Source organism: Microbacterium sp. Root166, assembly GCF_001427145.1.
GTDB lineage: Bacteria > Actinomycetota > Actinomycetes > Actinomycetales > Microbacteriaceae > Microbacterium.
Genome location: NZ_LMGL01000002.1, coordinates 626056 through 737640 on the forward strand (window position 1 = coordinate 626056; position 111585 = coordinate 737640).

The 111585-nt window shown below is 69.6% G+C and carries 114 protein-coding genes and 3 tRNA genes (2 of these 117 cut by a window edge); 37 read left to right on the top strand and 80 right to left on the bottom strand.

All coding sequences use genetic code 11. The features are described from left to right. Both cobA and ASD56_RS10780 read left to right on the top strand, forming a co-directional pair. Positions 1 to 899, top strand: the 3' portion of a protein-coding gene (gene cobA, locus ASD56_RS10775) for a uroporphyrinogen-III C-methyltransferase (protein ID WP_055965438.1). Its footprint begins 334 nt before the window's first position; 899 of the gene's 1233 nt are visible here — the last part of the coding sequence; its start codon lies off the left edge, out of view; the stop codon is at positions 897 to 899. Further along, positions 896 to 2044: a uroporphyrinogen-III synthase gene (locus tag ASD56_RS10780; RefSeq protein ID WP_055965441.1), complete on the top strand. Its 1149-nt coding sequence runs from the start codon at positions 896 to 898 to the stop codon at positions 2042 to 2044. Before cobA ends, ASD56_RS10780 begins: the two co-directional genes overlap by 4 nt. 1 nt (position 2045) lies before the next feature. On the opposite strand, the gene trmD is transcribed toward ASD56_RS10780, so the two are convergent. Then, complete coding sequence (gene trmD / locus ASD56_RS10785; protein ID WP_055965443.1) at positions 2046 to 2723, bottom strand: tRNA (guanosine(37)-N1)-methyltransferase TrmD; 678 nt, start codon at positions 2721 to 2723, stop codon at positions 2046 to 2048. 167 nt (positions 2724 to 2890) lie between these two features. On the opposite strand from trmD, the gene ASD56_RS10790 reads away from it, so the two are divergent. Further along, complete coding sequence (locus tag ASD56_RS10790) at positions 2891 to 4312, top strand: MFS transporter (protein ID WP_055965446.1); 1422 nt, start codon at positions 2891 to 2893, stop codon at positions 4310 to 4312. A 214-nt stretch (positions 4313 to 4526) separates the two neighbouring features. Here ASD56_RS10790 and ASD56_RS10795 read toward each other — a convergent pair whose 3' ends face one another. The 4 genes from ASD56_RS10795 to rpsP all read right to left on the bottom strand — a co-directional run bounded on the left by ASD56_RS10795 (position 4527) and on the right by rpsP (position 10084). Next, positions 4527 to 8648 carry a bifunctional nitrate reductase/sulfite reductase flavoprotein subunit alpha gene (locus ASD56_RS10795; protein WP_055965448.1) on the bottom strand — a complete coding sequence of 1374 codons (4122 nt, stop codon included), beginning with the start codon at positions 8646 to 8648 and terminating at the stop codon, positions 4527 to 4529. A 117-nt stretch (positions 8649 to 8765) separates the two neighbouring features. Further along, positions 8766 to 9332 (bottom strand): ribosome maturation factor RimM, encoded by a 567-nt coding sequence (rimM, locus tag ASD56_RS10800; protein ID WP_055965914.1) that lies wholly within the window; start codon positions 9330 to 9332, stop codon positions 8766 to 8768. Positions 9333 to 9417: 85 nt separating this feature from the next. Beyond that, positions 9418 to 9648, bottom strand: coding sequence for an RNA-binding protein (locus ASD56_RS10805; protein WP_055965452.1), 231 nt, complete (start codon positions 9646 to 9648; stop codon positions 9418 to 9420). A 4-nt stretch (positions 9649 to 9652) separates the two neighbouring features. Next, on the bottom strand, positions 9653 to 10084 hold the full coding sequence (gene rpsP, locus ASD56_RS10810; protein WP_055965455.1) for a 30S ribosomal protein S16: 432 nt from the start codon (positions 10082 to 10084) through the stop codon (positions 9653 to 9655). 194 nt (positions 10085 to 10278) lie between these two features. On the opposite strand from rpsP, the gene ASD56_RS10815 reads away from it, so the two are divergent. After that, positions 10279 to 11442 carry a glutamate--cysteine ligase gene (locus ASD56_RS10815; RefSeq protein WP_055965458.1) on the top strand — a complete coding sequence of 388 codons (1164 nt, stop codon included), beginning with the start codon at positions 10279 to 10281 and terminating at the stop codon, positions 11440 to 11442. 24 nt (positions 11443 to 11466) lie between these two features. Here the strand turns inward: ASD56_RS10815 and ASD56_RS10820 are convergent, their stop codons facing one another. The 4 genes from ASD56_RS10820 to ASD56_RS10835 all read right to left on the bottom strand — a co-directional run bounded on the left by ASD56_RS10820 (position 11467) and on the right by ASD56_RS10835 (position 17014). Next, positions 11467 to 13161, bottom strand: coding sequence for a glycosyltransferase (locus tag ASD56_RS10820; protein WP_055965460.1), 1695 nt, complete (start codon positions 13159 to 13161; stop codon positions 11467 to 11469). Beyond that, the gene (locus ASD56_RS10825; RefSeq protein WP_055965463.1) at positions 13158 to 14318 is read right to left on the bottom strand and encodes a hypothetical protein; all 1161 of its coding nucleotides are present in this window, start codon (positions 14316 to 14318) and stop codon (positions 13158 to 13160) included. The genes ASD56_RS10820 and ASD56_RS10825 overlap by 4 nt, the downstream gene beginning before the upstream one ends. Before the next feature lie 105 nt (positions 14319 to 14423). Further along, the gene (gene ffh, locus ASD56_RS10830; RefSeq protein WP_055965466.1) at positions 14424 to 15980 is read right to left on the bottom strand and encodes a signal recognition particle protein; all 1557 of its coding nucleotides are present in this window, start codon (positions 15978 to 15980) and stop codon (positions 14424 to 14426) included. Positions 15981 to 16027: 47 nt separating this feature from the next. After that, the gene (locus tag ASD56_RS10835) at positions 16028 to 17014 is read right to left on the bottom strand and encodes a TetR family transcriptional regulator (protein ID WP_055965470.1); all 987 of its coding nucleotides are present in this window, start codon (positions 17012 to 17014) and stop codon (positions 16028 to 16030) included. A gap of 100 nt (positions 17015 to 17114) precedes the next feature. Between ASD56_RS10835 and lipB the strand changes: the two genes are divergently transcribed. Together lipB and lipA are read left to right on the top strand one after the other, a co-directional pair. Beyond that, complete coding sequence (gene lipB, locus ASD56_RS10840; protein ID WP_055965473.1) at positions 17115 to 17753, top strand: lipoyl(octanoyl) transferase LipB; 639 nt, start codon at positions 17115 to 17117, stop codon at positions 17751 to 17753. Beyond that, on the top strand, positions 17750 to 18775 hold the full coding sequence (gene lipA / locus ASD56_RS10845) for a lipoyl synthase (protein ID WP_055965475.1): 1026 nt from the start codon (positions 17750 to 17752) through the stop codon (positions 18773 to 18775). The genes lipB and lipA overlap by 4 nt, the downstream gene beginning before the upstream one ends. Before the next feature lie 7 nt (positions 18776 to 18782). Here the strand turns inward: lipA and ASD56_RS10850 are convergent, their stop codons facing one another. The 5 genes from ASD56_RS10850 to smc form a co-directional block, all read right to left on the bottom strand. After that, positions 18783 to 19214: an MSMEG_6728 family protein gene (locus tag ASD56_RS10850; RefSeq protein ID WP_055965477.1), complete on the bottom strand. Its 432-nt coding sequence runs from the start codon at positions 19212 to 19214 to the stop codon at positions 18783 to 18785. Positions 19215 to 19219: 5 nt separating this feature from the next. Beyond that, positions 19220 to 19720 (bottom strand): DUF2004 domain-containing protein, encoded by a 501-nt coding sequence (locus tag ASD56_RS10855; RefSeq protein WP_055965480.1) that lies wholly within the window; start codon positions 19718 to 19720, stop codon positions 19220 to 19222. Positions 19721 to 19830: 110 nt separating this feature from the next. Next, complete coding sequence (ftsY, locus tag ASD56_RS10860) at positions 19831 to 20703, bottom strand: signal recognition particle-docking protein FtsY (protein WP_055965483.1); 873 nt, start codon at positions 20701 to 20703, stop codon at positions 19831 to 19833. A gap of 41 nt (positions 20704 to 20744) precedes the next feature. Next, positions 20745 to 21446, bottom strand: coding sequence for a hypothetical protein (locus tag ASD56_RS10865; protein WP_055965485.1), 702 nt, complete (start codon positions 21444 to 21446; stop codon positions 20745 to 20747). A gap of 49 nt (positions 21447 to 21495) precedes the next feature. Then, entirely contained in the window at positions 21496 to 25026 is a 3531-nt protein-coding gene (gene smc, locus ASD56_RS10870; RefSeq protein ID WP_055965488.1) for a chromosome segregation protein SMC, read from the bottom strand. Positions 25027 to 25516: 490 nt separating this feature from the next. On the opposite strand from smc, the gene ASD56_RS10875 reads away from it, so the two are divergent. From ASD56_RS10875 to ASD56_RS10885, 3 genes are all read left to right on the top strand, one after another. After that, a complete protein-coding gene (locus tag ASD56_RS10875; RefSeq protein WP_055965491.1) occupies positions 25517 to 25771 on the top strand; it encodes a hypothetical protein in 255 nt (84 codons plus the stop codon). Positions 25772 to 25851: 80 nt separating this feature from the next. Next, positions 25852 to 26931: a GNAT family N-acetyltransferase gene (locus ASD56_RS10880; protein WP_200947505.1), complete on the top strand. Its 1080-nt coding sequence runs from the start codon at positions 25852 to 25854 to the stop codon at positions 26929 to 26931. Continuing rightward, entirely contained in the window at positions 26928 to 28025 is a 1098-nt protein-coding gene (locus tag ASD56_RS10885; RefSeq protein WP_055965494.1) for a GNAT family N-acetyltransferase, read from the top strand. Before ASD56_RS10880 ends, ASD56_RS10885 begins: the two co-directional genes overlap by 4 nt. On the opposite strand, the gene mutM is transcribed toward ASD56_RS10885, so the two are convergent. From mutM to ASD56_RS10915, 6 genes are all read right to left on the bottom strand, one after another. Then, positions 28012 to 28965, bottom strand: a complete 954-nt coding sequence (mutM, locus tag ASD56_RS10890; protein WP_055965497.1) for a bifunctional DNA-formamidopyrimidine glycosylase/DNA-(apurinic or apyrimidinic site) lyase — start codon at positions 28963 to 28965, stop codon at positions 28012 to 28014. The genes ASD56_RS10885 and mutM overlap by 14 nt on opposite strands. Beyond that, entirely contained in the window at positions 28958 to 29647 is a 690-nt protein-coding gene (gene rnc / locus ASD56_RS10895; protein WP_055965919.1) for a ribonuclease III, read from the bottom strand. The genes mutM and rnc overlap by 8 nt, the downstream gene beginning before the upstream one ends. A 28-nt stretch (positions 29648 to 29675) precedes the next feature. Beyond that, the gene (gene rpmF, locus ASD56_RS10900; RefSeq protein ID WP_055965500.1) at positions 29676 to 29885 is read right to left on the bottom strand and encodes a 50S ribosomal protein L32; all 210 of its coding nucleotides are present in this window, start codon (positions 29883 to 29885) and stop codon (positions 29676 to 29678) included. A 2-nt stretch (positions 29886 to 29887) separates the two neighbouring features. Continuing rightward, entirely contained in the window at positions 29888 to 30442 is a 555-nt protein-coding gene (locus ASD56_RS10905) for a YceD family protein (RefSeq protein ID WP_055965921.1), read from the bottom strand. A 61-nt stretch (positions 30443 to 30503) separates the two neighbouring features. After that, positions 30504 to 31001: a pantetheine-phosphate adenylyltransferase gene (gene coaD / locus ASD56_RS10910; protein WP_055965503.1), complete on the bottom strand. Its 498-nt coding sequence runs from the start codon at positions 30999 to 31001 to the stop codon at positions 30504 to 30506. A gap of 39 nt (positions 31002 to 31040) precedes the next feature. Next, positions 31041 to 33203: an ATP-dependent DNA helicase RecG gene (locus ASD56_RS10915; protein WP_055965506.1), complete on the bottom strand. Its 2163-nt coding sequence runs from the start codon at positions 33201 to 33203 to the stop codon at positions 31041 to 31043. A gap of 73 nt (positions 33204 to 33276) precedes the next feature. Here ASD56_RS10915 and ASD56_RS16390 point away from each other — a divergent pair, with 73 nt between their 5' ends. Beyond that, a complete protein-coding gene (locus tag ASD56_RS16390) occupies positions 33277 to 33864 on the top strand; it encodes a 1-acyl-sn-glycerol-3-phosphate acyltransferase (protein WP_055965923.1) in 588 nt (195 codons plus the stop codon). A gap of 20 nt (positions 33865 to 33884) precedes the next feature. Beyond that, the gene (gene rsmD / locus ASD56_RS16395) at positions 33885 to 34445 is read left to right on the top strand and encodes a 16S rRNA (guanine(966)-N(2))-methyltransferase RsmD (protein ID WP_055965509.1); all 561 of its coding nucleotides are present in this window, start codon (positions 33885 to 33887) and stop codon (positions 34443 to 34445) included. A 5-nt stretch (positions 34446 to 34450) separates the two neighbouring features. On the opposite strand, the gene thiL is transcribed toward rsmD, so the two are convergent. Further along, positions 34451 to 35440, bottom strand: coding sequence for a thiamine-phosphate kinase (gene thiL / locus ASD56_RS10930; RefSeq protein ID WP_055965512.1), 990 nt, complete (start codon positions 35438 to 35440; stop codon positions 34451 to 34453). Between the two features lie 22 nt (positions 35441 to 35462). Here thiL and ASD56_RS10935 point away from each other — a divergent pair, with 22 nt between their 5' ends. Next, positions 35463 to 35939: a DUF3515 family protein gene (locus ASD56_RS10935; RefSeq protein ID WP_157535962.1), complete on the top strand. Its 477-nt coding sequence runs from the start codon at positions 35463 to 35465 to the stop codon at positions 35937 to 35939. On the opposite strand, the gene ASD56_RS10940 is transcribed toward ASD56_RS10935, so the two are convergent. From ASD56_RS10940 to leuC, 6 genes are all read right to left on the bottom strand, one after another. Next, on the bottom strand, positions 35936 to 37024 hold the full coding sequence (locus ASD56_RS10940) for a D-alanine--D-alanine ligase family protein (RefSeq protein WP_055965514.1): 1089 nt from the start codon (positions 37022 to 37024) through the stop codon (positions 35936 to 35938). The two genes, ASD56_RS10935 and ASD56_RS10940, sit on opposite strands and share 4 nt — an antisense overlap. Beyond that, entirely contained in the window at positions 36924 to 38060 is a 1137-nt protein-coding gene (locus ASD56_RS10945) for an NAD(P)H-dependent glycerol-3-phosphate dehydrogenase (RefSeq protein ID WP_055965517.1), read from the bottom strand. Before ASD56_RS10945 ends, ASD56_RS10940 begins: the two co-directional genes overlap by 101 nt. Beyond that, complete coding sequence (locus ASD56_RS10950) at positions 38050 to 38799, bottom strand: lysophospholipid acyltransferase family protein (RefSeq protein ID WP_055965927.1); 750 nt, start codon at positions 38797 to 38799, stop codon at positions 38050 to 38052. Before ASD56_RS10950 ends, ASD56_RS10945 begins: the two co-directional genes overlap by 11 nt. A 22-nt stretch (positions 38800 to 38821) precedes the next feature. Further along, positions 38822 to 40189 (bottom strand): UDP-N-acetylglucosamine 1-carboxyvinyltransferase, encoded by a 1368-nt coding sequence (gene murA / locus ASD56_RS10955; RefSeq protein ID WP_055965519.1) that lies wholly within the window; start codon positions 40187 to 40189, stop codon positions 38822 to 38824. Between the two features lie 75 nt (positions 40190 to 40264). Beyond that, complete coding sequence (gene leuD, locus ASD56_RS10960) at positions 40265 to 40861, bottom strand: 3-isopropylmalate dehydratase small subunit (RefSeq protein WP_055965522.1); 597 nt, start codon at positions 40859 to 40861, stop codon at positions 40265 to 40267. 1 nt (position 40862) lies between these two features. Next, positions 40863 to 42338, bottom strand: coding sequence for a 3-isopropylmalate dehydratase large subunit (gene leuC / locus ASD56_RS10965; protein ID WP_055965524.1), 1476 nt, complete (start codon positions 42336 to 42338; stop codon positions 40863 to 40865). A gap of 1016 nt (positions 42339 to 43354) precedes the next feature. Between leuC and ASD56_RS16205 the strand changes: the two genes are divergently transcribed. Beyond that, positions 43355 to 43624: a hypothetical protein gene (locus ASD56_RS16205; protein WP_157535964.1), complete on the top strand. Its 270-nt coding sequence runs from the start codon at positions 43355 to 43357 to the stop codon at positions 43622 to 43624. Between the two features lie 72 nt (positions 43625 to 43696). Here ASD56_RS16205 and ASD56_RS10975 read toward each other — a convergent pair whose 3' ends face one another. Beyond that, positions 43697 to 44818 (bottom strand): TerC family protein, encoded by a 1122-nt coding sequence (locus tag ASD56_RS10975; protein ID WP_055965527.1) that lies wholly within the window; start codon positions 44816 to 44818, stop codon positions 43697 to 43699. 285 nt (positions 44819 to 45103) lie between these two features. On the opposite strand from ASD56_RS10975, the gene ASD56_RS10980 reads away from it, so the two are divergent. Together ASD56_RS10980 and ASD56_RS10985 are read left to right on the top strand one after the other, a co-directional pair. Next, a complete protein-coding gene (locus ASD56_RS10980) occupies positions 45104 to 45661 on the top strand; it encodes an RNA polymerase sigma factor (RefSeq protein WP_055965529.1) in 558 nt (185 codons plus the stop codon). Beyond that, positions 45658 to 46851, top strand: a complete 1194-nt coding sequence (locus tag ASD56_RS10985) for a DUF4349 domain-containing protein (protein ID WP_055965531.1) — start codon at positions 45658 to 45660, stop codon at positions 46849 to 46851. Before ASD56_RS10980 ends, ASD56_RS10985 begins: the two co-directional genes overlap by 4 nt. A gap of 157 nt (positions 46852 to 47008) precedes the next feature. Here ASD56_RS10985 and ASD56_RS10990 read toward each other — a convergent pair. Next, positions 47009 to 47084: transfer RNA gene (locus ASD56_RS10990), tRNA-Glu, on the bottom strand. 107 nt (positions 47085 to 47191) lie between these two features. On the opposite strand from ASD56_RS10990, the gene ASD56_RS10995 reads away from it, so the two are divergent. Next, on the top strand, positions 47192 to 47827 hold the full coding sequence (locus ASD56_RS10995) for an MBL fold metallo-hydrolase (protein WP_055965533.1): 636 nt from the start codon (positions 47192 to 47194) through the stop codon (positions 47825 to 47827). Positions 47828 to 47924: 97 nt separating this feature from the next. On the opposite strand, the gene ASD56_RS11000 is transcribed toward ASD56_RS10995, so the two are convergent. The 4 genes from ASD56_RS11000 to ASD56_RS11015 form a co-directional block, all read right to left on the bottom strand. Beyond that, the gene (locus ASD56_RS11000; protein ID WP_055965536.1) at positions 47925 to 48194 is read right to left on the bottom strand and encodes an HPr family phosphocarrier protein; all 270 of its coding nucleotides are present in this window, start codon (positions 48192 to 48194) and stop codon (positions 47925 to 47927) included. A 69-nt stretch (positions 48195 to 48263) separates the two neighbouring features. Further along, positions 48264 to 50330 carry a PTS fructose transporter subunit IIABC gene (locus ASD56_RS11005; protein ID WP_157535967.1) on the bottom strand — a complete coding sequence of 689 codons (2067 nt, stop codon included), beginning with the start codon at positions 50328 to 50330 and terminating at the stop codon, positions 48264 to 48266. Positions 50331 to 50361: 31 nt separating this feature from the next. Continuing rightward, the gene (locus ASD56_RS11010) at positions 50362 to 51315 is read right to left on the bottom strand and encodes a 1-phosphofructokinase family hexose kinase (RefSeq protein WP_055965931.1); all 954 of its coding nucleotides are present in this window, start codon (positions 51313 to 51315) and stop codon (positions 50362 to 50364) included. Then, the gene (locus tag ASD56_RS11015) at positions 51312 to 52091 is read right to left on the bottom strand and encodes a DeoR/GlpR family DNA-binding transcription regulator (RefSeq protein ID WP_055965538.1); all 780 of its coding nucleotides are present in this window, start codon (positions 52089 to 52091) and stop codon (positions 51312 to 51314) included. The genes ASD56_RS11010 and ASD56_RS11015 overlap by 4 nt, the downstream gene beginning before the upstream one ends. 86 nt (positions 52092 to 52177) lie before the next feature. On the opposite strand from ASD56_RS11015, the gene ASD56_RS11020 reads away from it, so the two are divergent. Beyond that, positions 52178 to 53098, top strand: coding sequence for an aminoglycoside phosphotransferase family protein (locus tag ASD56_RS11020; RefSeq protein ID WP_055965540.1), 921 nt, complete (start codon positions 52178 to 52180; stop codon positions 53096 to 53098). A 50-nt stretch (positions 53099 to 53148) separates the two neighbouring features. On the opposite strand, the gene ASD56_RS11025 is transcribed toward ASD56_RS11020, so the two are convergent. The 3 genes from ASD56_RS11025 to ASD56_RS11035 all read right to left on the bottom strand — a co-directional run bounded on the left by ASD56_RS11025 (position 53149) and on the right by ASD56_RS11035 (position 55789). After that, positions 53149 to 53223, bottom strand: a tRNA-Gln gene (locus ASD56_RS11025). Between the two features lie 75 nt (positions 53224 to 53298). Next, positions 53299 to 54813, bottom strand: a complete 1515-nt coding sequence (gltX, locus tag ASD56_RS11030) for a glutamate--tRNA ligase (protein ID WP_055965541.1) — start codon at positions 54811 to 54813, stop codon at positions 53299 to 53301. Between the two features lie 34 nt (positions 54814 to 54847). Continuing rightward, positions 54848 to 55789: a LysR family transcriptional regulator gene (locus ASD56_RS11035; RefSeq protein WP_055965543.1), complete on the bottom strand. Its 942-nt coding sequence runs from the start codon at positions 55787 to 55789 to the stop codon at positions 54848 to 54850. A 124-nt stretch (positions 55790 to 55913) separates the two neighbouring features. On the opposite strand from ASD56_RS11035, the gene ASD56_RS11040 reads away from it, so the two are divergent. Further along, entirely contained in the window at positions 55914 to 56510 is a 597-nt protein-coding gene (locus tag ASD56_RS11040) for a hypothetical protein (RefSeq protein ID WP_055965545.1), read from the top strand. Positions 56511 to 56591: 81 nt separating this feature from the next. Then, a complete protein-coding gene (locus tag ASD56_RS11045) occupies positions 56592 to 57659 on the top strand; it encodes an aminotransferase class V-fold PLP-dependent enzyme (protein ID WP_082541416.1) in 1068 nt (355 codons plus the stop codon). Here ASD56_RS11045 and ASD56_RS11050 read toward each other — a convergent pair. The 6 genes from ASD56_RS11050 to ASD56_RS11075 all read right to left on the bottom strand — a co-directional run bounded on the left by ASD56_RS11050 (position 57656) and on the right by ASD56_RS11075 (position 64415). After that, positions 57656 to 58450: a class I SAM-dependent methyltransferase gene (locus ASD56_RS11050; protein ID WP_055965547.1), complete on the bottom strand. Its 795-nt coding sequence runs from the start codon at positions 58448 to 58450 to the stop codon at positions 57656 to 57658. The genes ASD56_RS11045 and ASD56_RS11050 overlap by 4 nt on opposite strands. Beyond that, positions 58443 to 59735 carry an MFS transporter gene (locus ASD56_RS11055; protein WP_055965549.1) on the bottom strand — a complete coding sequence of 431 codons (1293 nt, stop codon included), beginning with the start codon at positions 59733 to 59735 and terminating at the stop codon, positions 58443 to 58445. Before ASD56_RS11055 ends, ASD56_RS11050 begins: the two co-directional genes overlap by 8 nt. A 5-nt stretch (positions 59736 to 59740) precedes the next feature. Further along, positions 59741 to 60508, bottom strand: a complete 768-nt coding sequence (locus ASD56_RS11060; protein WP_055965551.1) for a fumarylacetoacetate hydrolase family protein — start codon at positions 60506 to 60508, stop codon at positions 59741 to 59743. A 79-nt stretch (positions 60509 to 60587) separates the two neighbouring features. After that, positions 60588 to 61688: a branched-chain amino acid aminotransferase gene (locus ASD56_RS11065; RefSeq protein ID WP_055965553.1), complete on the bottom strand. Its 1101-nt coding sequence runs from the start codon at positions 61686 to 61688 to the stop codon at positions 60588 to 60590. A gap of 85 nt (positions 61689 to 61773) precedes the next feature. After that, complete coding sequence (locus ASD56_RS11070) at positions 61774 to 62826, bottom strand: 3-isopropylmalate dehydrogenase (RefSeq protein ID WP_055965555.1); 1053 nt, start codon at positions 62824 to 62826, stop codon at positions 61774 to 61776. Positions 62827 to 62840: 14 nt separating this feature from the next. Then, complete coding sequence (locus ASD56_RS11075) at positions 62841 to 64415, bottom strand: MFS transporter (RefSeq protein WP_055965557.1); 1575 nt, start codon at positions 64413 to 64415, stop codon at positions 62841 to 62843. 76 nt (positions 64416 to 64491) lie between these two features. Here ASD56_RS11075 and ASD56_RS11080 point away from each other — a divergent pair, with 76 nt between their 5' ends. Beyond that, entirely contained in the window at positions 64492 to 65037 is a 546-nt protein-coding gene (locus tag ASD56_RS11080; RefSeq protein WP_055965559.1) for a TetR/AcrR family transcriptional regulator, read from the top strand. Between the two features lie 3 nt (positions 65038 to 65040). On the opposite strand, the gene ASD56_RS11085 is transcribed toward ASD56_RS11080, so the two are convergent. The 11 genes from ASD56_RS11085 to ASD56_RS11135 form a co-directional block, all read right to left on the bottom strand. After that, positions 65041 to 65502 carry a DUF2867 domain-containing protein gene (locus tag ASD56_RS11085; protein WP_055965560.1) on the bottom strand — a complete coding sequence of 154 codons (462 nt, stop codon included), beginning with the start codon at positions 65500 to 65502 and terminating at the stop codon, positions 65041 to 65043. A gap of 10 nt (positions 65503 to 65512) precedes the next feature. Then, entirely contained in the window at positions 65513 to 67117 is a 1605-nt protein-coding gene (gene serA, locus ASD56_RS11090) for a phosphoglycerate dehydrogenase (protein WP_055965562.1), read from the bottom strand. 137 nt (positions 67118 to 67254) lie between these two features. Further along, positions 67255 to 67620 (bottom strand): hypothetical protein, encoded by a 366-nt coding sequence (locus tag ASD56_RS11095; RefSeq protein WP_055965564.1) that lies wholly within the window; start codon positions 67618 to 67620, stop codon positions 67255 to 67257. Further along, positions 67617 to 68162, bottom strand: coding sequence for a hypothetical protein (locus ASD56_RS11100; RefSeq protein WP_055965566.1), 546 nt, complete (start codon positions 68160 to 68162; stop codon positions 67617 to 67619). The genes ASD56_RS11095 and ASD56_RS11100 overlap by 4 nt, the downstream gene beginning before the upstream one ends. Positions 68163 to 68314: 152 nt before the next feature. Next, the gene (locus ASD56_RS11105; protein WP_055965568.1) at positions 68315 to 68713 is read right to left on the bottom strand and encodes a hypothetical protein; all 399 of its coding nucleotides are present in this window, start codon (positions 68711 to 68713) and stop codon (positions 68315 to 68317) included. A gap of 195 nt (positions 68714 to 68908) precedes the next feature. Then, on the bottom strand, positions 68909 to 69934 hold the full coding sequence (gene ilvC / locus ASD56_RS11110) for a ketol-acid reductoisomerase (RefSeq protein ID WP_055965571.1): 1026 nt from the start codon (positions 69932 to 69934) through the stop codon (positions 68909 to 68911). A gap of 75 nt (positions 69935 to 70009) precedes the next feature. Further along, positions 70010 to 70519 (bottom strand): acetolactate synthase small subunit, encoded by a 510-nt coding sequence (ilvN, locus tag ASD56_RS11115; RefSeq protein ID WP_055965573.1) that lies wholly within the window; start codon positions 70517 to 70519, stop codon positions 70010 to 70012. A gap of 3 nt (positions 70520 to 70522) precedes the next feature. Then, positions 70523 to 72325, bottom strand: a complete 1803-nt coding sequence (locus tag ASD56_RS11120) for an acetolactate synthase large subunit (protein ID WP_055965574.1) — start codon at positions 72323 to 72325, stop codon at positions 70523 to 70525. A 44-nt stretch (positions 72326 to 72369) separates the two neighbouring features. Beyond that, positions 72370 to 74091: a dihydroxy-acid dehydratase gene (gene ilvD / locus ASD56_RS11125; RefSeq protein WP_055965576.1), complete on the bottom strand. Its 1722-nt coding sequence runs from the start codon at positions 74089 to 74091 to the stop codon at positions 72370 to 72372. 9 nt (positions 74092 to 74100) lie between these two features. Then, positions 74101 to 74892, bottom strand: coding sequence for a trehalose-phosphatase (gene otsB, locus ASD56_RS11130; protein ID WP_055965578.1), 792 nt, complete (start codon positions 74890 to 74892; stop codon positions 74101 to 74103). Continuing rightward, on the bottom strand, positions 74889 to 76322 hold the full coding sequence (locus ASD56_RS11135) for an alpha,alpha-trehalose-phosphate synthase (UDP-forming) (protein WP_055965580.1): 1434 nt from the start codon (positions 76320 to 76322) through the stop codon (positions 74889 to 74891). The genes otsB and ASD56_RS11135 overlap by 4 nt, the downstream gene beginning before the upstream one ends. A 136-nt stretch (positions 76323 to 76458) precedes the next feature. On the opposite strand from ASD56_RS11135, the gene ASD56_RS11140 reads away from it, so the two are divergent. Further along, positions 76459 to 76725, top strand: coding sequence for a hypothetical protein (locus ASD56_RS11140; RefSeq protein ID WP_055965582.1), 267 nt, complete (start codon positions 76459 to 76461; stop codon positions 76723 to 76725). Between the two features lie 5 nt (positions 76726 to 76730). Here the strand turns inward: ASD56_RS11140 and ASD56_RS11145 are convergent, their stop codons facing one another. Genes ASD56_RS11145 through ASD56_RS11160 form a run of 4 tightly spaced genes read right to left on the bottom strand, consistent with a single transcriptional unit; the run spans position 76731 to position 79819 of the window. After that, on the bottom strand, positions 76731 to 77171 hold the full coding sequence (locus tag ASD56_RS11145) for a GNAT family N-acetyltransferase (protein ID WP_055965584.1): 441 nt from the start codon (positions 77169 to 77171) through the stop codon (positions 76731 to 76733). A gap of 38 nt (positions 77172 to 77209) precedes the next feature. Then, the gene (locus ASD56_RS11150) at positions 77210 to 78394 is read right to left on the bottom strand and encodes an acetyl-CoA C-acetyltransferase (RefSeq protein WP_055965586.1); all 1185 of its coding nucleotides are present in this window, start codon (positions 78392 to 78394) and stop codon (positions 77210 to 77212) included. Beyond that, on the bottom strand, positions 78391 to 79044 hold the full coding sequence (locus tag ASD56_RS11155; RefSeq protein WP_200947506.1) for a CoA transferase subunit B: 654 nt from the start codon (positions 79042 to 79044) through the stop codon (positions 78391 to 78393). Before ASD56_RS11155 ends, ASD56_RS11150 begins: the two co-directional genes overlap by 4 nt. Position 79045: 1 nt before the next feature. Next, positions 79046 to 79819: a CoA transferase subunit A gene (locus ASD56_RS11160; protein WP_055965588.1), complete on the bottom strand. Its 774-nt coding sequence runs from the start codon at positions 79817 to 79819 to the stop codon at positions 79046 to 79048. A gap of 103 nt (positions 79820 to 79922) precedes the next feature. Between ASD56_RS11160 and ASD56_RS11165 the strand changes: the two genes are divergently transcribed. Next, positions 79923 to 80717 (top strand): IclR family transcriptional regulator, encoded by a 795-nt coding sequence (locus tag ASD56_RS11165; protein WP_055965589.1) that lies wholly within the window; start codon positions 79923 to 79925, stop codon positions 80715 to 80717. A gap of 12 nt (positions 80718 to 80729) precedes the next feature. Here the strand turns inward: ASD56_RS11165 and ASD56_RS11170 are convergent, their stop codons facing one another. From ASD56_RS11170 to ASD56_RS11220, 11 genes are all read right to left on the bottom strand, one after another. Beyond that, positions 80730 to 81653 carry an alpha/beta hydrolase gene (locus ASD56_RS11170; RefSeq protein WP_055965936.1) on the bottom strand — a complete coding sequence of 308 codons (924 nt, stop codon included), beginning with the start codon at positions 81651 to 81653 and terminating at the stop codon, positions 80730 to 80732. Beyond that, entirely contained in the window at positions 81650 to 82402 is a 753-nt protein-coding gene (locus ASD56_RS11175; protein ID WP_055965591.1) for a 3-hydroxybutyrate dehydrogenase, read from the bottom strand. The genes ASD56_RS11170 and ASD56_RS11175 overlap by 4 nt, the downstream gene beginning before the upstream one ends. Then, positions 82402 to 83091 (bottom strand): TetR/AcrR family transcriptional regulator, encoded by a 690-nt coding sequence (locus ASD56_RS11180; RefSeq protein WP_055965593.1) that lies wholly within the window; start codon positions 83089 to 83091, stop codon positions 82402 to 82404. Before ASD56_RS11180 ends, ASD56_RS11175 begins: the two co-directional genes overlap by 1 nt. Beyond that, a complete protein-coding gene (locus ASD56_RS11185; protein ID WP_055965595.1) occupies positions 83088 to 84677 on the bottom strand; it encodes a class I adenylate-forming enzyme family protein in 1590 nt (529 codons plus the stop codon). Before ASD56_RS11185 ends, ASD56_RS11180 begins: the two co-directional genes overlap by 4 nt. Further along, positions 84674 to 85804, bottom strand: a complete 1131-nt coding sequence (locus ASD56_RS11190) for a branched-chain amino acid ABC transporter permease (protein ID WP_055965596.1) — start codon at positions 85802 to 85804, stop codon at positions 84674 to 84676. The genes ASD56_RS11185 and ASD56_RS11190 overlap by 4 nt, the downstream gene beginning before the upstream one ends. Continuing rightward, on the bottom strand, positions 85801 to 86676 hold the full coding sequence (locus tag ASD56_RS11195) for a branched-chain amino acid ABC transporter permease (RefSeq protein WP_055965598.1): 876 nt from the start codon (positions 86674 to 86676) through the stop codon (positions 85801 to 85803). Before ASD56_RS11195 ends, ASD56_RS11190 begins: the two co-directional genes overlap by 4 nt. Continuing rightward, positions 86673 to 87389 carry an ABC transporter ATP-binding protein gene (locus ASD56_RS11200; protein WP_055965600.1) on the bottom strand — a complete coding sequence of 239 codons (717 nt, stop codon included), beginning with the start codon at positions 87387 to 87389 and terminating at the stop codon, positions 86673 to 86675. Before ASD56_RS11200 ends, ASD56_RS11195 begins: the two co-directional genes overlap by 4 nt. After that, positions 87386 to 88189, bottom strand: coding sequence for an ABC transporter ATP-binding protein (locus tag ASD56_RS11205; protein ID WP_055965602.1), 804 nt, complete (start codon positions 88187 to 88189; stop codon positions 87386 to 87388). The genes ASD56_RS11200 and ASD56_RS11205 overlap by 4 nt, the downstream gene beginning before the upstream one ends. Before the next feature lie 18 nt (positions 88190 to 88207). Then, the gene (locus ASD56_RS11210; RefSeq protein WP_055965938.1) at positions 88208 to 89404 is read right to left on the bottom strand and encodes a substrate-binding domain-containing protein; all 1197 of its coding nucleotides are present in this window, start codon (positions 89402 to 89404) and stop codon (positions 88208 to 88210) included. Positions 89405 to 89607: 203 nt separating this feature from the next. Beyond that, positions 89608 to 91221 (bottom strand): sigma-70 family RNA polymerase sigma factor, encoded by a 1614-nt coding sequence (locus ASD56_RS11215; RefSeq protein WP_055965603.1) that lies wholly within the window; start codon positions 91219 to 91221, stop codon positions 89608 to 89610. A gap of 226 nt (positions 91222 to 91447) precedes the next feature. After that, a tRNA-Lys gene (locus tag ASD56_RS11220) sits at positions 91448 to 91523 on the bottom strand. A 93-nt stretch (positions 91524 to 91616) separates the two neighbouring features. Here ASD56_RS11220 and ASD56_RS11225 point away from each other — a divergent pair. The 4 genes from ASD56_RS11225 (at position 91617) to ASD56_RS11240 (ending at position 94810) form a co-directional block, all read left to right on the top strand. After that, a complete protein-coding gene (locus ASD56_RS11225; RefSeq protein ID WP_442922400.1) occupies positions 91617 to 92438 on the top strand; it encodes an inositol monophosphatase family protein in 822 nt (273 codons plus the stop codon). Between the two features lie 44 nt (positions 92439 to 92482). After that, a complete protein-coding gene (locus ASD56_RS11230) occupies positions 92483 to 93058 on the top strand; it encodes a hypothetical protein (protein WP_055965605.1) in 576 nt (191 codons plus the stop codon). Positions 93059 to 93207: 149 nt separating this feature from the next. Beyond that, positions 93208 to 94299 (top strand): YihY/virulence factor BrkB family protein, encoded by a 1092-nt coding sequence (locus ASD56_RS11235; protein WP_055965607.1) that lies wholly within the window; start codon positions 93208 to 93210, stop codon positions 94297 to 94299. A 4-nt stretch (positions 94300 to 94303) separates the two neighbouring features. Further along, entirely contained in the window at positions 94304 to 94810 is a 507-nt protein-coding gene (locus ASD56_RS11240; RefSeq protein WP_055965609.1) for a DUF2231 domain-containing protein, read from the top strand. Here ASD56_RS11240 and ASD56_RS11245 read toward each other — a convergent pair. From ASD56_RS11245 to ASD56_RS11265, 5 genes are all read right to left on the bottom strand, one after another. Continuing rightward, positions 94804 to 95766, bottom strand: coding sequence for an SDR family NAD(P)-dependent oxidoreductase (locus tag ASD56_RS11245; RefSeq protein WP_055965611.1), 963 nt, complete (start codon positions 95764 to 95766; stop codon positions 94804 to 94806). The genes ASD56_RS11240 and ASD56_RS11245 overlap by 7 nt on opposite strands. Further along, complete coding sequence (locus ASD56_RS11250; protein WP_157535973.1) at positions 95763 to 95987, bottom strand: hypothetical protein; 225 nt, start codon at positions 95985 to 95987, stop codon at positions 95763 to 95765. Before ASD56_RS11250 ends, ASD56_RS11245 begins: the two co-directional genes overlap by 4 nt. 74 nt (positions 95988 to 96061) lie before the next feature. Continuing rightward, positions 96062 to 97540, bottom strand: a complete 1479-nt coding sequence (locus ASD56_RS11255) for a phytoene desaturase family protein (RefSeq protein ID WP_055965614.1) — start codon at positions 97538 to 97540, stop codon at positions 96062 to 96064. After that, positions 97537 to 98043 carry an SRPBCC family protein gene (locus ASD56_RS11260; protein ID WP_055965616.1) on the bottom strand — a complete coding sequence of 169 codons (507 nt, stop codon included), beginning with the start codon at positions 98041 to 98043 and terminating at the stop codon, positions 97537 to 97539. The genes ASD56_RS11255 and ASD56_RS11260 overlap by 4 nt, the downstream gene beginning before the upstream one ends. A 4-nt stretch (positions 98044 to 98047) precedes the next feature. Next, positions 98048 to 98257 (bottom strand): hypothetical protein, encoded by a 210-nt coding sequence (locus ASD56_RS11265; protein ID WP_055965618.1) that lies wholly within the window; start codon positions 98255 to 98257, stop codon positions 98048 to 98050. Between the two features lie 189 nt (positions 98258 to 98446). Here ASD56_RS11265 and ASD56_RS11270 point away from each other — a divergent pair, with 189 nt between their 5' ends. Further along, the gene (locus ASD56_RS11270; RefSeq protein ID WP_055965620.1) at positions 98447 to 98806 is read left to right on the top strand and encodes a hypothetical protein; all 360 of its coding nucleotides are present in this window, start codon (positions 98447 to 98449) and stop codon (positions 98804 to 98806) included. A 362-nt stretch (positions 98807 to 99168) separates the two neighbouring features. Here ASD56_RS11270 and ASD56_RS11275 read toward each other — a convergent pair whose 3' ends face one another. After that, complete coding sequence (locus ASD56_RS11275) at positions 99169 to 99783, bottom strand: hypothetical protein (protein WP_055965622.1); 615 nt, start codon at positions 99781 to 99783, stop codon at positions 99169 to 99171. Positions 99784 to 99916: 133 nt separating this feature from the next. On the opposite strand from ASD56_RS11275, the gene ASD56_RS11280 reads away from it, so the two are divergent. Then, entirely contained in the window at positions 99917 to 100096 is a 180-nt protein-coding gene (locus tag ASD56_RS11280) for a helix-turn-helix domain-containing protein (protein WP_055965624.1), read from the top strand. Positions 100097 to 100348: 252 nt separating this feature from the next. Here ASD56_RS11280 and ASD56_RS11285 read toward each other — a convergent pair whose 3' ends face one another. Both ASD56_RS11285 and ASD56_RS11290 read right to left on the bottom strand, forming a co-directional pair. After that, positions 100349 to 100531 (bottom strand): hypothetical protein, encoded by a 183-nt coding sequence (locus ASD56_RS11285; protein ID WP_157535977.1) that lies wholly within the window; start codon positions 100529 to 100531, stop codon positions 100349 to 100351. Between the two features lie 141 nt (positions 100532 to 100672). After that, on the bottom strand, positions 100673 to 101191 hold the full coding sequence (locus ASD56_RS11290) for a hypothetical protein (protein WP_157535980.1): 519 nt from the start codon (positions 101189 to 101191) through the stop codon (positions 100673 to 100675). 305 nt (positions 101192 to 101496) lie between these two features. On the opposite strand from ASD56_RS11290, the gene ASD56_RS11295 reads away from it, so the two are divergent. The 5 genes from ASD56_RS11295 to ASD56_RS16215 all read left to right on the top strand — a co-directional run bounded on the left by ASD56_RS11295 (position 101497) and on the right by ASD56_RS16215 (position 104651). Beyond that, a complete protein-coding gene (locus ASD56_RS11295; RefSeq protein WP_235565653.1) occupies positions 101497 to 102120 on the top strand; it encodes a hypothetical protein in 624 nt (207 codons plus the stop codon). Beyond that, positions 102120 to 102728 (top strand): sigma-70 family RNA polymerase sigma factor, encoded by a 609-nt coding sequence (locus ASD56_RS16630; protein WP_082541420.1) that lies wholly within the window; start codon positions 102120 to 102122, stop codon positions 102726 to 102728. The genes ASD56_RS11295 and ASD56_RS16630 overlap by 1 nt, the downstream gene beginning before the upstream one ends. Before the next feature lie 291 nt (positions 102729 to 103019). After that, positions 103020 to 103583, top strand: coding sequence for a hypothetical protein (locus ASD56_RS16210; protein ID WP_157535982.1), 564 nt, complete (start codon positions 103020 to 103022; stop codon positions 103581 to 103583). Between the two features lie 51 nt (positions 103584 to 103634). After that, entirely contained in the window at positions 103635 to 103922 is a 288-nt protein-coding gene (locus ASD56_RS11300) for a hypothetical protein (protein ID WP_157535985.1), read from the top strand. A 75-nt stretch (positions 103923 to 103997) separates the two neighbouring features. Further along, on the top strand, positions 103998 to 104651 hold the full coding sequence (locus tag ASD56_RS16215) for a hypothetical protein (RefSeq protein ID WP_157535988.1): 654 nt from the start codon (positions 103998 to 104000) through the stop codon (positions 104649 to 104651). Positions 104652 to 104704: 53 nt separating this feature from the next. On the opposite strand, the gene ASD56_RS16220 is transcribed toward ASD56_RS16215, so the two are convergent. Continuing rightward, positions 104705 to 105088, bottom strand: a complete 384-nt coding sequence (locus tag ASD56_RS16220; protein WP_157535991.1) for a hypothetical protein — start codon at positions 105086 to 105088, stop codon at positions 104705 to 104707. A gap of 132 nt (positions 105089 to 105220) precedes the next feature. Here ASD56_RS16220 and ASD56_RS11305 point away from each other — a divergent pair, with 132 nt between their 5' ends. Then, positions 105221 to 105529, top strand: coding sequence for a hypothetical protein (locus ASD56_RS11305; protein WP_055965634.1), 309 nt, complete (start codon positions 105221 to 105223; stop codon positions 105527 to 105529). Between the two features lie 124 nt (positions 105530 to 105653). After that, complete coding sequence (locus ASD56_RS11310) at positions 105654 to 105908, top strand: hypothetical protein (RefSeq protein ID WP_157535994.1); 255 nt, start codon at positions 105654 to 105656, stop codon at positions 105906 to 105908. 1747 nt (positions 105909 to 107655) lie between these two features. Here ASD56_RS11310 and ASD56_RS11315 read toward each other — a convergent pair. Both ASD56_RS11315 and ASD56_RS11320 read right to left on the bottom strand, forming a co-directional pair. Further along, positions 107656 to 107988 carry a hypothetical protein gene (locus tag ASD56_RS11315; RefSeq protein ID WP_157535997.1) on the bottom strand — a complete coding sequence of 111 codons (333 nt, stop codon included), beginning with the start codon at positions 107986 to 107988 and terminating at the stop codon, positions 107656 to 107658. A 149-nt stretch (positions 107989 to 108137) separates the two neighbouring features. Continuing rightward, positions 108138 to 108611 carry a hypothetical protein gene (locus ASD56_RS11320; protein WP_157535999.1) on the bottom strand — a complete coding sequence of 158 codons (474 nt, stop codon included), beginning with the start codon at positions 108609 to 108611 and terminating at the stop codon, positions 108138 to 108140. Between the two features lie 375 nt (positions 108612 to 108986). Between ASD56_RS11320 and ASD56_RS16565 the strand changes: the two genes are divergently transcribed. Both ASD56_RS16565 and ASD56_RS11325 read left to right on the top strand, forming a co-directional pair. Continuing rightward, positions 108987 to 109109, top strand: coding sequence for a hypothetical protein (locus ASD56_RS16565; protein WP_268777914.1), 123 nt, complete (start codon positions 108987 to 108989; stop codon positions 109107 to 109109). Between the two features lie 159 nt (positions 109110 to 109268). Next, positions 109269 to 109586, top strand: coding sequence for a hypothetical protein (locus ASD56_RS11325; RefSeq protein WP_157536003.1), 318 nt, complete (start codon positions 109269 to 109271; stop codon positions 109584 to 109586). 340 nt (positions 109587 to 109926) lie between these two features. Here ASD56_RS11325 and ASD56_RS11330 read toward each other — a convergent pair whose 3' ends face one another. Then, positions 109927 to 111585, bottom strand: partial view of an AAA family ATPase gene (locus ASD56_RS11330; RefSeq protein WP_235565655.1) — the 3' portion only. Its footprint extends 972 nt past the window's final position; only the last 1659 of its 2631 coding nucleotides appear in the window; its start codon lies beyond the right edge, outside the window — the gene reads right to left on this strand; the stop codon is at positions 109927 to 109929.

Here is a 111585-nt window from a genome sequence, read left to right on the forward strand (position 1 = left end):
TGGCGGCCGAGACACGATCCGGCGACGTGGTCGTCGGCGTCGTCTCGGACGCGAGCGTCGATCCGGGACGAGCGGCACGACTGAGGGATGCCGTGGCCTCGCTCCTGCGGTCGGGATCACTGCCGCTGCGGCGGCGACGCGCCACCAGCCAGGGCCGGGTCGACCTCGTCGGCGGGGGCCCCGGGCCTGCCGACCTCATGACCGTCCGCGGCCGGCGACTGCTCGCCGAGGCCGACGTCGTCGTCGCCGACCGGCTCGGCCCGACCGACGTGCTGCGCGAACTCGATCCCGATGTCGAGATCATCGACGTCGGGAAGCAGCCCGGCCATCACCCCGTGCCGCAGGAGGAGATCAACCGGCTCCTCGTCGAGCACGCCCGCGCCGGCCGCCGCGTCGTACGGCTGAAGGGCGGCGACCCGTTCGTCTACGGCCGCGGCGGCGAAGAGGTCGCCGCCTGCCTCACCGCCGGCGTCGCGGTGGAGGTCGTGCCGGGCCTCACGAGTGTCGTGTCCGTTCCGCAGGCGGCCGGGATCCCGGTCACCCACCGTGGCACGGCGGCATCACTGCACGTCGTCAACGGCCAGGCGGAGACGTCGCCGGCCACCCGTGCCGCGCTCGCGGACGACTCGGTGACCACGGTCGTGCTCATGGGAGTGGCGGCACTTCCCCGCCTGGTCGCCGCAGCTCTCGAGGCCGGCGCACCAGCCGACCGGCCGATGGCGATCATCGAGCGGGGCCACACCCCCGAGCAGCGCACCACCCGCACGACGCTCGAGCGGGCCGTCGCCGACGCTGCGACGGCCGACGTGCGGAACCCCGCCGTGATCGTCGTCGGTGACGTCGCCCGCGCCGGCCTGCTGCTCCCCGATCACGCCCTGGCGGGTGACGTCGCCCGGTGACCGCTCCACCCCGCCCCACCCTCTCCGCCGCGCTCGACGGATGCGTCATCGTCATCGCGGTGGATCGCCGCTCGCTCGAGCTCGCCGCCGCACTCGAGCGGCACGGCGCGACGGTGCGCCACGCGCCGGCGCTCACGATCGTCCCGCACATCGATGACGATGCCCTGATCGACAGCACGCGTCAGCTGATCGCGCACGCACCCGAGATCGTCGTCGTCACGACGGGCGTCGGCTTCCGCGGCTGGATGGAGGCGGCCGACGAAGCGGGCCTGCAGGACGAGCTCCACGCCGCGCTCGCGGCCGCTCAGATCGTCGCCCGCGGCCCCAAGGCGCGGGGCGCGATCCAGCAGGCGGGCCTCACCGCCGACTGGGTGGCGGAATCCGAGACGTCTGCCGAGCTCGGCGAGTTCCTGCTGGCCGAGGGCGTCAAAGGACGCCGGATCGCCGTCCAGCACCACGGATCGGGCGCCGACGGACTCGACGAGCTGTTCGAGTCCGCGGGCGCGGACGTCGTCAGCCTCACGGTGTACCGCTGGGGCCCGCCTCCGGACCCGGCGGCCGTGACCCGCTCGGTGACGGCGACGGCGCAGGGTGAGGTCGATGCGGTGCTGTTCACCTCGGCGCCCGGAGCGGCGGAGTGGCTGGCCGCCGCCGACCGCGAAGGCGTCCTCGACGACATCGTGGGACGCGCGCGCTCCGGACGGGTGCTGATGGCATCGGTCGGCCCGATCACGGCGGGGCCGCTGGTCGCCGTCGGCATCGAGCCGCTGATCGCCGAGCGGGGCCGACTGGGCTCGCTGGTGCGCTCCGTGGTGACCCACTTCGGCGGAGGCCACGCCGCGTCGCTCCAGACCACGGCAGGACGCCTCGAGCTGCGCAGCACCGGCGCCGTGCTCGACGGCGCGCACGTCCCGCTCTCCCGCACGGGCACCGACATCCTGGCCGCGCTCTTCGAAGCGGGCGGCGGAGTGGTCTCCCGGCAGCGGCTGCAGGGCGCGCTCCCCCGCTCCGGCGAGAACACCCATGCGGTGGAGATGGCCGTGGCCCGGGTGCGCGAGGCGATCGGCGTGCCCGACCTCGTCAAGACCGTGGTCAAGCGCGGCTACCGGCTCAACGTGCTCGATCCGGCCGAAGCGGCCGTCTGAGTCAGGCCAGCAGATCCGGCCGGTGTGCGCGCGTGCGCTCCAGGCTCTGCTCGCGACGCCAGGCCGCGATGGCGCCGTGATTCCCGCTGAGCAGGACGGGCGGCACCTCGTGGCCGCGCCAGGTGGCGGGCTTGGTGTAGCTGGGGTACTCCAGCAGGCCGTCCTCGTGCGACTCCTCGACCAGGCTCTCCGGATTGCCGACGACCCCCGGCACGAGCCGCGAGACCGCCTCGACCACGGCCATCGCGGCGACCTCGCCGCCGTTGAGGACGTAGTCGCCGAGGCTCACGAGCCGCACACGTCCGCGTGCGCCGTAGTGATCGACCACTCTCTGGTCGATGCCCTCGTACCGGCCGCACGCGAAGATCAGGTGCTTCTCCTCGGCGAGCTCGCGGGCCATCCGCTGCGAGAACACCTCGCCGGCGGGCGACGGGACGAGCAGCACGGGGTCGTCGCTGATCAGCTCGTCCAGCGCCTCGCCCCAGGGTTCCGGCTTCATGACCATTCCGGCGCCGCCGCCGTACGGGGTGTCGTCCACCGTGCGGTGACGGTCGTGCGTCCAGGCACGCAGATCGTGGACGTGCATGTCGAGCAGGCCGCGGTCCCGGGCCTTGCCGATGAGCGAGACGTCGAGCACGTCGAAGAACGCCGGGAAGATCGTGACGATGTCGACGCGCATGAGTTCGAGTCTAGGCATCCGATCCCGTGTTTCCGGCGTGTGACCACAGACCCACCGGCCGCCCGGCGGTGCAGTGACGCAGATGTGACGGAGAAGTAACTCCGCTGGACCCGGCGCGGAAACACCCGCTTCATACGGTGAAGGCACACTCGAACCAAGGAGGCGTCATGACCACGACCGCAGGTCCGTCCACGACCGATGTCGCAGCTCCGCCCCCGGCGCTCGCGCCGGTCGTCCTGTCCCACCGACCCGGCCGTTGGATCGACGGCTGGAACCCCGAGGACGGCGCCTTCTGGCAGTCCTCGGGGCGCTCCATCGCCCGCCGCAACCTGGGCTGGTCGATCTTCGCCGAGTTCCTCGGCTTCATCATCTGGCAGCTGTGGAGCATCATCGTCGTGATGCTGCCGGGGGCCGGCTTCACCCTGACCAGCTCCGAGCTGTTCTGGCTCATCTCACTCCCGAGCCTCGTGGGTGCCACGCTCCGCTTCCCGTACACCTTCATGGTGGCGATCGTCGGCGGCCGCAACTGGACCATCATCTCCGCCGCGCTGCTGCTCATCCCCGCCGTGCTGATCGGCGTCGTCGTCTCCAATCCCGAGACGCCGTTCGGCGTGCTCCTGCTCGTCGCGGCCCTCGGCGGCGTCGGCGGCGGCAACTTCGCCAGCTCGATGGCGAACATCACCTACTTCTTCCCGCAGAAGGAGAAGGGCTGGGCCCTCGGGCTCAACGCCGCGGGCGGCAACCTCGGCACCTCCGTGGCCCAGTTCGCGGTGCCGATCGTCGTGACCATTGGTGCCGGCGCGACCCTGAACATCGCCCTGGCCGGATGGATGTGGATCCCGTTCATCCTGCTCGCGATGTGGGGCGCGTGGCGCTACATGGACAACCTGTCCTCGGCGAAGGCCGACTTCTCGGGCTCCGCGGCGGCGCTGCGCGAACCGCACCTGTGGATCATGGCGCTCCTGTACATCGGGACGTTCGGCTCGTTCATCGGGTTCGCGAGCGTGTTCCCCAAGCTCATCGCCGACCAGTTCCCGATGTTCTCCACGTTCCAGGTGGGCCAGGCCGCTGTCTCGCTGGCGTTCCTGGGAGCCCTCGTCGGCTCGCTCGCACGTCCGTACGGCGGCCGGCTCGCTGACCGCTTCGGCGGAGCGCGCGTCACCGTCGGCGCCTTCTCGGTCATGGCGCTGGGCGCGCTGTCGCTCATCTGGACGCTGCCGATGCAGAACTTCTGGGTGTTCCTCGGATGCTTCCTGGTCCTCTTCGCAGCGACCGGCATGGGCAACGGCTCGACCTACCGCATGATCCCCAGCATCTTCGCGGGGCGCGCGGTCGCGACCGGAGCACTTCCCGGCACTCCCGCCGGGATCAAGATGCAGCGCAAGTCCGCGGCGGCGCTCGGCCTGATCTCCGCCATCGGCGCCTACGGCGGCTTCATGGTCCCTCAGGTGCTCAACGTGTCGCAGCAGGCGACCGGGGGCTACGTCGCCGCGTTCTACGGCTTCGTCGCGGCCTACCTCGGGCTGATGGTGCTGACCGTTCTCGTCTACGTCATCCCGCGGAAGTCGCTGGCCGGCTACCGCATCTGAGCGATCCCCCCGAACGGGCCGCATCCGAGAGGATGCGGCCCGTTTCTCGTGCGGATGCCGCGATCCCGGGGTCCTCCGCGGCGCCGGCGCGCGGCATCCGCAACCCGTCGAAAGTGCGCGAACGACCGGACTGCGTGCGACGTGAGCGTCATTCGCGCACTCACGGCCACATCGCGAGGACCCTGAGGTCCGCTGCTGCGTCGACGTGTGCGCGTCAGTAGACGTCGCGGACGTAGCGTGCCTGCGCGACGAGGCTCTTCCGGTACTCCACGGCCGCCTCTTCCGACAGTCCGCCGTGGCGCTGGGCGATCGTCACCAGCGTGTCGTCGACGTCCTTGGCCATGCGGCTGGCATCACCGCACACGTACAGATGCGCGCCGTCCTGCAGCCAGCGCCACAGCTCGAGGCCGTGCTCGACCATGCGGTCCTGCACGTAGACCTTCTGACGCTGGTCGCGCGAGAACGCGAGGTCGAGTCGCGTGAGGAACCGATCGTCCCGCATCTGCTCGAGCTCATCGCGATAGTAGAAGTCGGTCGCCTCGTGCTGCTCGCCGAAGAACAGCCAGTTGCGCCCGGTATGCCCGTCGGCGCGGCGATCGTGCAGGAAAGCCCGGAACGGCGCGATCCCGGTGCCCGGACCGATCATGATCATCGGCGCGTCCGGTGCCGCCGGCGCGCGGAAGTGGGCCGAGCGCTGGAGGAAGATGGGCGCCGGCCGGTCCCCGGCGACATCGGCGAGGAAGGTGGACGCCACCCCGCCGCGACGATGGCCGGCCTCGGTCTCGAACCGCACGACCGAGACGGTCAGCTGCACCTCGTCGGGGCTGGTCTTCGGGCTCGACGAGATCGAGTACTGGCGGGGCTGCAGGCGCTTGAGCACCGACACCCACTCCTCGGGGTCGGCCTGCACCGGGAAGGCCCGGAGCAGGTCGACGGCGTGCATGCTCCACAGGTACTGCTCGAGCCTGCCCTTGTTCTCGCGCCGCAGCAGCGTCGCCAGCGCGGGGTCAGGGTTGCGCTCGGCCACGAAGGCCAGCAGATCGGGCGTGATGCGCGTGATGTCGAGCTGGGTGCGGAGCGCGTCCTCGAAGAACCGCTCGTCGCCGTCCCACGCGACGATCGCATGCGCGGGCAGGCCGGTCGTCTGGAGCCACTCCTCGACCATTCCGGGCGCGTTCTCGCACACGACGCCGAGCGAGTCGCCCGCTTCGTAGGTCACGCCGGCGTGGGAGATGTCGAAGCCGAACTGCCGCACCTCCTTGGCAGAGCCGGCGCCGCTCAGCAGCGTGTTGGTCACCAGGGCAGCACGCACCGGATTGCCGCGCGTGAACATGCGTCGGGCAGGAGCGGCGGTCGGGACATCACCGGAGGCGACGGATGCCGCGGCACCCGGCGCGAGCCGGGTGAGGACCTGCTCCAGCCAGGCCGCCGCCGGTTCGGCGTAGTCCGGCTCACAGTCCACGCGCGGCACCAGCGCGGTCGCCCCGAGCGCGGCCAGGCGTTCGTCGATGCTCCGGCCGTGCCCGCAGAAGTCGTCGTAGCTCGAGTCGCCGATCGCGAAGACGGCGTACGTGAGACCGGCGAGCTCGGGGGCGCCGTCGCGGTTGAGGTCGTCCCACAGGTCCGCGGCGTTGTCGGGCGGGCCGCCGTCTCCGAACGTCGAGGTGACCACCAGCAGCGTGGCCACCGAGGGAAGGTCCGACACCGCCATGTCGACCATGCTCACGGTGCGCACCGGGATGCCACGGGCGCTCAGGGTCGCGGCGCAGGCGGCGGCGACCTCCTCGGCGTTTCCGGTCTGCGACCCCCACAGCACCGTCACCTCGCCGTGGGCGGCATCCTCTCCCCCGGTCGTCAACGGCGCGCGGGAGTACAGGCCCGCCAGCACACCGTCGAACCAGGCCCGCGAGAGGGCGCTCAGCGGCGACGCGGACGGCAGCACCGGGACCACGTCGGTCGCGACCGGTGCGGCCTCAAGCGCGGAAAGGAACCCCGAGACGTACGCTCCCTCGGCCTCGGTCAGCGCCGGTGCGGCGGCGGGACCCAGGCCCGCGCCCGCCAGGACGGCGCGCGCCGCGTCGCGGTCGAGCCGGGCGGTCGTCAGCTCGGGAGCAGCGGCGACGGCACGCGGTCCGATCCGCCGCAGCGCGACGGCGGCGAACTTGAACTCGGGCTGCAGCGACGCCGAATCGACCGCGTCGCTGGTGACCGCGTTCACCGCCAGGTGCTCGCCGTGCTCGTCGTTCCAGTGGAACGGCGTGAAGCAGCATCCCGGCTGGACCCGGTCGGTGATCAGCGCAGGAAGAACGGCGCGACCGCGGCGGGACGAGATCTCGACCTCATCGCCCTCGTCGATGCCGAGGCGCTCGGCGTCGGCGGGGTGGATCTCGACGAACGGCTCAGCGTTCAGCCGCATCAGCTTGTCGACCTTGCCCGTCTTGGTCATCGTGTGCCACTGGTGCTGGAGCCGGCCGGTGTTGAGGATCCAGGGGTAGTCGTCGTCGGGAAGCTCCGCCGGACCCAGGTGAGGACGTGCGAAGAACTGCGCGCGACGCGACGCCGTGGCGAACGCCAGGCGCGGAACCGTGCCGTCCGCCTCGCGGTGCAGGCTCTGGCTGACACCGTCGTTCACATACCGGATCGGATGCCGATCCTCGGGGTCGCTCGGCGGCGCCGGCCACTGGACCGGGCCGCTGCGCAGGCGCTCGTAGTCGACACCGCGGATGTCCCAGCCCGTCTGCGGGTTCCAGAACCGGCGGATCTCGTCGAAGACCTCTTCGCTCGAAGTGAACGCGAAACCCTCGTCGAAGCCCATGGCCTGCGCAACGCGGCAGATCATGAGCCAGTCCGGCTGGGCATCGCCGGGGGCCTCGGCCGCCCGCTGCACGAGGGTCATGGTGCGCTCGCTGTTGACCATCACCCCCTCCGCCTCGACCCAGAGGGTGGCCGGCAGCAGGATGTCGGCGTAGGCGTTGGTCGCCGTCTCGGTGAAGACGTCCTGCACGATCACCAGCTCGGCCGCTTCGAGGCCCTCGATGACCGTCTTGCGGTTCGCCACCGAGGCTACCGGGTTGGTGCAGATGATCCAGGCCGCCTTGATGTCGCCGGCCGCCATCGAGCGGTACAGGTCGATCGTGCCCGTGCCCGCCTCGGCGCGGATCGCTCCGGGCTCGATGCCCCACACCTCCTCCACGAACGCGCGGTCGGCCGGACTGAACACGGCGCGCTGACCGGGCAACCCCGGGCCCATGTAGCCCATCTCGCGGCCGCCCATCGCGTTGGGCTGGCCGGTGAGCGAGAACGGGCCGCTGCCGGGACGGCAGATCGCGCCTGTCGCGAGGTGGAGATTGCAGATCGCGTTGGTGTGCCACGTGCCCTGCGTCGACTGGTTCAGGCCCATCGTCCACAGCGTCATCCACTCGCCGGCCTCGCCGATCCAGCGCGCCGCCGTGCGGATGTCATCCTCCGCCAGTCCGGTGACGGCGGCGACACGCGCGGGCGTGTACTCCGCGAGGAACTCGGGCATGCCGTCCCAGCCGTCGGTGTGGGCGGCGATGAACTCGCGATCGATGAGGCCGTCGGCGACGAGCAGGTGCAGCAGACCGTTGAGCAGGGCCAGATCGGTGCCGGGTTTGATGGGCAGGTAGAGGTCCGCGCGGTCGGCGGTCGCCGTGCGGCGCGGGTCGACCACGATGAGCCGCGCCCCCCGCTTGAGCCGGTCGGCCATCCGGAGGAACAGGATCGGATGACAGTCGGCCATGTTGGATCCGATGACGAAGAACAGGTCCGCCTGATCGATGTCCTCGTACGACCCGGGAGGGCCGTCGGCGCCGAGAGACTGCTTGTAGCCCGTGCCGGCCGAGGCCATGCACAGCCGGGAGTTGGACTCGATGTGCAGCCCGCGGAGGTACCCCTTCACGAGCTTGTTCGACAGATACTGCGCCTCGATCGACATCTGTCCCGAGACGTACAGAGCGACGGCGTCGGGACCGTGCTCGTCGACGATGGCCCGCAGCCGCGTGCCCGCCTCGGCGATCGCGGTGTCCATCGGCACGGGCACCGTCTCCTCGCCGCTGGCGGGGCGGAGGTGCGCCGTGGTCATCCGCCCGGGAGCGTGCATGAGGTCGACGTGCGTCGCCCCCTTGGTGCACAGGCGCCCGGCGTTGGCCGGATGCGCCTTGTCGCCGACGGCCTTGCCGAGGACCAGCCGGCCGGCCGCGTCGGTGTCCGTCGACACGGTGATGCCGCAGCCGACCCCGCAGTACGAGCACACCGATCGCACCTCGGTCGCGGGCGCGCGGAGGCCCGCGTGCGACGAGTGCGCGATCGTGGCCATGAGCCGATGATCCCGGAGCGATGTTCCACGCCGTCGTGCGTGGTGTTACCGGCGGATCACATCAGGCTCACGGCGCGTCGTACGGCGCTGTGACCGGATGCCGCGGCCTGCGCCGCGTCAGTCCTCGGCGGGTTCTGCCGGCTCCGGCTCGGAGTCGTCGCCGGCGGGAAGGTCCTCGAACAATCCGGGCGGCGGAGTGACGATGAGGCGCCCCGCGTCGATGTCGACATCGGGGACGATCGCCTTGACGAAGGGGACCAGCACCTCGCGGTCGCCGTCGAGTCGCACGATCAGCAGGTCCTGGGCGGGCATGTGATCCACGCGGATCACACGGCCGACGACGGCGTCCTCGCGCACGACGTCGAGGCCGACGAGCTGGTGGTCGAACCACGCATCGTCCTCGGTCGAGGGCGCGTGCGTGTCCTGGTCGATCCAGAGGATCGCGCGGATGAGCTCTTCTGCGGCTTCGCGATCGTCCACGCCGTCGAAGAAGGCGACGGGGTGGGTGTTCATCCAGCGGAACTCACGCACCGTGAGCTGCTTGCCGTGCCACGGAGAGGACTCCGGAACCTGCAGCGTGAAGACGGAGCCGGGAGCGAAGCGGCCCTCGGGGTCGTCGGTGTACAGCTCGAGCTTGATGGCGCCCTTGAGGCCGTGCGCCTTGACCAGGCGACCGACCCGCAGCTGCGTCTTGCCCGCACCGGAGGGTGCCGGGACTTTGGAGGAGGACTCGGGGCTCGTGCCCGCGTCCTCGTTCTCGCCTGCCACCTCAGTCGTCCGCGACGTCGACGCGGACGCGCCTGCCGTCGGCGAGGGCGCTGATGAGAGTGCGCAGGGCTTTGGCCGTACGGCCGCCGCGCCCGATCACGCGACCCCGGTCATCGGGGTGGACGTGCACCTCGAGCACGTCGCCGCGGGGCGACGTGGACGAGTCGATGCGCACGGCGTCCGGGTGATCGACGATCCCCTTGACGACGTGCTCGAGCGCGGCAGCCAGCAACGGACTACGCTTCGGTCGACTCGGCGGCCTCGTCGGCAGCCTCGTTCGCGTCAGCGGCGGTCTCGGCCGGAGCCTCGACCTTCTTCTCAGCCTTGGGCTTGACGACCGACTTCTTGGAGGAGTCGATCTCGAAAGGAGCCTTGGGCTCGGCGGTGCGGACGGTCGAGACGGCGTTCGCGTCGCCCTTGAACTTGCCCCAGTCACCGGTGAGCTTCAGCAGCGCGGCGACCTGCTCGGTCGGCTGCGCGCCGACACTGAGCCAGTACTGCGCACGCTCGGAGTCGACCTCGATGAACGAGGGCTCCTCGGTGGGGTGGTACTTGCCGATCTCCTCGATGACACGACCATCGCGCTTGGTGCGCGAGTCGGCCACGACGATGCGGTAGTAGGGCGCACGGATCTTGCCGAGGCGCTTGAGACGGATCTTGACAGCCACGATTCTCCTGAATGTGTGGAAAGTGAACGAACCGATCGCCTGGAGAGTGGGGTGCACACCCGGCGGAAGCTCTGAAGAGAGGACCGCCGCTCTGGATAGAGGGTCGAGAGGGTGGTCCGACCCTCTATTCTGCCAGATGACGGCACGTGCCGCGAACCACCCGGCTCAGCCGGAGCCCATGCCAGACTGAGCGAATGACGGTGCCCTTCGCGACATCCGCCCGCTCTTCGGTGGGACTGGAGTGGGAGCTCATGCTCGCCGACGGCCGCAGCGGCGATCTCTCGCCCCGCGCGCCCGAGATCCTCGAGCATCTCGAAGAGCACACCGCGCTCGAGCGCTACACGGTCACCGGCGAGCTGCTCACCAACACCGTCGAGGTCACCAGCGGCGTCGGCGACACCGTGGCAGCCGCCGTCGACGACATCGCCGATGCGATCGCCGCCGTGCGCGCCGAGACCGCCCCGCGGGAGATCGAGCTGCTCTGCGCCGGCAGCCACCCGTTCGCCCAGTGGTTCGACCAGCAGGTGACCGACAAGACCCGCTACAACAAGCTGATCCAGCGCACCCAGTGGTGGGGGCGCAACATGATGATCTGGGGCATCCACGTGCACGTCGGCGTGGAAGACGTGAACAAGGTGTTCCCCATCATCAACGCGCTGGCCGTGTACCTCCCCCATCTGCAGGCGCTGTCGGCCTCGAGCCCGTTCTGGGCGGGCGAGCGCACCGGCTACGCCTCCAACCGATCGCTCGTGTTCCAGCAGCTCCCCACCGCCGGCCTGCCGTGGCCGCTCGAGACCTGGGCGCAGTTCGAGGGGTACATCGACGATCTCGTCGGCACCGGCGTGCTCGAGGATGCGACCGAGGTGCGCTGGGACATCCGGCCCGCTCCGCGCTGGGGCACCATCGAGGTCCGCGCGTGCGACGGCATGTCGACGCTGCCGGAGCTCGCCGCCGTCGCGGCGCTCGTGCAGGTGCTCGTCGAGCACTTCTCCCGCATGATCGACGAGGGCCGGGAGCTCCCAGTGCTCCAGCCATGGTTCGTCCGCGAGAACAAATGGCGTGCGGCGCGCTACGGCATGGACGCGCGCGTGGTCGTCGACGGTTCCGGTACGCAGCGGCTGGTGACGGAGCATCTGCGCGAGACGCTCGCAGAGCTCGAAGACATCGCCGTGGAGCTCAAGTGCACGCGCGAACTCTCCGGCATCCAGACCATCCTCGATCAGGGGGCCAGCTACGAGCGCCAGCTCGCCGTGGCCGACGCCGCCGACGGCGACCTCCGCGAGGTCGTCCATCACCTCATCCGGGAGTTCCGCAACGGCCCGACCCTGCGCGAGCACCTGGCAGAGCTCGGCCGCTGAGGCCTGCGTCGCCACCGGAGTCGCTCAGGCGACGGGTGTGTCCGATCGGCCGAGCGGCGCCGGGTCGGTGGCTCCTTCGACGGTGAAGTGCGACATGCCGTGCTCGGTCTTCTGCCAGTAATGCGGCTTGGTGATCAGCTGCCACAGCGCCTTGTAGGAGGCGATCGAGTGCAGCAGCCAGTACACCGGGTTCAGAATCGCCCATCCCACCAGCCAGAATGCTCCGCGCTTGTAAGGACCCATCATGTTGAGGTAGACCATCAGCGCGTTGCCGACGAGGAAGTTCAGCAGACAGAGCCACAGGACCACCGGCGGGAAGGCGACGGAGACATCTGCCCACGGGATGAAGAACGAAACGAGGGTGAGCGCGGTGAACGGGATCACGCCGAGGAACGTCAGCGGCGTGCCTGCGATGAGCAGAGTGAATGCCGCGAATCTCCGCAGTCCGATCTTTCGGATGAGCGACATCGGCTCACGAGCATGGACGAGCGCCGTCTGCATGTAGCCCTTGATCCATCGGCTGCGCTGGCCGATGAAGATCCCCATGCGTGACGTCGCCTCCTCCATCGTCGTGGAGTCCACGACACCCACGCGATACCCGAGGGCGCTCGCCCGGATGCCGAGGTCGGCGTCCTCGGTGACGTTGTACGGGTCCCATCCGCCGAGCTCGCGCAGCGCTGCCGTACGGAAGTGGTTCGACGTACCGCCCAGCGGGATCGGAAGGTCGCGCACATCCAGGCCGGTGAGCATGTAGTCGAACCAGTAGCTGTACTCGAGCGAGAACATCCGGGTGATGATGTTCTCCCGCGCGTTGAAGTAGTTGAGGGCCGCCTGCATCACGACGACGGACGCGTGGGCCCGTGAGAATGCGATCACCGTCTTCTTGAGCTGGTCGGGCTCCGGAGCGTCCTCGGCGTCATAGATGACGAGGAACTCGCCCCGGGCGACGTCCAGTCCGACGTTGCAGGCCCGCGGCTTGGTCTGAGGCGAACCCTTGGGCACCGTCACGACGATGAAGTGCTCCGGCGGATCCGAGACCGCGATGGCGTCGCGGGTCTCCGTGTCCTCCTCCTCGACGAGGATGATGACCTCGAGCTTCTCGGTCGGGTAATCGAGCCGGCCGAGGTTCTCCACGAGACGGCCGACGATCCGTGCTTCGCGGAACACCGGCACCAGAACGGTGTACATCGGCAGCTCGTGGTCCCGCAGGGCCTCGATCTCCTCCGGCCGAACGCGCGCGACCAGGTCGTATCGAGATCCGCGCAGCGCGACGAAGAACTTGAACAGCGTGCTCGCGAGAAAGACCACGCTCGCTGTGCCGATCAATCCGATCACGGTCGCGAGGGGCCAGAGCACCGCGGACACCAGCACGAGCACGACCAGGCAGATCGCTCCGATCTTCTGCGGGCGCGACAGGACGTGCCTCGCCGAGAGGACGGGGTTGGCCCGATACAGCCCGTCAGCGGCCTGGTCGGCGTACTCCGCGCTCAGCCGCTGGGTCAGGGTTGCGATGATCGTGGCCTGCGAGACGATGCGCTCGCGGACGGGTGCTCCGACGATGGCTTCGATGCGGGCACGAGCGCGGTGAGAGAGTGGAGCGGCGGTGACGATCTCGACGCCTTCCGCCGTGCGCGCGACGGGAATCCAACCCTCTTTCGCATACGTCGTCCGCAGGACGGGGTCGAGGATTCCGGGCGCGACGTCGATGGGCTCGATCATGCGACGCTCCCTACCAGGGTGCTCAGCCATGTGCCGACGGCATCATTGTCGAACGCCTGCGCCCAGCCGATGAGCCACAGCAGCACCGATGTCGTGCAGACGATCAGGACCATGGGCCCGGCAGTCGGACGCGGAACGACCGCGACGGCGAGCAGGAGCATCAGGACATAGTTGATGCCGGCCACACCCGGCGGCGTGAGCCCCACGATGTAGGCGACCAGGATCATGCCGGTCATCACGGGTGCGACAAGCCCGACGCCGGGATACCGCAGCGCGATCGCCGTCAGGATGACGACGATCGTCGGGGCGAGGTAGAGGAGACCGGACGGACTGAGAAGGATGCCGACAACGGCGTCGGCGCGCACAGGATCCCACTGGAGGTCTCCGCGGATCATCGCGAGCGGCCCGACCCGGAAGGCGACGCCGAGCAGCATCAGCGACGCCATGAGGGCCAGAGTCGGGAAGACGACGACGATGACGTTGGCCAGGCGCGATTCCGCCCGCGAGCGGACGATGAACGACGCTGCGACTGCGGCGGCGATGGCGACGAACAGTCCTGTCGAGTCCGACACCGCGGAGCAGGCGAAGAGCAGCCCGGCGCGGAATCCCGCCTGCGTATTGGCATACGTCACGAAACGAACGAGGTCGATCATGCCGAGCCCGAAAAAGGCGAGTCCCAGCACCGACTCGAAGCTCGTCGTGACGATGTACGCGAACATGGGCGTGAGAGCGAGCGTCAGGATGAAGACGACGCGGACCGGCAGCGGGAACTGCTTGCGCTGCATCGACTGGGTCACCAGCTGCAGGAGGATCCCGGCGACCAGCGCACCCGCGATCCCCAGTCCGAGCGGCCCACCGGGAATGAGCACCGCAAGCAGGCTGGTGATGACCGGATACAGCTCCGCTAGGGCGACGACATCCGTCGAGCCCCACGGCAGATCGGCGACCCGCGCAGCAAGCGCTCCGTTGGCGGTACCGGACCAGTCACCGCCGGATGTGACCTCGAACCATACGGCGAGAGCGACGAACGGCGAAGCGGCGAGCAGGCGCACCGCCCATCGCAGCCAGGGATTGCGGGGATAGCGGTCGATGCGCCCGGATTCGCTCTCGAGGAAGAGCGGGGCATCCCTTGCGAAGACCCCTTCAGCCGTTGTCACCCATCTCCACCGATCCCCCCAGATCTGATCCGGACTCGAGTCTTCCGCTGTCCGGGTGAGTTCACGCTACCAACCCGGATCGCGGAGCGAGGGTGGCGCGCGGCGTCAGCCCTTGCCGAGGAGCTTCTGCAGCTCGGCGAGGTCGGCCTCCGTCGGCGCGCCCTTGGCACCGCCCAGCCCGAAGCCGGATCCGGTCGGGGCGGCAGGAGCTGCGGCGATGCCGGCGTTCTCGGCGGCGCGCTTGGCGGGGTTGCCCGACCGCGAGCCCTTCGCCTTCTGCTGCTTGCCGCGCTTGGCCGAGGCGCCGGGGCGAGCGCCGCCCGGGATCGGGCCCATGCCGGGGATGTTGGGCATCCCGCCGCGCGCGACGGTCTTCATCATCTTGGCCGCCTGCTCGAAGCGCTGCACGAGCTGGTTGACGTCGGTCACCGTCATGCCGGAGCCGCGGGCGATGCGCAGACGGCGCGAGCCGTTGAGCAGCTTGGGATTGCGGCGCTCGACCGGCGTCATCGAGCGGATGATGGCCTCGGTGCGATCGATCTCGCGCTCGTCGAAGTTCTCGAGCTGATCCTTCATGGACCCCATGCCCGGGAGCATCCCGAGCATCTTCTTCATGGAGCCCATCTTCTTCATCTGCTGCATCTGCTCGAGGAAGTCCTCGAGCGTGAAGGTCTCCGTCGCGAGCTTCTCGGCCATCTTCATGGCCTCTTCCTCGTCGAAGGCCTGCTGGGCCTGCTCGATGAGGGTCAAGATGTCGCCGAGGTCGAGGATGCGCGACGCCATGCGATCCGGGTGGAAGGCCTCGAGGTCGTCGAGGCCCTCGCCGGTGGAGGCGAAGATGATCGGGCGTCCGGTGACCGAGGCGACCGAGAGGGCCGCGCCGCCGCGGGCGTCGCCGTCGAGCTTCGACAGCACGACGCCGGTGAAGTCGACGCCCTCCTGGAAGGCCTTCGCCGTGTTGACGGCATCCTGACCGATCATCGCGTCGATGACGAAGAGGACCTCGTCGGGATCGGTGGCCCTGCGGATGTCGGCGGCCTGCTTCATGAGCTCGGCGTCCACGCCGAGGCGGCCGGCGGTGTCGATGATGACGACGTCGTGCTGCTGGCGACGCGCGTGCTCGACGCCGGCTCGCGCCACCTGCACCGGGTCGCCGACGCCGTTGCCGGGCTCGGGCGCGAAGATCGTCGCGGCCGCCTGCCCCGCCACGACCTGCAGCTGGTTCACGGCGTTGGGGCGCTGGAGGTCGGCGGCGACCAGCAGCGGTGTGTGGCCGTCCTTCTCGAGCATCTTCGCGAGCTTGCCGGCGAACGTCGTCTTTCCCGAGCCCTGGAGTCCGGCGAGCATGATGACGGTCGGCGCGGTCTTGGCGAACTGCAGGCGTCGCTGCTGACCGCCGAGGATCGTGATGAGCTCCTCGTTGACGATCTGAACGACCTGCTGCGCCGGGTTCAGGGCCTTGTTGACCTCGTCGCCGAGGGCGCGTTCGCGCACCTTGCCGGTGAACTCCTTCACGACGGGCAGTGCCACGTCGGCGTCGAGCAGGGCGCGCCGGATCTCGCGCACCGTGCCGTCGACGTCCGCGGGCGTGAGCTTGCCCTTGGTGCGGAGGTTGCGGAAGGTCTCGGTGAGCCGGTCGGAGAGGGTGCCGAAAGTCGCCATGATCCCCCGATTCTACGCGAGCGGATGCCGCGTCCCGGCCGTGCCCGCTAGTGCGGGTCCAGCTCCTGGAAGAGCGTGAGCTGCAGGTCGGCCGGACCCCGCAGCCGGGCGTTGACGGAGCGCCAGGGTGTGGTGCGGGCGGATGCCTCGACGGCCGCGCCCGCGTCGGCCAGCCGCTCCACCGCCCGGGAGGTGTCGTCGACTTCGAGCGCGATCCGGATCCGGTCGCTCGTACCGCCGTCCGTCTCGACGCGGTCGATGAAGCGGATCTGTTCCGGGTTGGAGAGCTCCAGGGTCGCGCGGCCCGCGTCGAGGATGACCACGCGCGCACCGCCGTCGGCCTCGTACGCCTCGGCCTGCGGCATCCCGACGACATCGCGGTAGAACGAGACGGCCTGATCGAAGTCGGGCGCCTGAACCACGACGCGCAGCTGCCGGACGGCGGCCGAGGGGCCGAGTGCCTCGACGGTCGCCGCCGCGTCGGCGGCCTTGACGAGGAAGCGCTCGAGCGAGGTGACGCCGGCGCCGTCGTGCGCCCACGCGTCGAGGGCGGCCAGCACGGCTCCGCCCCACGCCGCGCCAGCGACCTCCGCATGAAGCCGGTCGGCACCGGCGCGCCCGAACCGGTCGGCGACCTCGCGGGCCACGCGTGCCCGGCGCACCGAGGCCTCGCGCTCGAGCTCGGTCTCCAGCCCCATCGCGGCGGCGTTCACGATGGCGAGGGCGAGGCTGTCGGGGGCGAACCGCGCGCCGACCTCGAGCACCGCGTTCCGGACGTCGGACGCGGCATCCCCCTCTGCCGTCGTGAGACGCTCCGCGAGGACCGTCAGCCGCTCGTCGAGGCCGGCCCAGAGGATGTCGGACTTCGAGGCGAAGTAGTTGAAGAAGCTCGAGCGGCTGACGCCCGCCCGGTTCGTGATGTCGGCGATCGAGGTCGCTTCGAAGCCCTGCTCGAGGAAGAGCTCGCAGGCCGCTTCGGCCAGCGTCTCCTGCGATGAGGCCTTGGGCCTCCCGACACGTCCGGTGCTGCTCATGCTCAAACGCTAGCGTTCGCCGCGCATGCGCCGTCGGTATCGTAAAGTTGGACGCGATCCATCAATCACCTTCACCGTCGCCACAAGCGAAGGAGCCACGATGCTCGACATCCGGACCGTCGGCCTCTCCCCTGAGTACGTCCCGTACCTCGACGGGTGGGCCCTGCAGCGCAGCATTCACGCCGAGGTCGTGGCAGGCACGCGGGCGGACACCCTGCTGCTGCTCGAGCACGAGGCGGTGTATACAGCCGGGGCCCGCACCGCCCGGCACGAGCGGCCGACCGACGGCACTCCGGTGGTGGACGTCGACCGAGGGGGCAAGATCACGTGGCACGGGCCCGGTCAGCTCGTCGGCTACCCGATCGTGCGACTGCCCGAGCCCGTGGACGTCGTCGCCCACGTTCGGCGACTCGAGCAGGTGCTGATCGACGTGCTGTTCGAGTACGACGTCGAGGGATACCGCGTCGAGGGCCGGAGCGGCGTCTGGGTGCGGCGACCGCTCGGCGAGGACAAGGTCGCCGCGATCGGCGTCCGCGTGCAGCGTGGCGTCACGATGCACGGCTTCGCGCTCAACTGCGACAACTCACTCGCCGGGTTCCGCGGCATCATCCCCTGCGGCATCACCGACGCCGGTGTGACGACGCTGAGCGAGGTGGTGGGCTCGGACATCTCCCCCAGCGACGTGCTGGACACGGTGACCCGGGCGTTCGAAGCCGAGTACGCGGGGGTCTCGGCATGAGCGCCTGCGGCACGCCGGCCGCTCCGGCCGCCGGCGGCCCCGAGGGCCGCAAGCTCCTGCGCCTCGAGGTGCGCAACGCCCAGACGCCCATCGAGCGCAAGCCCGAGTGGATCAAGACCAAGGCGAAGATGGGCCCCGAGTACCAGGCGCTGCATTCGCTGGTGAAGACCGAGCAGCTGCACACCGTGTGCCAGGAGGCCGGGTGCCCCAACATCTACGAGTGCTGGGAGGACCGCGAGGCGACCTTCCTCATCGGCGGCTCGCAGTGCACGCGGCGCTGCGACTTCTGCCAGATCGACACCGGCAAGCCCGCCGACTACGACAGGGATGAGCCCCGCCGCGTCGCCGAGAGCGTCGTGCGAATGCAACTGCGCTACGCCACCGTCACCGGCGTCGCCCGCGACGACCTGCCGGATGGCGGCGCCTGGCTGCACGCCGAGACCGTCCGGCAGATCCACGCGCTGAACCCGAACACCGGCGTCGAGATCCTCGCCACCGACTTCAACGGCGACCCCGCTCTGCTGGGCGAAGTGTTCGACAGCCGTCCCGAGGTCTTCGCCCACAACGTCGAGACCGTTCCGCGCATCTTCAAGCGCATCCGTCCCGCATTCCGCTACGAGCGCTCGCTCGACGTGCTGACCCAGGCGCGCAACGCCGGGCTCATCACGAAGTCGAACCTCATCCTCGGCATGGGCGAGGAGCCCGAGGAGGTCGTGCAGGCGCTGCAGGATCTGCATGACGCCGGCACCGACATCATCACGATCACGCAGTACCTTCGGCCGACGCCGCGGCATCTCCCGGTGGACCGCTGGGTCAAGCCGCAGGAGTTCGTCGAGTTCAAGCAGGAGGCCGAGCGCATCGGCTTCCTGGGCGTGCTCGCCGGCCCGCTGGTGCGCTCGTCGTACCGCGCGGGGCGCCTGTGGGCTCAGTCGGCCGTGTCGAAGGGCCGTGAGATCCCGCCGCACATGTCGCACTTCGCGGAGAGCCTCGCCGCCGAGACGTCGTTCGCCCAGGCGGTCTGAGCACGGATCAGGGCATCGGCCAGATGTAGGGCAGGTCATCGGGCACGTCGCCGAAGATCGGGCGATAGTGCTCGGGGTCCTTCCGGACGAGGTTGGACCGGTGCGAGAGGTGGAACGCCGGATCGCCGAGCCACCGCGGCAGCTCGACCTCCTCCTGCGCGACCCCATCTACCTCGGGGGCGAAGGCCAGCAGCTGCGGTCGCACCGAGTCGGCCCGCCCGAGCGCGGTCCAGGCATCCGTCATCGCCAGTCCGTACAGCACGAGGGCGGGCAGCCGGCCGGCCCACATCTTCGCCGCCGGATGATGACGCCAGCCGTAGCCGGGCACCGTATTGGCGCGCAGCAGCTGAAGGGTCTCGACACGCTGCTTGCCCAGCCGGAGCGGGTCGAGCACTGCCGCCGATCGCGCGAACGACGGATAAGGCAGGAACGTCTGCACGCGCTCTATTCGGCGCTGGTCACCGACAGGACGCCCGCCTGGGAGTCGAGGTTGACCAGCAGGACGTCATCGGTGGCGTCGGGATCAAGCGCGTACTCGAGCACCGCGAACGGATCGGATCCGCCGTGCTCGTCGGCGAGGATCGTCATGCTCATCAGCTGCAGCGAGCGGATGACGTCGATGTGCGTATCGCCCGAGATGTCGACCAGCATCTCCTCGAGCGAGTCGCCGAGCGACGCCTGCTGCTGGAGGATGTACTCGGTCACCTCGCTGGTGCGATCGCTGAGCTCGTCCACCATGGCGTTGCGGGCGCTGCGGTCGATGTCCTCGATGTTCGCGATGAGCGATGCCGCGACGTCGAGTGCGGCTTCGGAGACATCCTCCTGATCGGGCGCGGTGAGATCCACCGTCACCGACTGATCCCCCAGTTCGACGTTCTCGGACCAGAAGATCGAACCGTCGGGGCCCGACTCCAGGAGTCCGAAATAGTCGTGTTCGATCGCCATGTCCCCAATGAAACCAGCCCCGGCGCCGCCACGGAACCCCTGACCGCGCGTCGCGTCAATCGTTACGCGCGCGACATCTGCCGGTGCGCCGATCGACTCGTTTCAGCGCGTCAATCGACCAGGGATGCCGCGAACACGTGAGGCGTGAAACCGGTCAGGTCGCCGATCCCCTCGCCCTGGCCGAGCAGCTTCACCGGAATGCCGGTGCGCTCCTGCACCGCCAGCACGAACCCGCCCTTGGCCGAGCCGTCGAGCTTGGTGAGGACGAGCCCGGTGACGCCGGCGTGCTCGAGGAAGGCCTGCGCCTGCATGACGCCGTTCTGCCCTGTCGTCGCGTCGAGCACCAGCAGGACCTCGCTGATCGGCGCCTGCTTCTCGATGACGCGCCGGATCTTGGTGAGCTCGTCCATGAGCCCGCCCTTGGTGTGCAGGCGGCCCGCGGTGTCGACCAGGACGATCTCGGTGCCGGTGCGCTTCGCGTACTCGATGGTCTGGAACGCGACCGAGGCGGGGTCCTGACCCTCCTGCTGGGGACGCACGATCGTGGCTCCCCCACGCTCCGCCCAGGTCGCGAGCTGGTCGACGGCAGCCGCGCGGAACGTGTCGGCCGCGCCCACCACGACCGACCGGCCGTAGCGCTGCAGGAACTTGGCGAACTTGCCGATCGTCGTGGTCTTGCCCACGCCGTTGACGCCGACCACCAGCACGACCGCCGGACGCTCGGTCAGACGCAGCGTCGAGTCGAACTTCGAGAAGTGCTCCTCGAGCGTCTCCTTGAGCATGCGCTGGAGATCGCGGGGATCGGTGGTGCGGTAGCGCTCCACCTTCTCGCGCAGCTCGTCCACGATCCGCTCGGTGATGTCGGGCCCGAAGTCCGCGGTCAACAGCGCCGACTCCAGGTCGTCCCACGTCGTCTCATCGATCGTGGGCTTGACGAACATGCCGCGCAGCGCGCGACCGAGCGACCAGGAGCTCTCTGCCATGCCGTCCAGCCTATGGCCGGGCACCCGGGCCCGCGTGACGCCTAGCCCGTGAGCGGACCCACGACCACGCCCAGATGCGAGTCGGTGAGCTTCGCGAACTCCTCGTCCGCCTCGAAACCGGCGGGACACCGGATCCCGACGTAGAGCGCCGCCTCGTGGAGCCCGAACATCCGACCGGCATGCAGCCATGTCCCTCCGTCGGCGGCGCTGCCCCAGATCGCCCGGAACTCCACGGATTCGACGCCGACCATGCCCTTCAGCTCATGATCGAATGCGTGCTCGTCGACGTCCGCCCGCGTGGAGCCCGTCACGGTGCCGGCCAGGACCGAGGCCAGGAAGTCGTCCGTGAGGGTTCGGTCGTCCTGGCTCATGTCGAGGTCGGCCATCCCGCCCTGGTAGAAGCTGATCTCGCACTGGTTCGCCCCATCGAGGTAGGACCAGTTCCCATTGCCGTCGTCCGGTGACAGCACCGAGAAGCTCTCGTCCGCGAGGAATGCGTCGCCCCACTGCACCGACCACTTCGCCGGGTCGAGCTCCGCTCCGGCCTCGAACGTCAGCTCACTCGGCGGCAGATCCGGATCCGGCTGCTCCGGCGAATCCGAGTCGCCCGACGAGTCGGCCGCGTCGTCCGTCGCGACCGGCGTGATCTCGCCCAGCGACGGGACGAGGGCACAGCCGGGCAGCAGGGCGAGAGAGGCGACAAGAGCTGCCGCGCTCAGTCGGCGGCGCAGTGCGGTGTCCATGGCCGTCACCCTAGCCGCGGCGACTCGAGCCCCCGGGCGGCCTGTGGAATCAGCTCGCCGCGCGCTCGCCCAGACGCTGACCGACGACCGCCGAGACGCCGTCCTGGCGCATCGAGACGCCGTAAAGGGCGTCGGCGATCTCCATCGTGCGCTTCTGGTGCGTGATCACGATGAGCTGGCTCGACTCCCGCAGCTGCTCGAACACACCGAGCAGCCGGCCGAGGTTGGCGTCGTCGAGAGCGGCCTCGACCTCGTCGAGGATGTAGAACGGACTCGGCCGGGCCTTGAAGATGGCGGTCAGCAGCGCCACCGCGGCCAGCGATCGCTCGCCGCCCGACAGCAGCGACAGCCGCTCGATCTTCTTCCCCACGGGGCGCACCGACACCTCGATGCCCGTCGTCAGGGGCTCGTCGGGGTTGGTGAGGGTGATGCTCCCCGATCCGCCCGGGAAGAGGATCGGGAACACCTCGCCGAACGCGGTCTTGGTGTCTTCGAACGCGGCGAGGAAGATCACCTGCATGCGCTCGTCGAGCTCCTCGATGATCGTCATCAGGTCCTTGCGGGTCTGGGTGAGATCGCCGAGCTGCTCCGTCAGGAAGGTGTGGCGCTGTTCGAGGGCCGCGAACTCCTCGAGCGCGAGCGGGTTCACGCGACCGAGCTGAGCGAGCTTGCGCTCGGCCTCCTGCAGGCGCTTGCGCTGCTGCGCGCGGTCGTAGGGAACGGATGCCGCTTCCTCGGCGGCGGCGTCGTCGGCCTCGCCCGGAACAGGCTGATCGGGACCATATTCCGAAATGAGAATGCCTTCGTCGAGGCTGAGTTCGGAGTGGACTCGTTCGAGGATCCCCGTGACGTGGAGTCGCTTCTCGTGGATCTGCAGCTCGAGGCTGTGGACGCTCTCGGTGAGACCGGCCAGACGCTCCCGCGCCGTCGCCTCCTGGCGCCGCAGCTCGGCCAGTTCGCCCGTCAGCGCAGCGCGCTCGGATTCGGCGGCGGCGAGCTCCAGCCGAGCCTGCATCAGCGAGCGCTCGACCGAGTCGAGCACCGCCGGCAGCTGCGCGGCGACGGCCGCCGCGGTCTCGCGCTGAGCCCTGCGGACCACCGCACGCCGGGCGGATTCCGCCGCCGCCTCGCGCTCCCGCTCGCGCTGACGCTCGAGCCCGGCGACGCGAGCCTCTCCGGCGCGGATGCGCTCCTTCAGCGTCTCGACGTCCAGTCGCGCGCGCATCTCGGCGTCGCGCGCGCCCTCGAGCGCTGCGAGCATTCCGTCTCGCGCCGACGCGTCGAGCATCGGCCGCGGCGCCTCGAGCGCGGCGGTGAGCTGGTCGTCGGCCGACCGGGCGGCGTCCTCGGCGTCGGCCACCGCGGCCTCGACCTGGGCGAGCCCGGCCGCGAGCCGGTCGCACTCGGCGACGGCGGCCTCGTGACGCACCGAAGCGCGGTTGACCTGCTCGGTGTGAGCGGCCAGCGCGGCGTCGTGCTCGCGCAGCGTCGCCAGAGCGGTCTTGGTGTGCTGGCGGGCGGTGTCGAGCGTTTGTGCAGCATCGGCCAGAGCCTCGCGCAGCGAGCTCGCCACCACGGCGATCTCGTCGCGGCGCTCGGCCGCGGCATCCCGTTCCGCCGCCAGCTCGAGACGCGACCTGCCCTGTCCGGACCCGGCGCGGACGGTGTACTCGGTGACGACCTCCCCGGCGCGCGTGACGATCGTGACCGGACCGCCGACCGCGGCCGATGCCAGGACCGGCGCGGCTGCGAGAGCGGCGTCCAGGTCGTCCGCGACGACCACGAAGGACAGGATGCCGAGCACCCCGGGAGGCGCCGTCACGACGTCGCGCGCCGGGACGATCCCGCTGATGGAGGGGAAATCCGGCCGGGCGCCGGTGGCATCGGCGATCGCGACGTCGACCGTGCCGAGGTCGCCGTCGCGGGCGAGCTGAGCGGTCGCGACGGCGTTGGCACGCGTGTCGACGAGGACGCCCTCCACGAGCGGACCGAGAGCTCCGGCGATGGCCGCCTCGTACCCCGCGGTGATCTTCACGGCGTCGCCGAGCAGACCGCGCACGCCCGCGCCGCCACGCGCGACGATCTCCGCCGCGGCGTTCTTGCCGTCCAGCGCACGGCTCAGCGCCGAGGTCTGCGCGGTGAGCGCCTCGACCTCCCGCTCGGCGGCGTGAAGGCGCTCGCGCAACGAGCCCACAGCGGCCTCCGCGTCGGTCGCCTCGCGCTGCGCGCGCTCATAGGCGCTCGCGTACTCGGCCGCAGAGCCTTCGGGCACGAGATCCGGGTCGACTCCGGCCAAGGCTTGTTCGGCCTCCGCCCGCCGGGCCAATGCGGCATCCAGCGCCCGCTGCTGACGCTCGACGCCGGCGCGCACCGCGGCCAGAGCGGATGCCGCCGCCTCGGCGGTCCCCCGGAGCGCCGTCAGGCGCATGTCGTGCTTGGACACCAGCGCGCTCTGGGCCGCGATGTCGGTGTCGAGGGCGTCGAGCTCGGCCCGCGCGCGCATGACGTCATGCGATGCCTCGGCAGCGGCATCCTGAGCATCACCCAGGCCGTCGCCGATCTCGTCGATCTCGGTGCGGGCCTCGTCGATCATCGCCTGCGAGACCGTCGTCAGCTCGATGCGGTCGTCGTCCTCGGCTTCGCCGAGCAGCGCGAGCCGCTGGCCCGCCAGCGCGTACAGGCTGCGCAGCCGCTCCTGCACGCGCTCGAGATCGTGGGTCGTGCGCCGGGCGGCGTCGACCGCCTCGGAGCGCTGCTGCGCCTCGAGCAGCTCGATCCGGGCACGCGAGTTGTCGAGCTGATCCTGCAGGACCATCCGCTCGGCGTGACGCTCCTGCTCGCTGTGCGTGTGGGCGGCGAGCTCGGCACGCAGGCCGACGATCTCGTCGGCGAACAGGCGCGCCTTCGCGTCCCGCACCCGCGCGGCGATCGTGGCGGCCTCGCGCGCGATCTCGGCCTGACGACCCAGCGGCTTGAGCTGTCGGCGCAGCTCCCCGGCGAGGTCGCTCAGGCGCATGAGGTTCGCCTCCATCGCCTCGAGCTTGCGGAGGGTCTTCTCCTTGCGACGCCGGTGCTTGAGGATGCCGGCGGCCTCCTCGATGAACCCGCGACGGTCTTCGGGCGATGCCTGCAGCACGCTGTCGAGCCGGCCCTGGCCGACGATCACGTGCATCTCGCGACCGAGTCCCGAGTCGCTGAGGAGCTCCTGGACGTCGAGCAGACGGCAGACCTCGCCGTTGATCGCGTACTCGCTCGCGCCGTTGCGGAACAGCGTCCGGCTGATCGTCACCTCGGAGTACTCGATCGGAAGGGCGCCGTCGCTGTTGTCGATGGTCAGCTGTACCTCGGCGCGGCCCAGAGGGCCGCGCGTGGCCGTGCCGGCGAAGATGACGTCCTCCATCTTGCCGCCGCGGAGGGTCTTCGCGCCCTGCTCGCCCATGACCCAGGCGAGCGCGTCGACCACGTTCGACTTGCCGGATCCGTTGGGGCCGACGATGCAGGTGACACCGGGTTCGAGCGCGAAAGTCGTCGGCTGGGCGAACGACTTGAACCCTTTGAGCGTCACGCTCTTCAGGTGCATGGATACGTCCTCCGGCCCGTCGACTACCGCCCTACGCTACCGGAGGTCTGCGGCGTGACAGGGAAGGCGGGCCGAGGGCGGATCGGATGCCGCGACACGCCCGTCGTCACCTGAATCTGCGAGAAAGCTTGACGCCGCCTGCGAGAGAGCGGTAATGTCACTCCTCGCGTCTGAAGTAGAGAAAGGAGGTCCCCGACATGATGCTGATGAACACAACTGGAGTCACCGCCCCAACCGGCGATGCGACTCGTGTTTTCGCGCCGGGGACCCGCTCCTTCGGCACGTTCCAGAACGCCCGCGTTCACACCGCCGGCTGACCCCGGCAGGGGAGAACTCTGCCCTCTCGAGGGCATGATCCTCCTGCGCCGCCCCGATCCCGGGTGCTGAGCGCATCTTCCTGCCTTCATCCCGTCGTGCTGCGGCATGACATCCCGCCCGACCGCGCGTGGTTCCGGGCATCCATCACCCATCCATCCGGAAGAGAACACTCATGAACACGACCTATGCGCCGCAGCGCCCCTCGGGAATCCCCGATACGCTGCGGCTCCCGAGCCGCGACACCCGCACCTCGATCATCGACCGCATCGCCCTTCACGTGGGCCTGCGACTGCTGCTCTGGGGTTCGAGGGCCCCGCGACTCGCCGACGATCGCGAGCGTCACGCTCGCGCGCACCGCAATCACGCCGCCACCAGGGCGCGTGAGCACGGCTACCTCCGCGAGGCCGCCCTCGCACCACGGTCATGACGACCGCGGGGTCCGTCCGCCCCACAGCGGGCGGACCCCTCCCCACTTCCTTCCCAGACCAGACCGAAAGACGCGACATCATGACCACACTCACCGACATCGAGTTCCGGCCGCTCACGGTTCCGGGTTCCATCGATGCACCGGACGCAGCCGACTTCGTCGAGATGGTGCGCGTGCGCAACGCCATCTATCGCGAGATCTCCGGCCACGGCGATCACGCGATCACCGCGGACGAGCTGCTGCCGCACTACGCCACGACCGACTACGAGCGCCGGCTGTCCTGGGTCGTCGTGGACGACGGCGCCATCATCGGGCGCGTCGGCATCGACATGCCCCTCGAAGGCGACTCCAAGGTCGCGTTCTGGCTCATCGAGCTCCTGCACGACACGTGGGGGCGCGGAATCGGCTCTGCGGCGTACGACCTCGTCGAGACGGTCGCCCGTGAGAACGGTCGCACCGTCCTGCAATCGTTCGCCGAGCATCCTGCCTCCGCCGGTCCCCGGATCGCGCCGCCCACGGGCTTCGGCGACATCCCCGAGGACCACGTCGCACGGTTCTACCGCCGGCACGGCTACACGCTCGAGCAGGTCGAGCGCAACAGCGCGTTCGACCTCATGGGTTCTTTCGACACCGTCCAGCGCCTGCACGACGAGGCGATCGCCGCGTCGGCCGGGTATCGCGTCGTGCAGTGGTTCGCACCGACGCCGGACGAGTACGCCGAGGGCTACGCCTGGATGAAGTCGCGCATGGCGACGGATGCCCCTTCGGCCGACATGGAGTTCGACGAGGAGACCTGGGACGCCGCGCGCATCGCCACGCACGATGCCAAGTACACCGAGTCGGGCCGGACGATCCAGGTGACCGCGGCGCAGCACATCGCCACCGGCGAGCTGTGCGCGTTCAACGAGCTGGTCATCGGCAAGGACCGCACCGAGGCCAGTCATCAGGAGGACACGCTCGTCCTCAAGGGTCACCGCGGCCACAAGCTGGGCACGCTCGTCAAGTGCGCCGGTCTGCTCTCGTGGCGCGAGATCGCGCCGCAGTCCCCCCGTGTGCTCACGTACAACGCAGAGGAGAATCGCCCCATGCTCGACATCAACGAGGCGATCGGATTCGCTCCGATCGCGTACAACGGCGCCTGGAAGAAGGTGCTCTCATGACCGATGTGGCTCAGCAGTCCACGCTGACGATCGGCCGCATCGTCGTGCCGGCCTCGCTCGACGCACCCGACGCCGGGCCGTTCCTCGAGCTCGTGCGCATCGCCAACGAGGTGTGCCGGTACGACGCCGGCCACGACTACCTCGACGAGGTGCCGAGCGAGGTGCTCGGCATGTGGCAGGACCAGTCGGACTGGACCCAGATCGGCTTCGCGGCCGAACGGGGAGGCGAGATCCTCGGCGTGGTCAAGCTCATGATCTCCAACGAGGACGACGTGTCGGCTGTCGAGTTCGACCTCATGATCGATCCCCCGAAGTGGGGTCAGGGTGCGGAGGAGCTGCTCGCCGAGGTCGAGCGCGAGGCGCGCGACCGCGGGATCCCGACGATCCAGACCTGGACGCTGCATCGTCCGGGAACGGCGGGACCGGCGCTCGTGCCGCCCACCGGGGCAGGATCCGTTCCCGCCGAGGATCGCCAGACCGTGTTCCAGGTCGCCAACGGGTTCACCCTCGAGCAGGTCGAGCGCAACAGCGTGTTCGACCTGACCGGCGACTTCGGGGTCGTCGAGCGCATGCTCGCCGAGGCCGAAGCGGCCGCGGGCCCCGACTACCGCCTCGTCACGTGGACGGCTCCCACTCCCCCGGAGTTCCGGGACGGGTTCGCGTACGCGATGTCGCGGATGTCGACGGACGCCCCGGCCGGCGGTCTGGTCATCGACGAACAGCACTGGGACGCCGCGCGCGTGGAGCGCCGCGACGCACGTCAGCGCGCGCAGGGCCTGACGGTCTCGGTCGCCGCGATCCAGCACGTTCCGACCGGGACCATCGCCGCATACAACGAGCTCGTCATCGCCGAGGATCACTCCGCGGCGACGCAGCAGTACGGCACGCTCGTGCTCAAGGAGCACCGCGGGCGGCGCCTGGGCACGATCGTGAAGTGCGCGAACCTGCTGCGCTGGCGCGAGGTCGTCCCCGACTCCCCTCGGGTGTCGACGTTCAACGCCGAGGAGAATCGCCACATGCTCGACATCAACGAGGCGATCGGCTTCGTTCCGGCGTCCTACGCCGGCGCGTGGAAGAAGGTCATCGCGATCTGAGGGCCGCGGCATCCGTTGAGGACGACGGATGCCGCGGCCGCTGGCAGCGCGGGCAGAAGTGGCTCGACCGGTTCGTGAACGACACGCGCACGATCGGCCTGCCGCAGCGCGGGCAGGGCTGACCGGTGCGACCGTACGCGTTCAGCGAGTGGGCGAAGTATCCCGCCTGCCCGTTGACGTTGACGTACTGGGCGTCGAAGCTCGTGCCACCCTCGGCCAGGGCTTTGTCCAGGACATGCCGCACCTCGGCCAGCAGCCGGTTCGCCGCACGAGTCGAGAGCGAACTCGCGGGCGTCTCGGGATGGATGCGCGCCGCCCACAGCGCTTCGTCCGCGTAGATGTTGCCGACGCCGCTGAGCACGGTCTGATCGAGCAGCACCCGCTTGATCGCCGAGTTCTTGCGCGCGAGGGCACGCCGCAGTGCGGCATCCGAGAACGCCGGATCGAGCGGGTCACGGGCGATGTGCGACACCTGCCGTGGAACGGATGCCTCGGCACTGCCGAACCCGCCCGGTGCGCCGTCGGCCGTCGGGACGAGTTCGTCGATGGCCAGTGAGCCGAATGTCCGCTGGTCCGCGAAGACGACGGACACCTCGCCGTGCTCGGGATGGTCCAGATCGATGCGGACCCGCTCGTGACGTTCCGGGGCAGCCCCGGGTGCCCGCAGCAGCAGCTGCCCGCTCATTCCGAGGTGGCCGACGACGGCCTCGGTCGGGTCTCGGTCGCCGGTGCGCTCCTCGAGCGGGAGCCACAGGAACTTGCCCCGTCGCGCTGCGGACCTGATGACGCGGCCCGCGAGCGCGGCCTCGAAATGGGCGCCGGCGCCCGGATGCCGCGTGAGGGCGCGCTCGTCGACGACGGTCACCCCGAGCACGGTGGCACCGGTGACCGCGGGGGCGAGGCCGGCACGGACCACCTCGACCTCGGGCAGTTCAGGCACGCGCGGTGAGTTCCTGCCAGGCGCTGAGCGCCGCGGCCATCTCGGCCTGCTTCTTGCTCGTGCCGAGACCCTCGGCCGCGACGTCGCCCACCACCACGACGGCGGTGAATTTGCGGTCGTGATCGGGTCCGGTCGAGGACACCGAGTACGCGGGCGGCTGGACGCCGGTGCGGGCGGCCAGCTCCTGCAGACTCGTCTTGGGATCCATCGCGGCGCCGTAGCGCTCGGGGTCGGCGAGGAGCGGCTCGACGAGGCTCAGCACCAGGCCGGTCGCCGCTTCGGGCCCGGCGGAGAGGTAGGTGGCGCCGATGACGGCTTCCATGGTGTCCGCGAGGATCGAGTCCTTCTCGCGTCCGCCGGTGAGGTCTTCGCCGCGGCCGAGCTTGAGGTGCGCGCCGAGGCCGATGCCCCGGGCGATCTCCGCGAGCGCCAGGGTCGATACGACACTGGCGCGACGCTTCGCGAGGGCGCCCTCTTCGAGTTCGGGGTGCTTCGTGAACAGAAGCACGGTCACCGCCTGCCCGAGCACCGAGTCGCCGAGGAACTCGAGGCGCTCGTTGTGGGGAACCTGCCCGTGCTCGTAAGCCCAGGAACGGTGCGTGAGTGCGAGCGACAGAAGCTCGGGGTCGATGTCGACCCCGAGCTTCTGTACGAGCTCGGTGAGCGCGAGGCGCTCATCCATGACGTCGGTCACGTCGCCGGTCGGGCGATCAGACGTCGGCGACCTTGCGGCCCTTGTACTCCAGGAACAGCTCGGTGCCCTGCGAGTCGGTGACGACCTTCGCCTGGTGGGGACGGCTGTAGACGGTCTTGCCGTTCTCGACGGTGGTGGTCAGCGTGATGGGCGCCGCCTTCCACTGCGCGCGACGTGAGCGCGTGTTGGAACGGGAGACCTTCCGCTTCGGGGGGTTACCTGCCATGGCTAGCTCTCTTCTGTGTTCTCGGCGCCGGCGCGCGGGGCGTCGTCGTCGTGGTCTGTGGTGTAGTCCTGGAGCGCGGCCCAGCGAACATCGAGGGGCTCACGCTGCTCTGCACCGGTGCTCGTGGTCAGTCGCTCACCCGTGGCCGGATCGAGGCCGGGGCAATCCGGCTGACACACCGGCTGAAACGGAAGCGACAGGACAATCGCATCCCTGACCAGAGTTTCAAGATCCACGTGGTCGTCTTGAACCTCGAAGTCAGTTGCTTCCTCTCCAGGATACGCGAAAAGCTCCTGAAACTCGACTTGGAGGCCCTCGGCGATGTCCGTGAGGCATCGGCTGCAGACACCGGCGTACTCGGTGTCCGCCGTTCCGGAGACCAGGATGCCCTCGTGGACGGACTCGAGACGAACGTCCAGATCGATCGGGACGCCGGCTTCGACCGCCACCAGGCCCTCGCCCCACTTCTCGGGCGCGGGAACCTCGAAGGAGTGCTCCCGCATCTCACCGGGGCTGCGGATGATGTCCTTGACGCGGATCACGAAAGGACCCGTCACATGCTGTCTGACCACGATCACCCATCGTAGTGGGGCGGCCCTGTGCGGGGACCGGGAACCCTCAGCCCTGGTGCGCGCCGGTGTCGAGGAAGCGGGCGACCGCGGCGGGCACGAACGGCGACACGTCGCCGCCGAGGGATGCGACCTGGCGCACGAGGGAACTCGACACCAGGGCGTGCGCGGGGTCGGGCAGCAGGAACACCGTCTCGACGTGCGCGAGATGGCGGTTCACGATCGCCATGGGCGTCTCGTACGCGACGTCGACCTGGGAGCGGATACCCTTCACGAGCACGCCGGCGTCGACATCCGTCGCGTAGTCGACCAGCAGGCCCATGCTCCACGAGGCGACGATGACGTCCCCCTCGATGCCGCTCTCGGCGATGGACTGCTCGAGCAGGGTGAGCCGCTGCGCGATGGGGAGCATCGCCTCTTTGCCGGGGTTGTGGACCACCAGCACGTGCAGCTGGTCGTACAGCGAGGCGGCGCGGCGGATGACGTCGAGATGCCCGAGGGTCGGCGGGTCGAAGGACCCGGGGACCACGGCGATCCGGCTGTTCATGTCGTCAGCCTATCGGCCGTCCGGCAGCGCCCGGTCGCGTCAGTTCTTCGCGAGCGCGGCCCGCTCCTCCATGCCCACGCGCCGATCGAGCGCGGCGACGAGACCGGGGTGGCGCAGCAGCGCCGGATCGTCGTCGAGCACCCGCTCGGCGGCGACGCGCGCTTCGGCGATGATGTCGGCGTCCTTGACGACGCGCAGCAGCCGCAGCGATGACCGGGCACCCGACTGGGCGTCGCCCAGTACGTCGCCCTCGCCGCGCAGGTCGAGGTCGACCTCGGCGAGCTCGAAGCCGTCCAGCGTCGCGGCCACCGCCTCGACCCGCTCCCGAGCGGGCGAGCCGACTCCGGCCTCCGTCACGAGCAGGCACAGGCCCGGCACGCCGCCGCGCCCGACGCGGCCGCGGAGCTGATGCAGCTGCGAGACGCCGAAGCGGTCGGCCTCGAGGATCGCCATCGTCGACGCGTTGGGGACGTCCACGCCGACCTCGACGACGGTCGTCGCGACGAGCACGTCGACGTCGCCCCGGGCGAACGCCTGCATCACGGCATCCTTCTCGTCGGACGGCATCTTGCCGTGCAGGATCTCGACCCGGATGTCGGAGAACGACGGATGCCGCGACAGCAGGTCGGCGACCTGCACGACGCCCCAGCGGGTCTTCGTCTGCTCGATCGCGGCATCGCCCACCGGCTCATCGGCGGTGTCATCCTTCGCGAGGGTCTCGGCGTCGATCGCCGCGCACACCACGAAGGCCTGCCGGCCCTGCGCGACCTCCTCGGCGATCCGGTCCCAGACCCGCGCGAACCAGGCGGGCTTCTCGGCCAGCGGAGCGACGTAGGTCTGGATGCCGGCGCGACCGGCCGGCATGGTGCGAATGGTCGACACGTCGAGGTCGCCGAACACCGTCATCGCGACCGTCCGCGGGATCGGCGTGGCGGTGAGCACGAGCGCGTGCGGCGACGAGCCCTTGGCGCGCAGCGACTCGCGCTGCTCGACCCCGAAGCGGTGCTGCTCGTCGACGACCACCAGCCCCAGATCGGCGAAGGTCGTGCTCTCGCTGAGCAGGGCGTGCGTCCCCACCACGATGCGGGCTTGACCCGACGCGACGCGCAGCGCGGCCTTGCGGCGCTCCGCGGCGGGCATCTGACCGGTGAGCAGCGTCGGCATGAGCTCGGGAGCGAGCTGGGGTCCGAGCATCCGGGCGATCGAGCGCAGGTGCTGTCCGGCCAGCACCTCCGTCGGCGCGATGAGGGCCGACTGCCCGCCGCTCTGGGCGACCTGCAGCATGGCACGCAGCGCCACCAGGGTCTTGCCCGAGCCGACCTCGCCCTGCACCAGCCGGTTCATCGGCCAGTCGCCCTGCAGGTCGCGCTCGACCTGCTCGCCCACGCTGACCTGGTCGGGCGTGAGCGGGAAGGGCAGCGCGTCGTCGAACCGCTCCAGGAGCGGGCCGGGCGTCCGCCGGGTGGCCGAGAGCGCACGGACGAAGGCGCGCTGCTGCAGCAGGGCGGCCTGGAGCACGAACGCCTCGTGCATGCGCAGCGTCGCGCGCGCCGGCTCGATCTCGTCCTCGAACGCGGGCCGGTGGATCCGTTCGATCGCGGCGCGCGCCTCGAGCAGGCCATGGCGCTCGCGCAGCCAGTCGGGAAGGGGATCGGGCACCTCCCCCAGCCCGTCGAGCACGAGCTCGACGATCTTCGCGAACTGCCAGCTCGCGACGGTGCTGGTGGCGGGGTAGATCGGGATGGGCAGGTTCGCGTTGGCCTCGGCCGTCATCCGCGCGGTGGCCTCGTCGTCGAACAGCTCGTAATCCGGGTGCGCGAGCTGTTTGGCGCCGCGATACTCCCCCACCTTCCCGGCGAAGATTCCGCGCCGGCCCGGCACGAGATCCTTCATGCGCCAGGACTGGTTGAAGAACGTCAGCGAGAGGTCGCCCTGGCCGTCGCTGATGACGACTTCGAGCAGCGACCCCTTGCGGTTCTGCATGCGTCGCTCGTTCGCCCGGCGCACCTCGGCTACGATCGTGACGGCCTCGCCGACGGGCAGGGACGAGATCTGCGTCAGCTCGCCGCGCCGGGCATAGCGTCGGGGATAGTGCGACAGCAGGTCGCCCACGGTCCGCATGCCGAACGCGCGCTCGAGAGCCGAAGACGTCTTTCCGCCCACGGCGCCGTCCAGGCGCGACTCGAGGGTGAACGACGGCATGGGTCGAGTCTAGATTCGACCGGCGACGCGCGACTGTCGGCGTTACCCCAGCGCCGTGGCGTACGGTGACCTGATGCTCCGACGTCTCGTGTCCCGCCTCTACTGGGCGTGCAGCCGCTGGACGCTGTCCACCGAGCCCGCGCCCGCCCGACCCACCGTCCTCCTCGGCGTGCCGCACACGTCGAACTGGGACTTCGCGCTCATGCTCGCGATCGCGTGGCGCCTGGGGATCCACGTCCGATGGCTCGGCAAGGCCAGCCTGTTCGACGGCTGGCGTGGGCCGCTCATGCGCAAGCTCGGCGGGATCCCGGTGGACCGGTCCGATCCCTCGCGCGTCGTGAGCGACGTCGTCGCCCGCATCCGCGGCGGCGAGAAGTTCGGACTCGTCGTCACGCCCGAGGGCACCCGCGGCGCCGGCGCGTACTGGAAGTCGGGCTTCTACCGGATCGCGCGCGAGACCGGGCTGCCCGTCACGCTCGGCTACGTCGACCGGACCACGATGACGACCGGCCTCGGTCCCACGATCGAGCTGACCGGAGACGTCCGCGCCGACATGGACGTCATCCGCGCCTTCTACGCCGACAAGTCGGGCATGCGCCCGGAGTACCGCACCGAGCCCCGCCTGCGCGAAGAGGACGCTCCGGCGGCACCGTCTGCCTGAGCGCCGGATATCGTGACGGTGTGACGCGCATCATCTCCGGCCGCGCCGGTTCCCTCACCCTCGAGGTCCCCGACGCGGGGACCCGTCCCACCAGCGACCGCGTCCGCGAGTCGCTGTTCGGCGCCCTCGAGTCCGCCGACCTGGTCCGCGGTGCCGCCGTGCTGGACCTGTACGCCGGCTCGGGCGCGCTCGCACTCGAGGCGATCAGCCGGGGCGCGGCATCCGCCGACCTCGTCGAGAAAGCGCCGCGCGCCGCGACGACCGCGCAACGCAACGCCGACCGGGTGGTGAAGTCAGTGGGGCGGGATGCCGCGATCGCCGTCCATCGCAGCTCGGCGGTGGCCTACCTGCAGGTCCCCCGCGGGCCCTTCGACCTGGTCTTCATCGACCCGCCGTACGACCTGCCCGAGTCCGAGCTCACGCACGTCCTCGAGCTGCTGGCAGGATCGCTCACCCCGCATGCAACGGTCATCGTCGAGCGCGCGAAGCGATCCCCTGAGCCGACGCTCCCTGCGCAGCTCACGCATCAGCGCGACAAGCGCTACGGCGACACGACCCTGTGGTGGGTCACCACGATCTGACCGGCTCAGCCGCGTCCGGCATCCCAGTCCCGATAGGGGTCCCAGCCGCCGCGCCCGTCGAAGGCACGGCCGTCGACCAGGACGAGGTCGTCCTGCCGCGCGATCACCCGACCGACCACCCGGAACCCAGGCGGAAGGTCCGCCGCGGAGGGAAAGGTCGCGAGGAGGGCATGGTCCTCTCCGCCGGACAGCGCGGAACCCGGGTCCCAGCCGAGTGCCGCCGCATCGACGGCGACGGTGACCCCGGATGCCGCGGCCAGGCGTGAGGCGTCCAGGACCAGGCCGTCCGAGACGTCCATCATCGCCGTGGCGCCGGCGCGGGCGGCCTCGCGTCCGAGGGACACCGGCGGCGACGGCCGCAGCTGCACCGCGAGATCGGCCGCCTCCTCGTCGGTGAGGTCGTGTTCGTCGACGGGGATCGGGTCGCCCGACGCGTCGGTGAATCGCGAGAACAGCACCCGCAGGCCGCGCGCGGCGGCGCCGAGCTCACCGGCCACCGTGACGACATCCCCGACCTGCGCACCCGACCGCAGCACGGGCTCCACGCCGTCGAGCGTGCCCAGAGCTGTCACCGCGATGGTGAGCGTGTCGGAGACCGTGAGGTCGCCGCCTTCGACCGCGCAGCCCGGCGCGAGCTCGTCGCAGGCGGCACGCAGGCCCGCCGCGAGCCCTTCGACGAACGACAGCCGTGTCTCGTCGGGCATCGCGAGTGCGACGAGCAGCGCGCTGGGTGCGGCCCCCATGGCGGCGACGTCGGCGAGGTTCACCGCAGCGGCCTTCCACCCCAGGTCATAGGCGCTCGACCACGCGAGGCGGAAGTCCGGGCCGTGCACGAGGGTGTCGACGGTGGCCACCACGCGTCCGCCGGGGGCGGCTATGACAGCCGCGTCGTCGCCGGGGCCGACCAGCGCGCGCGAGGGGCCGAGCCCGTCGAGGATCGTGCGCAGGATGGCGACCTCGCTCAGTTCGCCCACGGACGGATCGGAGGCACTCATCCCCCCAAGGTAGCCTGGAGGAGTGATCCCATCGCGCCGACTCCTCGCCGCCGCGATCACGCTGGCCGCGTGCGTGGGCATCGCCGGCTGCGCGAGTCCCGTGGCGCTCGAGCCCGCTCCGGAGGCGAACAGCCCGGAGTGCGCGGAGGTCACTGTCCGTCTTCCGGGAGATCTCGGCGGACAGGCGCGCCGCTGGACGGACGCGCAGGCGACCGGCGCGTGGGGCGACCCCGCGACGATCCTGCTGACGTGCGGCGTCACACCCCCGGGGCCGACCACGCTCCCCTGCGAGACGCGCAACGGCGTCGACTGGATCATCGACGACGCGGAAGCCCCGCAGTACCGGTTCACGACCTTCGGCCGCGTCCCGGCCGTCGAGGTCTACCTGGACAGCGAGAAGGTCGCCAGCGCCGACGTCATCGAAACCCTCTCGGCGATCGCCGACCTGCTTCCGACCGACGGCTCGGCCTGCACCGAGCGTCCCGCGGACGAGGGCTAGGCCCGCTCCAGCGCGGTGTCGACGAGCTCGGTGAGCAGCTCCGGGTAGGTCATGCCGGAGGCGATCCAGCACTTCGGGAACATCGAGATCGGCGTGAAGCCGGGCATCGTGTTGAGTTCGTTGACGTACAGGCCGTCCGCCGCGAGGAAGAAGTCGACGCGGGCGAGGCCGCGCCCGTCCACAGCCTCGAATGCGCGGACCCCGAGCTCCTGGATCGCCGCGATCTCGGCGTCGTCGAGGTCGGCCGGGCACACCACCTCGGCTCCGTCGCCGCCGAGATACTTGCCCTCGAAGTCGTAGAACTCACGGGTCGTGAGGACGATCTCGCCCGGCAGCGACGCGCGAGGCGCCGCGCCGCCGCGGCCCTCGAGGATCGCGACCTCGACCTCGCGGCCGACGATCGCCGACTCGATCAGCACCTTGTCGTCCTCCGCGAACGCCAGCGCCAGGGCGTCGGCCAGCTCCGAGGGATCGTGGACCTTGGACACCCCGACGCTCGACCCGGCGCGCGCGGGCTTGACGAAAGTGGGCTCGCCCAGGGCTGCGGCATCCGCTCGCACGCCCTCGGGATCGCGCTCCCAGCGCTGCCTGGTGACCGTGACCCACGGCGAGACCGGCACGCCGGCGGCCTCGAGCACGATCTTCATGAAGTGCTTGTCCATGCACAGCGCGGAGTCGAGCACTCCGCCGCCGGCGTACGGGATCCCGAGCGTGTCGAAGAAGCCCTGGACGGTGCCGTCCTCGCCGTGCAGGCCATGAAGGATCGGCAGCACCACGTCCACGGTGCCGACCTCGGAGATGGAGCCGTCGGCGCGCCGTACACGCAGCGTGCGATCGCCCCCACCCTCCGGCCACAGCACGCGGGTGCCGTTGTCGACGACTTCGGGGAGCCGCTCGGCGTCCAGCGCGAACTTGTCGGGGTCGTCGTCCTCGAGGACGAACACGCCGTCGCGGGTGATGCCGACCGGGATCACCCGGTAGCGATCACGATCGATCGCCCGCAGCACCCCGCCCGCCGTTGCGGAACTGATCGAGTGCTCGCTGGATCGACCGCCAAAGAGCACCGCCACCGCCGGCCTGTCCATTCTGCGTCCTCTCCCCCTGCGGGGTGTCATCGTCTGTCGTGAGATGGGGCGCGATGTCGCGCGGGTTCATGGTTCCGTCGAGCACCATCTTGACCTGCTCGACGATCGGCATCTCGACGCCGACCTCCCGCGCGAGCTGCAGGATGGGCGCCACCGAGGCGAGGCCTTCGGCGGTCTGGTTCATCTGCTTGACGACGTCGTCGAAGCGGTAGCCCTGTCCGAGCAGACGCCCGGCGGTGTTGTTGCGGCTGAGCGGCGACTGGCACGTCGCGATGAGGTCGCCGAGACCGGCGAGACCTTGCAGAGTCTCGGGGTGCGCGCCGAAGGCCACCGCGAAGTCCGTCATCTCGACGAGGCCGCGCGTGATGATCGACGCCTTCGTGTTCTCGCCGTAGCCGACGCCGTCGACGATGCCGATGGCGACGGCGATGAGGTTCTTCAGCACGCCGCCGAACTCGGTGCCGATCACGTCCGTGTTGACGAACGTGCGGAAGTAGGAGTTGCGGGCGAGTCGCGCGACCGCCTCGGCCGTCTCCTGGCTCGTCGAGGAGATGACCGCCGCGGTGGGCTGCTCGCGCGCGATCTCGAGGGCGAGGTTCGGGCCGGACGCGACCGCGATGCGGGCCGGGTCGCAGTCCAGCTCCTGCTCGATGACCTGGCTCATGCGCAGACCGGTGCGCCGCTCCACGCCCTTCATGAGGGAGACGATCGGCACGTCGTTCTGCTCGACGAGCGGACGCACGGCCTTCAGGTTCTGCCGCACGGCCTGGCTCGGGATCGACAGGTAGACCTGCTCGGCGCCTTCGAGCGCCTCGGACAAGTGGTGCGTGGCGTCCATGCTGCGCGGCAGGTTGATGCCGGGCAGGTACTCGCTGTTGCGCTTGGCCTCGTGGATCTCGCTCGCCAGCTCGGGTCGGCGTGCCCACATCACGACGTCCGCGCCGCCGTCGGCGAGGATCTTGCCGAACGTCGTGCCCCAGCTGCCGGCGCCGATGACCGCGACGCGCGGGCGCGCGGGTTCCTGTCTACGACTCAAGGCGACCCGTCTCCTTCTGGCCGTGCTCGGCCGGGTTCCAGCGCGTCGCGGGCGCGGGCTCGCCGCGCAGCTCGGACAGGAGTGCTGCGACGGCGGCCATCACGTGGTCGGTCGCCGCGGCCAGGTTGGGCTGCTGCCCCTCCTTGCGGAAGGCCGACAGATCGACCGGATCGCCGATGAGCACCTTCACCCGGCGGCGCAGCGGCCACAGCCGCAGCTTGCCGTAGCGGGGCATCACCTGCTGCACGCCCCACTGCGCCATCGGGATGACGGGGATGCCGCCCTCCAGCGCCAGGCGCACCGCGCCGGTCTTGCCGCGCATCGGCCACAGGTCGGGTTCGCGTGTGAGCGTGCCCTCCGGGTAGACGATGACCCCGCGGCCGAGCCGGACGAGCGTCTGCGACGTCTCGAGCGTCTGACGGGCGGATGCCGCGGACGAGGACCGCGCAACCGGAACCATGCCCGTGCCCCGCAGGACCCAGCCGAGCACCGGCACCCGGAAGAGGCTCTCCTTGGCCATGAACCGCGGTGCGCGCCCGGCCTTCCACACGGCGAGGGCGACCGCGAGCGGGTCGGCCTCGGAGTAGTGGTTCGGCGCGAGCACGAAGGCTCCCTCGCGGGGAAGCTTCTCGGCGCCCTCGATCTCGAGCTTGAACAGCAGCGCGATCAAGGGCGCGGCGATGGCGGCGAGGGGCCAGAAGACGCTAGGCCGGGACTTCTCACGAGAGGCCGGCGGCATCGGCGACGAGGGAGCCACCGCGTTATCCGATGACGTCGAAGTCGGCGCCGAGGTCGTCGAGCTTGGTGAGGAACTTCTCGTAGCCGCGACGGATGATGCCGACGTTTCGGACGACCGACTCGCCTTCGGCGGTGAGGGCGGCGATCACGTAGCTGTAGCCGCCGCGGAGGTCGGGGACCTCGACGTCGGCTGCGTGCAGCGGCGTCGGGCCGTTGATGACTGCGGCCTGCTCGAGCGCGCGGCGCGGGACGCGGCGGTCGGCCGAGTCGATGCCCTGCGGGTGCACGACGATGTCGGCGCCCATCTGCACGAGGGCCTGCGTGAAGCCGAGGCGGTTCTCGTACACCGTCTCGTGCACGGTCGACGTGCCCGTCGCCTGCGTAAGCGCCACGATGAGCGGCTGCTGCCAGTCGGTCATGAAGCCGGGGTGGACGTCGGTCTCGACGACGACGGGCTTGAGGGCGCCGTCGCGACGGAACTGGATGCCGTCCTCGTGCACGTCGAACCAGCCGCCGGCCTTGCGGAAGACGTTGAGGAACGTCAGCATCTCCTGCTGCTTGGCTCCGCCGACGAAGATGTCGCCGTCGGTGGCCAGAGCGGCGCAGGCCCACGAGGCGGCCTCATTGCGGTCGAAGATCGCCCGGTGGTCGTAGCCGCGCAACTCGTCGACGCCCTCGATGAGGATCACCCGGTTGGGCTCATACGAGATGATCGCGCCCATCTTCTGGAGCACCGCGATGAGGTCCATGATCTCGGGCTCGATCGCGGCGTTGCGCAGCTCGGTCGTGCCCTTCGCCTTGACCGCGGTGAGCAGCACCTGCTCGGTCGCGCCGACGCTGGGGTACGGCAGCTCGATGTTCGCGCCGTGCAGGCCGTCGGGGGCGGTGATGCGGATGCCCTCGTAGCTCTTGTCGACGACCGCACCGAACGCGCGCAGCGCGTCCATGTGGAAGTTGATCGGACGGTCGCCGATGCGGCAGCCGCCGAGGTCGGGGATGAGCGCCTCGCCGAGCAGGTGCAGCAGCGGGCCGCAGAACAGGATCGGGATGCGGGATGCCCCGGCGTGCGCGTCGATCGCCTCGAAGTGCGCCGCGACAGCCCCGCTCGGGTCGAAGTGCAGGGTGCCCTCGTCCTCGCCGTCCCACACCTTGACGCCGTGGACCTCGAGGAGCGAGCGCACGACCTTCACGTCGCTGATGTCGGGGACGTCGCGCAGCGTGCTCGTCGTGCCGCCCAGGAGCGCCGCCACCATCGCCTTGGTCACCAGGTTCTTCGCACCCTTGACCTCGACTCGACCGGTCAGCGGACGCCCCCCCCGGATGGCGAGGACATCGCCTTCCGGCTCTTCTCCGGCTGATCGGTCGGGCGTGACGCTAAGGGCGGACTTCATCCGGAGGACCTCACTTGTGTGTTCGAGGGCAGGCTGGGGGCGGGTCGCGCGCCCGATCGGGGCGAGCGTCCTGGCTTACGGAACGGGTAGTGTCCGCGGCCGCCATGCCTCACGGCGAGCCTCGAACTGCGAGATCTTTTCTTCGTCCCGCAGCGTGAGCCCGATGTCGTCGAGCCCTTCGAGAAGCCGCCACCTAGTGTAATCATCGATGTCGAAAGCGACCTCGATGTCGCCGATCGTGGCCCGGAGGGCTTGCAGATCGACGGTCATGCTGATACCGGGCTCGGCCTCGATGGCCGCCCAGATCGCTTCGATGTCCGACTCCGACACGACGCCCGCGACAAGGCCCTGCTTGCCTGCGTTCCCGCGGAAGATGTCGGCGAACCGCGAACTCAGCACGACGTGGAAGCCGAAGTCGCGCAGCGCCCAGACGGCGTGCTCACGGCTCGACCCGGTGCCGAAGTCCGGTCCTGCAACGAGGACGCTCGCACCCTGGTACGCGGGCTGGTTGAGGACGAACGCCGGGTCCTGGCGCCAGTTGGCGAAAAGGGCGTCTTCGAATCCCGTCTTGGTGACGCGCTTGAGGTAGACGGCCGGGATGATCTGGTCGGTGTCGACCGCGGAGCGCTTCAGCGGCGCGGCGATGCCGGTGTGGGTGGTGAACTTCTCCATGTCAGGCCTCCACGGTCTCGGTCGCGGCGTGTGCCGGGATCGGGTCGAGATCGCTCGGGCTCGACAGCGTGCCCCGCACGGCGGTCGCGGCGGCGACGAGCGGCGAGACCAGGTGCGTGCGGCCGCCCTTGCCCTGACGGCCTTCGAAGTTGCGGTTGCTGGTCGAGGCGCAGCGCTCCCCCGGTGCGAGCTGATCGGGGTTCATGCCGAGGCACATCGAGCAGCCGGCGAAGCGCCACTCCGCGCCGAAGTCGGTGAAGACCTTGTCGAGACCCTCGGCCTCGGCCTCGAGCCGGACGCGGGCCGAGCCGGGAACGACCATGACGTGCACGCCGTCGGCCTTGGTGCGACCCTCGATGACGGACGCGAAGGCGCGGAGGTCCTCGATGCGGCTGTTGGTGCACGACCCCATGAACACGGCGTCGACGGGCACGTCCTTGAGCGGCGTGCCCGGGACGAGGTCCATGTACTCCAGCGCGCGCTCGGCGGCGGCGCGCTCGTTGGGATCGGCGATGTCGGCGGGGGTGGGCACGACGTCCGAGAGCATGACGCCCTGTCCGGGGTTCGTGCCCCACGTGACGAACGGCTCGAGCTCGTTCGCGTCGAGGTAGACCTCGGCGTCGTAGACGGCGCCCTCGTCACTGGGCAGGGTCCGCCAGTAGGCGACGGCATCCTCCCAGTCCTGCCCCTTCGGCGCGTGATCGCGGCCCTTCACGTAGTCGAACGTGATGTCGTCGGGCGCGATCATGCCGGCGCGCGCGCCCGCCTCGATCGACATGTTGCACATGGTCATGCGCCCCTCCATCGAGAGGGAGCGGATGGCGCTGCCGCGGAACTCGAGCACGTAGCCCTGCCCGCCGTTGGCGCCGATCTTGGCGATGATCGCGAGGATGACGTCCTTCGCGGTGACGCCCGGCTTGAGGTCGCCCTCGACGGTGATGGCCATCGTCTTGAACGGCTTGAGCGGCAGCGTCTGCGTGGCCAGGACGTGCTCGACCTCACTCGTGCCGATGCCGAAGGCCATGGCCCCGAACGCGCCGTGGGTGCTGGTGTGGCTGTCGCCGCACACCACGGTGATCCCCGGCATGGTGAGGCCGAGCTGCGGGCCGACCACGTGGACGATCCCCTGCTCCTTGTCGCCGAGCGAGTGCAGGCGCACGCCGAACTCCGCGGCGTTGCGGCGCAGCGTCTCGATCTGGGTACGGCTGGTCAGGTCGGCGATCGGCTTGTCGATGTCGAGAGTCGGCGTGTTGTGGTCCTCGGTCGCGATCGTCAGATCGAGCCGGCGGACGGGGCGACCCTCGGCGCGCAGACCGTCGAACGCCTGCGGGCTGGTGACCTCGTGCACCAGGTGCAGGTCGATGTAGATGAGGTCGGGCTGGCCGTCCTCGCCCTTGACGACGAGGTGGTCGTCCCACACCTTCTCAGCGAGGGTGCGCGGGCGGTCGGGGATGCCGGATACGTCGGGATTGCTCATTGCTCTGTTCTCCTGAAGGGGACTGCGCCCGTAAGGGATGGGGCCCGCGACGAACTCCGCGACGAGGGAGGCCTGAGACTAGGACTCGTCGCGGCCGCTAAGGAGAAGGCGAGCGTTCCGCACAGGCCCAGATTACCACCCGCGCCGGAGGCCCCGGCATCGTGCCTGTCATACAACGCCGTCGTGACGGACCCCCACAACTCGGAGTGCCTGGAACCGGCCCCGTCCGCACTCCTGAACGGACGCAACACGCCGTCACCTCAGCAGGCGGCGCGGCGTGTTGCGACCGTTCATCTGGACGTTCGCTCCTCCCTCGTGCACCGCGGTGCGGGGCTCTCCACGAACACCCTGGGTCTCGCCGCGCTGGCTCCGGATGCAGAGACGATCCGTGGATGCGCTCGCCCCGCCCGCTCCCGCCCAGTCACAGCGGTCGCCCGTTCTCCGTCGCAGATGCACTGAGTGCCGGCATCCCGAGCTCCCGTCTGCGCCGATCGGACCTCCGCTCCCCGTTCCACGGTGTGCGCGTCCCGGTCGGTGCGGCAGGCCTGCGAGCCGAGTGCGAGTCGTACGCGACACGGATGCCGGAGACGTGGGTCTTCTCACACACGACAGCCGCGCGTCTGCTGGGACTACCGCTGCCGCGCCGTCTTGAGCGTGAGCCGGGCGTTCACGTCACGGCCGTGGGCGGACGCGCACCGAGGGGCAAGGGCGTGATCGGACACACGACGGTGCGCGATCCTCGTGTCTGGCAGACGCGCGGGCTCCGGATCACCGCGCCGGAGCGCACCTGGGCGGATCTCGCCCCACTGCTCACGCTCGACGAACTGATCGTCGTCGGGGACCGGATCGTGGGGCTGCCTCGGCCGCCTGGAACGCCGATAGCAATGCACGGCGCCGTACAAGAGAGTGCGGGGATGCGTGGGAGCCTCGCGCTCGCGGACGCTCTCGAACTGGTGCGAGAGGGTTCTCGCTCACCGCGAGAAACCCGCGCAAGAGTCGCCCTGATCCGGGCCGGCATGCCGGAGCCCGCACTCAACGCTGAAATCGTTCTCCCGCGCCGCATCGTGCACGGCGACCTGGTGTTCCGCGAGTGGAGGACGCTCGTGGAGTACGAGGGCGACCAGCATCGCACCGATGCGGTGCAGTGGTCGCGCGACCTCGAGAGGTACAACGATCTGGTCGAGGCGGGCTGGCTCGTCATCCGCGTCTCGAAGTCCATGCCGTCGGGCGAGGTTGTCGCGCGCGTGGCGCGCGCACTGCACTCGCGAGGCTGTAGGGCGGGGTGAACGGACGCAACACGCCGTCACGCTCAAGGGCGTGACGGCGTGTTGGGTCCGCTCAGTTTCGGGCGAGGAGCGTCAGGCGTCGGAGCGGGGCTGATCCACCGTGGGCGGGGTGCCCTTCTCCTCTGCGACCACGGCCGCCGCCTCGGCGGACGGGGCCATGCCCGCGGGGGCGGCAGCGCCGGCGGCTGCGGCCGCGGCATCCGTCGTGCCGTTCTTCTTCTCGCGCGCGGAGGCGATCAGGCTCGCGACGGTCGCGACCGTCATGGCCACGATGATCACGCCGAGCGACATCCAGGTCGAGATCTCCGGAGCCCACTCGATGTGCTCGCCGTTGTTGATGAACGGCAGCTCGTTAACGTGCATGGCGTGGAAGACGAGCTTCACGCCGATGAAGGCGAGGATGAACGCGATGCCGTAGTGCAGGTAGCGAAGGCGGTCCAGCAGGTCGCCCAGCAGGAAGTACAGCTGGCGCAGGCCCATGAGGGCGAAGATGTTCGCGGTGAACACGATGAAAGGGCTCGTCGTGATGCCGAAGATCGCGGGGATCGAGTCGATCGCGAACAGCAGGTCGGTCACGCCGATGGCCGCGAAGACGATGATCATCGGCGTCCACATCTTCCTGCCGTCCACGACCGTGCGCAGCTTCGCCCCGTCGTAGGAGTCGCTGATGTCGATCATGCGGCGGAGCAGGCGGACGACGAAGTTCTCCTGCTTCACGTCGTCGTCGTGGTCGCCGCCGGGGAAGGCCTGGCGCCACGCGGTCCACACGAGGAAGGCGCCGAAGAGGTAGAAGACCCAGCTGAACTGCTCGATGATCGCGGCGCCCGCGAGGATGAACAGGCCGCGCAGGACGAGCGCGATGATGATGCCCACCATCAGCACCTCCTGCTGGTACCGGCGCGGGACGGCGAACTGGCTCATGATGAGCACGAAGACGAACAGGTTGTCGATCGACAGGCTGTACTCGGTGAGCCAGCCCGCGACGAACTGACCGGCGAACTCGGGTCCGGCGATCATCCACATGAGCCCGGCGAAGATCAGCGCGAGCGTCACGTAGAAGACCACCCACAGGGTGGACTCGCGCGTCGACGGGATGTGCGGGCGCTTGAGGATCAGCAGCAGGTCGCCGAGCAGGATGAGCGTCAGGATCACGAGGGATCCGACTTCGAACCACAGCGGGAGGACGAGGTCCATGGAGGGCCTTTCGAGGAGGATTCGGAGGGGTCGTCGGAAAACCGAAAGTCTCTCCCCGCGGCCTCTCGGCCGCGTCGCGCACCCGGGGTCACACTGTCGGGACCCGTGATGACGGATGCGCGCTCGCGGGATACTCCCTCTCGCCCGTCAAGGATACAGGCTCGGGATGCCGCACCCGGCGCGCTGCGAGACGATCCGCTCCCCCGCGACACTGACACCGTGAGAGACAATGAAGCTCCGCGACGACGCCGCCCATAGGCGCCGACCGCGGAGCCGGAGGACGGGATGCCCCAAGACACCGAGCGGGACGACGCGGCGCTCGTGGCGCAGGCCGCGAACGGCAGCGAGCTTGCCTTCCGGACGCTGTACCGCGCGTACGTGCGCCCGGTGTACTGGCTGGCGCACGGCCTGCTCGGCAATGCGGCGGACGCTGAGGACGTCGTCCAGGAGACCTTCCTGGTCGCATGGCGCAAGCTTCCCGAGTTCGAGCTCGCCGGGGAATCGCTGCTGCCGTGGCTCGCGACGGTGTGCCGCTTCCAGGCCGCGAACCGCATCCGGCGTCAGCGCCGCGACCGCGACCACACCGCCGCCGCGGCGGACGAGACGCTCCCGGCGACGGTGGACGTCGAGGAGCAGGTCATCGGCGCGGACCTGGCGGAGCGCATCCTTCACGAGGTGGCGGGGCTGAGCCCACTCGACCGCGACATCTTCCGGCTGTGCGCGGCCGAGGGCTACGCCTACCAAGCGGCCGCCGAGCAGCTCGGCGTCGCCCACGGAGTCGTCCGCAATCGTCTCTCCCGCATCCGGACGCGACTCCGGACCGTCGTCAAGGAGAGCACATGAACACGTCACCCCCCGCAGGCGCCGCCGCGCCCCTGCCCGAGCTCAGCGCGGCTCGCATCGACGAGATCGAAGAGGCCGTGTTCGCCGACATCGCGAGCGAGCGGGCCGCTCAGACCGCCCGCAGCGCTCGCCGCGGCCGGATCTGGATGGCGGGCGGGGCCGCCGCCGCGGTCATCGCCGTCGCAGCCATCATCGCTCCCACCGTCGTGCCGCTGGTCGACGGCAGTGGCGCGGAATCCGACGGGTTCGCCGACCAGGTCGCCGTCGAACCGGCCGCGCCCGACGCGCCCGTGACCGATGACGCCGGCGGCTCCGCTGAAGCGGACTCCGACCTGACGCTGAGCGACGGCACCAAGGTCGGGGGCGCGACCTCGGAAAGCTCGCTGGTCGCTCCGGATCCCGGCGCCGACCGGGAGATCATCACCTCGGCATCCGCGACCGTCGTCGTCGACGACGTGACCGCCGCCGCACGCGTGATCGGCAACTCCGCCGTCGCCTACGGCGGCTACGTCGAGTCGATGACCGTCGGCACCAGCGGCCAGATGGTGCCGATCGATCCGCAGAGCGGCGTGGTGTACGACTCCATGCCGTATCCGTACACGCCCGACAGCGCCTGGATCACGGTGCGCGTGCCGTCGGAGGATCTCCCCCAGGTCGTCGACGAGCTCTCGGATGTCGGCGAGGTGACGGCGTCGTCGATCAACCGAATCGACGTCACCGAGCAGGCCGTCGACCTGCGCGCCCGGATCGAGGCGGCCGAGGCATCCGTCGACCGCCTGCTCCAGCTGATGGCGGAGGCGACCAGCGTCGCCGATCTGATCGCGGCCGAGAGCGCCCTTTCCGAGCGTCAGGCGATGCTCGAGTCGTACCGGCAGCAGCTCACCATGCTCGAAAGCCAGGTCGCGATGTCGTCGCTCACTGTGACGCTCGTCCCGGTCGTGGAGACGGTCGAGGCCGATCCGGCCGGCTTCGGGGACGGGTTCGCCGCCGGCTGGAACGCACTGGTCGCGACGCTCAACGGGATCGTCATCGCCCTGGGCTTCCTGATCCCCTGGCTCGTCATCGCAGCCATCGCGGCGCTCATCGTGTGGGCGATCGTGCGGCTCGTGCGACGCCGGCGCAGCGCGGATCGGCCGGCCGCGGCATCCGCTCGACGCGACGACGCGACCACCGACGACCCGGTGATCTGAGCGTGAACGAAAGAAGCCCGGTCCGATGGACCGGGCTTCTTTCGTGTTGGTGACCCCAGCGGGATTCGGCCGCTCCGCCCCGCGTGCGGCTTTTCACCCTGCTGCGACAGCAACGACAAAACGCCCCGCTCGTGACCGAGCGGGGCGTTTCTGTCGTTGGTGACCCCAGCGGGATTCGAACCCGCGTTACCGCCGTGAGAGGGCGGCGTACTAGGCCGCTATACGATGGGGCCGTTTTCGCAACCGTTCGATTATGCCATGGCGCCGAGCGCCTCTCCAAATCGAGGCGGGAATCGGCGCGGCGCTTGCCGGTGGCCGCGGCCCGGAGTTGACTCATGGCATGCGAGTGACCAAATTCGAGCATGCGACCCTCACCCTCGTGCAGTCCGGCCGGACGCTGGTGATCGATCCCGGCTCGTACACCACGCCCCTCGCCGAGCTCGACGACGTCGTGGCGATCGTCCTGACCCACGAGCACCCCGACCACTGGACCCCGGACCACCTGGACCGCCTTCTGAAGGCCTTCCCCGGCATCCCCGTCTTCGGGCCCGCCGGAGTGGTCGCCGCTGCCGCGGGCTACGAGGTCACCCAGGTGGATCCCGGCGACACCGTCGAGGTCGAGCCGTTCCGGCTCCGTTTCTTCGGCGGGCGCCACGCCGTCATCCACGAGTCGATCCCCGTGATCGACAACGTCGGCGTCCTCGTCAACGACGAGTTCTACTACCCCGGCGACTCCTACGCCGTCCCGGAGAGCGAGGTCCGTGTGCTGGCGGCGCCCGTCGGTGCGCCCTGGCTCAAGATCGGCGAGGCGATGGACTTCGTGCTGGCCGTCGCACCGCGGCAGGCCTTCGGCACCCACGACATGACGCTGTCGGTGGTGGGCAAGGAGATGGCGCGCACCCGACTGCGCTGGGCGACCGAGCAGGGCGGCGGCGAGTTCCTCGTGCTCGAGCCCGGCGATTCCATCGACCTCTAGCGATACTCCGCAAACGCAGACGACGGATGCCGCGGCGGCTTCGACCCGCGGCATCCGTCGTCTCGTTCATCGGCCGGTGGGCCGTGAGACCTTCCGGCTACGTGGCGTCGAGGTCGGTCTCGAGCAGCTCGACGAGTTCGTCGAGGGCCTGCTCGGCACCGTCCCCCTCGGCCTTGAGAGTCACCACGGTACCGTGCGACGCGCCGAGGCCCATGAGGGACAGGATGCTGCCGGCGTTGAGGTCATTGCCGCCCTCGACGGCGATCGTGACCGGCACGCCCTTCTCCTGCACAGCCTGGACGAACAGCTTCGCGGGACGCGCGTGCAGCCCGGAGCTGCTGGCGATGGTGGCCTGGCGTTCTGCCATGGGAGAGATTCCTTCCGTCGAGGGCGAGGTTCTTCAGCATTCCGCATCGATCGTGCGGACGCCAGGGTTTCAGGCCGGAACGGCGACCGCAGGGGTGGTTTCGGCCGCTGCGAGCTCCTTCGGCGCGATGAAGCGCTTGAAGGCGACGACGAGGAAGCCCGAGACCAGCACGCCGGCGATGAGCGCGACCAGGAAGCCCCAGATCGGGCTGATGGCGAACAGCACGAAGATCCCGCCGTGCGGAGCCAACGACTGGACGCCGAACAGCATCGTGAGGGCACCGGTGACCGCGCCTCCGACCATGGAGGCCGGGATCACGCGCAGCGGGTCGGCCGCGGCGAACGGGATCGCGCCTTCGCTGATGAACGCGGCGCCGAGCAGCCACGCCGCGACGCCGTTCTCCCGCTCCACCGGAGTGAACATGCGCCGGGCGAGCACGGTCGACGCGAACGCCATCGCCAGCGGCGGCACCATGCCGGCCGTCATGACGGCGCCCATGATGAGGTACGGCGTGGGGTTCTCCGCCGTCGCCGCGGCCAGTCCTGCGACCGCGAACGCGTACGCCACCTTGTTCACGGGCCCGCCGAGGTCGAAGCACATCATCAGACCGAGGATGATGCCGACGACCACGATGCCCGAGGTGCCGGCCAGGTCGGTCAGCCACGTATTGAGCCACTCCATCAGGGAGGCGATCGGCCGGCCCAGGAAGAGGATGAGCAGGCCCGAGGCGACGATCGACGCGAGAAGCGGGATGATCACGACCGGCATCAGGCCGCGCAGCCACCGGGGGGCGTTGATCCGGCCGATGGCCCACGCGATGAATCCCGCGAGCAGGCCGCCGACGATGCCGCCGATGAAGCCGGCGTTCATCAGCACCGCGATGGCACCGGCGACGAAGCCCGGCGCGATTCCGGGCCGGTCGGCGATCGCGAAGGCGATGTAGCCGGACAGCGCGGAGACGAGGAAGCCCATGGACGTGACGCCGATGACGTAGAGCATCGAGCCGATGTACTGGCCCAGCCCGCCTTCCGGCAGCGCCCACAGTGCGTTGTTGATCACGATGTCGAAAGCCTGGTTGTCGGCGTTGACGTTCACCCCGCCGAGGAACGGCAGGAAGCTCAGCGCGATCAGCAGACCGCCGGCCGCGACGAACGGGATCATGTAACTGACGCCGGTGAGGAGGATCCGCTGGATGCGGGCACCCCACGACACCGGCTCGCCCGAACCCGCTGCCGAGGCATCGGACGCCGTTCCGCTGACGCGGGTCGCGTTCGGGTCGTTGGCCGCGGCGACGGCCGCCGCGATGAGCTCGCGGGGCTGCTCGATGCCGCGCTTGACGCCTGAGCGCACGACCGGCTTGCCGGCGAATCGCTGCTGTTCGCGCACGTCGACGTCGGTCGCGAAGATCACGGCGTCGGCGCGATCGATGACCTCGCGCGGCAGCGCCTGGTAGCCGCTGGAGCCCTGCGGCTCGACGACGAGGTCGACCCCCGCGGCGGTGCCGGCGGCCGTCAGTGCATCGGCGGCCATGAAGGTGTGCGCGATGCCGGTCGCGCAGGCGGTCACCGCGACGATCCGCGCCGGGCGGCCGTCCACGCTGAGACCGTCGGCCACCGGGATCGCGGATGCCGCGACCGCGGCTGCGGGTGCGGCGGCCGGCGCTGCGGGGGCGGCCGAGGCATCCCCCTCCCCTATAGCGGCGCGCACGATGGCGACCACGTCCTCGTCGGTGGTCGCGGCGCGCAGCCCGCGCGTGAAGTCGTCCTGCATGAGGCTGCGCGCGAGCTTGGACAGGACGGCCAGGTGCGCCTCGGCCGCCCCCTCGGGTGCTGCGATCAGGAACACCAGATCCGCGGGGCCGTCGGGCGCGCCGAAGTCGACCCCGGGCGCCAGGCGCGCGAACGCCAGCGAGGGCTCCGTCACCGCCGCGCTCTTGGCGTGCGGGATGGCGATCCCGCCGGGCAGGCCGGTCTCGTCCTTCTCCTCGCGCGCCCAGGCATCGGCGAACAGGCTCTCGGCGTCGGTCGCGCGTCCCTGCGCGACGACGCGCGCAGCCAGCGCACGGATGACGGCCGCCTTGTCGGCGCCGAGCCCGACGTCCAGGCTGACGAGTTCGGGGGTGATGGTCTGAGACACGATGACCTCCAGGGGTCGGTTGAAGCGGGGATCAGGGGGTGGATGACAGCGGGGTGACGAACACATCGGCCGTGGGCAGATCGGCGGGAGAGGGGGCCTGCGTGCCGGGGAGGGATGCCGCGGCCGCCCCGTAGCGGACCGCGTTGCGCAGCCGCCCCTCGGGGCCCGAGCCGGTGACGTCCGCGAGCAGATATCCCGCGAGCGAGCTGTCGCCCGCGCCGACGGTGCTCACGGCTTCGATGACCGGCGAGGAGACGGCCCAGGAGCCGTCGGCGGAGACCAGCACGGCGCCGCGCGAACCCAGGGTGACCAGCGCGGTGCGCACCCGCGAGGGGACGATGGTGCTCGCCACCGCGGCGACCCCGTGCGCGAGGTCGCCGGTGGGCAGCTTCGTGCGCGCGAGTTCGGCGAGCTCCTCGTCGTTGGGCTTGATGAGGTCGGCCTCGCCACGGGCGACGACCGCGGCCAGTGCGGCGCCCGACGTGTCGACGGCGAAGCGCGGGGCGTCCGTTCCGTGCGCCGCCCGGACGGCCTCGATGACGTCCACGTAGAAGTCGTCGGCCACGCCGAGCGGAAGGGATCCCGCGAGCACCAGCCAGAGGGCACCCGCGCAGGCGTCGACCACTGTCTCGATGACCGCGGCGGCCTCGGAACCGGAGAGCGTGAGGCCCGGCAGGTTGAGCTTCGTCGTGACGCCTGCCGGGTCGGTGATCGCCAGATTGGCGCGGACGTGTCCGCGCACGGGCACCCGCCGCGCCTGGATCCCCGTCGCCTGCAGGGCGGCGTCGAAGGGGTCGTCGGCGGCGAGCGGCAGGACCGCGACGACCTCGGCGCCGGCCGCCGCCAGCGCGCGGGCGACGTTGATCCCCTTGCCCCCGGCGTCCTCCCGCGAGTCGGTGGCCGCCTGCACCGCGCCAGGGCGCAGCGCCGCGGCGAGACCCAGGGTGCGATCAAGGGACGGGTTGGCAGTGAGCGTCACGATCATGCGAGCCATACCTCGACATCAGCCTCGGCGAGGGCGGCGGACAGCACGGCGTCGGGCTCGGCATCCGTCACCAGCACGTCGATGTCGGCGAGGGCGGCGAACCCGACCAGCAGCTCGCGGCCGAGCTTGTCGGAGTCGGCCACGACGACCACCCTGCGCGCGGAGCGCACGATGGCGCTCTTGACCGCCGCCTCGTCCGGATCGGGCGTGCTGAGGCCGAACCCGGCGGCGACGCCGTTGGTGCCGAGGAAGGCGACGTCGGGCCGCATGTTCTCGATGGCGCGGACGGTGTCGGCGCCGACGGCTGCGGCGGTCAGGCCGCGGACGCGGCCGCCGATGAGCGTCAGGGCTGCCCCGGGCACCGCGGCGACATCGTTCGCGAGACTGAGCGCGTGGGTCACGACCTCGATCCCGCCCGATGCCAGACGGGGCGCGAGGTGGCTCGCGACGGCGGCCGTGGTCGTGCCGGCGTCGAGGAACACCGACCCGCGGAAGGCGTCGCCCACCGCGGTCGCGGCACGCCGGCCGATCGCCGACTTCGCGGCGCTGTGACGCTGGAGGCGCTCGGCCAGCGGGGATTCGGCGGTGCTCGGCCGGTCGACGGCGACCGCGCCGCCGTGAACCCGGCGCAGCGTGCCGAGCGATTCGAGCTGATCCAGATCGCGGCGCACGGTCTCGGTCGTGACATCGAAGCGACCGGCGAGATCGACGACGCTCACGCGCCCCTCGACGAGGAGCATGCGCTCGATCTGCTCATGGCGCTCCGTTGCGTACACCCGCGGCCCTCCGTTGGATTTCCCACACAGTACAACACAAACCAACACAAAACAAGAGACGACATGCGAGTGGATAGGGTCGGACGATGCCCGACAAACCCGCTGCCGAAGTCCGGATCGACGAAGAGCTCGTACGGGGCCTCGTCATGACGCAGGCGTCGCACGTCGCGCCGGATGCGTCATCGGTGCCGATCCTCAAGGTCGCCGAGGGCTGGGACAGCGAGGTGTGGCGGCTCGGTCGCGAGTGGGCGGCCCGACTGCCGAGACGCGAGCTCGCCGCGCCCCTCGTGCTGCACGAGCAGGCGAGCCTGCCGGTGATCGGCCCGCGGCTGGAGGCGACCGGCATCAGCGTGCCGATGCCGGTCGTGCGCGGCGTGCCCGACGAGTCGTTCCCGTGGGCGTGGTCTGTCGTGCCCTGGATCGAGGGCAGCCGCGGGATCGACACACCGCGGGCGGCGCGGTCGCCGTGGGCCAAGCCGTTGGCTATGGCCCTGGGCGCCCTGCATCAGGAGGCCCCCGCCGACCATCCCGTGAATCCGGTGCGAGGACGCCCCCTCGTGACACGGGCCGCTGCGTTTGAGGAGCGCGTGCAGGGGCTGGTGGCGCGAGGGACGCTCTCCTCATCCGACGCCGCTGCGCTCACCTCGGTCTGGACCGCGGGCCTGGCTGTAGCGCCCTGGGATGCACCGCCGGTGTGGCTCCACGGCGACCTCCACCCCGGCAACCTCGTGGCCGCGGACGGCGAACTGGCCGGGATCATCGACTTCGGCGACGTGACCGGCGGCGATCCTGCCTACGATCTCGCCGCCGCGTGGCTCACTTTCGACTCAGCGGGACGGGCGGCGTTCATCGCCGCAACGGGTGATCGCTACGACGCCGGAACCTGGGTCCGCGCGCACGCCTGGGCGGCCGCGATCGCGGTCGTCCTGCTCACCCACAGCGACGACAACCCCGACTATGCGGCTCTCGGCTCAGAGGCCCGTATCGAGGTCGTCGACTCCGTCTGAGACCGCTGCGTGCGAAACGAAAAACCCCCGCTGAGCGGGGGTTTTTTCGATGGCTGGGGTACCTGGACTCGAACCAAGAACAAAGGTACCAGAAACCTCCGTGTTGCCAATTACACCATACCCCAAGGCTGTCAGCCGAAGCTGTGCCGAAGAAGGAGTCTACGCGACTTCGGCGCCTGCTCCAAACCGAGCGCGCCCGTTCAGCCCAGACGATCCGCCAGCGCCTGCAGCCGACGAACCGACTCGTTCTTGCCGAGCAGCTCCATCGACTCGAACAGCGGCGGCGAGATGCGGCGGCCGCTCAGTGCGACACGCAGCGGGCCGTAGGCGACGCGCGGCTTCAGCCCCAGGGCGTCGATCAGCGCGGCGGCCAGGGCCTCCTGCACCGCACCGGCGTCGAACCCGTCCTCGGCGATCGGCGCGAGCGCCGCGACCGACGCCGCGAGCACTTCGGCGGCGTTCGCCGGCAGGCTCGAGAGGGCGTCCTCGTCGTACACGACCTCGTCACGCAGCAGGAATCCGAGAAGGCCGGGGGCCTCCCCCAGCAGCTGCATGCGCTCCTGCACGAGCGGAGCGGCGGCGTCGATGATCGACTTCTGCGCGGCGGTCGGCGGCTCCGAGACGAGACCGGCGGCCGCGAGGTAGGGCACCAGACGCCCGGCGAAGTCGGCGGGCTCCAGCATCCGGATGTGGTCGCCGTTGATCGACTCGGCCTTCTTCTGGTCGAAACGGGCCGGGTTGGGGTTGACGTCGACGATGTCGAACTCGGCGACGAGCTCGTCGAGCGAGAACACGTCGCGGTCGGGCCCGATCGACCAGCCGAGGAGTGACAGGTAGTTCAGCAGGCCCTCGTGGATGAAGCCCTTCTCGCGCTGCAGGAAGAGGTCGGCCTTCGGGTCGCGCTTGGAGAGCTTCTTGGTGCCGACCTCGCCGAGCACGAGCGGCATGTGCGCGAAGCGAGGGATGAAGGTCGTGACGCCCGCGTCGACGAGCGCGCGGTACAGCGCCAGCTGACGCGCCGTGGAGGGCATCAGGTCCTCGCCGCGGATGACGTGGGTGATCCCCATCAGCGCATCGTCGACGGGGTTCACGAACGGGTACAGCGGCACGCCGCCGGCGCGCACGAGCACGAAGTCGGGAAACGAACCAGCGGGGAAGGTGACCTCGCCGCGGATCAGGTCGATGTAGGTGAGGTCCTCGTCGGGCACGCGCAGTCGCCACGCGGGCTCGCGGCCCTCGGCGCGGAAGGCCGCCTTCTGCTCGTCGGTGAGGTCGCGGTCGTAGTTGTCGTAGCCGAGCTGCTTGGCGCGACCGTTGGCCTCGTTGCGGGCGTCGATCTCTTCGGCGTTCGAGTAGCTCTCGTACACGGCGCCGGCGGCGACGAGCTTGTCCAGCACCTCGCGGTACAGGTCGTGGCGCTGCGACTGGCGGTACGGCTCGTGCGGGCCGCCGACCTCGACGCCCTCGTCCCAGTCGATCTCGAGCCAGCGGAGCGCGTCGAGGAGCTGGTGGTAGCTCTCCTCGCTGTCGCGCGCCGCGTCGGTGTCCTCGATCCGGAAGACGAGCGTGCCGCCGTGGTGGCGGGCGTACGCCCAGTTGAACAGCACCGTGCGGATCAGACCCACGTGCGGCAGGCCCGTCGGCGAGGGGCAGAACCTCACGCGCACGTCGGCGCCGGTCGCAGTGGTGGTGCGGGGATCGGGTGAAGAAGGCATCGCGGCCCAGTCTAGTTGCGCCGCGCCGTGCCGCTTATGGGGCCGCCTCGTCCGCGACCAGTCGCGTGATCGCCGCGAGGGTGACCCGAATCGCCGGCACGCGGTCGGCGCCGTGCGCGGTGACGACGTGAATGGTGCGCGCCTCGGCGGGCGGCAGCGGCACCGTGACGACACCGGGAAGAAGCGGGAAGGATGCCGCTGCCAGCCGCGGCAGAGTGGCCACGCCGATCCCCTGTGCCACCAGACCCTCGACGGCGACGGCATTGTCGGTCTCGAACGCGATGTGCGGCTCGAACCCGGCGCGAGCGCACAGCTGCAGCAGGTGGCCGCGGCAGCGGGGGCACCCGGCGATCCACTTCTCGCCCGCCAGGCTCGCGACGTCGACGTGCCGTCCCGACGCGGCGGGATGCCCCGCGGGAAGAACCATCAGCAGATCGTCGGAGCCGATCCCCTCGACGGAGAGGCCCCGCGCGCTCGGACCGTGCGGGTCATCCCGGTCGCCCGGATAGCTGAACGTCAGCGCGATGTCGGCGCGATCCTCGCGGACGGCTTCGACGGCCTCGGGCGGCTCGGCCTCGAGGTAGGTCACGACGACACCGGCGTGGGCGGTGTCGAGCTCGGCCAGCAGCCGGGGAACGATCGTCGGCGAGGCGGAGGGGAACCCCACCAGCCGCACACGCCCGGCGCGGAGGCCGCGCAGCTCCGCCAGCTCGCCGGCCGCGGCATCCAGAGCCGTCGTCACCGCGGGTGCGTGGCGCGCGAGGATGCGGCCGGCCTCGGTGAGACGGACGCTCCGGCCGACGCGCTCGACGAGCGGGACCTCGAGCCGCTGCTCGAGACGCTTGAGCTGCTGGCTGATCGCCGGCTGGCTGTAGCCGAGGACGGCGGCGGCACCGGTGATCGACCCTTCGTCGGCGATGGCCTTCACGACGCGCAGCGCCTGGGCGTCGATGTCGGGATCGTCGAAGACCGTCATGACGCAAGCATAAGCACGCGGTATGTATCAGCCGAGGCGCTGCGCACTCGTGCATACGAGAGCATGACGTCGTCCGGCGACGGCTCTATGCTCCGAACAGCGCCCCCACAGCAAGGAGTCCGAGATGCCCCGCACCGCCGCCCCGATCCTCGCCGCCGCGATTCTTGCGCTCGCCCTTACGGGCTGCGACCCGGACGGACCGCCGACGCCGTCGAGCAGTGCTTCGGCCTCCGAGAGCGCAGCGCCCTCGCCGAGCTCGTCACCGACGCCCACGGAGGCGGCCGGTCCGGCACCGGCGAATCTGCCGTCCGACTGCGCGGCGATCGGTTCGGCCGACACCCGCGCCGCCACCGTCGACGGACTGACGCTGCAGGGCGACGGCACCGGCTTCGTGCGCCCGGCGCCCGCCTCGGCCCAGCTCGTGCTGGGCTGCGACTGGTTCACCGGCGATGCGACCGGGGTGCTGCTGCTGATCAACCGGGTCGACGCCGACGAGGCCGCGGCCTTCGCCGCGACTCTTCCGTCGCAGGGCTTCACCTGCACCACCGGGGACGCGGGCAACCCGGTCTGTCAGAAGACGACGCCCAACTCGCAGTTCCCGGTCGACACGGTCGAGACGATCCTCAGCCGTGAGGACGTCTGGATCTACATGTCGACATCGAACGTCGAGGGCGATCCGCTGCTCTCCGACCTGAACGCTTCGATCTGGCCGCCCGCCTGAGCGCATCGCATAACAAAACTCAATGATTCGCATAGAACACCTCCCGTAGACGAATGCGACGATGGGCACGATGCTGGACTCGTGTCCACCCTCGTGAGCCCTTCCTCCCTTGAACCAGCGCAGGCGGAGTTCGTCGGCGGACGCGGCTACCTCGCGGCCTGCACGGTCGGATTGCCGACACGGGCGGTGCGGGACGCCGTCATCGCGGATCTGGATGCCGCCACCCGCGGCCGGCCGGATCCCCACGCGTACACGGCGGCGGTGGAGCAGAGCCGCGCGCACTTCGCCTCCCTCGTCGGCGTCGCCCGGGATCGCGTGGCGATCGGCTCGCAGGCATCCGTCGCTGCGGCCCTGGTCGCGGCCTCCCTGCCCCAGGGCGCCGAGGTCCTGATCGCCGCCGGCGACTTCTCGTCGATCGTGCTGCCGTTCGTGCACTCCGGCCGCGACCTGCGCGTGCGCACCGCCCCGGTCGACCGGCTCGCCGAAGCCGTCACGAGCGACACCCGGCTCGTCGTCTTCTCGCTCGTGCAGTCGGCGACCGGTGAAGTCGCCGACGCAGAGGCGATCCTCGCGGCTGCCGAGGTGCACGGCGCGCGCACCTTCTGCGACGCGACGCAGGCCGTGGGGTGGCTTCCGGTCGCGGCATCCCGCTTCGATGCGGTCGTGTGCCACGCGTACAAGTGGCTGTGCGCGCCGCGCGGGGTGTCGTTCCTCACGGTCTCGGCGCGGCTCGAGCGCGACATGCCCGCCCTGTTCGCCGGGTGGTACGCCGGGGCCGATCCCTGGACCTCCTGCTACGGCGGTGAGGTGCAGCTCGCCCCGGATGCGACGCGGTTCGACGTGTCACCCGCGTGGCAGGCGTTCGTCGGTGCCCAGCCCGCGCTCGCGCTCTTCGCGTCGCTCGCGCCCGCAGACCTGCACGAGCACACGACGCGCCTCGCCCGGGTCTTCCGCGAGCGGCTGGGCGTGGAGGCGCCCGAGCGCGAGAGCGCCATCGTCACGTGGGCGGACCCTGAAGGCGCAGACCTGGCGCTGCTGACGGGCGCCGGCATCACCGCCTCCGGACGCGCCGGCCGTGCCCGCGTCGCCTTCCACGTCTTCAACGACGCCGAAGACGTGGAACTCGCGGCGCGCGCGCTGAGTCGCTAAGGGCGCCGGCCCGACGCCAGGATCGCGGTGTGCGGGATCCGCAGCATCCCGTCCGCTCCGGCACGGGCCCGCGTGACCTCGTCGTACGCGGCGCGCAGCGCCCGTCGGCCCGACGCATCGAGGGAACGGTGGATCGCGCCGACCGTGGCGACGCCGCCCTCCACACCGCGCCAGAGCTCATGGGGCGCGATGGTGAAGGTCCATTCCACGAGCTCGGCCTTCACATCGGCCAGGCCGGCCTCCCGGAACAGCGACACCAGACCGTCTTGCGTGCGATCGGGCGGCTCGTCCCCCGGCGCGGGGTCGGGCGGATACGCCCCGGCGCCGGACAGCTCGAGGGCATCCCGCCACAGCGGACGCAACGGGCTGTTGCCGGGTGGCCACGCAGTCGCGGCGATCATCCCGCCCGGTGCGGCCACTCGCGCGAGCTCGCCGACCCCGAGGGCGGGGTCGGGCACATGGTTCAGGACGAAGTTCGCCGTGACGGCATCGAACTGATCGTCCGCGAACGGCAGCTCGGGCAGGGACGCCTGGAGGAAGACGATCGCCTCGTGCCGCCGCCGGGCGGCCGCGAGCATGGACTCCTCGGGGTCGACGCCGGTGACGATCGCACCGCGGGCCGCTGCCGCGGCGGCGACGGTCCCCGGGCCCGTGCCGACGTCGAGAAGCCTCAGCCCGTCGAGGGTGCCCAGTGGTCGCGCGGCGGCGTCCAGCAGCGCCGGTACCGCGCCCTCGCACAGCTTGGCGAACGATCCGGCGTACGCCTCGCCGGTATCCGACCAGTCAGCCATCGACGAGTGCGGTCGCCGACTTCGCCGGGCGGGCCAGGGGCGACAGGAGGACCGTCGCGACCACGGCGACACCGACCGCCAGGGCGAGACCCCCGTAGCCGATCACCGACAGCACCACTCCCGCGAGGATCGCCCCGGCAGCGCCGACCAGGCTCATGACGAGGTCGCTGAATCCCTGCCTGCGGGTGCGCATGGCCTCGGACGAGGCCTCGGTCAGCAGTGTCGATCCGGAGACCGTGGTGGCGCTCCAGCCGAGGCCGAGGAGCACCAGCGCGACGGTCACGGCGACGGTGCTCTCCTGCCCGAACGAAGCCGTGACGAGAGCCCCGGCGAGCAGCGCCTGCCCGATCATGATCGTCGGCACCCGGCCCAGCCGGTCGGCCAGGAGGCCGAACACCGGCGACAGGGCGAACATGCCGGCGATGTGCAGACTGATCGTGAGCCCGATGATCGACAGCGACGCGCCGTGGTGGATCAGGTGGACCGGGGTCATCGCCATGACGGAGACCATGACGCCGTGCGCGGCCGCGATGGCGAAGATCGCGTACCGGGCGACACGGGGATCATCGGGCTTCGCGATCGCCGTCGCCGAGGCCCTCGCCGCGGCGACCACGCGCTGCGCCAGGAGCAGCGGGTCGGGGCGGAGCGCCACGACGTAGAGCAGGATCGCGAGGACCTGCGCGACCACCGTGATCAGGTACGGACCGGTCAGAGGCGGCATGCCGACCGATTGCCCGAGGACCTCCCCCGGACCCGTGAGATTGGGCCCGAGCACGGCGCCGATGGTGGTCGCCCACACGACGATGGACAGATCGCGCCCGCGGGTCGCGTCCGTCGCCAGGTCGGCCGCGGCGAAGCGCGTCTGCAGATTGGCCGCCTGACCGGCGCCGACAAGCCCGAAGGCCACGAGCAGCAGCGGGAAGGACGCGAGGCCCACTGCGAGGACGACGAGCATCACGCCCAGGAGCGCGATCGCCATCCCGGTCGCGAGCGAGATCCGGCGCCCGCGATGACGGGCGAACGCCGCGAGCGGCACCGCGAGGGCGGCCGTGCCCAGCGTCACCGCCGCGGCGGCGAGTCCTGCGAAGGCCTCGTCGCCCGAGATCTCTGCCGCCAACACCGCTCCTAGCGACACCGTGGCGCCGAAGGCGAGTCCGCCGAGGATCTGGCCGAAGGACAGCACCCACACCGTGCGGCGCTGGACGCGTGAGACCTCGGCGGGCGCCAGGGCGGCGTCGACGCCGGGCGCCGAAGGCACCGCCTCGGGCGGGAGCGGCGAGGTCATGGCGATCAGGCCGAGCGAGCGACGTTGCGCAGGATGCCGAGGCCGGTGATCTCGACTTCCACGGTGTCGCCGGCCTCGATCTTGCCGACGCCGGCCGGCGTCCCGGTCAGGATGACGTCGCCGGGCAGGAGGGTGAACGCCGCCGACGCATGCTCGATGACCTCGGCGAGCGAGAAGATCATGTCGCTGATCGGGCCCTGCTGGCGCACTTCGCCGTTGAGCTTCGTCGTGATCACGGCGGAGCCGTTCGGGTCGAAGTCGGTCTCGATCGCGGGTCCCAGCGGACACGACGAATCGAAGCCCTTCGCCCGCGCCCACTGGCCGTCGGTCTTCTGCCAGTCGCGCGCAGTGAGGTCATTGGCGATCGTGTAGCCGAAGACGTAGTCCAGCGCGTCGGCGGCCGGCACGTTCTTCGCGATCCGGCCGATCACAGCGGCGAGCTCGCCCTCGAAGCTGATGTGGTCCGACCCCGCCGGCAGCACCACGGCGTCGCCCGGCCCGACCACCGAGGTGTTCGGCTTGAAGAACAGCATCGGCGCCGGGGGCACCTCGTTGCCGAGCTCCGCGGCGTGGTCGCGGTAGTTGCGACCCACGGCCACGACCTTCGATCGCGGGATGACCGGAGCCAGCAGAGCGACGTCGGCGAGCGGGACCCGCTCCCCCGTCGTCTCGTACCCGGCGAACATCGGATCACCGGCCAGGACGACCAGCTCCCCTTCGTCGACGATTCCGAACCTGATGGCGTCATTGTGGCTGAAGCGTGCGATCCTCACCGGTTCAGCCTAGCCATCGCTCCAGACACCGAAAGGCCCCGGTCCGCCGCGAGCGGACCGGAGCCTTTCGAGAGAAGTGTCAGCCGTCGAGGCGCACGAGCCAGCCGTGCTTGTCCTCGCGACGCCCGTACTGGATGTCGGTCAGCTCTTCGCGCAGCGACAGCGCGAGTTCGCCGATGGGCTGCTCGTCGGCGAAGTCCTTGCCCTTGAGCAGTCCGATGGGGGTCACCACCGCTGCGGTGCCGCACGCGAACACTTCGACGATGTCGCCGGATGCCACACCCTGACGCCATTCGTCGAACGAGACGGCACGCGCCTCGACGGTGTGACCGCGGTCCTTCGCCAGCTGCAGGATCGAGTCGCGCGTGATCCCCTCGAGGATCGACGGCGACTGCGGGGTGACGATCGTGCCGTCCTTGTAGACGAACACGACGTTCATGCCGCCGAGCTCCTCGACGTTGCGGTCCGAGTCGAGGAAGACCACCTGATCGCAGTCCTGCTCGTACGCCTCGGACTGCGGCAGCAGCGACGCCGCGTAGTTTCCGCCGGTCTTGGCCGCACCCGTCCCGCCCTTGCCCGCGCGGGCGTAGTCCTCGCTGAGCCAGATCGACACCGGCTTCACGCCGCCCTTGAAGTAGGCGCCCGCGGGCGAGGCGATGACGTAGTAGCCGACCTTCTGCGCCGGGCGGACGCCGAGGAAGGCCTCCTTGGCGAACATGAACGGCCGCAGGTAGAGGCTCTGGTCGGCGCCCGAGGGCACCCACGCGCCGTCCACCGCGACGAGCTCCCGTAGCGACTGGATGAAGTACGACACCGGCAGCTCCGGCAGCGCGAGGCGGCGGGCGGAGCGCTGCAGGCGGCGGCCGTTCTGATCGGGCCGGAAGGTGTGGATCGAGCCGTCGGCGTGGCGATACGCCTTGATCCCCTCGAAGATCTCCTGGCCGTAGTGCAGCACGGCGGCGGCCGGGTCGAGCGACAGCGGCCCGTAAGGCTGCACGCGGGGGCGGTGCCACCCGCCACCGGCGGACCAGCAGATGTCGACCATGTGGTCGGTGAAGTTCGTGCCGAAGCCCGGATTGGCGAGGATCTCCTCACGCTGGGCGGTCGAGCGCGCCTGGAGATTGCGGCTGACGGCGAACTGCAGCGGGGCGAGTTCGGTGTCGGTGTCGAGGAGGGTCATTGCGGGACCGTGCTTTCGGACGAGTGCGGAGCGTTCCGCTGCGTGGTGACGGGGCAGTCCAGTGACAGTGCGTGCCGGTCCCAGGTTACGCCTGGAGCCGGGCGGCGATGGCGTCGCCGATCTGCGCCGTGGTTCGGGTGGCGGCCGTGCGCTCTGCGATGTCTGCCTCGACCGCGCGGGTGACGGCGGCGGATTCCGCCTGCAGCCCGAGGTGATCGAGCAGCAGCGCGGTGGAGAGGATCGCGGCGGTGGGGTCGGCCTTCTGCTGTCCTGCGATGTCGGGCGCCGTGCCGTGGACGGGCTCGAACATCGAGGGGAACGCGCCGTCCGGGTTGATGTTGCCCGAAGCGGCGAGGCCGATGCCACCGGTGACGGCGCCGGCCAGGTCGGTCAGGATGTCGCCGAAGAGGTTGTCGGTGACGATCACGTCGAATCGGCCCGGGTTCGTGACCAGGAAGATGGTTGCCGCGTCGACGTGGAGGTAGTCTACGGCCACCCCGGGATGCTCGGCCGCCACCTCGTCGAACACGCGCTTCCAGATGCTCCCGGCGTGCACGAGCACGTTCGTCTTGTGCACCAGCGTCACCTTCTTGCGCCGCCGCTCGGCCAGGTCGAACGCATAGCGCACGAGCCGCTCGACGCCGAACGCGGTGTTCAGCGACACCTCGGTGGCGATCTCCTGCGGCGTGCCGCGGCGGATGGAGCCGCCGTTGCCGACGTACGGCCCCTCGGTGCCTTCGCGCACGACGACGAAGTCGATGTCGCCCGGATCGGCGAGCGGACCCGGAACCCCCGGGTACAGCTTGGACGGCCGGAGGTTCACGTAGTGGTCCAGCTCGAACCGCAGCTTCAGCAGCAGCCCGCGCTCGATGTTGGCGTCCTTCAGCCGCGTGTCACCCGGCACCCCGCCGACGGCGCCGAGCAGGATGGCGTCGTTCGCCTTGATGGCGTCGATGTCGGCATCCGTCAGCGTCTCCCCCGTCTCGAGGAAGCGCTCGGCGCCCAGCGAGAACCGCGTCTTCTCGAATCGGATGCCGCTGCCCGCCGTCGCGGCCTCCAGCACCTTCTCGGCTTCGGCGATGACTTCGGGACCGATGCCGTCACCGGGGATGACGGCGAGCTTCACGACGCGCGACATCGCACTCCTCGTACTCAGGGGGTGGCGCCGCCACCTGACCGGTGCTCCGGAACGGGTGCGGCGCGGGACCCTCCCAGGGTAGTGGCCGCGACGACGGCGGCGAGAACCACGAGGCCCGCGCCGATACACGCCGTCACACCCACCCCGGCGTCGAAGGCATGGGTCGCGGCATCCCTCACCTGATCGCCCAGAGCCGGGTCGAGGTCACCGGCGAGGGCGATCGCGCCGGCGAGCGTCTCGCGCGCGGCGTCCGCGGCACCCTCGGGCAGCCCGGCGGGCAGGACCAGCCCCGCGCGGTAGAGCGAGGTGAGCAGCCCGCCGAGGACCGCCGTGCCGAGGACCGCGCCCAGCTCGTAGGCCGTCTCGGACACCGCACTCGCGGCACCCGCCTTCGCCGGGGGCACGCTGGAGAGGATGAGCTCGTTGGACACCGTCTCGGCCATGCCGATGCCGATCCCCAGCAGCGCGAAAGCCAGGACGAGCATCCCCAGGCCCGCGCCGTGGGCGGTCGCCGCGATCAGGAGGTAGCCCACCAGGGACAGCCCGAGCCCGGCGGGGACGATCACTCGCGGTGAGAAGCGACGCGCCAGCGGCACGACGAGCAGCCCGGCGGCGATCATGGCCAGCAGGCCCGGAAGCAGGGCGAGCCCCGCCTGCATCGGCGGGAGCCCGACGACGAGCTGCAGGTGCTGCGCCACGAAGAACAGGAACCCGACGAGCGCGATGACGCTCAGGAGGTTCACCACGATCGCGCCGCTGAACGTCCCCCGGCGGAACAGTGCCATATCCAGCATCGGAGTGTCCGACCGCAGCTGCCGGCGCACGAAGAGGACGGCGAAGCCCAGGCCGATGCCGAGCAGCAGCATGGCCGGGCCGGTGATCCCGTGGACCGCGAACTCCTTGATGCCCGCGACGATCGGCACGAGAGCGCCGAGCGACAGCGCGATGCTGACGACGTCGATGCGTCCGGGGCGCGGATCACGGCTCTCGGGCACCAGGAGCGGCGCGAGCACCAGCAGCGGTACCAGCACCGGCACCGCGAGCAGGAACACCGAGCCCCACGCGAAGTGCTCGAGGAGCACGCCGCCGACGAGGGGCCCGAGCGCCGCGCCCGCAGAGAACCCGGCCGCCCAGACGGCGATGGCGAGGCGCCGCTGGTCGCGGTCCGTGAAGATGGTGCGCAGCAGCGCGAGCGTCGACGGCATCAGCATCGCGCCGAACAGGCCCATGGCCGCGCGGGCGGCGATGAGCGCCTCGGCCGTGGGCGCGAAGGCCGCCAGCGCCGAGACGATGCCGAAACCGGTCGCGCCGATGAGCAGCATCCGCCGCCGTCCGAACCTGTCGCCGAGCACGCCCATCGTCACCAGCAGGCTGGCGAGCACGAGCGGATACGCGTCGATGATCCACAGCTGCTGCGCGCTCGTGGGCTCGAGCTCCAGCGCGATGGACGGCAGCGCGAAGCTCAGCACGGTGTTGTCGACCGAGACCAGCAGCACCGGCAGCATGAGCACCGCGAGGGCGAGCCAGCCGCGCCAGCCGACACGCGCGCCCTGTTCGGCGATGGCGGGTCGGAGCGTTGCGGTGGTCATGTCGGTCGATCCTTTCTATACCGTCCAGTCGGTATAGTATCAGGATGCCGCGACCGACGTCGATAGCATCGAGCCCATGAGCCGTCCTCCCCTCGCCCGTGACAAGGTGCTCGACGCGTTCGAGGCGATCCTGATCGGCGAGGGCGAGCGAGCGGCCACGATGGACGCCACCGCGCGCGCCGCCGGGGTCTCCAAGGGCGGACTGCTCTACCACTTCGCGTCGAAGGACGCGCTCGAGCTCGCCGTCGTCGAGCGGCTGCACTCCCTGGTGGCGGACGACGTCGCCGCGATGGCAGCATCGCCCGACGGCCCGATCGCGTACTTCATCCGCACGTCGGTGATGGAGGACGGCGCCCTCGATCGCGCGATCCTCGCGACCTCCCGGCTCGCGCAGGGTGGCAACGCCGCCGCCCGGGACGCGCTGCGCGGCATCCGCGAGCAATGGGCCGACGCGCTGCGCGACCACACGAAGGACGCCGCGGCGCTCGACCTCGTGATGCTCGTGAGCGACGGGCTCTACTTCAACAACGCCCTGGCCGGCGGTTCGATCCCGGGCCCGGTGCCCAGCGGCACCGACATGGACGCCCTCATCGCCCTCGTCGAGCGGGCGGCCAAGGCCTGAGCTTCAGCGTCGCGAGGCGAGGATCCGCCGCGCGCGGTGCAGCATCGCGTTCACCACGAGCGGGTGCGCCAGCGACACCGGCGTGAAATAGACGCGCCCGCGCCAGTCGTTGAACGTGACGACCGTGGTGACGCGCACGACGGCGGCCGCGGCATCCACCCCCACCGCGCAGCGGAAGGTGAGATGCGCATCGACGTACTCGATGAGCGCCTCGTCACCTTCGACGCGGCGCACGTCGAAGACGCCCGCCGGCGCGGACTCGAGCCCGATCAGCGGCGCCAGCGCCATGCGCACGCCCATCGCCGCCTTGACCCAGAGCGGTGCGCTCGCCGGCGAGAAGAGCGTCTCGGCCCACACCCGCGGGTCGTCGGTGGTTCCCGGCGGCTTGGACGCGAGGATCACGTCGCCGTAGTCGAACCGCCCGGCGTCCGCGAACGCGAGGCTGCGGAAGGTCGGCGCGGTCATGGCTGAGTCGTCAGGACTCGGTGATCTCGATCTGGCGGAAGAGGTCGGCCTGGATGTGCGACTGCACCTCGTCGAGCAGCTCGTCGTCCACCGGCGAGTCGACCGTGAGCACCGACAGCGCCTGGCCGCCCGCCTCGCGGCGGGCGATCTGCATGCCCGCGATGTTGATCCCGGCGTCGCCGAACTTCTGGCCGTAGACCGCCACGATTCCGGGACGGTCGGTGTAGACCATCACGACGTGGTGCTTTTCGATGGGCAGCTCGATCGCGTAGTCGTTGATGCCGACGAGCTTCTCGATCTGCTTCGTGCCGGTGAGCGTGCCCGACACCGACAGCTGCGAGCCGTCGGAGAGCGCCCCGCGCAGCGTGATGATGTTGCGGTACTCCGGGCTGTCGTCGTCGACGAGCAGCCGCACCTCGACGCCGCGCTGCTCGGCGAGCAGCGGGGCGTTCACGTACGACACCGTCTCGCTGACGATGTTGGTGAACACGCCCTTGAGCGCGGCGAGCTTGAGCACGCTCACGTCGTAGGCGTTCAGCTCGCCGTGGACCTCGACGTCGAGGCTGGTCAGCGGCGAGTGCGCGAGAGCGGCGAAGATCTGGCCGAGCTTCTCGACGAGCGGGATGCCGGGACGCACATACGGGTCGATGATGCCGCCGGCGACGTTGACGGCGTCGGGCACGAGGTCGCCGCCGAGAGCGAGGCGGACAGAGTTCGCGACAGACACGCCGGCCTTCTCCTGCGCCTCTTCCGTCGAGGCGCCGAGGTGGGGCGTGACGACGACGTTGGGGAGGTCCAGCAGGGCGCGTGCAGTGCCGCCCTCGGCGGGGGGCTCGCTCGTGAAGACGTCGAGGCCGGCGCCGGCGATCTCACCGCTGGTGAGGGCCGCGTGCAGCTCCTCCTCGTCGATGAGGCCGCCGCGGGCGACGTTGACCACGAACGCGGTCGGCTTCATGATCTTGAACTGCTCGGCGCCGATCATGCCGGTCGTCTCGGGTGTCTTCGGCATGTGGATCGTGACGAAGTCGCTCTGCTGGAGCAGCTCGTCCAGGCTCAGCAGCTGCACGCCGAGCTGCTGCGCGCGGGCGCTGGTCACGTACGGGTCGTACGCGACGACGCGCATGTCGAAGGCCTGCAGGCGCGCCGCGATGAGGGCGCCGATGCGGCCGAGGCCGATGATGCCGACGGTCTTCTCGAAGAGCTCGGTGCCGGTGTAGGAGCTGCGCTTCCACTGACCCTGCGCGAGCGACGCGTGCGCGGCCGGGATGCGGCGGGCCAGGCTCAGGATGTGGCCGACCGTCAGCTCGGCGGCCGAGATGATGTTGGAGGTCGGCGCGTTGACGACCATGACGCCGGCCGTGGTGGCCGACTTGATGTCGACGTTGTCGAGTCCGACGCCGGCACGGGCCACGACCTTGAGCACGGGGGCCGCCGCGATGGCCTCGGCATCGATCTTCGTCGCCGAGCGGATGAGCACCGCGTGCGCGTCAGCGAGGGCCGCGAGCAGCGCGGGCCGGTCGGTGCCGTCGACGTTGCGGACGTCGAAGTCGGGCCCGAGGGCGTCGATCGTGGCGGGAGAGAGTTCTTCGGCGATCAGGACGACGGGCTTCGACACGAAAGCGGATCCTTTGGAGCGTGGGCGCGCACACAGACGCACGAACGGGTGGATGGTGCGCCGCACGCCATCGGGGCGCAATCAGGTGCAACTCTATCCGCTGCCGCGGGCGTGCCCGATTCGTGTGACGGCGAGCGTCAGCCCAGGAGCGAGGCGCCGTACACCGCCGCGTACGCGACGACATTGAGCCAGAACACTGCCACCAGGCACAGGCCTGCGAGCAGGACGAGCGCGAACTGCCAGGCGCGCCGGCGCCAGCCCAGGGCGAAGGCGACCCCGAAGGCGATCAGCGGGAAGACGACGGCCAGCAGCAGGATGAACCAGCCGTAGGCGTTGAGTCCCAGTGGCCCCGTCGCCTGGGCGATGAGGAAGGCGAGGGCGTTCCAGAGCGCGTAGGCGTAGAACAGCCCGAACAGCACCGAGATCGTCACGAGGAGCCAGGTCGGAGTGAGACGGGCTTCGGGGGTTCCGGATGCCGCTGGCACGGCCGTCGCGTCACTCATCGCCCGATCACCCCCACCATGATGAAGGGCCACGGCAGAAGGAGCACCACTCCCCCTGCGAGCCAGGCGAAACGGACCCACGGGCGCGATCCCGCCGTGAGCAGGCACACCGTCGTGAACCACACCAGGGGAGCGAGCACGGCGAGCCAGAGACTGACCTGGTAGGCGATCGGCGCGACGAGGAACTCGGCCACGGCCTGCAGTCGGAGCCCACCGATGAGCCAGCCGACGGCGTACAGCAGCGAGAACCCGCCGAGGACACCCAAGGCGATCAGCTCGGCGTTGCCCATCGGCTCGCGGACGCGACTCTCGCCGGTGTCGCCGGTGTCGGCGGCCTCGGGTCGGACGTCGACGTCGGCGTCGGCATCCCGATCGACGGTCTCACTCCCCCGGCCGACAGCGTTCCAGCCTTCGGGGAGCGCCGCGGCCTCTGCAGGCGCGCCTGCGGGCTCGGGCACCGCACCGGGCTCAGCGCCGACGTCGAGCGTCGGGTCGTCGTCCCCGTCCCATCTCAGGGCATCGTCATCGCGTCCGGTCGGCACCTGATCAGCGTAGCGGGGCGGTCCCGTCCGACGCCGCGCACCGTACTCGGTCCCCCGGCGCAAATGCAGAGGCTCCCGTGCATCTCCACGGGAGCCTCAGCATCCGATCCGCGGCGTCGCCTGCCCCTCGGTGACCACCTTTGATGCAACCTTCACTCAAGACCCTCCAGGCGATCGACGACGACCCGCACCTGCGTCACAGCACTGTCCGGCGACGGCTGCTCGAGCCGATCGGGGATGACCCGCACCTGTATCAGGGGGCGGTCCTGCAGCAGCTGCTGCTCCAGGCGATCGACGACGACCCGTACCTGCGCGGCGTCGCGCGTCGCGTCGGCTCGCTGTGCGCGCTGCGCCCACTGCTCGGCGAGGCCTTCATAGCGAGCCTGCGAGGCGGCGGACGTGCGCGCGACCTGCTGCACGCTCGCTGGCGAGTCCTCTGTGGCCCGATCGACGACACCGGTCTGGCATCCCGCCAGCCCGAGGGCGACGACCGCGAGAGCGGTTGCCGTGAGAGCGGCCCTACGGCCGTCTCCGCGCGTGATGGTGTTCATTTCGGGCTCCTTCATCATCGCCGGACGGGTTTCCGGCTCGTGCTCATAAAGAGCGGACGGAGCCCGACGGTGATACCGACGCCAGATGAGAGAACTGCTCGGCAACGGAAGCGGCCCGGCCGCGACCCTCCGGGTTGGGGAGGGCGCGACCGGGCCTGAGCCGTTCCTGTGGGTACGACTGGTTCGGTGCGGGGCTCAGCGCGCGGCGGAACCCTCGATGTAGTCGGCGTCCTGCTGCTTCCACGCGAACAGGCCGCGCAGCTCCTTGCCGACCTCCTCGATCGGGTGAGCAGCGCCCTTGGCGCGGAGCTCGAGGAACTCGGTCGCGCCGTTGTCCTGGTCGTTGATGAAGCGCTCTGCGAACGCGCCCGACTGCACATCGGCGAGAACCGCCTGCATGTTCTCCTTGACGCGCGGGTCGATGACGCGCGGGCCCGAGACGTAGTCGCCGTACTCGGCGGTGTCGGAGACCGACCAGCGCTGCTTGGCGATGCCGCCCTCCCACATCAGGTCGACGATGAGCTTGAGCTCGTGGAGGACCTCGAAGTACGCGATCTGCGGCTGGTAGCCGGCCTCGGTCAGCGTCTCGAAGCCGTACTGGACGAGCTGCGACACCCCGCCGCAGAGCACGGCCTGCTCGCCGAACAGATCGGTCTCGGTCTCTTCGGTGAAGGTCGTCTTGATGACGCCGGCACGGGTGCCGCCGATGGCCTTGGCGTACGACAGCGCGAGGTCCCACGCGGTGCCCGAGGCATCCTGCTCGACCGCGATGATGTCCGGGATGCCGCGGCCGGCGACGTACTCGCGACGCACCGTGTGGCCCGGGGCCTTCGGGGCGACGAGGATCACGTCGACGCCCTCGGGCGCCTCGATGTAGCCGAAGCGGATGTTGAAGCCGTGCGCGAAGGCGAGCGTCTTGCCGGGGGCCAGCTTGTCCTTGATGGACTCGCTGAAGATCGAGCGCTGGTGCTGGTCCGGCGCGAGGATCATGATCACGTCGGCCCACTCGGCCGCGTCGGCGACGGTCTTGACCTCGAAGCCCTCGTCCTGCGCCTTCTCGGTGGACTTCGAGCCCTCCTTGAGCGCGATGACGACCTGGACGCCGGAGTCGCGCAGGTTCTGCGCGTGGGCGTGGCCCTGCGAGCCGTAGCCGACGATCGCGACCTTCTTGCCCTGGATGAGCGACAGGTCGGCGTCGTCGTCGTAGAAGAGTTCAGCCATGGGGTGTTTCTCCTTGTGTATTGCTGGTCGTTGAGCGAGCGAGTCGGGGCGAAGCGCTCGGGATGATGGATCGGGTCAGCCGCGCAGGACGCGCTCGGTGATGCTCTTGCCGCCACGGCCGATGGCGAGGAGGCCCGACTGCGCGAGCTCCTTGATGCCGAACGGCTCGAGCGCGCGCAGGAAGGCCTCGACCTTGCCCTTGTCGCCGGTCACCTCGACCACGAGCGCGTCGGTGGCGTAGTCGACGATCGACGCGCGGAAGAGGTTGACGACCTCGAGCACGTTCGACCGCGTCTGGTTGTCGGCGCGGACCTTCACGAGGATGTGATCGCGCTGCACGGACGACGACTGGTCGAGCTCGACGATCTTGATGACGTTGACGAGCTTGTTCAGCTGCTTGGTCACCTGCTCCAGTGGGAGCGCGTCGACGTCGACCACGACGGTGATGCGGGACAGCCCGGGCACCTCGGTGACACCCACCGCGAGGGACTCGATGTTGAAGCCGCGGCGGGCGAACAGGCCGGCGACGCGGGTCAGCAGACCCGGCTTGTCCTCCACGAGGAGGCTCAGCACGTGAGTGGTCATGGCTCAGGCCTCCTGATCGAACGTCGGCGCGTGGTCACGCGCGTACTGGACGTAGCTGTTGCTGACGCCCTGGGGAACCATGGGCCACACCATCGCGTCGGCGCTCACGACGAAGTCGATGACGACGGGGCGGTCGTTCGTCTCGAGGGCGAGCGTGATCGCGGCATCCACGTCCTCCTCTTTCTCGACGCGGATCGCGAGGCAGCCGTAGGCCTCCGCGAGCTTCACGAAGTCGGGGATGCGGACGGTGTCGTGACCGGTGTTGAGGTCGGTGTTCGAGTACCGGCCGTCGTAGAACAGCGTCTGCCACTGGCGCACCATGCCCAGCGACGAGTTGTTGATGATCGCGACCTTGATCGGGATCTTGTTGATGGTGCAGGTGGCGAGCTCCTGATTGGTCATCTGGAAGCAGCCGTCGCCGTCGATCGCCCAGACGTGCCGGTCAGGCTCGGCGACCTTCGCGCCCATCGCCGCAGGGACCGAGTAGCCCATGGTGCCGGCGCCGCCGGAGTTGAGCCACGCGTTGGGGCGCTCGTACTTGATGAACTGCGCAGCCCACATCTGGTGCTGGCCCACGCCCGCGGCGAAGATGCCCTCGGGTCCGGTGAGCTCGCCGATGCGCTGGATCACGTACTGCGGCGACATGAGGCCGTCGGTGGGCTGCGTGTAGCCCAGCGGGAACTCGTCGCGCAGCCCGTCGAGGAACGACCACCATTCGCCGATGTCGGGAGCGGATGCCGCGGCAGCCGCGCGGAAGGCCGCCTCGAGGTCGACCAGCACGTCCTTCAGGTCACCCACGATGGGCACGTCGGCCGCGCGGATCTTCCCGATCTCGGCGGGGTCGATGTCGACGTGGACGACCTGGGCGTTCGGGGCGAACAGCGCCGCCTTGCCCGTGACGCGGTCGTCGAACCGCGCACCCAGCGAGACGAGGAGGTCGGCCTCCTGCAGCGCCAGGACGGCGGGCACCGTGCCGTGCATGCCGGGCATGCCCAGGTGCTGCTGGTGCGAGTCGGGGAACGCGCCCCGGGCCATCAGCGTCGTGACGACGGGAGCGCCGGTTGCCTCTGCGAGGGCGAGCAGCTCGGCCGACGCCTGCGAGCGGATCACGCCGCCGCCGACGTACAGCACCGGCTTCTTCGCCTCGGCGATCATCTGGGCCGCGGCCTGGATCTGCTTGCCGTGCGCCTTGGTCACCGGGCGGTAGCCGGGGAGGTCGACCTTGGGCGGCCAGATGAACGGCGCCTCGGCCTGCTGCGCGTCCTTCGTGATGTCCACGAGCACGGGGCCCGGACGCCCGGTGCCGGCGATCTCGAACGCCGCGGCGATGGCACCCGGGATCTCGGATGCGTCCTTCACCAGGAACGAGTGCTTCGTGATCGGCATCGTGATGCCCACGATGTCGGCCTCCTGGAAGGCATCCGTCCCCATCAGGTTGGAGAAGACCTGGCCGGTGATGCAGACGATCGGCACCGAGTCCATGTAGGCGTCGGCGATCGCGGTGACGAGGTTCGTGGCGCCGGGACCCGACGTCGCGATGGCGACGCCGATCTTGTTCGACGCCGATGCGTAGCCCTCGGCCGCGTGGCCGGCGCCCTGCTCGTGGCGCACCAGGATGTGGCGCAGCTCGGTCGAGTCCATGAGCGGGTCGTAGACGGGGAGGATGGCGCCGCCCGGCAGCCCGAAGACGTCGGTGACGCCGAGCAGCTCGAGCGAGCGGACGACCGCCTGTGCGCCCGTGAGCACGGGCGCGGTGGCGGTGCGGGCGGGTGGCCGGGGAACGGCCGCAGCGGTTTCGGCAGGCATGGTGATGATCCTCGATCAGTCGAAGCGGATGTCGGTCGCCGTACTCAGCCCGTCGTCGCGCCAACGGCTGCGGAACGCACGAGCTTGGAGTACTTGGCAAGGACGCCACGGGTATAGCGCGGGGGAAGCGGCTCCCAGCCAGAGCGGCGGGAGTCGAGCTCTGCATCGTCGACGAGTAGGTCGAGAGTGCGAGCCGCGATATCGACCCGTATCAGATCACCATCGCGCACGAAGGCGATGGGACCAGCGTCCACCGCTTCGGGTGCTATGTGGCCGATGCACAGGCCGGTTGTGCCGCCTGAGAATCTGCCGTCCGTCAAGAGTAGTACATCTTTTCCGAGGCCCGCGCCCTTGATGGCGGCGGTGATGGCGAGCATCTCGCGCATGCCGGGGCCGCCCTTGGGGCCCTCGTAGCGGATCACCACGACGTCGCCGGCGGCGATCTCGCCGGCCTCCAGCGCGTCCATCGCCGCGCGCTCGCGCTCGAAGACCCGTGCGGGTCCTTCGAACACGTCGGCGTCGAATCCGGCCGACTTCACCACGGCGCCCTCGGGGGCGATCGAGCCGTGCAGGATCGTGATCCCGCCGCTCTTGTGGATCGGGTCGTCGAACGTGTGGATGACGGTGCCGTCGATCGGGTCGGGGTTCAGCTCTTCGAGGTTCTCGGCGAGCGTCTTGCCCGTGACGGTGAGCGCGTCGCCGTGGAGGAGACCCTCGTCGAGCATCGCCTTCATGATGACCGGGATGCCGCCGTGACGGTCGACGTCGTTCATGACGTACTTGCCGAACGGCTTCATGTCGGCCACGTGCGGCACCCTGTCGCCGATGCGGTTGAAGTCGTGCAGGCTCAGCTCGACCTCCGCCTCGTTCGCGATGGCGAGCAGATGGAGGACGACGTTGGTCGAGCCGCCGAGCGCCATCGCCAGGGCGATCGCGTTCTCGAAGGCCTCCTTGGTCAGGATGTCGCGCGTGGTGATGCCCTGACGCAGCAGGTTGACAACGGCCTCGCCCGAGCGGTGCGCGAAGTAGTCGCGGCGACGGTCTGCCGAAGGCGGCGCGGCCGAGCCGGGCAGGCTCAGTCCGAGCGCCTCGGCGACCGAGGCCATCGTGTTGGCGGTGTACATGCCGCCGCACGCGCCCTCGCCGGGCGCGATCGCGCACTCGATGCGCTTGAGGTCGGCCTCGCTCATCTTGCCCGCGAGGCAGGCGCCCACGGCCTCGAACGAGTCGATGATCGTGACGTCCTTCTCGGTGCCGTCGCTGAGCTTGACCCAGCCCGGCGCTATGGATCCGGCGTAGAGGAACACGCTCGACAGGTCGAGCCGGGCCGAGGCCATGAGCATTCCGGGGATGGACTTGTCGCAGCCGGCGAGCAGCACCGAGCCGTCCAGGCGCTCGGCCATGATGACGGTCTCGACGGAGTCCGCGATGACCTCGCGCGAGACGAGCGAGAAGTGCATGCCCTCGTGACCCATCGAGATGCCGTCGGAGACGGAGATGGTGCCGAACTGCAGCGGGTAGCCGCCACCCGCGTGCACGCCCTCTTTGGCGCCCTGCGCGAGCCGGTCGAGGCTCAGGTTGCAGGGGGTGATCTCGTTCCAGCTCGACGCGATCCCGATCTGGGGCTTGTCCCAGTCCTCGTCCCCCATGCCCACGGCGCGGAGCATGCCGCGTGACGTGGTGGCTTCGATGCCGTCGGTGACGACGCGGCTGCGGGGCTTGATGTCGATGGAGGCAGAGGTGCCGGGCAGGGAGTCTGAAGGCATGCTCGCAGTCTATTGCCGAGTGGCGGAGCGCTTGCCCGCTATGACGGACAGCACGGCCGCCAGGGCGGGGATGTCCGGCACGCACAGCGTCGCCGCGGTCGGGCGGCTGCCGACGTGCACGCCCAGGTCGGTGGCGGCGAGGCTGCGCAGGGCGTCTTCGTCGGTGACGTCGTCCCCTGCGAACAGGACGGCGGCGGCATCCGTGTGGGCACGAAGCTCCGCGACCGCGGAGTCCTTGCCCTCGTGACGGAACGCGTACTCGATGATGTTGTGACCGGTACGCCGGCGCCAGGCGGGGGCCTCCGCGGCGACCATCGCGTCCACGAGCCGATTGGCCTCGAAGGCGTCGGCGGGGGTGGCCTTGCGGGTGTGCACGCCGAAGCCGAATCGCTTGGGCTCGATCCACACGCCCGCCAGCTCCTCGGTGGCCGCTTCAGCCCGCTCCCGCAGCACGTCTCGCAGACGCGCGTCATCGGGCTGGTCCTCGTGCGACTGCACCCCTTCGCCGGGGTACCAGAACTCGGCCCCGTGCGAGCCGGCCAGCAGGAGCGGAGAGTCGTCGTCGTGCTCGGCGATCAGCCGCAGGTCGGTGAGGCTGCGGCCCGAGACGAGGGCGACGATCGTGTCGGGGGCCGCGACGAGGGCGTCCAGCGCCTCTCGGGCGGCGGGAAGCATGCGCGCGTCCATGGGCTCGTCGGCGAGCGGCGAGAGCGTGCCGTCGAAGTCGAGCGCGACAAGAAGACGATCGGATGCCGCGACCGGCGCGATCGCGTCCAGGACGTCCTGCGAGACGGCGCTCATGCGTCGGCCCGGATCGCACGGTTGGCCGTGCCCGCCGATCCGAGGGCGGCGAGGAACGACTCCGACCAGCGCGCGACGTCGTTCTCGAGGACCTTGCGCCGCAGCGCCCGCATGCGCCGGCCCTGCTCGGCCGCGGGCATCTCGATGGCTCGCATGATCGCCTCTTTCATGCCGTCGATGTCGTGGGGGTTGATGCGCACGGCGCTCGAGAGCTCGTCGGCGGCGCCGGCGAACTCGCTCAGCACCAGGACGCCGCGATTGTCGGCGCGGGCCGCGACGTACTCCTTGGCGACCAGGTTCATCCCGTCGCGGAGCGCCGTGACGAGCATGACGTCGGCCGCGAGGAAGAGCGCGACCATCTCCTCGCGCGGGAACGCCTGGTGCAGATACCGCACCGCGGTGTGGCCCATCGTGTCGAAGTCGCCGTTGACGCGCCCGACGGAGAGCTCGATCTCATCGCGCAGCTGCACGTACGCCTCGACCCGCTCGCGGCTCGGGCTGGCGACCTGCACCAGGGTGACGTCCTCGACGCTGATCGCACCGTCCTCGAGCAGCTCGCTGTAGGCCTTGAGCCGGTGGCGGATCCCCTTGGTGTAGTCGAGCCTGTCGACGCCGAGCAGGATCTTGCGCGGATTGCCGAGGTCCGAGCGGATCTCCGCGGCACGAGCGCGGATCTCGGGGCGCCGGGCGAGCTCGACGTAGGAGGCGGAGTCGATCGAGATCGGGAACGCCCGGGCCAGCACGTTGCGGGTGGTGCCGTCGCCGTTGGGGACGGTGATTCCGGTCGCCTTGGTGCCGTAGCGCAGCTGGCGACGCACGGCGCGGGCGAAGTTGCCCGCGTCCGCCACGCGCTGGAAGCCGATGACGTCGGCACCGAGAAGGCCTTCGAGCATCTGCCTGCGCCAGGGCAGCTGCGAGTACAGGCCGTATGCCGGGAAGGGAATGTGGTGGAAGTAGCCGATGATCAGATCCGGGCGCGCCTCGCGCAGCATCTTCGGCACGAGCTGCAGCTGATAGTCCTGCACCCACACCGTCGCGCCCGGTGCCGCGGCGGCGGCGGCGGCCTCGGCGAAGCGCCGGTTGACCTTCACGTAGGAGTCCCACCACACGCGCCGGTACCGGGGCTCGGCGATGACGTCGTGGTACAGCGGCCAGATCGTGTCGTTCGACATGCCCTCGTAGTACAGCTCGACGTCTTCGGCCGAGAGCGTGACGGGAACGAGGTAGGTGCCCTCGAACTCGAAGGGCTCGACCTCGATGTCGCTCTGGCCGGGCCAGCCCACCCAGGCACCGTCGGCACGGCGCATCACAGGCTCCAGGGCCGTCACGAGACCGCCGGGCGAGCGCCGCCACGTCGGCTCCCCATCGGCGTCGATCACGCGGTCGACGGGAAGGCGGTTGGCGACGACGACGAGTTCTGCCTGGGTCACGCGGGCTCCTGACGGTGTCTGGGACGAGGCTTTCCCCAGGCTAACAGCGCGCCCGTCGCGCGCTCGGCCGCTTGACGCGCACGGCAGGACCTGTCAAGGGGCACCTTCCGCGGATGCCGCGCGATAGCGTGGGCGCATGCGCAAGTACCTCTTCGGCACCGGGCTCCTCACCGCGATCACCGGCGGACTGACGCTGCTGCGCGGGATGCGCGAGGACGCGCCGTTCACGTGGCGCGCCGCGCTCGGCTGGATCAGCTGGGGCATCTCGCTGGCACTCGCCATCGGCGCGATCGTCGACATCCGGCGCGCCTCGCAGGGCGAGGTCATCGCACCCGACTCGCCGATCCATGGCCAGGAGAAGAAGCTCGTGAAGAGCCGCCTGCAGCGCGACCGCCGCGGCTGAGGCCCTCAGAGCCCGATCTCGTAGTGCACGAACCCGGTGGAGCGGGCGACCTTGTCGTAGAGCCCTCGTGCCGTGGCGTTGTCGTGTGCGGTGAGCCAGTAGACCTTGCTGGCGCCGAAGGTGTGCGCCCACGAGCGCACATGCTCGATCAGCGCGGCGCCGGTCCCGCTCCCCCGGGCGCCGGGATCGACGAACAGGTCCTCCAGGTAGCAGTACGTGCCCAGCGTCCACGTCGCGGGATGCGTCAGCCAGTGCACGATACCGATGGCCCGGCCCTCGTCGTCGCGCGCGATGGCGCCGTGGACGTGCTCGTCCTCGAGGATGCGCGCGAACGTCGACTCGGTCACCTCGGCCGGCACCTCGGACTCGTAGAAGGTGATGTACGCCTGCCAGAGCGCCTCCCACGCGGAGCGGTCGTCGGCGGTGATGCGGGAGATCGTGGTCACGGGCCGATGCTATCCCGGCGGCTCGCGTCCGGTGCGCGTCAGCGGGTCAGGATGAGCGCGTCGCCCTGGCCGCCGCCGCCGCACAGCGCGACTGCGGCGATGCCACCGCCCCGGCGCACCAGCTCGTGCACGGCGTGGACCACCAGCCGGTTGCCGGACGCGCCGATGGGGTGACCGATCGCGATACCGCCGCCATGGATGTTCACGACGTCATCGCTCAGACCGAGCTCGACCTGAGACCGGGCGACGACCGCCCCGAACGCCTCGTTGATCTCGACGAGGTCGAGATCTGCGACGGCGATGCCCTGCTTGGCGACGGCCGTCTCGATCGCACGGGCGGGCTGGGAGTGCAGCGAATTGTCGGGACCGGCGACCTGGCCCGAGGCGCCGACGGCGGCGAGCACCGGCCAGCCGTTCTCGTCGGCGTGCGACCGGCTGGTCAGGACCACCGCGGACGCGCCGTCGGAGATCTGCGACGAGTTGCCGGCGGTGATGGAACCGCCCTCGGCGAAGGCCGGGCGCAGTCCCGCCAGCGTCTCGACCGTCGTGTCGGGACGGATGCCCTCGTCCTTGGTCACCACGACGGGGTCGCCCTTGCGCTGCGGGATCTCGACCGGGACGATCTCGGCATCGAACACGCCGTCGGCCTGGGCGGCGGCGGCGCGCTGGTGCGACCGCGCCGCGACAGCGTCCTGCGCCTCGCGCGTGACGTCCAGGCGCCCGTTGTGGCGCTCGGTCGAGGCGCCCATGCTCTCGCGGTCGTAGGCGTCGGTGAGGCCGTCGAAGGCCATGTGGTCGATCACCTCGATCGAGCCGTAGGCCCATCCGTCGCGCGAGCCCATGAGCAGGTGCGGCGAGCGGGTCATCGACTCCATCCCCGCGGCGACCACCACCGTCGCGTCTCCGACCGCGATCATGCGAGCGCCGTCGATGATCGCCGTGAGCCCCGACAGGCACACCTTGTTGACCGATCCCGAGTGCACGTCCCACGGGATGCCCGCGCCCACCGCCGCCTGCCGCGCCGGGTTCTGGCCGGACCCGGCGGGAAGCACCTGCCCGACGAGCACGGCGTCGACCGCATCCGCGGGGACACCGCCCTGGGCGAGGGCGCCGCGGATCGCGGCGCTGCCGAGCTGCACCGCGGTGAGCGGGGCGAGCTGGCCCTTCAAGCGTCCCTGCGGCGTGCGCGCAGCAGCGACGATGACGACGTCGTCGTGGTTCATGCTTCCACCTTGAGTTCGGGCGAGACGGTGAGCTCCGGCTCGGTTGCGGCGATGACCTCGTCGACGGTGACCCCGGGGGCCAGCTCGACGAGGACGAGTCCATCATCGGTCACATCGATGACGGCGAGGTCGGTGATGATGCGGTCGACGACGCCGCGTCCGGTCAACGGCAGCGAGCAGTCATCGACGATCTTGGGCGAGCCGTCGCGGGCGACGTGCTCCATGAGCACGATGACCTTGGCTGCGCCGTGGACGAGATCCATCGCACCGCCGGGCCCCTTGACCATCTTCCCGGGGATCATCCAGTTCGCGAGGTCTCCCCCGCGCGAGACCTGCATCGCGCCGAGGATGGCGGCGTCGATCTTTCCGCCGCGGATCATGCCGAAGCTGGTCGCGGAGTCGAAGAAGGCGGCGCCGGGCAGCGTCGTGACGGTCTCCTTGCCGGCGTTGATCAGGTCCGGGTCGACGTGCTCCTCGGTCGGATAGGGACCGACGCCGAGGATGCCGTTCTCGGACTGCAGCACCACCGTGACGCCTTGGGGCACGTAGTTCGGCACGAGCGTCGGCAGTCCGATGCCGAGGTTGACGTACGCGCCGTCGGTCAGCTCGCGCGCCGCGCGCGCGGCCATCTCGTTGCGGGTGAGAGCCATGTCAGTTCACGCCTTCCGTGATCGTGCGACGCTCGATGCGCTTCTCGATGGCGGATCCGACCTCGATGACCCGGTGCACGTAGATGCCCGGCAGATGCACGCAGTCGGGATCCAGCTCGCCCGGTTCGACGAGCTCCTCCACCTGGGCGATGCAGACGCGGCCCGCCATGGCCGCGAGCGGATTGAAGTTGCGGGCCGACTTGTTGAAGATCAGGTTGCCGTGACGATCGCCCTTGAGCGCATGCACGAGGGCGTAGTCGGTGACGATCGCCTCCTCCAGCACGTACTCGCGGGACTGCCCGGAGATGTCGAAGGTGCGGACGTCCTTCACCGGTGAGGCCACGGCGATTCCGCCCGCGCCGTCGTACCTGCGAGGGAGCCCGCCCTCGGCGACCTGCGTGCCGACGCCGGTCTGGGTGAAGAAGGCGGCGATGCCGGACCCGCCGGCCCGCAGCTTCTCGGCGAGCGTGCCCTGCGGCGTGAGTTCGAGCTCGAGTTCGCCGCTGAGGAACTGCCGCTCGAACTCCTTGTTCTCGCCGACGTACGACGAGGTCATCTTGCGGATGCGCTTCGCATTGAGCAGGATGCCGAGTCCCCAGTCGTCGACGCCGCAGTTGTTGCTCACGATGCTGAGGTCAGTCGTCCCCTGGGCGAGCAGCGCCTCGATCAGCGCGATCGGATTGCCCGACAGCCCGAAGCCGCCGACGGCGAGCGAGGCGCCGTCCGGGATGTCGGCTACCGCCTCGGCGGCCGAGTTCCACGTCTTGTCGATCACGCGCTCCTCCTCGAGCTCTCAGGACTCCAGCCTGCGGTCCGCACGCCCGGTTCGGCGAGCCGTCGCTTGCGATGTGGACTGCGAGGCGCATAGTGTCCACATCGTGGACAACCCGACCAGCAAGCGACGTACCGTTCCCGGTACGCAGTCCGTGGCGCGCGCCGCTCAGCTGCTTCGCATGGTGACGTCGGCCGGCATGGAGGGCATGCCCGTGGCCGAGCTCGCGCGCCGGGCCGAGCTGACCCGCCCGACCGCTCACCGCCTGCTCGCCGCGCTGCGCCAGGAGGGCCTTGTCGATCAGGACGACGGCACGGGACGGTGGATGCCGGGACCCGAGCTGTACCTGATGGGGGCGGTAGCGGCATCCCGCTACGACATCACGGGGATCGCGAGGGACATCGTCCGCTCGCTGGCAGTGCGGACGGAGGAGAGCGCGTTCCTCTCTGTGCGAAGGGGCGACGAGACGGTGTGCCTGATGCGCGAGGAGGGCAGCTTCCCCATCCGGTCGTTCGTGCTGTCCGAGGGGGTCCGGTTCCCCCTCGGAGTCGCGTCTGCCGGCCTGGCCATCCTGGCGTTCCTGCCGCCTCACGATGTGGACGCCTACCTGGAGCGTCACCCCGAGCTCGCCGAGGACTGGGGCACCTCGCACGGCGAGACGCGGTTGCGCGCGCGGCTGCGCGACACTCATGAGCGCGGCTACGCGGTCAACCCAGGACTGATCGTGGAAGGCAGCTGGGGCCTCGGGGCCGCCGTGTTCACCCGGGAAGGCCACCCGCAATGGGCACTCAGCCTCACCGGCGTGCAGTTCCGCTTCGGGCCCGACCGCCTGCCCGAGCTCGGGCGCACCCTGCTCGCTCACGCCCACCAGCTCACCACGCGCATCGCCGCGACGCGCTGACCGCGCCGGGCCTCAGTCCGCGGCGGCCAGCTCCTCGCGCACGACGGCGGCCACGGCATCCGCCCCCGCAGGCGACATCACGATCGTGTAGTGGTTGAACCGGTCCAGGCGTTCGTGGCGGACGATCGGGTTCGCGGCGAGCATCCGCTCGAGGTGGGCGGGGGCGTACAGGCCCGGCTCCTCGTCCTGCAGGCCGCGCGGCGCCGTGATCATGCGCGTGGGATGGCGCAGACCGGTGAGCGCGTCCGAGAGCGCCGTGCCGCTGTTCATGTCGATCGTGTCGTCGGCCGTCGTCTCGTAGCTCGTCGCGGGCCTTCGCGCGCCCTCGCCGTCGTCGACCAGGTCGTACGCGAGGTACTGCTCGAGCTCGGGAGTCCAGTCCGCTCGGAACGCGGGATGCGCCCGCCAGAAGTCCAGGTACTCGGACGTGTCCGCGAACCGCATCGACAGCCGGGCCGCGGTCGGACCGAGGATGCCCGCGACGAGGGTGTCGGTGTCGAGGCCGGCCGGCACGTCGAGCGGAAGGCCGCCGTCCACGAGCACGAGCCGATCCACCCGTCGGGGGTGCAGGTGAGCGAACACGACCGCGACGAAAGCGCCCATCGAGTGACCCACGACGACGATCCGGTCCACGCCGAGGTGATCCAGCGCCGCCGCGAGGTCGTCGGCGTGCGCGCGCATGCCGGCTGGGCCGGTCAGCGAGTTGCTGCCTCCGCGGCCGCGAAGGTCCGGCGCGATCACGCGGACGCCGGGCAGGCGATCGACCACGAAGGGCCACGCGAGATGGGATGCCGTCACCCCGTGGATGAGCAGCACGCTCGGCGCGTCCCCGGTCGCGGGGTCCGGGTCCCAGACGCCGACCCGCAGATCGCCGCCGGTGACCGGAACGGCGATGGTGCGGTAGGTGTGGCCGGTGCGGGTGGATGAGGAGGTCATCGGGCCGTCCATCCGCCGTCCATCGTGTACGAGGCGCCGGTGACCATGCCCGACGTGGCAGAGGCGAGCCAGCCTGCCAGCGACGCCACCTCGTCGGCCTCGACCAGGCGCTTGACCGCGGTCTCGGTGAGCATGATCTTCTCGACGACCTCGTTCTCGGGGATGCCGTGCACCTTCGCCTGATCGGCGATCTGCTTCTCCACCAGGGGTGTCCGCACATAGGCGGGGTTGATGCAGTTGCTCGTCACGCCGTGCGGGGCGCCCTCGAGCGCGGTCACCTTCGAGAGCCCCTCGAGCCCGTGCTTGGCGGCGACGTACGCCGACTTGAAGGCGCTGGCGCGGAGGCCGTGGGCGCTGGAGATGTTGATGACCCGTCCCCAGCCCTTCTCGTACATGCCGGGCAGAGCCGCGCGGATCAGGAGGAACGGCGACTCGAGCATCAGCCGCAGCAGCAGCCGGAAGGCCTCGGGGTCGAACTCCGGGATGGGGCTGACGCGCTGGATGCCGGCGTTGTTGACCAGGATGTCGACGTCGAGGGTGAGGTCCTCGAGCGCAGCGGTGTCGGAGAGGTCGACGACCCACGGCTCGCCACCGACCTCGGCGGCGGCCGAGGCCGCCGCGTCGGCATTGAGGTCGGCGATGATCACGTGCGCTCCGCGAGCGGCGAACTCCCGCGCGCACGCGAGGCCGATGCCGCTCGCGCCGCCGGTGATCAGCGCGCGCTTGCCCGCGAGGTCGTGCTCGGTCATCACTCCGGTCCTTCCTGATGCGCCGCCGGCCGTGGTGCGAGGGCGTTGTCGATGATGCGTGTCATGCCGGCGAACACCACAGGGTCCAGCTGCTCGGGCGGTCGGCCGTCGGCGTCGCGCTCCCAGAGCAGGAAGCGCATGCCGATCAGCTCGCCCATGCCCATGAGCGCCCACGCGGTCGTCTCGGGATCGAGCGCCCGATCGACGTCGCCCGCATCCTGTGCCGCGCGCAGACCCGCCTCGTACCCCTCGACGATGCGCGTGTAGTGCAGTCGCAGCACCTCGGGCGAGACGAACTCCGCCTCGCGCACGACGCGGTACAGCGCGGGGTGGGCGGCGGTGAACCGGAAGAAACCGGCGAAGCCGGCCCGCTCCGCGTCGAGGCGGGACGCCGCGCCCGCCATCGCCTCCGACATCGCGTGACGCACGCGGCGGTTGAGGTCGATCACCAGAGCCTCGAAGATCGACTGCTTGCTGTCGAAGTAGAGGTAGAACGTGCCCAGCCCGATGCCCGCACGCTCGGTGATCTTGACGATGGACGCCTCGTGATAGCCCTGCTCGGCGAAGACGACCTCGGCCGCCTCGAGCAGCCGCAGCCGCGTCGCCTCGCCGCGCTTGGTGAGTGGGCGGCCGGTCGCCTGCGACACGAGTTCGGGTTCGTCGTCGACGAGTCCTCCAGGAAGCGTCATGGCCCCACCTCTTCCGTCTCGGGGACGTGCCCCTTCGTGCGAGGAGCGGCGAGCAGCCGCTCCGCGCGCTCGCGCAGCCGGGACCGGGCGAGCTTGTCGATGGTCGACCGGGGCAGGGCCGAGACGATCTCGACGTGCACCGGCACCTTGAACGCGGCGAGATTCCGGCGCGCGTGCATGAGCACCTCATCGGGCGAGAGCGCGGCTCCGGCGGCAGGCACGACGAACGCGACGCCGCGCTCGCCCCACACCGGGTCCGGCGCGCCGACGACGGCCGCCTCCGCGATCAGCGGGTGGAGGCCCAGCGCCAGCTCGACCTCCGCCGGCGCCACGTTCTCGCCGCCCGAGATGAAGATGTCCTTGATACGGTCGACGATCCGCACGACCCCCGCCGCATCCCGGTGGACCAGGTCGCCGGTGCGGAGCCACTCGCCGCTCATCGCGCGGGCTGTGGCCTCATCGTCGTCGAGGTATCCGGCGAAGACGCTGGGCCCGCGGACCCAGAGCTCTCCGGTCGCCTCGCCCTCGAGCGCGAGCAGCGACTCGGGATCGACCACCCGCACCGAGACGTGCGGGTACGGGCGGCCGACGGCCCCGGGTGATGCCGGAGCCTCGTCCGCCGGAAGGTGCAGCACGTTGGGTGCCGCCTCGGTGAGCCCGTAGCCCTGGGTCAGCGCGACGCCGCGGCGCGTCCACGCGTCCTGCAGCCATGCGGGCATGGTCGCGCCGCCGACCAGGGCCAGCCGGAGCGTCGATACGTCCGTCTGCTCCCACGCCCGGTCGGCGGCGAGCATGCCGTACTGGGTGGGGACGCCCATCATCGCCGTCACGCCGCGTTCGGCGACGAGTTGCAGCACGCGCGCCGGCTGGAACGACCGCTCGAGCACGACGGTCGCGCCGACCCACCAGGCCAGCAGTGGCTGGCAGTTCCAGGCGGCGACGTGGAACTGCGGGAGCATCGCGAGCACGACGTCCTCGGCGCCGAGAGGCAGCGCCTGTGCGAGCGCGAGGTTGTTCCAGAAGCAGTTGGCGTGGGTGAGCACGACGCCCTTGGGTGCCGCCTCGCTTCCCGACGTGAAGATCACCAGCAGGGGGTCGTCGTCGTGGACGGGCCGCCGCGGCCGGGTCGTCCGCGACAGGGGCACACTCGCCTCGACCTCGGTCGCCCCCAGGACGGCGACGGGAGGCATCCGCTCCGCACCGCGCAGCGCCTCGCCGGCGAGGGCGGCATGCTCGTCCTCGACCAGCACGAGCGCAAGGTCCGTGCGGTCGAGCAGGCCGACCAGCTCACGCGGGGTCAGTCGCCACGAGAGGGGGACGAACGCGATGCCGGCGAGGGCGCACGCGAAGAACGCGACGACGTGGTCGGCGGAGTTGCCCGACACGGTGGCGATGCGGTCACCGGGGCCGTAGCCGCCGCGGCGCAGCCGCTCGGCGAGAGAGGTCGCGCGAGAGGAGAGGGTGGCGTAGTCCGTCCGCACGCCGCGGTCGTCGATCGCGGTCCGCTGAGGCGAGCGCGCCGCCCGGTCGGTCAGCCAGCGCCCGACCGTGTGCGCGCCGTCCTCGTGCTCGGCATCCCAGCTCATGCGCGCACCTCCGCGGGCGTCTCCGCCTCGGCGGCGTCGTCGTCGAGGGTGCGCAGCGATCCTCGCACCTTCTCGCCGCGTCGGCGACGGGCTGCCGCGTCTATGGTGCCGGCGATGCCGCCGGGCAGGAACATCACGACCAGGATGAACAGGACGCCGAGGATGAACAGCGGCTCGGACAGCGGGACGCGGAGCACGTCGGGCAGGCCGGCGACGGCATCCGAGCCCGCGAGGACCGTGAGCCGCTGGTCCAGCAGCGTGTAGAGCACGCCGCCGACGATCGCGCCCCACCGGAAGCCGACCCCGCCGAGCACGACCATGACGAGGATGGTGATCGTCAGATCGGCCGAGACGGCGCGCGGAGCCGTGCCCGACTGCAGCAGCATGTACGCGACACCGGCGAGGCTGGCGAGCACCGCGGCGATCACGAAGACCACCAGCTTCACGGCGTACGGCTGCAGGCCGAGCACGCGCACCCGCTGCTCGTTCTCGCGCGTCGCGCGGGCGAGGTGCCCGAGCCGCGAGGTGTCGACCCACAGCGTCACGAGGTACACGATGACCAGGACCGCGAGGGTGAACCAGTACAGGTTGCGCGTGTTGACCACGCCGATCAGGAAGTCCGGCACCTGGTCCGTGTTCAGTCCCAGTCCCTCCTCGCCGCCGGTGACCTGCGAGTTGCGGCGCACCAGCACGGAGCCGGCCTGGGCGAACGCGAGCGTCACCATGGCGAACGGGATGCCCGAGACGCGCATCGACACCGCGCCGGTCACGAGGGCGATGATCATCCCGCCGATGAGCGCGACGAAGATGCCCGGCCACAGCGGCACGCCGAAGTGCTCCAGCGCGATGCCGAGACCGTAGGCACCCGCGCCGAAGTAGAGCGCGTGGCCGAAGGACAGCATCCCGCCCGAGCCGAGCAGCAGGTTGTACGACAGCGCCAGCGCGGCGAACACCATGCACAGCGACAGCAGCGCGAGGGTCCCCGGCATGTAGGTCGGAGTGGGCAGGATGCCGGGAAGCGACAGGTTCAGCAGTGGCAGCATCGCCATGAGCACGACGAGCGCCGCACCCACGATGACCGGGACGAAGGGACGGATGCCGCGGATCGCGGTCGTGGCGGCGTTCATGCCTTCCTCCCGAGGAGTCCGGAGGGCCGTACCAGCAGCACGAGGGCCAGGAGGATCACGACGATGAAGTCGCCGGTCCCGCCGAGGTAGAAGTTCGCGAACTGCTGCAGCACGGCGACGAGGACGGATGCCACCGCCGCCCCGGTCAGCGACCCGAGCCCGCCGACGACGGTGACGATGAACGCGAAGATCAGGAGCGTGGCGCCCAGGTGCGCCGAGACGAAGGTGGAGTAGTGCATTGCGAGCACTCCCCCGATGCCGGCGGCGGCCCCGCCGATGGCGAACACCAGCGTGAACGAGCGTCGGACGTCGATGCCCAGCGCCGTCACCATCGAGCGGTTCTCGACGCCGGCGCGGATGATCATGCCGTAGCGCGTCTTCTTGAGGAAGAGCACGAGGGCGCTGAGCACGAGGACTGCGGCGATCATCAGCACCCAGTAGGTGTTGGGGATGCGGGCGCCGAGCACCTCGGTGGTCTGCCGCAGCCAGGGCGGACCCGTGATGTGGATCGGATCCGTCCCCCAGATGCCCTCGAACAGAGCGACGGCGGCGAAGGACAGGCCGACGGTCACCAGGACCTGCTCGATATGGCGCTCGTACAGCGGGCGGATCAGCACGAGCTCGGTGAGCGTCGCGAAGATCGCGCCGACGCCCGCGCCGACCAGCACGGAGACGAGGAACGACCCCCAGGACTCGGTGCCGAGCGCCTGCGCGACCATCCAGCCCATGAACGCGCTGAGGGTGAGGAACGCGCCGTGCGCGAAGTTCAGCACGTGCATGAGCCCGTAGATGAGGCTCAGCCCGCTCGCGACCAGGAAGTAGAGGGCGCCGAGGCCGACGCCGGTGATGAGGGTGAGGACGAGGGTGCTCACGCTGCCGCCTCCGCATGCACGCCGAGCAGCCGTCGGGTGAGGTCCTCGTCGTCCAGGATCTCCTGCGCCTTTCCGGTGTGGATCACGCGACCGCCGCCGATCACGACCGCGGTGTCGGCGAGTCGCCGGACGACCTCGAGGTTCTGCTCGACGAGCAGGATCGGCACCGTCTCGGACGCCACTCGCAGCGCCTCGGTCACCTCGGTCACGATCTTCGGCGCAAGGCCCTTCGTGGGCTCGTCGACGAGGAGCAGGCGGTTGTCGTTGATGAGGGCGCGCGCCACCGAGACCATCTGCTGCTGGCCGCCGGAGAGCGTTCCGGCGAGCTGATCGCGACGGGCGACCAGGTCGGGGAACAGCTCGGCGACGAACTCGCGGCGCGGAGCGCGCTGGCGCTCGGCCAGCGCCAGGTTCTCAGCCACCGTGAGCTTCGAGAAGATCTCGCGGTCCTCGGGCACGTACCCGACTCCCCGCTGGACGATCCGGTGCGTCGGCAGGCCGTCGATGCGCTCGCCGTCGAGGCGGACCTCGCCGCGGCGCTGGATGAGACCCAGGATGCCGCGGAGCGTCGAGGTCTTGCCGACGCCGTTGCGGCCGAGCACCGCTGTGATGCCGGTGGCCGGCATCTCGAACGTGACGTCCTCGACCACCTGCTGGCCGGCGATGGAGCACCGCAGGCCCTGCACGGTGAGGATGGGCTGCGCGGCGGTCATGAGGCACCGGTACCCAGGTAGGCGCTCTGCACGAGCGGATCGGCCATGACGTTCTGCGGGGTGTCGTAGGCGATGATCGAGCCGAAGTACATGACGGCGACCTTGTCGACCAGACCCATCAGCACGTCGATGTGGTGTTCCACCATCAGCACGGTGCAGCCCTTCTCGCGATGCAGGTCGCGGATGTTGCCGACGAGTCCGTCGACGTCGCCGGACCCGACACCGGCCATCGGCTCGTCGAGGAGGACGATGCTGGTCTCGGTCGCGAGCAGCACCGCGATCTCGAGCTTGCGCTTGTCGCCGTGCGAGATGTCACCCGCGGCGAAGTCGCGCTTGTGGCCGAGTCCCACGGCCTCGAGCTTGCCGATTGCGAGCTCGGTCGCGGCATCCGATCGCCGGGGGAATCGCAGCAGCGACGCCGAGCCGCCGAGCGACACCTGGGCGGCCAGGCGCACGTTCTCGAGCACCGTGAGGCGCGGGAACAGACTCGATGTCTGGAAGGTGCGCCCCAGTCCCGCCCGAGCCCGCGCGGGCACCGACGCCGTCGTGATGTCGTCGCCGTCGAGCAGCACGCGCCCGGCCGTGGGCTTCAGGAGACCGGAGACCGCGTTGAACAGCGTGGTCTTGCCGGCCCCGTTCGGCCCGATGACGCCCACGAGCGAGCCCGCGGCGACGTCGAGTTCGACATCCTTCAGAATCGTCGCGCCGCCGATCTGCAGGCCGAGGCCCTCGATCTTCAGGTGCGAGCCGCGCGGGGTCGCCGCAGGGGCGACCGCAGCGGACGGGACAGGGGTGCTCATCGTGAAGTGCCGCCCGGACTATTCGGCGGGAGCGACGTCGTCGGCCGAGACCGTGTCGACCAGCTCGGGCACGAAGGCCCCGCCGTCGGCGACGAGCTTGGCCTGGTACATCTCCTGGATGAGCGCGTGGTCGCTCGTGCGGACCGTCATCGTGCCCTTCGGACCCTCGAACTCGAAGCCCTCGAGCGCCGAGACCATCGCATCGACATCGCCCTTGCCCTCCTGGATGGCGTGGACGATCATGATCGCCGCGTTGAAGCCGTCGGGGCTGAAGAGGTCGGCCGTGCCGCCGGCAGCTTCGACGGCCTCGACCATCGCGGCGTTGACCTCGTTGTCGGGCGCACCCGGGAAGTAGTGGTTCAGGAAGTTGATCTTCTCGGACGCCTCGCCGTACGCGCCGAACGTCGCCGAGTCGCCGAGCCCGGTGACCACGGGGATCTCGTCGAGCACACCCTGCTGGCTCAGCGCCTGCCACATCGCACCGGAGGTCGCTCCGGCCCACGCGACGAAGACGAGGTCGGGGTCGCTCGCCAGAACCTGCTGCGCGAACGGCGTGAACTCCGTCGCGTCTTCAGCCACGAGGACCGGCGTGACCGTCGCGCCCTGTCCGCCGAGGATCGCGTCGACGGCGGCGACGTTGCCCTGCCCGAACGCGTTGTCCTGCGCGAACACCGCGATGTTCTTGCCGTCGATGTCGTCGAGGAAGGTTCCGGCCGTGGCCACGTCCTGCGCGCTCTGGCGGCCCGAGCGGAAGGTGTAGTCGTTGATGCCCGTGATCGCATCGGCGGCAGCGGGACCCGAGATGTAGAGCACCTGGTTCTGCTCGGCCTGCTCGGCGACCGCGAGGGCGACCCCAGACGAAGCCGTGCCCGCGATGATGTTCACTCCGGCGCCGATGAGCTCCTTCACGACCGTGACGGCCTTGTCCGGGTCACCGGCGTCGTCCTTGTACTCCACGGTGATCGTGGTGCCGTCGATCTCGCCGGTTCCGTCGGTGGCGTAGTCGAGGCCCGCCTTGAACGAGTCGAGGTACTGCTTGCCGTAGCCGGCAAGGGGTCCCGTCTCGCTCGTGACGATCCCGACCGTGACCTCGGCGGGGCCGCCGCCGTCTTCGGTCGCGTCGCCGGTCGGCGGGGCGGTGGGCGCGCAGGCGGCCAGGACGATGGCGGCCGTGGCGATCACTGACCCGAGGAGCAACTTCTTCGTAACCCGCATGTGCATGCCTTTCACCATTGGAAGGTTCTGGTGCCCGGGACGGGCATACCTGAAACGTGATTCAGGTATTGCGAATGTACGAAATGCGTCGCCTCAGGTCAAGTCGAGAGCGGATGCCGCGGCCCGTCGTTACCGAATCGCGACGCGTCGCAGCGACGGCGCAGGAACTCGTGAGCCGGATGCCGGCTCTAAAGCGAGCGAGTTCAGAGCTCGGGGTCGCCGCCGACGACTGCCTCGAGTTCCGCAACGGTGTAGGAGGTCTGCGGACCCGGCTCGCCCTCGATCAGGTACTGGACGGCGATCTCCGTCTCCGGGGCGAGCAGGATTCCGAGCAGGAGGACTTCGTGGAAGAACCACAGGCCGTCGGCACCTGTCGTCATGCGCTGGTGCTCGATGCCGTCGATGAGCAGGCGCAATTCCATCTCCGGCTCGGCCATGCCCTGCAGGTAGATGTCGGCGATCAGCGGCTCGCCCAGCCCCCAGATGAGGTCGCCGTAAGAGACCGCGGGCCCCACGGTCGGAACGACAGGAGGTTCGACAGGCGGCTCGACCGGCGGCACGACGGGAGGCGCCGGGTCGCCGGGCGCCGGAGCAGGTGCGGCGGGTTGCCGCGGGGCCGGTGGCGCCGCCACGGGGGCGGCGGGCTCCAGGACCGGCTCAGCGATCACGGGTGCAGGGACCGGCACCGGCTCGACCACGGGCTCGTCCGCCACGGGAGGCGCTTCGGCGTCATCCTCGGCGATCTGCTCGGCAGCGGCGGCCTGTTCAGCCGTCGCAGCGGCAGCGGCCGCGGCATCCGCAGTCGTACGCGCCTGGGTGTACGCGGCGACGCCGGCAACCGTACCCCCGACCACGAGGACCGCTGCGGCTGCGATGCCGACGAGCTTCAGGGCCACGGCGCTGGCACCTGCTGCGCCGGCATGAGCGCTCGCGGCGGCCGCACCCGCTGCCGCTCCGGGTTCGGGAAGCGGTACGAACGCCCCGGGCCCACCGCCCACGGCCATCGCGACAGCGGCCGACGAGGTGGTCTGCAGGCTGGCCAGGTATCCCCCGGCGCCGGCGACGCCCAGCGTGAGCGGCAGCAGCACCAGCGCGATGCGGTTCGAGACCTGGTCCGCCTCCTCGGCGACGATGACGCAGCGCGTGCACTCGTCGAGGTGCTTGCGCACCCGTTCACGGTCGCGCTTGGAGGCGTTGTCGCGGGCGTAGGCGCCCAGCTGGCCCACGGTCCACTCGCACTCGGGGTGATCGCCGAGCGCGCGCAGGTGCGCCTGGATCCACGCCTCGCGCAGGCCTTCGCGCGCGCGGAACGCGAGCTGCGACACCGCAGCCGCCTTCATGCCGAGCAGCGGCGCCACGTCGGCGGGCTTCATCTGCTCGACCTCGGTGTACCAGAGCACCTCCTGCCACCGCGTCGGCAGGCTGCGGAACGCTCCGACGGTGATCGTCTTGTCGAACGCGTCGTCGCTCGACCGCGTCGAAGCCTCGTCGGCGAGCGAGTCCAGTTCGTCGTCGGCGGATTCGCGCTTCGCGCGTCCCCACTGGGCGGCCGTGTTGCGGATGGTCGTGAGCAGATACGGCCGGAATCCCTGCGTGGGTCCCTTCCCTGCGCGGATCGCCTGGTAGATCGACGCGAATGACTCCTGCACGAGGTCCTCGGCGCTGAAAGTGCGGGTCACAGCTCCCGCGGCATTCAGGCCGGCGCGGTAGTGCCGCTTCCAGAGCTCGGCGTACGCGTCCTGATCTCCGGCGCGAGCGGCGTCCACGAGGGCGGTGTCGGAGCGAGGCTCCCGCTCGCTGACGTCGTCTTCCCGCATGATTGCCGTTCTCCGTGCTCGAGCCGCTGCGGCCCTGATCGGGCGCTGTGCCCAGAGAGACGCGCGCAGACGGATTCCGTTACGCGGATGAACCGGAGAATTATCCGTGGGCTGCGCAGCGCGTGTGCGCCGAGCCCTCACGATATCGAATCGAGCCTGCTGAAATCCTGCAAGCGGCTTCTCCGACCAACGCAAAACCCCCGGCATCCGACCGGGGGTTTCGATGTGGTGCACCCCCTGGGACTTGAACCCAGAACCCACTGATTAAGAGTCAGTTGCTCTGCCGATTGAGCTAGAGGTGCGAGATTCGCACGAGGCGAACGAGGGTCAACATTAGCATCACGATTGCGTCTCCCGGAAATCGAGGCCGCCCTCGCCCGGATATCCTTTGGATCGTGACCTCCCCCTCCACGCTCGCGTTCGATGCGCCGTTCGAGGGGGATCTCCGCGACGATCTGGCGCTTGCGCTGCGACTGGCGGATGCGGCGGACGCGGCATCCATGAGCCGGTTCGATGCCGCCGATCTCGAGATCAGCACCAAGGCCGACGCATCGCACGTGACGGAGGCCGATCTCGCCACGGAGCGGGCGATCCGCGCGGTGCTCGAGGCCGAGCGCCCGGGCGACGGCGTCTTCGGCGAAGAGTACGGGGTCACGGGCGATTCCGAGCGTCAGTGGATCATCGACCCGATCGACGGCACGGCGAACTACCTCAAGGGCATCCCGATGTGGACGACCCTCATCGCGCTCGCGATCGACGGCGTCCCGCGCGTAGGCGTCGCCAGCCAGCCTGCGATCGGTCGACGCTGGTGGGCCGCCTCCGGCCTCGGCGCGTGGACGAACGCCCCGGCCGGCGACAAGCGCCTGGCGGTGTCGTCGATCGACACGCTCGCCGAAGCGAGTGTGAGCTTCCAGAGCATGGGCCAGTGGCGGGATGCCGGTCAGCTCGACGCCCTGGAACGCCTCACGAGCGCGGTGTGGCGCGACCGCGGCTACGGCGACGCCTGGCCGTACATGCTCCTCGCGGAGGGGCGCCTCGAGCTCGTCGCCGAGTTCGGCGTCAAGGAATACGACATCGCCGCCCTGGTGCCCATCATCACCGAGGCCGGCGGACGCTTCACCTCGTTCGACGGCGACGACTCGCTCGCCGCACGTTCGTCGCTCGCCACCAACGGCGTGCTGCACCGGCCGTTCCTCGATCTGCTGCACCCCTCCTGACCTGACCGCTCGCTCCACCGATCCCCTCCCCCGGAGACCGCACGATGTTCCCCCCACGTCACCGTCTCGGCGCAGCCGTCGTCCTGCTGCTCGCCGCGACCCTCGCGACAGGCTGCGCCGCCGCAGCGCCCCCCGCCGCCCAGCCCACCGAGAGCTCCGCTCCCACCCCCACCACCGCTCCGCCGGAGGCGACCCCGACACCGGAACCGGCCGCGGCCGAACCCACGTGCGAGACGCTCATCGGCGAAGACATCGTGGCCGACTTCGAGAGCATCGGCTGGACCTCGCAGGCGCAGCCCTTCTACCTCGGTGAGGCCGAGCTCGACGGCGGCATCGACTGCAGGTGGGCGGACTTCGGCGGGCCGGCGGGCGATCACCTTCAGATCTTCGCGTGGGCGCCGATCGCCGCCGACGCGGCCGCCGACGCTCAGTCCGACCTGGTGAGCCAGGGCTGGCTGCGTGAAGAGTCCCCCGAGGGCGTCTACATCACCGAAGCCAAGGAGACGACCATCGCGGTCGACAGCGAGGGCTACGGCATGACCTACCTGTTCGGTGACGGGTGGGTGAAGCTCGCCGACACCAAGCAGGGTCTCCTGCTGATCGAGTGGCCCGCGAGCTGACCGCACGACGCTGAGAGATCAGCGGCCCGGAGGGTCCGGGACGTTTGCCACAGCATCCGGTGTGTTGGCAAGCCCCACGGCGATCTGCGCCCGGCGGCGTTTGATGGTGTGCACAAACCCCGCGCACGAACGCATCCCGGGAAGGCACGATGACCACCGAAACGACCGACCGGCGGCGCCACGCACCGGAGCCCGACCACCCGGACAAGCCCGATTCCCCCGGCGATATCACGAAGCCCTCGTGGAAGTACGTGCTCGGCAAGACGGTCCGCGAGTTCAACGACGATCAGTGCACCGATCTCGCCGCCGCCCTGACGTACTACGGCGTGCTGTCGCTGTTTCCGGGCCTGCTCGCGGTCTTCTCGCTGCTCGGCGTGCTGGGCCAGGGCGACGACGCGGTCGACACGGTCCTCGGGGTGGTCGAGTCGGTCGCGCCAGGCGACACGGCCGAGGCGCTGCGCGGCCCGGTCGAGCAGCTGGCCGAGTCGCCGGCGGCGGGGTTCGCCCTGGTCTTCGGCATCGTGCTGGCGATCTGGTCGGCGTCCGGCTACGTCGGCGCGTTCGGGCGGGCGATGAACCGCATCTACGAGATCGACGAGGGCCGCCCCTTCTGGAAGCTCCGGCCGCTGCAGCTGGTCGTCACCGTCATCACCGTGCTCCTCGTCACCGCGGCGCTGGTCATGCTGGTGGTCAGCGGGCCGGTGGCCGATGCCATCGGCGCAGCTCTCGGCCTCGGGACGACGGTGACGACGGTCTGGGACATCGTGAAGTGGCCGGTTCTCGCCCTCGTCGTGGTGATGATCCTCGCGATCCTCTACTACGCGACGCCCAACGCGAAGCAGCCGAAGTTCCGCTGGATCAGCATCGGCGCCGTCCTGGCAATCGTGATCCTCGCGCTGGCGACCACGGCCTTCGCGCTCTATGTGGCGAACTTCTCGAACTACGACCGGACGTACGGCTCGCTCGCCGGCGTCATCGTGTTCCTGCTGTGGCTGTGGATCGCCAACCTGGCGCTGCTGTTCGGAGCCGAGTTCGACGCGGAGCTCGAACGCGGCCGCCAACTGCAGGCCGGGATCGCCGCCGAGGAGCAGATCCAGCTTCCGCCGCGCGACACCCGCAAGAGCGACAAGGCGGCCGAGAAGGAGCGCGAAGACATCGAGACCGGCCGGCGCCTTCGCGAGCAGCACGACGACGACGATGAGACGGATGCCGAGTCCGCCTCGACCACGAAGAGGAAGTGACGCCATGGAACGACGCACAGCGCAGGACCGGGCCAAGCGGCCGCGTTCGATCATCGCGGGACCGTACGGACACCCGTTCCACCCGATCCTCGTGACCATTCCGATCGGCACTTGGGTCGCGAGCATCGTGTTCGACATCATCGCCTTCGTCGCCGACGACCCGACACCCTACCTGGTCGGGGCGAACGTGCTCATCCTGATCGGCATCCTCGGCGCACTGGTGGCCGCCGTGTTCGGCTTCCTCGACTACTCGCAGCTCGCGCGCGGCACGGCGGCCCGGAAGACCGCGACACTCCACATGGCGCTCAATCTCGGCGTCACGGTGCTGTTCGTCGTGAACCTGCTCGTCCGGTGGTCCGCCGACGACGACGATGTGAGCGTGATCGGCTTCGTCCTCAGCCTCGTCGGTCTCGCCGCACTGGGAGTCTCAGGCTGGCTGGGCGGCAAGCTCGCGTACCACTACGGCGTGCGCGTGGCCGACGAGCGCACGCAGGCCGAGGGATTTCAGTGAGCCGCTGACCCTCGCACGCGCGCCAGCGCGCTGAGCACCACCGCCGCCAGCAGAGCGAGCACGGCGAAGCGCGGTACCGGCCGGCGCCACCCTCCCGCAGCGGCGGCCGCGTCAGCCGGCGGATCGAACACCGTTCCATCGGTGAGTTCGGCGCCGTGGCCGCGCAGCTCGACGTGGTCCTTCGTGAACCGGGTGAGCGCGTCGTACGCGCGCGGCGTGAACCGATGCAGCGGAATGGCGCTGCGCTGCAGCTGCCCCACCGACGTCGCGAACCGCGCGCGATGCGGCGCCCGCTCGATGGCCCGGGCGACACGTCGCGGCGAAGACGCCGGCGGCAGCGGATGAACGCTCCGGCCGGTGAAGTTCGCGGCGTGCTGGTAGATCGGGGTGTCGATCGTGGAGGGAAGGACGACTCGCACACGGATGCCGCTTCCCCGCAGCTCGGCACGGAGGACCTCGGCGAAGCCCAGCAGTCCCCACTTGGCGGTGATGTACGGGGCGAGCGCCGGCGAGGTCACCCGCGAGTACAGCGACCCGACGAGTACGAGCGCGCCGCTGCCCTGCCGCCGGAAGTACGGGAGCACCGCGCGCGCGCCGTGCACCTGACCCATCAGGTTCGTCTCGACGACCTGGCGGAAGACCCGCGCCGGAGTCTGCTCGAACGTCCCATAGCTGAAGACCCCGGCGTTCCCCACCCACACATCGATGCGCCCGTACGCCGCGACGGCGCCCGCCGCGAGGGCGCGGACCGCTCCCTCTTCGGAGACGTCGGTCGGGATCACTTCGACGATCGCTCCCAGCTCGCGGCACTCCTCCGCGACGGTCTCCAGCGCCTGGCGACTGCGCGAGGCGAGCACGAGCCGGGCGCCGCGCCGGGCATACACGCGCGCCGTCTCGCGCCCGATGCCGCTGGAAGCGCCGGTGATGACGACCACCGGCCCCCGCGCCGACGTCATGGGTGCGTCACCGCGTCCCGGCCGGGGAGGTTCACGTCGCCGGGGTCTACGTCGACGTCGCCCGCATCATCGGGTCCTCCGGTGCCGGGCGCGACGTTGACGTCGGCAGGATCGATGTCGTCATCGATGGTGTCGGGCAGCGGATCGCGCTGCTTGTGCTGCGTCTCGGTCTCGCTCGCCGGGCTGTAGCTCGTGTCCTTGCGGAGGTTCTCGGTGTCCATGAGTGCGACGCTACGAGCGCCGGACGATGAGCACCGGCCCCTTGACATCTCGGCCGGCTTCGGCGAAAGCGAGCTCAGATCCGCGGCGACAGGTCGGGGATCGCCCGCGAGCCGAAGTCATGACGCAGGGCGCTGCGCGCGGCGAACCACCCGACCAGCCCGTGGACGCCGGGCCCCGGGGATGCCGACGCCGACGCCAGGTACACGCCGGGGATCGGTGTGCGCCACGGGTCGGGGCTGAGCACGGGGCGCCGCACGATCTGGAACAGGCTGGGTGCGCCGGCCGCGATGTCGCCGCCGGGATAGTTGGGATTGTGCCGCTCGACCTCGACGGCGTTGCGAGAGCTCGTCGCCAGGATGGTGTCGCGGAAGCCCGGCGCGAACCGCTCGATCTGCCCGATCACGGCCTCCTGCCGGTCCGCCGTGCTGCCCGCGGGGACGTGCGTATACGTCCAGAGCGTATGCTGACCCGCCGGGGCCCGCGTCGCGTCGAAGGTCGACGGCTGCGAGACGAGCACATACGGCCGCTCGGGCAGCTGTCCGCGATTGACCGCGTTCTCGGCATACGCGATTTCGCCACGTGTGCCGCCGACGTGGACGGTGCCGGCCGCGTGCACCTCGGGGTTGGTCCACGGCACGGGACCGCTCAGCGCGAAGTCGACCTTCGCGACGCCGCCGCCATAGCGGAAGCCCTCCAGTGCGCGGCGATAGCGTGCCGGAACAGTCTCGCCCGCGAGGCGCAGGAGGGCTCGCGGGGTGACGTCGAGGAGGGTCACCCGCGCCGCCGGCAGGGCGGCGAGCGAGGTGACCTCGTGATCGAGCACCAGTTCACCGCCGTGGGCGCGGAGGTCGTCGACCATCGCGTCGACGATGGCCTGACTGCCGCCGACTGGGATGGGCCAGCCCCGGGAGTGCGCGTAAGCGCCCAGCGCGAGGCCGGCGCCGGCTGCGGCGATGCTGGGCTGCGGCAGGATCGTGTGCGCGGCGACGCCGGTAAGAAGCGCCGGAGCCGCGTCTTCGCGGAATCGCCGGTTCCAGGCGGGGCTCCCCTGCTCCAGAGCACGGAGCCCGAAGGACACCGCCGTGGCCGGATCGGCGGGAACTCGCAGGAGCGAGGAGCCGGTGAAGTCGGCCACCTCCGTCGAGTGCTCGACGAGTGGCCGCATAAGCTGCTCGTACTCCGGACCGTCGGCGCCCAGGGCGTCGCGCGTGCGCGCGAGGTCCCGGTAGGCGAGGCCCGCCCGTCCGCCGTCGAGGGGATGCGCGAACGAGAGCTCGGGCGTGATGAACTCGACCCGGTCGCGCAGTCCGAACTCCCGGAAGAATCGCGACTCGAACGCCATCGGATGCACGGCCGAGCAGACGTCGTGCGCGAACCCGGGAAGGGTGAGCTCGCGGGTCGCGGCGCCTCCCCCTGCCTGGTCGGCCCGCTCGTACACGCGAACGGACAGTCCGGCGCGTGCGAGGGTGACGGCCGCCGCCAGCCCGTTCGGGCCGGCGCCGACGACGATTGCATCGAGATCGGTCCCGGATCTGCGCGCATCGCGGCTCACGTGATCGTCGTCTCCTCTTCGCCGCTGTCGGCCATCTCCTGCTCGGCGCTGGTGGCGCCCAGGCGACGAATCGCTCGTCCCTCCGCAAGATACGCCAAACGGTGCAGGGTCTCGTCATTGCGCCAGTGCAGCGCGACATCCATCAGCGGTTCGGGCAGCCAGCGCCCGGGCCCGGCGATGGCCTCCTCCTGCAGCCGCACGACGCAGCCTTCGCCGCGAGGCTTCACGTCGATCGTGACGCGTGCCTCGCCGATCGGCCAACCGCGGGCGCGCATCACGATGTGTCGCGGCGGGATGCACTCCTCGACCACGGTCTTGTCGTTGATGAGCGCGGGCCAGACGCCGAACGAGTGGTGCAGCTCCGAGCCTGCGAGGGGCCAGCTGTCGTCGACCTCGCGCATGCGCGAGGCTCCCACCACCCAGGACGGGTACAGCCAGCCGTCGCCGAGCACGCCGAAGACGTCGTCCGGCGTGCATTTCAGCACTCTCACGTTACGGGCCATCGGATCACTCCCCTGCGTCGTCGATGGTTTCGACGCCAGGCCCCGGGCCGGGGCGAACCGCCGCCGTGTCGGCGATGTCGATGCGGGTGACTCCGTCGCCGTCCGAGACCGTGATCCTCGGAGCCGCATCCGCCTCGGTGGAGCCCTCGGCGCGCAGCAGCTGGTCGCGGCGCTTGTCTTCGTCGGTCATCTCGTGTGCGGTCGGATCGGTCATGAGTTCACGCTACGAGGCGGGTGCGAAGTGCGAAGCGCCCTGGATCCGTCGACCCGAACGTGCTAGACGAAGCTGCTCGGTTTCGCCAGGGGGTCGCCGGTATCGCGACCCGTGCATAGCGTGGCCCCCGCAGCGACCACCCTGGCCGCGTGTCCATCCTCGCCACACCCGAGAGGAAGAGGAGCAGACATGTCCACATCATGGGACGCATGGAACTACCGCGAGTCCGCCGGCAGGAGCCCCGATTCAGGCAGCATGGTGGGCTACCACGTGCACGCCACCGACGGTGACATCGGCAAGATCGACGAGGCCAGCGACGACGTCGGCACCAGCCGCATCGTCGTCGATACCGGCCCGTGGATCTTCGGCCGGAAGGTCGTCCTTCCCGCCGGCACCGTGCAGCGCGTCGATGACGATGACCGGACGGTCTATGTCGACCTGACGAAGGACCAGATCAAGGACTCTCCGGAGTTGGACGAGTCCACCACCTACGACGACCCGGCCTACAGAGACAGTCTCGACACGTACTACGGCGGCTTCTACAGGTGAGAACAGAAAAGGCCCGGGATCCGCGGAACTCCGCGGATCTCGGGCCTTTCTTCGCGACAGCGGCGTTGGTGGAGATGGGGGGGAATCGAATGACGCTGAAGGCATGGGATCGGGGGACATCAACCCGCGAAAACCTCGGAATCACGCGGCTCCCAGGCGCATGCGCCGACAAGCACCTGCATTGAAAATCGCCCACATTCAGAGCAAACGCGGGCGATTTGTGGGCGATCCGACGGAGGCTAACCTCGACATCGACTTGGCGCTCGCCACCGTGCGCATGAGACGTGGCAGCGCTCACCTGCCGGCCGACAGCTACAAGGCTACGCCGCTCAGCCAACCTAGGCCAGCCCTCAAGAGGCGATTCAGCGCCCGATCGATGGCCCCGCAGGCCCGCTGCCGGGGACCTGGTGCGGCGACATCATGCGCTGTTGTTCCTCCTGCATTCGGTTGTACGTCTCTCGAGTGATCAGGTCGTTGGCAAGACCCTGCTGGCGTGCCTTCGCCATCAGGCGGGTCGCGGTGCTCACGCTGACCTCGAGCTCGTTGGCGACGAACTTGAGCGGTGCCAGGTTGACGGTGGCGGCGATCCGATAGAGGACAACCGCCTCGGTAATGGCCTCTTCGGTGGTGCGTCCGCCCGCCGCCCTCACGTCGTCCAGGTAGGCAGAGAAGGACTTCGACTCGCCCCCGTCGCGCGAAACCGAAACCACGCGCATCGCGGATGTTGCAACCGCCCACTGCACGCGCACCTCCCGCAACGTGAGTGCCGTGACCTCGTCGCCTTCACCGCTTCGGTCGAGGCGCACGGAAGCCGCCACTGCTCGGCGCAGCAACGGATCGTACTCTGCAGCGATTCTGACGGCGCCGGGGATGCCGGGCTCCCCCGTGACGACCGCATCCCAAGCCGTGGCGATGCTGATCCCGTCACCCACGTCGACTCGGCTCGGGGCGACCGACTCGAGGGCAAGCTCGCTCATATCGGCGAGTCTGTCATGAGTCACAGCAGGGGGCAATCTATGTCGTGAGGAATTCATGTCGCGCATTGCTCGGAATAGGAGTACCGTGTGCGCAAGTGCTGTCACGTATTGCGCAGGCAAAGGAGATGGACCGGTGAACAAGTCGCCACGGTCGCTCGCGTTGACGATGAAGGATGCTGCACAGCTCGTCGGCGTGGACTATCGCACAATCAAGCTCGGCATCGAAAGCGGGACAATCCCGACCGTCCAGCTCGGACCGAGGAGGATGATCCCGAGGGCCGCCCTGCTCAGGGTCTTCGGAGTCGATCCCTAACTAGGGGTCGAGCGGTTGACTCCCCCACGGCACTAGCCACAGCGGCCAGTGTGGGTTCGCACGACCCCCTTGGCTCGGTGAGCTCCTCCCCCAATCGCAGCCCGGATAGGCAACCTCTCTGATGCATCGCAGCGGGCACCCTATTCGCGCAAGCCATTCGCTGTCACGGCCCTCGACGGCGCGGACTTCAGATGACCCAATAGAGGACCGACTCAAGCGCTCTGAGTCCAACCGGTATCGATCGTCGATGAGTCAGTCGCGGTAGCGCTGGGCCGGACGACGTTCTTCCTCGAGCTGCCGCGTGTAGGAGAGCATTCCGTGAGTGATCCCCAAACGGATCACGAGATAGATCAGCAGGAGGGTCACGATGAGCCCGAGCAGGCCGCTCGCAACAAGGACAATCCAGTAGTTCGGGTCCGTCGGATCAAGCAGCATAGTTCTCACCGTAAGGGGCATGCCGCACGCTCGGAGGCGGCTCGCTGAGCGACCGTCTCTCGCGCACGCCTGGGCAGCGGAACCCAGCGAGCGCGCCGCGGTCGGGTCGCGACAGTCGCCGACGGCTCAGTAGCTGCCGTATCACTCGGCCAAATGTAATGGGAGGCCTAGTTCGCGTCGCGCGGCCTCATAGAACTTGTTACGAGCTTCCTCAGCGGCCACATACTCCCTTTCGATCTCCTGCTCAGTCGCTGGCGCGTTGCCAACAGCCCAGTGGTAGTACTGCCAGGAGATTCCATGCCAGGCACGCGCCGCCGCGATGACTTCGGGACCGCCTAAGAGCATGACTGACTCGAACTTCTGCGTGCGGTCAATCTCGTCCAACTCCAGCAACGGGATACCGGTTGCTCGTGTCAGTCGGACGAGGGTTGGATTCAGCCCGAGCTCGCCGAGGATGCTTCGTGACCGCGTAATGACCTTTTTCACGCTCGCGGAGTACTCGGTGTACGCGACGATTCTTTGGTCGTGCCACCGAGTTGACTGTTCTCGCTCCCAGCGGGATCGTTCGACACCCTTGGTCGCCAGGTAAGTGCCAAACGCGCCGACAGCAACCGCCGCGACCGTGATGAAGCCCTGCACTGCTACAGCAACTGGATCCACAGCGTCACGCTATCGCCTCACGCGAGCGAGGCCAGCAAGACGAACTCGGCAATGCACGCCTCCACCTGTGCGAGACACCTCCGTGGCGTTGGGGGTTCCGGGCTCAGCCCGCAGCACGGATCAGAAGGTGGCCGCCGCTCGCGTGCGTGGACACGCCGCAGCGGTGCCCTCGGTCCGGAGCGCCCTCTGACGACCGGCTCTCGCGCACCGGCGGAGAGGTGGCGCACGCTTCCTGCTGAAATGGGGTGAGACGGTTTGGCGGTTCCTGTCATGTCTATGTGAGCACCCAGGATGAGGAGCACATGATGACCGAACCCATTCAGTCCCTGCTTGCCGCCGCCGACCCGGTGTCCGGCGTTGAGGATGCGCGACTTCGCGGTCTCGTCCGCAGCATGGCCGATGATGTTCGAACCGCCGCGACGACCGAGCCGGCCGTGATGGCTCCGTGGTGGAAGCGACGGCGGGCGATCATCCCCCTTGGGATCGCAAGCGTTGTGGCGCTCACCGCTGCCGGGCTGCCGTTGACCATGGGTATCGATGGCATGCGGGTGGATCCCGACGCCGTAATCCCGATCGTTTACACGACCGACACCGGGGCAGACGTTAGTTGCCGATACGGGATCTACTTCGGCAATCCTGCCGACCGGAGCGCGCTCGACAAGCAGCTGGCCGCGTTCGTGAAGGATCACGATTGGACCGGGATCGGTCAAGCGGCGTACGAATACGCGATCGCCAACCCGTTCGTTCCCGGGCGCGACGGTGGGTTGCAGTGGGACACGCAGCAAAATCGTGACGTGATGTCCCTCAACATTGCAATCTCTCACATGATTGAGGACGAGATCCCCGACGAACTGAGAAACGCCGACCCCGCAGTTTCCGGAGCGCTGGACAACAGCACCACCGATTGCACTACAGGGCAGCTCCACTGATGCCTAAGGGTCAGCTCACCCCCGAACTTCGCGATTGGGTCGAGGTAGTCATCGCAGATAACGCCGATGCGCTCCTGCGCTACTTGCGCCGCCGCGTTGACCAGCCGGAAGACGCAGCCGACCTCCTCGGCCGCGCCTTGCTGGCGATCTGGGAGAACGGAAACCGACTCCCCACGACAGACCAAGACGCGCGGATGTGGTGCTTCGGCGTGGCCCGCAACGTCCTGCGAGAGCACTACCGGCAAACCGCCAAACAACTCGCGCTAGCCGATGGAATGCGTCAATACCTCCGCTCCAGGCCCCAGAAAAACGCGGCCGACACAGTCGCAGAAGCGCGGATGGCTTCCGACGCCCTCCGGCAAGCGTTGGTCACGCTCGACCCACGCTCGCGAGAGCTCGTCCTGCTGGTCCATTGGGACGGGTTCAGCATCGCCGAGGCCGCTCGCGTCCTCGGGATGAACGAGTCCTCTGCCCGTTCACGACACGCACGCACGCTACGCAGCCTAGAGAAGCAACTAGCGCAGGGACAGGTCGCCCCTGCTCCACAAGCGGGTAGTGAACCGCGCCCCGCGACCACCGCAGTCGAGTATGGGAGTCTCAGGCCATGAGCGGTCTTGTCATGTGGAATGGGCTGGTCATAGTCGGCGCGCTGGCAGCGACCGCGCTATTCATTTGGGGCATATGCCGAATTTTGCGCTCCCGAGAAGAGTGCATCCGACACGCGAGACACCCACTGTCGGCGATCGTCACAGCCCACATGACGTCGGCCTGCGTCCGCCGAAGGGGGGACATCGAGGCGAGGGGTCGGATGACTAGATTTGAGCGACGCCTCCTCGGCGCTCCATCGCCGGCGTACTTGACACTGAGAGAAGGATGAGCCGTTGCATCCTCCGCACGTCATGACGCGCCGCAGAGCGAGGCTCGCCGCAACTACGGCGGTCATCCTCACGCTCGGTGCCGCAGGCGCGGGGTGCACCTCGAGCTCCGAGCCCCGCGAGACACCCTCTGTATCAGCCTCCCCAACCCTGGAACCAAACGAATCGCCCTCCGCATCAGCCTCCCCGACCCCTGCAGCCTCGTCGACGGCACAGGCTCATGTCAGCGAGCACCAGGTCGAGTATGAGGCGGCAATCGCTACCTGGCCCCAACCGCTGCCTCCTGGCTACTCCTGGCCGGCCTGGACCAACCTCCCGCATATCGGCGCCCGTGGCGCGGGCCAGCTCGGTGAGGCGGACAACGCCAGCGGTGTCTACCGTTGCATCCTCGTCGATGCCGCTTGGCACGCGTACTTCGAAACGAACGACCCGGTGGCGTCGAAGGACTATGCGACCCGTGCCGACCAGTACGTCATCCCCGACAACCCAAACATCATCCCCGTCACCGAGAACGGTGTGATCATCGACCAAGCTCTTGCTACAGCCAACGGCATCTGCCGGGGCATCGTCGGAGAGTTGCAGCACTGAGATCTACGTCAACAACCGCTGGTTTAGAACAGCTTTGGAACGGAAGTGAACGTGGCGACTGCGCCCAAGACCGCACTCAAAGTGATGCTGATTCTTGGCGGGCTAGCACTGCTAGCGGTCGGTGCGGTGATCGCCGCCCAAGGTGCCGGCGCACTTCTTATGGCCGGTCTGTTGTCGCCCGTAGCCATCAACTTCGGCCCCGCCTTCTTTGAGATGCTGGGGGCGCCGATCGCATGGGTGATTGGCGGCGCAGTGATGGTGCTCATAGGTTTCGGCCTCATGCTCGCCGCATTCAATCTCCGCAGCATCTCGCCGGAAGACGAGTCGCCGAGCGAATGACGACCATGGGCAACGAGGTTCTTCCTCAGGCGGTACCCGGCCCGCACATCCACAGAGTAAGCGCAGGAGACATCCATGACTAGGAGCGCCCTGCGGCGACCTGCGCTCCTCGCTATCGCGGTGATCGGAACAATCGCGATCGTGATTGGGGTGATTGTCATTGCATTCACCTCGGGGCAGGCACGGCCGGTGCCGGTGGCATCGTCTGCAGCAACCGCGACCCGCGTGCTGATCGAGCCGGATGAGGCTCTTGATGATCGCTGGCAAGCGATCGCACTCCAGTTCCCGGACGCGCAGCGGCCCACGGCGAACGAGCTGCACCGATACCAGGCGGGTGAGTTTCCGTATGACCGCGCCGCCTGCCTTGCAAATGCCAGGGCCGGTGGGTTCGACCCGACCGGATTCGGTATCACCGAGCGCACTTCTAATGATCTGAACGCGCGCCTCGAGGCATATGTTTGCGCCGTCTGGTTCCCCATCACCGGTGTCGCTACTGCCGTCGCTCCGCTCTCAGAGTCGGAACTGTCCCGGCTCCACGCCGGCCTGGTCGACTACAGAGCTTGCATCGTTCAGTCCGGAGAACCGGCAACTCCCTTGATCGCGCAGGCAGACTTCGAACGACACTGGCCCGCAATCGGTGAGTTGCCTCAACCGACGCCAGGCATCACACAAGCCAGCGACTGGCAAGCAAGCTCTCGGGTGTGTGCAGAGCCTGACCCGCGACCCTAGGCGATCTCACTCCTGCACGATGGCGGATCGCTGATTGGTACGCCGCAGCCCGCTCAGTCTGCGTCGATACCTTCGAGACGAAGTTGCTGACGGTGCAGGTCAAGGGCGGCCGACCCGCTGGCCCAGAGCTCTAGGAGCTGATCGCCCTCAACAATGGCGGCAGCTACCCCGGGTACGCCCCAATTGACGATCAGAATTTCTCGGTTCCCCAGTCGGGAATCTTGGTGAGAGAACACGGAGCCGACTTGCGGAATCGCAAGACGTGCAACGCCATCGGGAAAGGTCAACGACGACCCGGCGAGATTGCACCCGGGCTCGCCCGCCGCCTCAAGATCCTCGACGTTGATAGACGCCCCTTCGCACGGTGCAAGTTCATCCGCGCCGAGGGGAACACTTACCCCGCGTGCCGGCGCGCATCCAGACACGGCGAGGGTCATCACCAATAGTGCGGAAGCTGCCCACCGTCTCTGAGTACCACCCATGCTCGAACCCTAGCCGTCGCCAACTCAGATCTACTTGCGCCTGCAGGCGGATCGCGGAGGACGCAGCCCGGGCAGTAGTTTCTCCACATGGAGCCGATCCCGCCAGAGCGCCGCGTGATTCGACTCTTCCCCGACCACGGTCACCCCTGGCCTCTCTGGGAGAACTCCACGCCGACCTGGGAGGTCGGCTATACGACCTCACCCGACATGTACGGACTGTCCGCGGAACTCACCGAGGATCTATCCGGCTGGTACGCCTTCTGGTTGCAGCACCGCGACCCTTTTGAAGGTGGGGACGCAGAGGAGAACCGCGCGCGGTGGTTTCGCGATCGTGATCGGATCGCTGGCCGTCTTCGTGAAGAAGTCGCCGCTTTCGCGGACGTCATCCTGGAGTGACCGAGCTTCGACGCCCCTTGAGCGATCGCCCAGCGCACATGAAGGGCCTAGCCTCAACAGCGCAAGCCATTCCTCCCTGTGGAGAGTGTCCAGGGTGGGGCCGCTGACCGCCTACTCTGTGCGGATGGAGTATGTGTTCGTGGCGGTCTGGAGCATCGGGGCGCTTGCGCTCGGAAGCCTCTTTGCGTTCCACCCCGAGATCCCGACGGACAAGTTCATCAAGCAGATGACGCGGTCCCGCAGCGCAAACCGCCTTTCGGAGATACCCGCGCGCAGCACGCTCTTGATCAAGAACCGGATCGGCGGGGTCTTCTTCATGATCGCGGGCGTGGTCGTCCCCATCCTTGCGTTCACACGGGGTATTTCGTTCGGTTCATAGGCGATCCACTTACGAGCCCAGACGCGAGGCAAATCTCATCGCATGGCTGCCACAGGGCGGGGAGCGTCAAGCGCCCACGGCAGTGGTGTTACCCGAGTGGGGCCGCCGGGACATGGCCCAGTGAGTCGATTCCGATCTCATCCGCGCTGCGACTACGCCTCCGACAGCGGAACCGGTTTTGGGCGAGTGTCCTCAATCCGGCTACCGAGGTGCGGTGGCCCGACCCAGAAGTTGGGCGGCGGTGGATAGCGGATGGAGATGCACTCGTGCGGGACAGGCAAGCGGAGCTTGGACCCTCGCTTCGCGTTGTGGGCGATTTCGCAATGTACCGTCCGGACGCCTGAAGCTGATCACCGCTGACGGATCGTGTGCGAGCGAGTGCATCGACCGCCAGGTTGCCGTCCCGTCGCACACGACCGGCCGGACTGCTGTGCCGCCGTCGGGTCGCGCATGAGGGTCCGAAGCACTGAGACGAGGGGTGTCCGGTCTCGACGTCGCCTCGACCCGGATTGCCGTTCTGCGCCTGCAGAACGTCTGTACAGTCGTGGGATGGAAGAACGCCGCCGGCGTCCCTCGCCGACGTGGACGCTCGCGCTTACAATCTTGGGTTCCGCGTTGTGCGTCATCGCTGCGTTAATGGCTGCCGACTATCTCTCATCCCCACGCGACCCGCTGTCCATCGCGGAAGAGAAGCTCTCTTTTCAGATTGATCCTGCCGATCTGGTCAGCGACACTGGCGCGAAGGTCACCGTATTCATTAGTCACGACTTTCGCTCCGATTGGGAGAACGTGATCGTGAGCTTTCAACCCGCTCCGACCAGTGACGTTGAGGTAGGAATCTCGCATTCACCGGGGGGAATAGAGGGACCAGCATGGTTGTGTGGCCCTGGGCCGCGAGCGACCAATGAGGGTACGCCCGGGGACAAACAGATACTGTCTGACCGGACGACGGTTGTCAGCGGGCTAGCAGCACCTCGCGACGAAAGCTCGGCGGCGCCAGAGTCTACGTACATCGATGGGCGCACATACGGAGTTGCTTGCCAGCGAACCGGAGAGTTGTATGAGCGCCAGCCGCGGGGGCTCGTGTACGTTTCCCCAACGGGGATCAGCATTGCCCTCACCGCTGATGGCGAGGCGCCGGTGTCGGTAAGCGAAAAGCTCGAACTGCCGAGCGGGTGGAGTCTGAGCGACGTCGAGCGGGTGTACACCGCGCAATCGACTGGAGCCGTGAAAAAGGACGGCGATTCGGGGAGTCAACCCCTAGCAACAGGCGGGCAAGACGCGGGCGCAGACACGGCCTTCCGCGTGCGCGGCCTTCACGTGATACAGGACGCGCAGGTCACACGCGAGGTTGAGCGTCTAGCCTGGACATCCGCGATTTTGGCTGGTGCTGGCATAGGCCTACTGACTGCAGTGGCCGGTTTGGCGCTAGAAGCACGTTCGGCAGGTCCGGTGCGTCCGCCCATCCCGGTCGTAGTCGCGGACCCTGCGCCTCCCGTCCGCCCGAGAAGCGGGGGAGGTAGTCCATGGATCGTTGTTGGTGCGATGGTAGTCGCCCTTGCTTTCGGAACGGCTGTTGTCTCGAAACGTAGGGAGCGATGACGGAGAGACCCGAGATTTCGGATGCCTGAGAAGCGGGACCACAGCAATGCAGTTCGGTGGACTGCCGGATTCGGGGCTCGTCTCGTGCATGGGCCGACTCGATTGGTCGCGTGGCTATCGCGCCTGACGCCGGTGCGGCGTTGATCTAGCCGAATCCGCCGCTCCCGCACGACGAGAAGACTGCAAACGAGACGATCATCGCAACCACCAGCCCGAGGATCATCTTGATGTTGTCGCCGCCGCTCGCCTTCGCCCGTTGCGAGGTGCGATACGCCGCCTCAGCGGCCTTCCGACGCCGAGGGTCGTAGCCCTCGAACAGTTCCGGGTTCTCCGTGCAAGTCTTGCAACGCAAACTCATCGCAAACGCGATGTCCTTCTCAGGCGGATGCTGTGAACGATCGAGCGTGCATTGCATGCCGCTGAACCGGACCATGTCCCCCTTGCGCCACTCGCAGCCGCAGTCGAGGCCGACTCGCATCCCGTCGTACCCTAACCGGGTCACCGGTGGGTGAATATGTCTCCACGTAGGCACAGCCTCAGTCTGCCCGAAGGACGGTCCATCGCGCGGCCATCTCGCCCGGCATCGAAGGTCGCGTCTCGACGCGCGCTCGCTGAACACGAGGCGGGTCAATCGATGGCAGCCTCGGCGCAGTCGCGCGGCTCTTGCCCGCCGTCGTCGACAAGCTGGACTCCGAACTCGGTGTCGGGGCCGTACGGCCAGTCGGTGAACTCTTTAGTGAATCCGTCAGCGGCGAGCGTGAGCCCTTCGATGCCGGGTTGGGTCGGGTCGTCGTTGGTGGCGAACGTGAAGGCTTTGCCGTCGAGGCCGCCGCCGGTTGCGATCGCGCTCACGAACCAGACCTTCTCGTCGTCGTTGGACTTGACGGCTGACCATCGGGCTAGTTCTACGCCGGAGACGTTGAGCCCAAGACTCATGCTGTCAGCGGTGGACTGGTCGACGGTCAGGCATCGATCATCGGTCGGCTGCGCGTCAGGCGTGAGGCTCGCTTCGGGCGTGAGGCTCGCTTCGGGTTCGTCTGGGGTGGCCGCACATCCGGTTAATAGGAGCGCAGCTGCAGCGAGGATCGCGAAGGGGCGCATGGTCATGATCCTAGGGACGACACGGGTCAGGATCACTGGTCGGCCTTCCGTCCCGACAAGATGCAGCGCGCGGCCCGATATGCCCCTGGCGAACACGCGCGGGTTGCCGCAGGGTGATCTGTACAACTGAAGGTGGGGGTTCTTCCGGCCTTGCGGCCAGAAACACCCCCTCTGCCCCCTCCGGTAAATGGAGGGGTAAGAAAAACGGCCCGCTTGCAGGCGGGCCGTTCAACCACCCGTGAGGGTGTCGCATCAGAAAGACTGAGCGGTTTAGTCACCTACAGTCTAGACGAAAATTCGGCCGGCGGCTCGAATTCGTTTCTCGCCTGATGAGGCCTCTTCCGGGCACTGAGCAACCCCCGGAAGTAGGTGAACATGGCAGACAACAAGAAGAAGCGTTCGCGCAAGATCCCGGCCCGGTACTGGCTCCGTTGCGGAGCAAAGACCCTGACCGTCATCGTGCACATCATTCGCATCTGGCTCGAGCTGGGCAACTAGCCCAGCACGTGCGGCCAGGCTCGGTGATGCGAGCCTGGGTCCTGGTCGCACCGTTATCTACCAATGAGGTGCGTTCGTCCATCGCTCAATGAGCGGCGTGACACGTCTGCGTTCATCACCTCGGTCCATGGTCATCGACCGTTCCGCTACGGTGGCGGCATGACCGGGAGTCGCACCGCCTCACGTCCCGTCCGCGGGGTTTCCGCCCTCGTTGCCGCGATCGCCTCAGCGGTTGCCGTACCCGTGAGCTTCATATTCGGCATCAGAGCCGCGCTTGACGGGAGCGGTTCCGGGTCGGCGGTCTTCCAGGTGGTCTTCATCTTGGGGCTGATCATGGCTGTCGCGGCGATCGTGGTGTCGATCGTGCATCTGGTGCGTGGCGCTCGGAAGGCGCTGCCGATTGTCACGATCCTGGTTGCGCTACTGCCCTTTGCGGGGGTGCTCGTCGTGTTCTTGGCGAATCTGAACGCGTCCTAGCACGCCACGGTTCGGTGGCTGGAGCACATGAGTTTTTGATTCCAGCGGGGTGACATCGGTCGCGTTCCTTGTCGGGCCGTCATCCGCGCGAATGGGCAATCAAACGCCCCTCCGGTCACTCTCATACGGTTTGCCCAGTCTCGTCCGCTCCGACAATCAGCGATCTAGCGGTCATCGGCGGCGGAGCGCCCGGAGCGAGCGGTTGCTAAGCGCAGCTCGGAGCGCAGCGGAGAGCGGAGTCTGCAAAAAGCGAGCGCACGGGAACGGAGATGTCGCTGACCGCTATCATCTTCGCGGTCGGGGCGAACTGCCGCGTCGTCGGACCCTCGTTGCGCGCCGGCTAGCGCGACATCCCGATGCCGGAGCCCGGCGCAACGAACGGTCCGGCCATCGTAGCCTCGTGCCGCGTTCGGGATGCACGCCGCAGTTCGGCGTCCGCCGCGCGGACGGCATCCTGCATCGTGAGTTCGGTGCCCCCTCGGAGCATGCTGGCGGCGACCTTCGCCTGCGCATTGCGGTCGGTCGAAGCGACCACGACGGCCTCGTTGTGTAGCCGGCCGCGGGTGAGGCCGACGTAGAGGCCGGCAGCATCCACGTCGGGTCCGACAAGCGAAGCGTCCACCGTTTCTCCCTGGATTCCGTGAACTGTGGACGCATAGGCGAGCTGCAGGTGATCGAGCGCGTAGTCCCGGGTGACCTTCCGCAGCTCGCCACTGTCGTAGACGGAGACGAGCACGATCGTCTGCTCGGAGATACTGTTCACCACCCAGAGCGCACGATTCTCGACACCGGCCTGTGTATCGTTTCGACGGGTCTGGACGGTGTCTCCGACGAGGATGCGCTGCTCCCCCATCCCGACGGCCATAAGCGTGGGATCAAGCTCGCCTCGGTCTACGCGTTGATGCTGGATCGCATCGTTGATCGAGTTCGCCTCGCTGTTCGCCGCAGTGACGAGGGCGACGCGTCTGCCGCGCGCGTGCCAGGCGAAGTAGGCGTCGACCATGTGTTCGCGTGCGGCATCGAGGTGGTCCACCCGGGCGATGTGCCCTTGCCGCGCCAGCTCGTCAGCCACCGCGGACGCGTGCTGAACGTCGCCGGGGTCTCGCATGCGGAGCGTGAGAGCGCCATACTCGGGATCCCGGAAGCGGTGAACCGTGTCGAGTTCAACGGCGGCCCCTGCGAGCCGAACGGCGGCCGCCATGGCGCCGACGTGCCCGACGGGGAGCGCCTGGTGCGGGTCACCGACCATCGCTACCCCGACACCCTGCTCCTGGGCAAGCTCGGCGAGTGCGTTCGCGGTCTGCAGATCGAGCATCCCGGCTTCATCGACCACGATCCGGTCGTGCGGTCGCAACGGGTACGCGATCGGGCCCTTGTAGATGACCCCGGTGTCTGTGTCGACGTCGCCGACGGAGAGTCGTCGCCACGAGTGCGCTCCCGCAGCGTCCGCGCCCCATCGGTACCCGTGATCGGCGAGCAGTGAGTGGATGCTGGTCGCCGGGGCGCCGACCTCGCGAGCAGCTACGGACGCGGCCTTTCGTGTGGGTGCGACCACGATCAGTCGACGACGCTGAGCTTTGAGAGCGCCGAACGCTATCCGCAGCATCGTGGTCTTGCCCGCACCTGCGGGACCGGTGACCGTGACGAGTCCGTGCGTGCCGGCGATGGCGGATGCCGCGGCCAACTGCGAGCCATCCAGGTTGTCGAACCCCTCCAGCGCGCCGACAACGCGGTGCAGTTCGTCTGCCACCAGCGACCGGCCCGGTGTGGCAAGGAGGTCGAGCCGCTGGGAGAGGACGACCTTCGACCTCATGGTCTGCGTAGCCATGAGGTTCTTTACGTGCCCCGGCGCGTCGGGATCACCGCTCAGCCGCACGCACGCTCGGCAGGCTCGCCCCGCGATCGCTGCGATCAGCTCGACCAACTCGTCGCGCTGGCGAACCACGCCGGACCGCGAGAGCGCGCGGATGGCGCCGGCACGCAGGTCCAAGGCGCTGAA

Bases quoted from the DNA above. Each gene is read 5' to 3' on its own strand.
- trmD (WP_055965443.1), bottom strand. From the start codon at position 2,723: ATGCGCGTCGACATCGTCACGATCTTCCCGGCGTTCTTCGACGTGCTC.
- ASD56_RS10790 (WP_055965446.1), top strand. From the start codon at position 2,891: ATGACCACGACCGCAGGTCCGTCCACGACCGATGTCGCAGCTCCGCCC.
- ASD56_RS10795 (WP_055965448.1), bottom strand. From the start codon at position 8,648: ATGGCCACGATCGCGCACTCGTCGCACGCGGGCCTCCGCGCGCCCGCG.
- ASD56_RS10815 (WP_055965458.1), top strand. From the start codon at position 10,279: ATGACGGTGCCCTTCGCGACATCCGCCCGCTCTTCGGTGGGACTGGAG.
- ASD56_RS10820 (WP_055965460.1), bottom strand. From the start codon at position 13,161: ATGATCGAGCCCATCGACGTCGCGCCCGGAATCCTCGACCCCGTCCTG.
- ffh (WP_055965466.1), bottom strand. From the start codon at position 15,980: ATGGCGACTTTCGGCACCCTCTCCGACCGGCTCACCGAGACCTTCCGC.
- ASD56_RS10835 (WP_055965470.1), bottom strand. From the start codon at position 17,014: ATGAGCAGCACCGGACGTGTCGGGAGGCCCAAGGCCTCATCGCAGGAG.
- lipB (WP_055965473.1), top strand. From the start codon at position 17,115: ATGCTCGACATCCGGACCGTCGGCCTCTCCCCTGAGTACGTCCCGTAC.
- lipA (WP_055965475.1), top strand. From the start codon at position 17,750: ATGAGCGCCTGCGGCACGCCGGCCGCTCCGGCCGCCGGCGGCCCCGAG.
- ASD56_RS10855 (WP_055965480.1), bottom strand. From the start codon at position 19,720: ATGGCGATCGAACACGACTATTTCGGACTCCTGGAGTCGGGCCCCGAC.
- ftsY (WP_055965483.1), bottom strand. From the start codon at position 20,703: ATGGCAGAGAGCTCCTGGTCGCTCGGTCGCGCGCTGCGCGGCATGTTC.
- ASD56_RS10865 (WP_055965485.1), bottom strand. From the start codon at position 21,446: ATGGACACCGCACTGCGCCGCCGACTGAGCGCGGCAGCTCTTGTCGCC.
- smc (WP_055965488.1), bottom strand. From the start codon at position 25,026: ATGCACCTGAAGAGCGTGACGCTCAAAGGGTTCAAGTCGTTCGCCCAG.
- ASD56_RS10875 (WP_055965491.1), top strand. From the start codon at position 25,517: ATGAACACGACCTATGCGCCGCAGCGCCCCTCGGGAATCCCCGATACG.
- ASD56_RS10880 (WP_200947505.1), top strand. From the start codon at position 25,852: ATGACCACACTCACCGACATCGAGTTCCGGCCGCTCACGGTTCCGGGT.
- ASD56_RS10885 (WP_055965494.1), top strand. From the start codon at position 26,928: ATGACCGATGTGGCTCAGCAGTCCACGCTGACGATCGGCCGCATCGTC.
- rnc (WP_055965919.1), bottom strand. From the start codon at position 29,647: ATGGATGAGCGCCTCGCGCTCACCGAGCTCGTACAGAAGCTCGGGGTC.
- rpmF (WP_055965500.1), bottom strand. From the start codon at position 29,885: ATGGCAGGTAACCCCCCGAAGCGGAAGGTCTCCCGTTCCAACACGCGC.
- coaD (WP_055965503.1), bottom strand. From the start codon at position 31,001: ATGAACAGCCGGATCGCCGTGGTCCCCGGGTCCTTCGACCCGCCGACC.
- ASD56_RS10915 (WP_055965506.1), bottom strand. From the start codon at position 33,203: ATGCCGTCGTTCACCCTCGAGTCGCGCCTGGACGGCGCCGTGGGCGGA.
- ASD56_RS16390 (WP_055965923.1), top strand. From the start codon at position 33,277: ATGCTCCGACGTCTCGTGTCCCGCCTCTACTGGGCGTGCAGCCGCTGG.
- thiL (WP_055965512.1), bottom strand. From the start codon at position 35,440: ATGAGTGCCTCCGATCCGTCCGTGGGCGAACTGAGCGAGGTCGCCATC.
- ASD56_RS10940 (WP_055965514.1), bottom strand. From the start codon at position 37,024: ATGGACAGGCCGGCGGTGGCGGTGCTCTTTGGCGGTCGATCCAGCGAG.
- ASD56_RS10950 (WP_055965927.1), bottom strand. From the start codon at position 38,799: ATGCCGCCGGCCTCTCGTGAGAAGTCCCGGCCTAGCGTCTTCTGGCCC.
- murA (WP_055965519.1), bottom strand. From the start codon at position 40,189: ATGAAGTCCGCCCTTAGCGTCACGCCCGACCGATCAGCCGGAGAAGAG.
- leuD (WP_055965522.1), bottom strand. From the start codon at position 40,861: ATGGAGAAGTTCACCACCCACACCGGCATCGCCGCGCCGCTGAAGCGC.
- leuC (WP_055965524.1), bottom strand. From the start codon at position 42,338: ATGAGCAATCCCGACGTATCCGGCATCCCCGACCGCCCGCGCACCCTC.
- ASD56_RS16205 (WP_157535964.1), top strand. From the start codon at position 43,355: ATGCCGGAGCCCGCACTCAACGCTGAAATCGTTCTCCCGCGCCGCATC.
- ASD56_RS10975 (WP_055965527.1), bottom strand. From the start codon at position 44,818: ATGGACCTCGTCCTCCCGCTGTGGTTCGAAGTCGGATCCCTCGTGATC.
- ASD56_RS10980 (WP_055965529.1), top strand. From the start codon at position 45,104: ATGCCCCAAGACACCGAGCGGGACGACGCGGCGCTCGTGGCGCAGGCC.
- ASD56_RS10985 (WP_055965531.1), top strand. From the start codon at position 45,658: ATGAACACGTCACCCCCCGCAGGCGCCGCCGCGCCCCTGCCCGAGCTC.
- ASD56_RS10995 (WP_055965533.1), top strand. From the start codon at position 47,192: ATGCGAGTGACCAAATTCGAGCATGCGACCCTCACCCTCGTGCAGTCC.
- ASD56_RS11000 (WP_055965536.1), bottom strand. From the start codon at position 48,194: ATGGCAGAACGCCAGGCCACCATCGCCAGCAGCTCCGGGCTGCACGCG.
- ASD56_RS11010 (WP_055965931.1), bottom strand. From the start codon at position 51,315: ATGATCGTGACGCTCACTGCCAACCCGTCCCTTGATCGCACCCTGGGT.
- ASD56_RS11020 (WP_055965540.1), top strand. From the start codon at position 52,178: ATGCCCGACAAACCCGCTGCCGAAGTCCGGATCGACGAAGAGCTCGTA.
- gltX (WP_055965541.1), bottom strand. From the start codon at position 54,813: ATGCCTTCTTCACCCGATCCCCGCACCACCACTGCGACCGGCGCCGAC.
- ASD56_RS11035 (WP_055965543.1), bottom strand. From the start codon at position 55,789: ATGACGGTCTTCGACGATCCCGACATCGACGCCCAGGCGCTGCGCGTC.
- ASD56_RS11040 (WP_055965545.1), top strand. From the start codon at position 55,914: ATGCCCCGCACCGCCGCCCCGATCCTCGCCGCCGCGATTCTTGCGCTC.
- ASD56_RS11050 (WP_055965547.1), bottom strand. From the start codon at position 58,450: ATGGCTGACTGGTCGGATACCGGCGAGGCGTACGCCGGATCGTTCGCC.
- ASD56_RS11055 (WP_055965549.1), bottom strand. From the start codon at position 59,735: ATGACCTCGCCGCTCCCGCCCGAGGCGGTGCCTTCGGCGCCCGGCGTC.
- ASD56_RS11065 (WP_055965553.1), bottom strand. From the start codon at position 61,688: ATGACCCTCCTCGACACCGACACCGAACTCGCCCCGCTGCAGTTCGCC.
- ASD56_RS11070 (WP_055965555.1), bottom strand. From the start codon at position 62,826: ATGTCGCGCGTCGTGAAGCTCGCCGTCATCCCCGGTGACGGCATCGGT.
- ASD56_RS11075 (WP_055965557.1), bottom strand. From the start codon at position 64,415: ATGACCACCGCAACGCTCCGACCCGCCATCGCCGAACAGGGCGCGCGT.
- ASD56_RS11080 (WP_055965559.1), top strand. From the start codon at position 64,492: ATGAGCCGTCCTCCCCTCGCCCGTGACAAGGTGCTCGACGCGTTCGAG.
- ASD56_RS11085 (WP_055965560.1), bottom strand. From the start codon at position 65,502: ATGACCGCGCCGACCTTCCGCAGCCTCGCGTTCGCGGACGCCGGGCGG.
- ASD56_RS11095 (WP_055965564.1), bottom strand. From the start codon at position 67,620: ATGAGTGACGCGACGGCCGTGCCAGCGGCATCCGGAACCCCCGAAGCC.
- ASD56_RS11105 (WP_055965568.1), bottom strand. From the start codon at position 68,713: ATGAACACCATCACGCGCGGAGACGGCCGTAGGGCCGCTCTCACGGCA.
- ilvC (WP_055965571.1), bottom strand. From the start codon at position 69,934: ATGGCTGAACTCTTCTACGACGACGACGCCGACCTGTCGCTCATCCAG.
- ilvN (WP_055965573.1), bottom strand. From the start codon at position 70,519: ATGACCACTCACGTGCTGAGCCTCCTCGTGGAGGACAAGCCGGGTCTG.
- ASD56_RS11120 (WP_055965574.1), bottom strand. From the start codon at position 72,325: ATGCCTGCCGAAACCGCTGCGGCCGTTCCCCGGCCACCCGCCCGCACC.
- ilvD (WP_055965576.1), bottom strand. From the start codon at position 74,091: ATGCCTTCAGACTCCCTGCCCGGCACCTCTGCCTCCATCGACATCAAG.
- otsB (WP_055965578.1), bottom strand. From the start codon at position 74,892: ATGAGCGCCGTCTCGCAGGACGTCCTGGACGCGATCGCGCCGGTCGCG.
- ASD56_RS11140 (WP_055965582.1), top strand. From the start codon at position 76,459: ATGCGCAAGTACCTCTTCGGCACCGGGCTCCTCACCGCGATCACCGGC.
- ASD56_RS11150 (WP_055965586.1), bottom strand. From the start codon at position 78,394: ATGAACCACGACGACGTCGTCATCGTCGCTGCTGCGCGCACGCCGCAG.
- ASD56_RS11155 (WP_200947506.1), bottom strand. From the start codon at position 79,044: ATGGCTCTCACCCGCAACGAGATGGCCGCGCGCGCGGCGCGCGAGCTG.
- ASD56_RS11170 (WP_055965936.1), bottom strand. From the start codon at position 81,653: ATGACCTCCTCATCCACCCGCACCGGCCACACCTACCGCACCATCGCC.
- ASD56_RS11175 (WP_055965591.1), bottom strand. From the start codon at position 82,402: ATGACCGAGCACGACCTCGCGGGCAAGCGCGCGCTGATCACCGGCGGC.
- ASD56_RS11180 (WP_055965593.1), bottom strand. From the start codon at position 83,091: ATGACGCTTCCTGGAGGACTCGTCGACGACGAACCCGAACTCGTGTCG.
- ASD56_RS11185 (WP_055965595.1), bottom strand. From the start codon at position 84,677: ATGAGCTGGGATGCCGAGCACGAGGACGGCGCGCACACGGTCGGGCGC.
- ASD56_RS11190 (WP_055965596.1), bottom strand. From the start codon at position 85,804: ATGAACGCCGCCACGACCGCGATCCGCGGCATCCGTCCCTTCGTCCCG.
- ASD56_RS11200 (WP_055965600.1), bottom strand. From the start codon at position 87,389: ATGACCGCCGCGCAGCCCATCCTCACCGTGCAGGGCCTGCGGTGCTCC.
- ASD56_RS11205 (WP_055965602.1), bottom strand. From the start codon at position 88,189: ATGAGCACCCCTGTCCCGTCCGCTGCGGTCGCCCCTGCGGCGACCCCG.
- ASD56_RS11210 (WP_055965938.1), bottom strand. From the start codon at position 89,404: ATGCGGGTTACGAAGAAGTTGCTCCTCGGGTCAGTGATCGCCACGGCC.
- ASD56_RS11215 (WP_055965603.1), bottom strand. From the start codon at position 91,221: ATGCGGGAAGACGACGTCAGCGAGCGGGAGCCTCGCTCCGACACCGCC.
- ASD56_RS11230 (WP_055965605.1), top strand. From the start codon at position 92,483: ATGTTCCCCCCACGTCACCGTCTCGGCGCAGCCGTCGTCCTGCTGCTC.
- ASD56_RS11235 (WP_055965607.1), top strand. From the start codon at position 93,208: ATGACCACCGAAACGACCGACCGGCGGCGCCACGCACCGGAGCCCGAC.
- ASD56_RS11240 (WP_055965609.1), top strand. From the start codon at position 94,304: ATGGAACGACGCACAGCGCAGGACCGGGCCAAGCGGCCGCGTTCGATC.
- ASD56_RS11245 (WP_055965611.1), bottom strand. From the start codon at position 95,766: ATGACGTCGGCGCGGGGGCCGGTGGTCGTCATCACCGGCGCTTCCAGC.
- ASD56_RS11250 (WP_157535973.1), bottom strand. From the start codon at position 95,987: ATGGACACCGAGAACCTCCGCAAGGACACGAGCTACAGCCCGGCGAGC.
- ASD56_RS11260 (WP_055965616.1), bottom strand. From the start codon at position 98,043: ATGGCCCGTAACGTGAGAGTGCTGAAATGCACGCCGGACGACGTCTTC.
- ASD56_RS11265 (WP_055965618.1), bottom strand. From the start codon at position 98,257: ATGACCGATCCGACCGCACACGAGATGACCGACGAAGACAAGCGCCGC.
- ASD56_RS11270 (WP_055965620.1), top strand. From the start codon at position 98,447: ATGTCCACATCATGGGACGCATGGAACTACCGCGAGTCCGCCGGCAGG.
- ASD56_RS11275 (WP_055965622.1), bottom strand. From the start codon at position 99,783: ATGAGCGAGCTTGCCCTCGAGTCGGTCGCCCCGAGCCGAGTCGACGTG.
- ASD56_RS11285 (WP_157535977.1), bottom strand. From the start codon at position 100,531: ATGCTGCTTGATCCGACGGACCCGAACTACTGGATTGTCCTTGTTGCG.
- ASD56_RS11295 (WP_235565653.1), top strand. From the start codon at position 101,497: ATGACCGAACCCATTCAGTCCCTGCTTGCCGCCGCCGACCCGGTGTCC.
- ASD56_RS16630 (WP_082541420.1), top strand. From the start codon at position 102,120: ATGCCTAAGGGTCAGCTCACCCCCGAACTTCGCGATTGGGTCGAGGTA.
- ASD56_RS16210 (WP_157535982.1), top strand. From the start codon at position 103,020: ATGACGCGCCGCAGAGCGAGGCTCGCCGCAACTACGGCGGTCATCCTC.
- ASD56_RS16215 (WP_157535988.1), top strand. From the start codon at position 103,998: ATGACTAGGAGCGCCCTGCGGCGACCTGCGCTCCTCGCTATCGCGGTG.
- ASD56_RS16220 (WP_157535991.1), bottom strand. From the start codon at position 105,088: ATGACCCTCGCCGTGTCTGGATGCGCGCCGGCACGCGGGGTAAGTGTT.
- ASD56_RS11305 (WP_055965634.1), top strand. From the start codon at position 105,221: ATGGAGCCGATCCCGCCAGAGCGCCGCGTGATTCGACTCTTCCCCGAC.
- ASD56_RS11310 (WP_157535994.1), top strand. From the start codon at position 105,654: ATGGAGTATGTGTTCGTGGCGGTCTGGAGCATCGGGGCGCTTGCGCTC.
- ASD56_RS11315 (WP_157535997.1), bottom strand. From the start codon at position 107,988: ATGCGAGTCGGCCTCGACTGCGGCTGCGAGTGGCGCAAGGGGGACATG.
- ASD56_RS11320 (WP_157535999.1), bottom strand. From the start codon at position 108,611: ATGCGCCCCTTCGCGATCCTCGCTGCAGCTGCGCTCCTATTAACCGGA.
- ASD56_RS16565 (WP_268777914.1), top strand. From the start codon at position 108,987: ATGGCAGACAACAAGAAGAAGCGTTCGCGCAAGATCCCGGCCCGGTAC.
- ASD56_RS11325 (WP_157536003.1), top strand. From the start codon at position 109,269: ATGACCGGGAGTCGCACCGCCTCACGTCCCGTCCGCGGGGTTTCCGCC.